The organism is Marinobacter sp., from assembly GCF_034669625.1.
Taxonomy (GTDB): domain Bacteria; phylum Pseudomonadota; class Gammaproteobacteria; order Pseudomonadales; family Oleiphilaceae; genus Marinobacter.
The window spans coordinates 115,344-230,686 of the sequence record NZ_JAXMOY010000001.1; the positions used below are offsets into that span (position 1 = coordinate 115,344).

Genomic DNA, 115,343 nt, shown 5'->3' on the forward strand with positions numbered 1-115,343 from the left:
CGAATCGTCGCACCGGCACTGCGGGTGTTGTAGTTACCAGCCGTGCTTTGGCCGATGCGGTCGCTGATGTACTGTCGCCCGTCATCGAAGTTGCTCACGCTGCCCACACTGATTACCTGATTCATCAAATCCAGTGGGTTTCGTACGCTGGTATAGCTTTTCCCGCCCTCGGCTGGGGTAGCTCCGATGAATATGTCGATGTGGCGACGGATTGCTTCGGCTGTTTCTCGGTTTTCGGTAGTATCGTCTTCGCCGCTGGGCTCGATGCCTGGGTAGTAGTCGCTGAACAGCGTGTGCTTCAGGGTTTCCGGCGCCTGAGGCGTGTTGGTCAGATTAAAGGTTGAGAACGTGAGATCGACATTGCTGGCAGGATTCAGTGTAGACGAGCTTGAGCTCTCTGAATTGCAGCCTGCGAGAGTGACGATGGCGAAGGATAGCGCGGCATAGATAAAAGCAGATCTCATTTCGGGCGACCTCAGGGTGCGAAAACCATTGCGAACAGCTAAAGTGATGACTGCTGACACTAAACGATAAAGTAGACAGCTGCCCGCTCGGAGATCACATTTTGCAGCAACGGTTAAGCGATACTTGCGTCCGGGTGTTCCTGATAGGTCTGTTTTTGGCCGCTTTTGCCTTACCATCGCTGACGCTGGCACAGCCCGGTTGTCGTGATGGCGTGCTGTCGTTGGGGGATGGCAGTGATGGTATCCGCGATCTCAGCGGGTGTCTGGCTTACCTTGAGGACTCTGACCAGAGTCTGACGTTTGAGGAAGTGCTCAATCTGCCCCTGACCAAATTCAATCGTCACCATGAAGGCGTGCTCAATTTTGGTTACACGGAATCCGCCTACTGGACTCGTCTCGATATAGACTCGCAAGAGCTGCAAGGCCCCACAGATTGGATGTTGGAGTTGGCGTTGCCGCTGGTGGATGATGTCCGATTGTACGTTGTCCGTGAGGGTCGCTTGGTGGAAGAGCGCCGCGCGGGTTATTACGATAATTGGGCCGACCGGGATTTGGCGGTGCCGAACCCGACCTTTCAGCTTACCTTCGAGCCTGCGACGTCAACGACCGTTTTCCTGCGGATCGCGAATATCAACACGTTTCGATTGCCCATTACCCTATGGCCTCGTGATAGTTACATAGCTAAGGTCTCTGTCGATGAAGCGGTTCGTGGTCTTCTGCTCGGTGCCATTCTCGCTATCCTTGCTTACAACCTGTTTGTTGCTATCTCGGTTCGCGAGCGAAGCAACATTTATTACCTGTTCTATCTGGTGTCGGCGGTGTTATTTACCGCAACGGAGCAAGTACACGGCGTTCAATTGTTTGATCAGCGACCGGTATTGCTGAATAAGGAATATCTCCACTTCCACATTATTTCCACACTGTTTTTCGGGTTGTTGATGGCCCGTTCGCTCTTGGAAACCCGCCATCGATCGCCGGACCTCGATAAGGTTCTGCTGGTGTGCCTTTATGCGGTGGTGGCGACGTTTGTCCTGGCGCTGTTTATGCCTTATTCGGTGACCATGGAATGGATAGTGCTGGCGTCCATTCTGGTGAGCAGTATTCTGATTGTCGTAAGTTACCTGTCCTGGCGTTATTACAACCCGGCGGCACGCGCATACTTTTTCGCGTGGGCGGCCGCGTTGATTGGCTTTGGGGTGTATGGGCTGATGGTCATTGGTTACCTTCCACTCAATACTTTTACAACGTATACGCCCCAGTTCGGCTTGACGGCTCAGGTCATTCTGTTTTCGTTTGCGTTGGCCGACCGCATCAAGCAGGTGCAAGGAGAAGCACTGGCCTGGAACAAAAGAGCCCTGGCTAATCTTCAGCGTTATCAATCCCTGTTCGATAACGTGATCGAAGGCGTGTTCCAAATGTCCCCGGAGCGGCGTTTTGTGACCGCGAACCCCGCGATGGCTGCATTTTTAGGCTTCAGAAGCAGGCACGAACTATTGCAGGCCAATCCCGATGTACTGGAGACCTGTATCGCGGATGATCAGCTGAGGCGGATGGTTGTGGCGCAGCTGGAAAAAAAAGGCACGGTGAAAGGTGTGGAGGCCAAATACCTTACCGCTGAGGGCGAAGAACGTTGGGCAACGATTTCGCTGCATACCGTCTACGATGCTGAAGGTATGCCGATGCATCTGGAAGGTACCTGTATTGATGCCACCGAAAGTCATCAGCGGCTTCAGATCGAACGCGAGAGAGAGCAGGAACGGTTGGAGAAAGAGTTGGCCCGGAATTCGGCTCAGGCGAAAAGTCAGTTTTTAGCCAACATGAGCCACGAAATCCGGACGCCCTTAGCGGCTATTATTGGTTACGGCGAGACACTGCTCGACTCCGACTTAAGTGAAAGCGAAAAGCGCAGTAGCGCTGAAACGGTGGTACGAAGTGGCCGGCATTTGCTTGAGCTGGTCAACGACATATTGGACCACTCGAAAATTGATGCCAACAAGCTTGCTGTCGATGTGGTGCTGGTCAACTTACCGGAAATGCTGGATGAAATACGGGCATTTTTCGAGCCGAAAGCCAACGAAAAAGGACTCGACTTCACCGTCATCTGTGACTATCCGCTTCCTGAAAAAATCCATACGGACCCTACTCGCTTTCGGCAGATCATTATTAACTTGTGCGGAAATTCTCTTAAATTTACGCAAACAGGCTCGATCTCCCTGATTGTCCGTTGTGATCGTGAACAGGAAATTCTTCATGCCCGAGTGGTCGACACCGGTATTGGTATGAAACCTGAGCAAATACACCGGTTGTTCGATCCGTTTGCTCAGGGCAGCAGTGCGATATCGCGGCAATATGGTGGCAGTGGTTTAGGCTTAAGTATCTCCCGCCGCTTGGCGGAGTTGTTGGGTGGCAGTATTCGTGTTGCCAGTACTTATGGTGAAGGCAGTGAATTTGAAGCAACGATCAGCACCGGGTCACTGGAAGGGGGGCATTTTTTACAAGACGCTTCCGAATTTATCGAGCGACGCCGAGCCATACCCATGGTGGCAGCACCTAAGCTGAGTGGTCGCATCTTGTTCGCAGAAGATAACGAGCTGAACCAGCGCCTGGTATCGTTGTTGGTGGATCGGACCGGGGCCGAACTGGTGCATGTGCCCAATGGCGCCGAGGCGCTCGAACGAGCGACCAAAGAACCGTTCGACTTGATATTGATGGATATCCAGATGCCAGTCATGAACGGGCGCGACGCCACGGTCGCGTTGCGTGAGGCCGGTGTTAATACGCCCATTATCGCCCTGACGGCCAACGTGATGACGGAAGACATCGCTGAATATCGAAAGGCCGGGTGTAATGGTTATTTGGCAAAGCCCATCGATAAACAGCAGTTTTACCAAACCTTGGCCGAGTATTTGAGTTGGAATGCTGAGCGTGACGAGCCGGTTCGGCCGCAGTTTATTGGGCGGGTGTTGGTGGCGGAAGACAATGATGACAATCGACGTTTGGTCGAGCGGATGCTCAAGCGCATTGGCGCTGATCCGGTCATGGTTACCTCGGGCGAAGAGGCTGTGCGCACGGCGTTGTCCGATACTGTGCATCTTGTGCTGATGGACCGGTATCTGCCCGGAATGGATGGTGTGGAGGCCACGCGGCTGTTGCGGCAGACGGGGTTCAGACGTCCAATCATTGCCTTTACCGGAGGCGGCCAATCGGAAACGGATGCTCTGTTAGGCGCCGGTTGCGATGGTGTTCTGCGCAAACCGATTGATCACACGCACCTGCAGGCATTGCTGGATCGATACGTGCACAAAGGCGCTACCGATGTGGTGGATGAAGATATTGGGCATTTATCATCGAGATTTCTGGCCGGGTTGGCGGAACGACAAAAGTGCATGAACGATGCCTTGGCCAACAGAGATTTAACCCGTTTGCAGATTGAAAACCATCAGATTAAAGGCACCGCGGGCGCGATGGGTTACCCGTTGCTGACTGAGCAAGCTGCGGTCATTGAACAACATATCAGGAGTGACGCTCCAGATTGGCTGCGTATTCACGCCGGATTGGACAAACTCAACGACATGATCAACCGGGCCCTGACAGATACTGATCGGGAGCTTGGAGACGATACAGGAAGGGACGTATGACCGAAAATCGCCACCGACAGGAACAGCACTCACTGAGCATGATGTACGGCACTTACGCCGATATCCTGTTCGTACTCTTTCCGTTTTTGATCATTGCCATGCAAAGGCTTTGGGACGGCAACCTCTATGACACGTTAATGCAGCCAGATCTCAGTATCGCCGCCGTTATTCTTGCTGGACTGGCGATGGGGAAATTTGTGTTGGGGCTGGTTACCAATCAGGACCTCGGGCGCTATAAAGAGCGTATAGTGTTCTTTATCGCTTTGACGCTGTTTCTGGTGCTGGGGCCGGCAATCATCTTGCTGCTGAGCATGACGAGTGATGCAGAAATCCCGCGATTTGTTGCTTTCGTGCAGCCGGTGCTGCTGATTATTGCCATCTCGCTCTACACCACGGCGGTGAGCATTGCCAACATTCTAACGCGCACGAGTGTTAACGGGCAGGCAGAGCGGGACTTGCAGCATCCTTATTCGGACAGCACAGCACAGCGAGGGCTGGTTGATCAGCCACCTCTGGACTTGCCGCGACGAACGGGCCGCGACGGGTATTGAGTGAGCAGAATAATGAACGAGGTGTTGTTTAATGAGTGATCTTAGAGTTTTGGTCGTTGAAGACGAGCCGCTCATGCGAGAGCGGCTGGTCGGTATGCTTAACAAGGCGGGCGCAACAGAGATCATGGAGTGCGAGAGTGCGGCGTCAGCACGTGCAGCATTCGATGCCAGCGAATTCCACATTGTGTTGCTGGATTTGGGGCTACCCGATGGCGATGGCCATGAGTTGATGACGGCGTTTAAAGCGACCCGAAAAGAACAGCATATTGTCCTGGTGACGGCAGACGACTCAATTGAAAGTATTCAGCGGGCCATCAGCGCAGGTGCGAACGGTTATGTTGTAAAACCGTATTCGCAGGAGAAAATCCACGATGTGGTCAACAACTTTGCCATGGTGCATGGTGGTGATATGGCGGTCATTGAAGGACTGAACCGGCACCATTGACCGGTTCAGCCATACGCCCCCCCATTATGGATTACGCGACTTGGCGGGCAATCCAGGAGTTATAGCGGGTTGCCAAAGCTTTCACATAACGAGCCTCACCACCGCCGAGGTTGCTCAACACGCCGTTAAAAATCCAGCCTCGCTCGTATACACCCAACACCCGCTGTTCGTCGTCGAGATTGACTCGCTGATTCAGCTTCTTGCAAATGGCATCGAGTAGCGGCAGCTTCTCTGGTCGTCTGACCGGGGCATTGCGGTTGCTGATTGGCTGGTTAGCGGCCCGCCGCGCTGGTTGTCTTTTCATTGTCTTCTCCTTGCCTTTTGCTGCTGCAACAACAGAAAACCCCGGAGCCTGAAGCAACCGGGGTTTGGCAGAGAAGCTGCCCCGGTCGCTGCAATGGCTCCCGGGACTTGACCGAAAGCCGTTAGATGTCTTTCACCATGGCACGCTGGGTCTGCCCTACTGGGCAACCTGCGATTGTGGAAATAATGTCGTGGAAACGCATGATGGTCATATCAGCTCTTTGAATTCGGTTCGGGCACCAGTGTATAGCCAATTGCAGGGTTTGCAATAGCCTCGGCAATTCGGCAAACGCGTACAGACAGCTATGGGTTGTGGACTCATAATTTGCTCTGTCACGTGTTTTTACGTTGTGTAATCCGCGACACCTGATCAGGTGTCGATTGGATCTCTCCTTTCTGGCGCAGTCTTTATGACTGCGCTTTTTTTTGCGCTCAAAATGCCATCTCGGTTAATTCGTAGCCACTAGTTCGTACAGCTTTAAGGTTTGAAATTGGCGATAATTTGCACACTAAACATCGTCCACCTGTTACGAACGAAGAGGTTGAAACCTAAGAAAATGCCCGCTGAACCCGCACCTGCCGTTAAGAAATTTGTGTCTGATTTTATCGTGGAAATTGCACTGGTTGTTGCCGTTGCTGTTTATTTGGTTTTGGCACAGGGACAATCGGTTGGTGAAAACCTGACCTTTACCATGGTGGGCGCAAGCCTGATGGTTGTTGCGACATACTGGACCCTGCACACGGCGCGTAAAGGTCTGGAAGTTATCGCGCTTCGGCTTCAGTTGAGCAAATAATCTGTTGCCAGGTCCGATGCAGAATGAGGGCATCGGTGGCCGCCCGGTGAATCGGTAATCCCAGTTCCTCGATCACTTTTTGACGAGTACCTGCCCACAGCTGGACCTGTTCCGGATTTAGCAACATGGAAACGGATTCCAGTTGAAAGGCGGGCGTTACGCCCGCTGCACGAAACAGGCGATGAAGCCAAAAGCTGTCGAAGGTCCAAGCATCGCAGAAAACTTGCTCTGGCAATATTGCGTTAAGTCTCTCGGCGATATGCCAGACGGGCTGGCCCTGGTCTTCCAGCTCCTGACGGCTGATGCCGTGAATAGCTTCAGCCCGGGGTGACCAGTCATGCCAGGTTTTATGAGGATCAATAAGCCAGCTGTGTTGGGTCCCATCTGACAGGCACACGCCCACCTCGATCGGATAGCTTGCGATCAAATCCAGACTGGATGCTTCGAAATCGATGAATGCCGGTCTTGCGTTAACGGTCATGAATAGGCGCTGACGGTTGAAGATTTTCATCTGAGTTTACTCCTGATCTTTCTCTCGTGCGAACTCAAGAGGTCGCAGCGCTGTTACAATGTACCCTCGCTTTGTATAACCTCGATGACAATTCCTCATATACCCCGGTGATTGCTCCATGACTGACACAGTTGTTGTTATTTACTCCGGAGGGATGGACTCCTTTACCTTGCTTCATCTCGCCCGTGCTCAAGGCCTCAATGTGCATGCCCTGTCGTTCAATTATGGTCAGCGCCACGTGCGCGAACTGGAAGCCGCTCGAGCAGTGTGTGAAGCCGAAGGCATTCCTCATAAAGTGATCGATATTCGAGCGATGAGTGAGGTGATGTCCGGGTCCGCATTGACCGCCGATATTGATGTGCCGGAAGGTCATTACGAGGAGGACAGTATGAAAGCGACCGTTGTCCCCAATCGCAACATGATTTTATTGGCGCTTGCCACGGGCTACGCCGTCACGGTGAATGCACAAGCCGTTTGGTACGGTGCCCACGGCGGCGATCACGCAATTTATCCTGATTGTCGGCCGGAGTTTGTCGAAAAAATGGATGCGGTGTGCCGGGTTGCTAACTATGAGTCGGTTGCTGTTAAAGCGCCGTTTATGAGCATGGACAAGGGCGAGATTCTGGCTGAGGGCCTGAAACTGGGGCTGGACTACGGTCAAACCTGGACCTGCTACAACGGCAGAGAACAGGCGTGTGGCCAGTGTGGTTCCTGCGTTGAGCGCCTGGAGGCTTTTGCATCCCACGGCCTTGAAGATCCTCTGGCTTACGAGAGTGGCGCCTGATGTACCGGGTTAAAGAAGCGTTTTATACCTTACAAGGTGAAGGTGCCCAGGCAGGCCGCGCTGCGGTTTTTTGCCGGTTCAGCAAGTGTAATTTATGGAACGGCCGGGAGAGTGACCGGGACAAGGCGGTTTGTAACTTCTGCGATACGGATTTTGTAGGTACCGACGGCCAGAATGGTGGGACATTCGAGACCGCTGAAGCGCTGGCCGCACATGTTGGAGCCCTTTGGCCCGACGCACCGGGCAAACCCTACGTCGTTTGCACCGGCGGTGAGCCGCTATTGCAATTGGATGCAGCGTTAATTGCGGCGTTGCATGACGCGGGCTTTGAGGTAGGTGTCGAGACCAATGGCACCTTGCCTGCCCCGGAAGGGATCGACTGGTTGTGTGTCAGCCCGAAGGCCGATGCCGAAGTGGTCGTTACCGAGTGTGATGAGTTGAAGCTGGTGTATCCGCAGCCCCTGGCCATGCCCGAGCGATTTGCCGGCCGCATCCGTGCGGGGCATTACTTTTTGTCGCCTATGGCATCGCCCTCGATACCGGAGCAAGCTGCAGACCCGGTTAAACAGAGCAACACCCGTAAAGCGACGGACTATTGCCTGGCCCATCCCCAATGGCGTTTGACCTTGCAGATGCACAAGATCATTGGCATAGACTGATCGCAATCGGGTCAGGCCTGCTTCGCCAGATTGAAATTTTCGAGGCGGTGCTGACTGGGGCTCATGCCGGTCCAGCGTTTGAACGCACGAGTGAAATTTGCTGCATCGGCGTAACCCAGAGCATCCGCAATCTGAGTCAGGTTCATGGTTGTGTTCTGTAGCAAATCCTGAGCTCGTTCGAGGCGCACGTCGTCTACCAAGCTCTGAAAGCTTGCCCCTTCTTCTTGCAGGCGACGTTTCAACGTTCGCTCTGAGACGAAAAGCGTGCTTGCCGCCCGCGCCAGTTTGGGCGGAAACGGATGGCTGGCTTCAATGACCCTGCGCACCTTGCAGGCAACCCCTGCCACCTCTTCTAACTCCTGCAGTGCTTGCTCGCATTGTTCCCTTGAACTTTCGGCCAGCTGTTGATTGCTAAAACGGGTCGGTTGGCTGAGATGGCTGGAGGGAACGACCAGAGCATCCTCGGTAGCGCCGAATTCAACGGGAACGCCAATCATGCGCCGGAATCGGTGGAAGTGACTCGGTTCCGGCCCGCGCCTCATGATTCTCAGGCCTGGCACAGCGGTGCCAAGGAGCTGCGCGCCCATTGATACGAAACCGAACAGAACGGCATCCAGAATAAAGCTGAGAATGGAGCCGAGCTGTGTCTCGCAGTTCACCGCATACCAGACGCTGGACCCGGTCATGTGTTTTTGAACTTTAAGGTGGGGTACACGAAGCGTCAGATAGCGAGTCATCAGCTCAAGGGCTTCTTCAAGCGTGCGGCTGCTCATGACCGCCGTACCCAGTGCCCCATGCAACGGCAGCTTGAGCTCTCGTGCCAATAATATACCCAATCCCGGCTCGCCGCTTTCGACGATGGCTCTGGTCACAAATTCCGCAGCCTGGGACTCGCTGACTCTGAGGTCGGTGGATTTCAGTCGCGTTGGGTCTAGCCCTACGCGCAGAATCAAGTCCTTTTCATCCACTCCAATAGTGTGGAGCAGCTCGGCCAGAGTGTGTAAGTAAATGGCCGGCATGCCCAGATCCTGTGTCCTAGAAACTGAGGCGCCCATGAATTTCCTCGATATTGACAGTTATTGTTATGTGAGAGGTTTAGATTATGGCCCCTTCGTTGGCCCAGTCACATGACTTGGATGACGGGTCAATTAGCTGAAGAGGCCAATTCAGGGCAGTGCCGGATGTAATCGTCCTAGTTTGTGTGACGCTCTACGAAGCCGGCCAGCACGGCGGCAGAGCGACCCGGGCTCTCGAGCATGGGTAGATGCCCGACTCCGCGAAACACATGCACTTCGGCCGTCGGAGTCGCTGTCTTGAACCAGTCAACACAGCGAGTTGGGGTAATCGTATCTTTATCGCCCCACTGAATTTGTAGCGGAGGAGTCTGGTTTCCAAGATAACGGGTGGGCGCTATCGGATCGGTAACCATGTCGTGAAAAATATGTTGCAGTGATTGCCGTCGCTTCATCAGATCGGGGCCTAACAGGCCGGTCATGGCAACACCGGGAAGGCTGGGTTTGCCGGTACCGACGCTGTTGAACATACGATAAACGCCTGCCCAGTCTTTCGGAATGAGCACGGAGTCAATAGTCGGGCGAACCGGCGGGTTGTTCGCAATATCGGGGGATTCCGGGATACCGGCGCTGTTAAGCAGCGTAACCGTGCGGGGAGGTATTTTCAGCTCATGGGCCAGCACGGCGGCAATCGCTCCGCCCATGGAACTTCCCGCGATATGCAGGTTATTGCTGGCGTACTCAGCCAACCAATGACTAAGCCGCTCTGCTTGCTTCACGTAACCGTAGTCAGCATCGGGGCGGTATTGGCTTTCGCCGAGCCCCGGTAAATCGGGCACCAGCAAATGCCAGTCCGAAGGTAACTGCTGCATCCAGAAGGCCCAGTTTTCCTTCATTGAGGCAAAACCATGTAGCAGCACCAACGTAGGGTTGTCGGGCCCGGGCTTGCCTCTTTCCAGATAAACCAGACGGTGTCCATCTACCGAGGTTTCTCGCCGCTTAGCGCGTAACAGCCAGCGTTGCCCGGTACGTGCCAATGGCCAAACGTTAGGGGTTGGAATTTTCATCGAAGACTAGCCTGATCATGGTGTATTGAACTTCAGTGTAGCGGGAGGATCCTGTGGGACTATTGCTGCGATGCCTGATTGTGCGGGCGGCAAGGCCACCTTGGACGCAAAGCATTAGAGCTGAAGATCGGTGATCACAGGGTTGTGGTCAGAAGCACGCCAAGGCCCGCTGAGGTCCGGGGCGCTTTGGTAATTCAGAGCCCGAGGCTCATCCGCGTTGATGTTCCAGATGGTTGCTGCCATCACGTGGGGAATGAGGACTTGCGTGGCGAGTGCGTAGTCCAGTGAACCTTTCTCGCCTTGGTAACGATAGCTGTGATACCTGCAACTATCGGGTGTGCAGGGATGGAAATGGTGCACCAGACTGGTGTAGCCCGCTTGGCGAAAAGTGACCAGGGGCGTTTCGAGGGCATAGCTGTTTAGATCTCCGGTGATCAGTGTGCCGGCAAAATTGTCCGGCGTGGATAAGCTTGAAAGCCAGCGCGTGATTGCCCGTGCTTCCCGGGTGCGATAGGTGCTGAAACAGCCTTGGCCATCATGCTGATCCAAATCCGGTCCGTCTGCGTTACGGCAGGACTTCGATTTCAAATGGGGGACCACTACTCGTACTGATTTACCGCCCGTCACGGGGCTGAACGTCTGCGAGAGTGGCGGACGGCCGCGATGTTGGTAGATATCTTTATTGAGGCGCAGGGCGTTGCCCTCCGGTCTTACCCGGTCGTATCGGAACAGCAAGGCGGTACGAATGGCGTCAGAGCCATCCCTGTCGGGAGTCTTTATGAAGCGCCAAGAGGGACCGAGCGTTCTTGTGAGTTGGGCCAGCGAGCTACGGGGATCATCGCCGTCGTTTTCCAGTTCTGTGACCGCGACAATGTCGGGGGCGGCCAGCCTGATGGCCGTTGTCAGGCGACGGAGTTGGTGGTTGTGGGCTTGCAGGTTGCTGGCGCCCCTGGGGGTTGGGTAACCGCCATGCTCCCCATCGCCGTTGAAATAGTTTTGCAGGTTCAGAGCCATGATCCGGATCGCATCGCCCGAAGGTTTTGGTGGAGCCGCTGGCCGCGGTTCGGGCCGAGAAAAATGGGGCCGCTGTTCTGGTTGAAGCCGCCACTGACCAAAGCGGTAATCCAATACCCCGCTTAGGCCGGTCACCTTATCGCCAGCGCGTACCGTGTTGTCATTGCCCAGTTGCAGCCACGGCACCGGGATGGGGTTGTGGGTGCTTTGTCCGTCATCCAGTAGAACTCGATGCTCCCGGTTGATGCCTGCCTGTGCAACGGCGCGAGTACCGGGTTTTAGATATTCCGTCGGGATTATCTGGTCTTCCTTGGCCAGCGTCAGTTCCCCGTACCGAGCGAGATTGTGATGCTCGATTACCGTAAGTGGTGTGACGAAGGACACTCGCATGTTCTCGAGGCTTTCGGGCGCGTGCTGCCAAGGCAATGAGAGCTTTACCGGCTCAGGAAGCGGCTCCTGGCCGCAGACGATCAGATGACGGACATTCACCAGTTCTGTGAGGTCATGGAATTCTTTAACCGAGCCGGTCAGCCGCAGCCTTTGGCCAGGGGTGGCAGTGTGATGGGTATACACGAACAGCGCTTCGGAGGTGGCGGGGTTGTTATCCGTTTCGGCGTCGGCTTGTTGAATATAGAAACCGTTAAAGCTGTCTTTGTGGTTGGCAGTGTAGGTCACAATGCCTTCGATCGAGACAGTTTGACCTGCGAGAGGCGAGTGTGAGTCGGCACTCTGAATCTGATGAATCGCCGTGGTTGGCGTGCCGCAACGGTCTGGTGCGGATGCTGCCGGGCCTGCGGTCAAAAAAAGCAGTCCGGCAGCGGCGATTAGGGGCGCTAAGAAGGTTCTGATCACGAAGCCTGTCGGTTAAAGGCCAGCCACCGCTTTAAGTGCTTGTTCACGTTTACTCCCGAAGCCCAGTTGGTCAGGGTTGATCAGTTCCAGCTGCTGCACCAGAGGATCTGGGTGGTTACTGTCGAAGGTAATGCCAAGCTGTGACAGTACGTAGGGTGCAAGCGCTGCCCGGGTTTCGACCTGAAGACTGCCATTTTCCATGCCATAGTCTCGAGCGACGATTTTTTGCTGAGCGGCGGTCAAGCGTTGGTCCGGTGCGATATCGAGTGTCACTCTGCGTTGCCAGTCTTCATCCTGCTGGGCGGTGTAGCGGGATTTTTGGCGCAGTGCTTCAGGGGTATCCTGAAAGCGGCTCAGTGCGAAGTCCCGGAACTCTCGATTGGAACTGCACCAGGCGCGAACATGCCAGTTGTTGCCAGCGCACACCAACGAATGAGGCTCGAGTACACTTTCGGCGGCCTCGGGTCGGCTCAGGGAAACGTAATTCGCTTTCAGCTGGCGTTTGTAGCGGGTGGCCGTGACTACGGCGCGCATGGTTTCCGGTGCAACGTACCGGCCTGGCCCGCTAATTACCGTGTTACCGGGCATACCCAGTTCCAGCTCGGCAAGAGAGGCGTTGAGGTTTTGCTGCTGGGCAAGCAGGTCCTGATATTCAGAGGCCTCACCATGGGTGACAGCGGGTTTGAAGCTGCTGGACGGCACATAGCCTTTGAGATGTCGGTCGTACACCAGATTACCCGGCGCCACCTCTCTCAGGTAGGTGTTGATGTCCTTGGAGGCCTGCTGGCGACCAATACCGAAACTGTGGCAGATATGGTTGGTCGTCAGGCGCCCTTCCCATAGTGCAATGGTTTCAATGAGTCGATAGCGAAGCAAGAGATCCCAACGAATGGGCCAATCCGTTTTCTTCATAACCAGGCGCTCTCAATCCAGTAAATAGCTTCTTATTTATCTTACCCGTTAGGGGGTTAGGGGTCTGTTACGGCCCATTAATGTAAAAGAATGTCAAATCAAGGCCAGTGTAATACAAGTCTCGGCATCTCCCTAGTTTCGGCAATCCGTTAGCCTGATTAAATTCCGCTCAGCCGGCCAAGGATAATGTTGCTATCCTTCTCTTGAGCACGCCCCCTTATTGATTATGCGGAGTCAGTCATGACCCGAATGGTAGCTTCTCTGTCGGCATTGCTTCTGAGCATTGTGTTTCTGGTCAGTGGCAATGCGTTTTTAATGACGCTGTTGGGTATTCGTCTGAGTATCGAAGAGGTGTCGCCGGATATCATCGGTTGGGTACTGGTGTGTTACTCCATTGGTTTTGTTGTCGGCACCCTTTACGTTCACAACATCATCGGCCGTGTGGGTCATATTCGAGCCTTCGCGGTTTTCGCGGCGATGGCCGCTGTTGCTGCATTGATGTATCCGATGGCCGTGTCCGCTCTGTTTTGGGCGATGCTGCGAGTGTTGTCCGGGTTCAGTATCGCCGGCGTGTTGGTGGTGATTGAAAGCTGGTTTTCCAGCCGGGCAACCAATACCAATCGCGGTTCTCTGTTCGGGGTTTACCAGATCATATTTTATCTGTCGGCAGCTGGCGGTCAGCTCGTGGTGAATGTGGGCAATCCGGTGGATTTCCTGCCATTCTCGTTGGCCGCCATTTTGCTGACCTTGGCAGTGATTCCGTTGTCGCTGACCCGAATGGAGGCGCCTGCGATCGAGCACGCCAGTCGCATGTCCGTGATCAAGTTAGCCCGAGAGTCGTTTTCAGGTGTAGCGGGTGCTTTGGTGAGCGGGGTCTTGATTGGTGGTTTTTACGCGTTGGGGCCGGTGTACGCCACGCTGGTCGGGCTGGATGTCGGCATGACCTCCACGTTTATGGCTTCGGCAATTGTTGCGGCGATGTTGTTGGCTTGGCCTATGGGGCGAATCTGCGATTTGTTTGATCGCCGACGGGTTATGTTTTGTGTTTCGCTGATGGCCGCTTCCGCGGCCATTGGTGTGGCAATGACCGGAGCAGAGAGTTTTCTGGTGCTGACTGCGCTGGTGGCTATCTTTACCGGCTTGTCGGCCACCTTGTATCCCATCGCTGTTGCGATCACCAACGACCGGATGGACAGCAACCGTATAGTGGCTGCCAGTGCGACACTTCTGCTCAGTTACGGTATCGGGAGTGTTGTTGGCCCGATCACCATGGCAGAGCTGGTCAATGTATTGGGGCCTTCCGGACTGTTTTACGGCAACGCAGGGTTCTTGCTCTTGCTGGCCGTTATTACGAGTTACCGGATCAGGCAGACCGATGATGTGCCGGTGGAGGAACAGGAGCACTTTGTACCTGCTATGCCGGAAGCCTCGGCGGTACTTTCGGAAATCGATCCGCGTAACGAGGAATTCTGCGAGTCGTCGGAAGCCGAGGAGATGCAGGCTGAGATGCGCCAACCTCATTGAGGCTTTTGGCGTATTTTTGGGCTTGATGTCGCATTTGAATCTTTTCTAATCTCAACCAGTAGCTTACTATTGGTAAAATTCTTGTACCGTTAGCGTCTTGCCCTTTTGGGCGCAAACGTCGAGCCATTAAGGAGTGAAAATTGTGAGAGATCAGTTCCCGTTTGCGGTTGCTCGTGTTACTCGTCGCTGGCGCAAAATGCTGGATGAACGATTGAAAGATCTGGGGGTAACACAGGCTCGCTGGAGCACCATGGTGTATCTGCAGCAAGGCGGTGAAGGTCTGACCCAGCGAGAATTGGCCAGTTTGATGGCGATTGAAAACCCGACTTTGGTTCGACTGCTGGACAGCCTGGAACAACAGGGACTGATCGAACGTCGCGCCTGCCCGAAGGACCGCCGCGCCCGCAGGTTGCACCTGACGGAAGAAGGTGTGAACTTTATGGATGAGCTGACCGGACGCGCGACAGAACTGCGTGAAGAAATGCTCGAAGGGATTTCTGATAAGGAAATCGAGGGCGCACTCGCAATTTTCCATAAAATTATGGAAAACGCAGAAAAGCAGAAATGAGCCTTGGCCGATAATTCTGTTCAGGGGCTGAAATCCCGCTACGGTGACCGTTGGCGGTGGTTGGCCGTGGCCACTGTTGTGCTGGGTACTATGGCAACTGTGCTCAGCGCAACTGTAGTCAACGTTGCGCTTCACGACATCATGCTGGAATTCGGCCTGCGCCAGGTTACCGTCCACTGGTTAGCAACCGGGTTCATTGCCGCCATGACCACCACCATGCTCGCTTCGGCTTGGTTGCTGGACCGCTTCGGGGTGCGTAAAACGCTTGCGACCGCGATGGCACTGTTTGCGGTGATATCCATTGCGGGAGGCTTTGCCGAAACTCCGGCACAGCTGATATCCGCGCGTGTGGGTCAAGGGGCCATGGCTGGCCTGATGCAGCCTATGGGCATGTACCTCGTGTTCCGGATTTTCCCTGCCGACCGGCGTGGCCAGGCCATGGGCATTTATGGCATGGGTGTGATTCTGGCGCCCGCGCTGGGGCCGGTGCTCGGCGGTTTTCTTGTAGATCAGTTCAATTGGCGTTACGTCATGTTCGCCCCTGCTCCGGTTACCCTGATCGGCGTTTTGATGGCTTGGCGGTTCTTGCCTATTCCAGTATCCCGGCCTGCACGCTACGCCTTTGATTGGCCGGGGCTTGTGATGCTGGGCGCGATTGTGGGTCTGGCATTGGAGACCATGACTCGTTTGCAGGCATTGGATGGCCAAGAGTTGCGGGTGATTATCCAGGCGCTTGCCGTTACGCTGTTACTGACGGCTTTTGTCATTCGCGAACGGAGGATCAAACACCCGTTGGTGAATCTTGCTCTGTTGCAACAACCAGTGTTCCTTTACGCTACGATCGGGGCAATGGCGCTGGGGCTGGCGCTCTTTGGGTCAACCTACCTGATTCCCCTCTTTGTGCAGACCACGCTGGGATTTTCGGCCACCGAAGCGGGTTTGCTGATGTTGCCGGCAGGGGTTGTGCTCGGGCTTATCTTCCCGCTCTCCGGAAGGTTGGCCGATAAGCAGAGTGCCCGAAGTTTGGTTCTGTTTGGAATCGGGGTGTTTGCTGCTTCGGCGATTCTGTTTGCCACAACCGGCCAATACGCGGGCTTCGGTTGGCTGGCATTTTGGGCCGTCATTGGCCGTGTCGGTATAGGTTTTATGCTACCAGCTCTGTCTATGGGCGCATTAAATCCTCTGCCTCCGGAGCAAATGGCTGCGGGCTCCAGCAGTATCAATTTTGCTCGGCAACTTGGCGGGGCTTTGGGCGTCAACGTGGTGGCTTTGACCATCGAATTTGGCGAGCATCAGAACGGCATACCTACGCTGCAGGCCTTTGAGTCTGCTTGGTGGTTGGTCGCAATTTTTGTCTCGTTGGCGGCCATTCCGATATGGAAGATGCGCGTTTAATCAGCGTTGCAGCGTTACGAAAATGCAAGATACCCCGGATGTCCTCGGCCTCGTAGTGTTGGCGGCTAGCGATGCAGATATAATGGGTTGCACTTGGTACACGACTAGGTGGCCCTGGCGATTCAGAATGAACTCTGAAGCCGAGTGCCGGTCAGTTATACGAACCGGTCTTTAACAGACGTGGAGTGTTATGCAGTTTAAATACGTTCTATCTTTGGTACTGAGCCTGGCGCTGCTGGCGCCAACGTTGTATGCGGCTGGCTCTGGCGAAGGCGCAGCCAGTGCAAAGCCCGATCGCTCACCCCGGGTGCCAACCTTTCCAGTGAACGGTGATCTGGCAGGCAATCTTCAGGTGTTCACCACTGCATACGAAGACACATTTGCTGGTATCGGTAACGAGCTGGCGCTGGGGTATCTGGAGTTGGTGAAGGCGAACCCGGGCATTGATCCATGGTTACCGGGCGAAGGCTCCCAGATTACGCTGCCGAGAATGTACGTTCTGCCGGACTCCGATCGTAAGGGCATAGTGATCAATTTGGCGGAATACCGTCTCTATTACTTCACAGAGGCCGGCGTGCAGGTGTATCCGGTTGGTGTTGGCACCGAAGACAACCCTTCCCCGCTGACCAATGCAGAGGTCACCATGCCACTGGAGTCCCCTGCTTGGTACCCGCCGGCGAGTATTCGGGCGGAGTATGAAGCCTCGGGCGATTATCTGCCACGCATGATTCCGCCGGGGCCAGATAATCCGCTGGGCAGTCATGCCCTGATGCTCAGTGAGAAAGGCTACCTGATTCATGGCACCAACAAGCAATTTGGCGTTGGCATGGCGGTTAGTCACGGTTGTTTTCGCATGTACAACGAAGACATTTCGCGTTTCGCCTATCAGGTTTCAAAAGGCACCCCCGTTCAGGTTATTCGTGAGCCGGTGAAGGTGGGAGCATCGGGTGGTGAAATCTGGCTTGAAGTACACCGCCCCCGTGAAGTCTACACGTCGGAAGATCGGGAAGAGCTATGGCGTCAGGCGATGGCGAAAGTAGAAGCATTCCAGAAACAACATCCGGAGGCTCAGGTCAAACGAATGGCCATTGAGGTGGCGGTTGATCAGGCCGATGGCATTCCCAGAATGATCGGTGAGAAGCTGACTCAAGTCGCCGCGGATGAAAGCTCAGATAAAGCGACGTCCAAAGTAAAAACGGAATCCGGGCAAACCCTGTATTTCTGACACAAAAAAAGGCCGGTTTTACCGGCCTTTTTCATGCTAAACGTCAGCCTTACTTCTGGCTGGCACGCTCCAGCATGCGCTTGGCGCGCTCGTTCGCTTCGTTAGCGGACTTCTGAGCAGCGCGGGCAGCAGCCAGAGCTTCTTCAGCAGTCTGCTGAGCAGTGCGAGCAGACTTAGAAGCGCTGTTCGCAGTGTTCAGAGCATTGTTAGCAGTTTGCTCGGCGGAGCTTGCAGTTGCATTGGCTTCGTCGATAGCAGCTTGATCAGTTGTAGCACAGCCTGCAGTCAGAGCAGCGGCCATTGCAAACCCAGCGATCGTCAGTTTACGCATTATAAATCCCCTTATTGGTCGTTTTATTTCCTGAGACCCGGAAGTCAGTCGGACGACTTCCTGTCAGTCAAGCTTGTAAGCATTGACTACCGGAGTCTTTTAACAGTGTAAAACACTCTGAGCGAAAATGTTAACTCGGTATAGGGGAATTTCCATAGCTTATGACAACAACGTAATGAGCGGTTCACCAAACAGTCGTGAGCCTATGGGGGTCAAGGCAGAATCCGGATCGGGGTGCCGTCATCAACCAGCTCCCAGATCTCGTCAATTTCTTCGTTGGTTACGGCAATGCAGCCGTTGGTCCAATCCAGGCCGGTGAAGGCAAATGCCAGGTCGCCGGCGTCATTGGGCAAACCATGAATCATGATGCTACCGCCGGGCTTCAAACCCCAGGCTTCTGCTGCGTCTCTATCTTCGGGGCTGGGATAGGAAATGTGAATCGATTTGTAGAAATCGCTGTTAGAGTTGCGCCAGTCAAGGAGATAGCTGCCTTCGGGGGTGCGTTTGTCGCCTTCATAGAGCTTGTGGCCAACCGGGTTGTCGCCCAGAGAAATCCGGTAGCTTTTGACTTTTTCTTCGCCGTTGAGCAAGTAAAGGCGCCGCTCACTTTTCTTGACCAGCACCTCGGTAATATCGAACAAATGCGTTGCTTGGGGCTCGGGCATCAGCATCCGCTCATCAGCCCGGGCCAGCAGTTCGGTTGCTGTGACCAGGCCGGGTAGAAAAAGGAGCAGAGCTGTCAGAATTCGTCGAAAAATCATAAAGCCGCACTATCGCTGATAACGTTAAATTTTGTACATGGATTTTATAGCACAGCGGGCAGGGCTGTTGGTAAGAGGGTTTTGTTACATTTGTTGGCTTTAGGTAGCCCTGCACAGTTTCCGGTCAGGATTCCATTTTCAGGCCGACCTTCGTTACACGGTTGTCTTCGATCGCTCGGGCCACCAACGATACCGGCCCAATAGTCACGATATCACCGACCACCGGATGCCCTTTGGTGCGAAGATCGAAGCATTTGGCTAGCGTCAGCTCAGGTGGCAGTTCTTCAAGCTCGATGCCATAGACCTGCTCAACGTCGCCAAGTAGCGCGTCTCCATTAAGGACAAAGTCCCCAAAGAAGGTTCTTTCGGCCAGATGGTCGGGCGTTTGCCGGGTGCTTAGCACTTTGCTGAGTTCCGTCACGCCAACCGGGGTTGCGAACAGGGCGAGTACGTCACCGGCGCTGACTTCCAGATCCGGGCGAGGTTGTAGACACTCACGGTCTCTGAATACGCCCGCCACAGCGGTGTCCCCGGGTAGGCGCAACAGGCTGATTTTTTTGGGCTTATTCCAGCTTTTTCCGCGTAGAGGAAAGAGCATCAATTCATGGTCGCCGGTGGCCGGGACATCCAGCGGGAAACGACGGAAAGGTGCTTCACTGGCTGGAACCTCGAGTTTCAGTTTTCTGGCCAAAGGCGCCATCGTGGTTCCCTGCACCAGCAGCGAGACCAGAACGATAAAGAAGGCTGCATGGAACACCAGTTTTGCGTCTGGCAAATCCGCCAGCACCGGGAACAATGCGAGCACAATAGGCACTGCACCTCGTAGACCGACCCAACTGATAAAGCCGATTTCCCGGCGGTTGAAACCAAACGGCCAAAGCGTAGCCATCACGGTGACTGGCCGGATGATAAAAATCAGTGTGAAGGCCAGAATCAAGCCACTACCGACCAGCGGCACCAGTTCCGAGGGGCTGACCAACAGACCGAGTATCATGAACAGGCACAGCTGCGCCAACCAGGCTAAGCCATCATGGACTTGCAGGATCATCGGCATCATCTTGACCTGTCGGTTACCGATCACCACGCCGCTCAGGTAGATCGCCAGGAAGCCACTGCCGCCCACGGCATTCGTGGCCGCAAATACCGCTAGGCCAGCTGCCGCCACCAGCAGTGGATAGAGCGCTGGGGTCAGATGAATCCGGTTAACCAAGGCAACAATCAGATACCCGCCCAGCAAGCCGGCGGGCGCGCCAATGCCGAACTGCTGTAGCAACATGAGCAGCCCGGAAGCAAAGGCTCCGTCTTGATGTTCGCTGATCACGGTGACCAGCATCAGGGTCAGGAATATGGCCATCGGGTCGTTGCTACCGGATTCGATTTCCAGCGTCGCACTCACCCGCTCATTCAGATGCAAGCCCCGGCCTTGCAGCAATGAAAAGACGGCGGCTGCGTCGGTCGATGAGATGATCGCACCGATCAGCAGCGCCATCAGCCAATGGAGGTCGAAGACCCACCAGGCAACGACGGCTGCGCCCACGGCTGTCATGGCTACACCCACCGTGGCCAGTAACAGCGCGGGTTTCAGCCCAACCCGAAAGGTCTCGGCCCGGGTACGCATGCCGCCGTCGAGCAGGATGACGGCCAGGGCCAGGCTGGCGATGATGACCGCAAGCTGGACATCGTCGAATTCAATACCACCGGGACCATCCTCGCCCATCAGCATACCCACACCCAAAAAGACGAGCAGCACAGGCATGCCTACCCGGCTGGAGAGAGGGCTGAGAACAATGCTGAAGACCAGCATCAGGGCGCCAATGAGCGTAAACGTGGGATCCATGAGACTCCAGACTTGAAAGCATACCCGGACACAGGCCCGGGCTGAGTGTTGCTTGAACTGACATTATGCAGGGGGACTTACCGCATTGGTAGCGCCCTTGTTACGCTCAGTGAAGCTTGAGCCGAGGGTGCATCGCGCGGCTGATTTTATCCATCAGCCAGATGACACCGGTGCGAAGAAATCCGTGCAAAGCCACTTGATGCATCCGGTACAGCGAGACGTAGAACAGCCGTGCTACCTTGCCCTCAATATACATGCTGCGACCAGACAGGTTGCCCATCAGGTTGCCTACGGTGGTGTAGTGGCTGAAGTTGATCAAGGAGCCGTGATCCTTGTAGACAAAAAGTACCGGGTCCTTGCCTTCCAGACGGTTACACAAGGTTTTGGACAGAGCATCGGCTTGTTGGTGAGCCGCCTGAGCCCTTGGTGGCACCGGACGTTCCGAGTTGGGTTGCGGGCAGGCTGCACAGTCGCCAAAGGCGTAGATATGGTCATCGTTGGTGGTTTTCAAGGTTTGCTCGACCACCAATTGGTTGCCCCGGTTGGTTTCCAGGCCTTCCAGCTCAGCAAGAAACGCTGGAGCTTTGATGCCGGCGGCCCAGATGGTCATGTCTGAAGGTATTTCTGAGCCATCTTTCATGACCAGGCTATCATTTCGTACTTCGCTGACAGGCTGGCCCGTCAGAACCTTCACTTCCTGTCGCTCAAGTTCTTGCGTTGCAGCGGCGGACAAACGGCCGGGCAAGGCAGGCAAAATCCGATCTGCGGCTTCAATCACGCTCACAGAGACATCCGAGGACTTGAGATGGTTCATCCCGTACACCGGTAGCTCACGGGATGCCAGGCGGAGTTCTGCTGCCAGCTCCACGCCTGTGGCACCGGCGCCGATAATACTGATGTTCAGGGCGTGCGGATCCCCCTGAAGTGCTTCGTGGTTCTTTCGGAGGAAAGCGTTGAGCAACAAGTTGTGGAAGCGTTGAGCCTGCTGGAGACTGTCCAGAAACAAACAGTGCTCTTGAGCACCGGGCGTGCCGAAATCATTGGCGGTGCTGCCGACGGCGATAACCAAAGTGTCGTACTTGAGGCGCCGCTCGGGAACCACTTCATTACCTTCAGTGTCGTGGAAAGCGGCGATGACGAGTTCTTTGTGTGCGCGGTCGAGGCCGCTCATACGACCGAGTTGGAACTCGTAGTGGTGCTTGCGAGCGTGAGCCCGGTAATTGACTTCGTTAGTGCTGGCATCCAGCGAGCCAGAGGCCACTTCGTGCAACAGGGGTTTCCAGACGTGGGTCAGGCCATCGTCGACCAGAGAAATTCGCGCTTTTTTCTTTTTGCCGAGTTTGTTGCCGAGACCGGTGACAAGCTCTAAACCCCCAGCTCCGCCGCCGACAACGACAATGTGGTGCAGACTTTCCATAACAGTGAAACCTTAAAGAAGTGAAAGCCAAACACTCTTGAGCGGACTGAAAAATGCTTGGCTATCGCTTCTGATCCCAGCTGGACGGGGGCATGTGAGGACTTACATAGTAGCGGCAAAATCAATACAAGGCAATTAGGTGGCTGTTCGTATTACGTCTAAAGTATATATTTATCAGTGGGTTGTGTTTGCCTTGCTTGAATTAAAACGTTTGTTAACCTGAGCCGGGATGCTCGGTGCACCGCGTATCACTGTGCACCAGTTCAGCTTGGGTATAAGCTAGGCTATGACGATGAAAGGAACGATCAACAGGAGATAAGACCGTGAAATTAGAGGTTGGTGGTATTGAAGAAGGGCGTCCGGTACCGGAGAAGTTCGCGTTTGGCGTGTTCAATCCCGATAACCACATGAGCTTTGGGCCCAACCGCAACCCGGAAATGAGCTGGGAAGGTGCCCCCGCAGGCACCCAAAGTTTCGTCGTGATGATGTTCGACCCGGACGTGCCCAGTGTGGCCGATGATGTGAACCAGGAAGGCAAGACCATACCCGCTGACCTGCCTCGGGTGGATTTCTTTCATTGGCTGTTGGTAGACGTGCCCGCTACGACCAGCAGAATTCCGGAAGGCGAAGACAGCGATGGCGTCAGCCCGAAAGGTAAGCCGTTTGGCCCGGGAGCGGTGGGCGTGCGCGGGATTAATAACTACACTCAGTTTCTGGCAAGCAACCCCGATATGGCCGGCACGTATGCCGGATACGATGGCCCATGCCCGCCATGGAACGATGAAATCATCCACCACTACCACTTTGAAGTGCACGCACTGGATGTCGAAAGCCTGAATCTGTCCGGCGAATTTGACGGCAACGCTGTGCGTGAAGCTATGGCCGGCCATGTATTGGCCAGTGCTCGGGTAACCGGTACCTACACCCTCAATCCTGAGTTGCGCTAAGCCCTTCGCACCCTCCTTCAGGACTGTGTGTCGGCGGAGGGTGTAACAATCTGGCCCGGAGTGAGTCTGGTATCTGTATCCACTGTCCGGAGATGCCCGATGTCATTTAAGGTTCATTGTTCAACTTGGTTAGTCGCGCTGTTGCTGATCGGTGTGATGCCCGTGCGGGCCGATTCCACAGAAGCACTCTATGCCCCCTTCCAGACACTGCTGAGCCAGCACGTTATCGAACGAACGTTACCCGGCAACGGGTTGGTGACGGCCTTTGATTATGCCGGTGCGCTTGCTGATGGCAGCACCGAACGCCTGCTGCAGACACAGAGACAGGCTTTGGCCAATTTTGATCCGACCAACCTGAAAGACCGAAATGAATCGATCGCCTTCTGGATCAACGCCTATAACTTTTTCATGATCGATAAAATTCTGTCCGATAGGCCCAATGGCAAATTAGTGTCATCTGTGTGGGACTACGGCGGGCGAATTAATCCATTTGTGGATTCGGTGTTCGAGCGTGAAATCTTTAACGTGGGTGGTCGTGACCTGAGCCTGGATGGCATCGAGAAGCGAATTTTGCTCGGCGATGCATATAAAGCTAAAGGCTGGAAGGATGCCCGGGTTCACTTTGCGGTGAATTGCGCGTCTACCGGTTGCCCTCCGCTACGAAATCGACCGTATACAGAGCATAATCTGGAGATCTTGTTGGCAGAAAACACCCGGAGGGCTTTCAATACCCCGCGCCATCTCAAGGTCGAGTCGGGTGAACTCTTTGTTACCGAGTTGCTCAACTGGTACGAGAACGACTTTGTTGAGGCTGAAGGCTCGCTTAGGGCGTTCATTCTTAAGTGGGTAGAGCCTGACCGGGAAGAACAGATTAAACAGGCTCAGGGCCTCGATTTCAGTGTCTACGAATGGCAATTGAACCGGCCAGAAAACTTCCCGGAACTACGGTAGTGTTGCTCCTGGATCGTCATCGTTCCAGTTCAGGGCGCGGTAATCGAAGTCCATCTCGATCGTCGGTTTCACGATCCGGAAATAGGGCGAAGCGTCGAAGTCTCTTGGGGTGAACAGCGAGTGATGCTTAACTCGATACTGCTCCCGAATGCAGTTGTCGCAGTCCGGATCATCCGCCGGCAGCAGTTCTACCACCGGCAGAATGGGGTACCGCAGCAACTGAAAGGCCTCTGCGATAAAGGTTGAACAGATTGCCCGTGTGGGATCGCCACTGCCAAAGACAAGCAGTTTGTGCCGGTGGCGTGATGGCACGGGCGGCGTGGGGAGCAAGTAGCGCGCCAGATCAAAGACGTTCCTCATATCGTACTGGTGGCCAATGCGACTGCGGGCGTAGTCGGTCAGTGTGCCAATCTCTCGATCGGAGAGCCCCACCGGGCGGCAGATCCGAGTATGTGATTGTCGGTAGTGTGACAGGGGCAATGGCCGAATACCTTTTTCAAGGTCAGCTTCAACCAGTGTGTACGCTTCACCGTCAGTCGAAGTGCCGAGCCCGGCATTCGGCCCCAGATACAGTGCCGCGTGAGACCAGGTCGATTGGGTCAGGTACTTGATGGCCACACTGATCCTCGTAGTTCCTTCCACCAGTAATACATCGCCGGGCTGAAGGGCGTTTACCAGCGCATCCCAGGTCGAGGTTCGAATGGAATTACGGGAAACCTCTTTCGATAAGTAAGTTGCCAGTCGCCGCGTTAACCAACTCAGTAGCATGGAACCTCCCAATCAGAAACCTTTGTTTATTAGTAGCACAGACACCGGTGTAAAGCCTGTGTTGAGGCATGCCCCGTTCGCGCTGAGGCTTGCCATAAAGTTTGTAACAATTGGGTGGTCAAGGTGTCTAAATATTAACCGCTCCGGTGAGCGGGGGTGGGCTGTGAGGGTCCGCAATATAACTCCTGAACGGAGAGAGACGTCATGATAAAAACACACGCTCTAGCGCAAGCAATTCATAGCACCGGCCAACACCGTCGCGCCGCTTGGTGGTCGGCGGCCGTGATGACGGCCCTGTTGGGCACTGGCGGCGGTCTGGCCATTGCGGCTTGTAGCCCCTGCTCCCCATGCAAAGGAAAGTGTAAGGCCGGGCAGTATTGCAAGGCCGGCTGCAAAGCCGGGTGTAAACCCTGGGGGGCAAAGAACCCATGCGCCAGCAAGAACCCCTGTGCCGTGAAGAACCCTTGCGCCATGAAAGACGCCATGAAAGACCCCTGCGCAGGCAAAAATCCGTGCGCGATGAAAAATCCCTGTTCGATGAATAAGACCGGCGCGCCGAAGGGCTGTAATCCTTGCGCAGCGGCGGGTAAGTGCGGCGCCAAAGCCAACCCCTGTGCTGCCAAGAGGGTAACTCGACCAGCCGACTATCAAGCGTATAGCGGCGACCCCGCCACATTAGTGGCCCTGGGTGAGAAGCTGTTCAACGACCCATCGCTCAGCAGTAACGGTCTCGCCTGCGCCAGTTGTCATAACGGCGGCGCAAGTTATAACGCCACCTTTACCAACGAATACCCACACCCGGTCGCTATGGCGAAAAACATCTTCGGCATGGATCAGGTGCATCTGGATGAGATGGTGCAAATCTGCATGGTGCAGCCATTGGCCACCGAACCCTTCCCGTGGGACAGCAAGGAGCTTGCTGCGCTGACCGCCTATATGGCCACGGTTCAGATGAGCAAGGTTCAGGCTAATTAGGCTGAATAAACTATGAGAGGACGAGCGCTGTTTTCGCTGTAACGGGTGAAAACAGCGTGCCAAGGAGCGAATCGATGCCTGAAGCAATCCAGATTCCTGAACTCACAAGCCTGAGTAATCACCAGTTGGCGAAGAGCCTTGCTGCCATAGATGAGATCCGAGAATGCTACCGCGTGCTGGAGAAAGGCGGCTTAAACATCGTCGGTGAAGTGCTTAAAGACCAAGGCCCGTTTTATGAAATGGACCACTACCCGAAAGACGATGTGTATGACCGGGAGACCGATTCCCAGTACTACTATCATGCCCATCGGGAAGATCATGACGAACATGGTCATTTTCACCTGTTTGTGCGTGACTCGGCGCTACCCGACAGTGTGAAACCTGCACTCGGACCGACAGAAGACGACCGGGTGGCGCATCTGGTCGCCATTTCCATGGATGCCTGGGGCTATCCGACCGATTTGTTCGCGGTAAACCGCTGGGTCACGGATGAAAGCTGGCTGCCGGCGGAATCGGTGATTGCTGCACTGGATCAGTTTGCCATTGACCATGCGCATCCCAGTTGGCCGGTGAACCGATGGCTGACGGCCATGGTGCGCTGTTTTAGACCTCAGATAGCGGCGTTATTGCGTCATCGGGATGCGGTGCTCACAGGTTGGCAGGGGCAACAACTGGAGCAGGTATTGGAGGACCGTTCTTTGGAGATAACCGGCAGCATACCCATTGACCTGGATAGTTGGGCTGCCAGGCTGATAGCAGAGCAAGTCAAAAGGGCTGAGCGGATCAGTTTTCCTGTCGGGTCTTGAGCGCGTCGGCGACGCGTTGATCAATCCTGCGTATCAATTCGTCGTCAGGCTCTACCGATGAATGTGCTTGTATGAGGTCTGTGCTGGCGCGGAGGTTGCCGATAAAAGAGCGGCAATGCCGGCACATCATCAAGTGCATTCTGACGGCCAGGTTTTGACGCTTGGTCAGCTCACCATCAATGTAATCGCTGGCGATTTCTGCCAGATCTTTGCACATTAACATTTACCAGACTCCTGGAAGGTTTCCACCATCAGAAAGATTTTCTGCCTCGCTCGGTGTAAGAGCACCCGTAGGTTAGATGCACTGACATCCAGAATGTTACAGACATCTTCAGATTTGTGTTGGTGGGCCTCGTACAGCATCAACGCAGAACGCTGAGTTTCGGGCAACGCTGACAGGTGTTTGTTCAGGCAGTCACTCAACGCGCCGTTTTCAAGCAACGTGTCGGCGGATTCATCAAAACGCAGAAGAGGCGGTTGCTCCCAGTGGCGTGAGCTATTGAATCTATCGGCCAGCTCTGGATCCAGCGTTTCCGTGAAGTCGGTGCTGACTTCCCGCTTGATCGTGCGCAGTTTGTTTTTGCAGCGGTTGGCCACGATCCGGTGCAGCCAGGTTTTCAAGCCGGATCGCCCCTCAAATTTATGAATAGCGTCGATCACCGTGACCCAGCAGTCCTGAACAATTTCTTCTGCGCTTGAGGGGTCCAGGTAGAAACGGGCAACGGCGAGCATACCGGATGAGTATTGGCGCACAGCTTTTTCATAGGCGATGCTGTCGCCCTGCTTGAGGGCTTGTATTAAAGCGTATTCGGAGTCTTTTGGTGACGCTGTGTCCATGAATTGTCGTCCCGGGCGCGCTTAACTGGCTTATTGGAGTTATTAATAGTGTTTCGGAACGGGAAAAAGTTCCTTTGTTGTGGAACTGTTACTCAAAAAGATTAGGACAAGACCGGTGTAACATCCAGCGGTTGAGTGTGTCAGGGTGTGTATAACGACACTTCTTGCATCTCAAACAGGCACACACATGAGTCGACAAAAGCTTTTTCTCCTACTGGTTATCGCGGTCATTGTGGTCGCATTTATCGGTTTCGATCTTCATCAATTACTGACCTTGGAGAACCTTCAGCAGCATCGTGAGGCGATAGCAGGCTGGATTGATCAAAACCTGGTCGTGGCGGTCTTTGGCTACGCCGCTGTTTATGTCCTGGTGACGGCACTGTCACTGCCCGGAGCGGCGATCATGACGCTAGCCGGGGGGGCGTTTTTCGGCAATGTGTATGGCCTGGCAGCGGTTTCTCTGGCTTCGACCGTCGGCGCGTCACTGGCATTTTTGATGGCCCGTTTTCTGCTCCGTGACACCCTGCGTAAGCGGTATCAGCAAACCGTCGAGAAAATCGACCGAGGCATCGAAAAAGACGGGGCATTCTACCTGGCGACGCTGCGACTGGTTCCGGTGTTCCCGTTCTTTATGATCAATCTGGCGATGGGCTTAACCGCCATGAAATTGCGCACTTATGCGCTCGTGAGCTGGCTTGCGATGCTGCCGGGTACCTTTGTGTTTGTGAATGCAGGTACTCAGGTTAGTCAGATCCAATCGACCGGAGACATTCTCTCTGGTGAGCTTTTGTTGTCGTTTGCCCTGCTCGCGATCTTCCCCTTGCTGGCTAAATATCTGGTGGCTTTCCTGCGTAGCCGCAAGGTGTATGCGGGCTGGAAGAAGCCTGCACACTTCGATTACAACTTACTGGTCATCGGCGGCGGCTCCGGGGGCTTGGTGTCTGCTTATATCGGTGCTGCGGTCAAGGCGAAAGTGGCGCTGATTGAAAAGCACAAGATGGGCGGTGATTGCTTGAACACCGGCTGTGTACCTTCCAAGGCATTGATTCGCAGCGCCAAGGCGGCCGATACCATGCGCCATGCCAACCGTTACGGTTTGGAATCGGTACCGGTGCAGGCGTCGTTTAAACGCATAATGGACCGTGTCAAAAACGTAATTGCTGAAGTTGAACCCCACGATTCCCCTGAGCGCTACCAGAAACTTGGGGTGGACTGCATCGCAGGTGAAGCGAGTTTTGTCTCGCCCTGGGAGCTGGAAGTACGCCACAACGATGGCCGAACCGAGCGCCTGACGTCCCGCAGCATCATCGTTGCCACAGGCGGCAAGCCTGCCCTGCCACCGATTCCCGGCTTGGATGCCATGGCGCCCCTGACCTCGGATAATCTTTGGGATCTGGAAGAACAGCCTGAGCGTTTGCTGGTGCTCGGTGGCGGCCCCATTGGTTCCGAGCTGGCTCACGCTTTTGCCCGACTGGGTAGCCAGGTGATTCAGGTCGAGCGAGCGGACCGCCTTCTGGTGAGAGAAGATGAAGATGTCTCCGACGTGGTCAAGGCTCAGTTTGAAGCCGATGGCATCGATGTGCGCTTGGCGCACACGGCGACCGAGTTTTGCCTGGAAGACGGTGAGAAAGTCGCCTATTGCGATCATAACGGCGAGCGGGTTCGCATCCCCTTTGACCAGGTGTTAGTTGCTCTGGGCCGAGCGGCCAATACGGACGGCTTGAACTTGCAGCGGATTGGTGTGGACACTCTGCCGAATGGCACAGTGCCGGTCGAAGACGATATGAGCCTGAAGTTCCCCAATGTCTTCGCCTGTGGTGACGTAGCGGGTCCTTATCAGTTCACCCATGCGGCGGCGCACCAAGCCTGGTATGCCGCAGTCAACGGATTGTTTGGGCAGTTCAAACGGTTTCGGGTGGATTACCGGGTGATGCCTTGGGTCACGTTCACATCGCCAGAGGTGGCCCGAGTTGGCTTGAGTGAAACCGATGCCAAAGAGCAGGGCGTGGCTTATGAAGTAACCCGTTACGGTCTGGACGATCTGGATCGGGCCATTGCTGAAAGCGAAGCTCAGGGATTTATCAAAGTGTTAACGGTGCCCGGTAAGGACAAAATACTGGGGGCTGTCGTGGTCGGTTCCCACGGCGCAGAAATTCTGGCGGAGTTTACGATTGCCATGAAGCATGGTTTGGGGCTGAACAAAATACTCGGCACTATCCATCCCTACCCAACTTGGAATGAATCCGCCAAATACGCTGCCGGTGAGTGGAAGCGCGCCCATGCACCAGAAAAGGCCTTGGAGTTTTTATCTAAACTGCATGCATGGCGTTTGGGAAAGCGTTGATCGTGTTTGGAACGAATCAGAGCCGGCAGGGTCTGTGTTCAGGTAACTTGGATAACTCAGAAAAAGAGGAGCAAATATGCCCCTGACGGAAGCTCAGGCACCTAAAGGTGAACGTATTCCTGCGGTGGAAATGCTGGCACCGCGGGCCGGTGACAGTTGGACGCACACCCGTAATGGTGACCCCCGCGGTTATATCGATGCCGATAAACTCAAGGAGTTGTGGATTCACACCGGTACCGCTTGCAACCTAGCTTGTCCGTTTTGTCTGGAAGGTTCTCACCCGGGCGACGGGCGGATTCCCGGTATGAAGCTCAGTGATGTGAAGCCGTTCATTCACGAAGCGTTGGATATGGGGGTGGAGCAGTTCTCCTTTACCGGTGGTGAGCCCTTCGTGATTCGGGATTTTGTCAATATCCTGAACTACGCCAGCCAGCATCGGCCCTGCTTCGTCCTGACCAACGCCACCGAACCGCTGCTGAAGCGCCGGCATCAGGTGTTGCCGTTACTGGATAATCCGTATCCGATCCATTTTCGCGTCAGCTTGGACTTCCCCGATCAAGCCCGGCATGACAAAGATCGCGGCGAAGGCAGTTTTGAGCTGGCACTGGAAGGTATTCACTGGCTCATCGAGCAGGGTTTCAAAGTGTCTGTTGCCCGCCAAACCGATCCGGGAGAAGTGGTGGCGGATGTTGAAGCTGCGTTTCGAGAAATTCTCCGCGAGCGAGGTATTCCCGACAATCTGGCGTTCACTGCATTTCCAGACTTGGGCGTACCGGGGTCAGAAGACGGCAGCCCTGAAATTACCGAAGGGTGTATGGAGAAGTATCCGACGCCAGAGGCACGCTCTCATTTCATGTGTACTTACACACGGATGCTGGTGAAGAAAGGCTATCAGGTGCGGGTGTATGCCTGCACGTTGGTGGATGACGATCCGCAATACGATCTGGGCGATACGCTGGCGGAGAGTATGGATGAGCGCATCATGTTGCGGCATCAACGGTGTTTTTCCTGCTATCGATTTGGGGCTAGTTGTTCGGCTCCTGTTTGAGCTTTGGAGAGGTCGGCCTTTCGGACTGGGGCGGCCCTCCCTCCCCCCCTCCCAATCTCAACAAGTTACGAAAGAGCGAAACAAACAATGAACGCGACTGAAGGCACCCTCTTCTGGGGATTTCTGCTCGTGTATGGCGTCGTCATGTATGCGCTGTCACCGAAGAGCAAGAATGCCAACTCGTTTTACAAAGGCGCCGACGATCACGGCAACCCCGTTGGTCAGTGGTCACTGACGGCGAGCATCTTCATCAGTTGGATCTTTGCCAAGTCGGTCACCAATGCGGCCAACCTGGGCGCAAGTTACGGCGTGGTGGGCGGCCTGGCCTATGCCAGCTATTGGCTGTCGATCCCGGTGGCCGGCTATGTGATCTATCTGATTCGAACGCAAACCGGCGCCCGCAGCCTGCAGGAGTTTTTGACCTCACGGTTTGGCCGTTGGGCCAGCCTTGCCTTTGCCGCTGCCATTCTGATTCGGCTATACAACGAAGTTTGGAGCAATACCGCGGTGGTCGGCGGCTATTTTGGCTTGCCGGGCGAATGGGAATACTACGCGGCCGCAATGTTGTTCACGTTTTTTACGCTGGCCTACAGCCTTAAGGGCGGGCTGCGTTCATCGATATTTACCGATGTGATCCAGACCTTTGTGTTTGTGTTTTTCATCGGCGCCGTCCTGTTTTTGGTATTCCCCGCCAATGAGCCCAAAGCACTGTTGACGAATGGTGAGTTCCGACTGGAAAGCGGTGTGGATTTGCTTCTTGTGGCCCTGTTGCAGATGTTCAGCTACCCGTTTCACGATCCAGTATTGACCGACAGGGGGTTTGTGAACAAAGAGAAAACCATGCTGAAGAGTTTTGTGGTGGCGGGTCTGCTCGGCTTTGTAGCGGTGTTTGTTTTCAGTCTGGTGGGGGTGCATGCGCGGCTGAACGGAATTGACGTTATGGGCAATGCTCCTGCGGCTGTGGGCCAGTCGTTAGGACTGGCGGCCCTGTTTTTCATGAGTGTGGTGATGATGACGTCGGCAGGTTCCACGCTGGACTCTACCTTCACGTCGTTGGCGAAATCCCTTGCGGTTGATCTACCCAGCTTGATCAAACGTGCCGGCAACAAACTGCCTAGTATTCGTGTGGGCGCTGTGGTGATGATTGCCTTTGCGTTTTTGGGCAACATTCCCATGTTTGCTGGTACCGACATTTTAACCGCCACCACCATCTCCGGCACCATGGTGATGGGCTTGGCACCGGTTTTCCTGTTCTATGGTTTTACCCGCTGGTCGCCGTGGAGCTTTCATTTGAGCTTCTGGACCGGTCTGGGCTTGGGGGTGTTGCTGACCCTCGGGTTGATTCCGCAGGGCTGGGCCATTGGTGGAGGCAAATACGCCATGTTATTGGGTGTGAATGCCTGGGGCATTTTGATCTGTACGGCGGGGTTCTTTTTGCCGTTTGTGGTGCGCCGGCTGGCGGGACTTGTCGTGCCCGGCCGCAAGGGTGGTGCCGAAGCGTGGTAGTGATGAGGGGCTCCTGATATTTTTCGTACGCGATCCAATATTTGGAGCCCTAAAGGTTTTGTTGTTCGTTGTTTTTCATTGGCGCGTTTTTGAGACTTGGTCTACATTTAGACCTTGGAGGGGGTTCTGTGGCTAAAGTCTTGTGCCCCAGCGGTTTCCCGGCATCTGAAGCTGCTCTGGCTCCTTCTGGTTGTACTTTTTTGTGCGATTGAAAGTCGGGTTTCAAGGGAGCGTATATGACCCTTTCAGACGCTTCGCTTGAAATATATTTCGTGGTCTATATAATTTGACCCTGAATTTTGACGCGAATTGACAATGTTATGACCTCAGAAGGATCGAATACCACCGCCATCACCCTGCGGAAACCTACCAAGGATGATGGCTTTAGACTCCACCAGTTGGTGGCGGAATGTCCTCCGCTGGATCCCAACTCGATTTACTGCAACCTCCTGCAGTGTAGCCACTTTGCCGAAACCGGCGTGGCCGCGGAGAAAGACGGCGATTTGGTCGGCTTTATATCCGGATACATCCCTCCCCAACAGCCCGAAACAGTATTTGTCTGGCAGGTGGCCGTGCACGAGAAAGGTCGTGGACAAGGTCTGGCCAAGCGGATGCTGAAAGAAATCGTGGGTCGTGACACTTGTAAGGGTGTTACCCATTTGGAAACCACGATTACGGAAGACAATGAGGCTTCTTGGGCACTGTTCCGCTCGTTCGCCCGTGATTTAGGTGCAGAGCTCACCTACCACGAGCACTTTGAGAAAGGCACCCATTTTGGTGGCAAGCACGATTCCGAGTTCTTGCTGCGCATCGGACCTTTTACAAAGCCTGTCTGAGAGCTCTGATTCACAGCTAGTGAATTCTGACCGCGATTTAAAACAGCCCGGGCCGCCCGAGGTGGGCCTGTTATGTGGCTGAAATAAACGCCCGGTAGGTTTGTTGCGACCGACACGTTTTACCAGCAAACCGCCGAGCACAACCTCGAACCTACTATGCTAAGAGGCAAGACAATGGAAATTTTTAAGTCTACAGAATCCGAAGTACGTGTTTATTCCCGCGCCTTTCCGGTGGTTTTTAACCGCGCCAAGAACGCGCATTTGTACACCGAAGATGGCAAGCAGTACCTGGATTTTCTGGCCGGTGCCGGTTCATTGAACTACGGCCATAACAACGACATTCTGAAGACAGCGTTGCTCGAGTACATCGAGGCAGACGGTGTGAGCCAGGGTCTGGATCTGTTCACGACTGCCAAGCAGGACTTCATGAAGTCCTACAAGAAGAACATCCTTCAGCCCCGTGGCTTGAACTACAAAATGCAGTTCACCGGCCCGACCGGTACCAACTGTGTCGAAGCCGCGATGAAACTGGCTCGTAAGGTGAAAGGTCGTACCAACATCATTTCCTTCACCAACGGTTTTCACGGTGTAACGACCGGAGCCGTGGCTGCAACCGGTAACAAACACCACCGTGGTGGTGTAGGCATGCCGCTGGGCAATGTCGACTTCATGTTCTATGACGGTTATCTGGGTGAAGATGTGGATTCCCTGGCGATCATGGACAAGGTGCTGTCAGACAGCTCTTCTGGTATTGAAACGCCCGCCGCAGTCATCGTGGAAGCGGTTCAGGGTGAAGGTGGTCTGAACGCGGCCCGAGCTGAATGGCTGAAAGGTTTGTCCGAGCTGTGCGAGAAGCATGACATCCTGCTGATTCTAGACGATATCCAGGCCGGTAATGGTCGTACGGGTGAGTTTTTCAGCTTCGAATTTGCGGGCATCAAGCCAGACATCGTAACGGTTTCGAAGTCCCTGAGTGGTTACGGCCTGCCGATGGCGCTGGTACTGTTCAAGCCAGAGCTGGATATCTGGGAGTCCGGTGAGCACAACGGTACCTTCCGCGGTAACAATATGGCCTTCGTCACCGCGCGTGCAGCCATTGATACCTACTGGAAAGACAATGCGTTTTCGGATTCCGTGAAGGCGAAGTCCAAGCTGTTGGGTGACGAGCTGCAGGCTATCTGCGACCGTTATCCGGGTGAGTTCAAGGTTAAAGGTCGTGGTTTGATGCGTGGTATCGAAGCAACGAATGCGGATGTCACCGCTCCGATCACCCAGCTTGCGTTCGAGAAAGGTCTGATCATCGAGACCAGTGGTCCGAACGATGAAGTGATCAAGTGCCTGATGCCATTGACCACCAGTGAAGACGATCTGCGTCGTGGTGCCCAACTGTTGGGCGAAAGTGTCGATGAAATCATGCAGAAAGGAATCAGCGAAGCGTCTTAAGGCGCCCGCACTCATTTAGTCCTATTCTGTAGATGACAGAGGCAAAACTATGACTACGGCACAGCACACCGTCGAGAAAATCGGCGGTACCTCAATGAGCAATTATGAGGCCGTACGCGACAATATTATCATTGGTAATCGCGATAAGGCGGACCTCTACCAGCGGATTTTCGTTGTTTCGGCCTATGGCGGTGTCACCAACGAATTGCTGGAGCACAAGAAAACTGGCGAACCAGGTGTTTACGCCTTGTTTGCCGATGCTGAGTCCGATTGGGCTTGGGGTGATGACCTCACCAACTTGATCAAACTGCTGACTGACATCAACGGTGACCTGTTTAACGATCCGATGCTGAAGCAGCAGGCTGACCAGTTCATCACCGACCGCATTGAAGGTGTTCGGGGCTGCCTGATTGACCTGCAGCGCCTATGTTCCTACGGCCAGTTCCAGCTGGAAGAGCATCTCCTGACGGTACGGGAGATGCTGGCGGGCATCGGCGAAGCCCACAGCGCGTTTAACACGGCACTGAAACTTCAGCAAGAAGGCATCAACGCCCGTTTTGTTGATCTGACCGGCTGGCGTGACAGTGAACTGCTGCCTCTTGACGAGAAGTTGCAACAGGCATTCGACAATGTCGATCTCAGCCGTGAGCTGCCCATCGTAACGGGCTACGCTCAGTGTAAAGAAGGTCTGATGCGCACCTTTGACCGAGGCTACAGCGAGATGACGTTCAGTCGCGTCGCCGTCATGACCAACGCCTGCGAAGCGATTATCCACAAAGAATATCACCTGAGTTCAGCCGATCCGAACATCGTGGGCGAAGAAAAGGTGGTTCCGCTCGGCCGAACCAATTACGACGTGGCAGACCAGCTGGCCAACCTCGGCATGGAAGCGATCCACCCACGTGCCGGTAAGGGCTTGCGCCAGAACGAGATTCCTCTGCGGGTGATGAATACTTTTGAGCCGGATCACACCGGTACCTTGATCACCGGCGACTACGTCAGTGAGAAGCCGCAAGTTGAGATCATTGCGGGTGCCAAGGGTGTGTTTGCGATCGAAGTATTCGATCAGGACATGCAGGGTGAACCGGGTTCCGACCGTGCATTGTTGGATATCCTGGCGCGCTACAAAGTGCGCTTTATCTCCAAAGATACCAACGCCAACACCATTACCCACTATGTGGATACAACGCTTAAGCATGTGAAGCGTGTGGTGAAAGCGATGGAAGAAGCCTTCCCGAATGCTGAGCTGAGCACTCGAAAGGTGGCGCTGGTGTCGGCCATTGGTAGTGACATGAAAGTGCCGGGTATTCTGGCCCGTTCCGTGAAATCGTTGGCGGACAAAGGCATCAGTGTACTGGCGATTCACCAGTGCATGCGCCAGGTGGACATTCAGTTCGTGATCGATGAAGACCACTATGACTCCGCTATCTCTGCGTTGCACGGTGCCCTTATCGAGCCTCACAACCACGAGTATGCGATTGTCGCGGCGTCTACGACGCCCTGAAAATTACCCGCAGGCGAACACGGTCGCTTCGTCTGCGGGTAATGGAGGTTGTCTTGCCTCCCGATCGGACGCCCCGGTCGGCCGTTTTATAGATGGCCGGGTGTGTTCGATCACCCCTTCCCGGATTTCCTTCTTTGGTTTGACCTCAGCAACCTAAAGCGACAGTTCCCGACATTCCTGATGCGCTTTGCAGCTCACCAAATGGTCGTTGACCATGCCGGTTGCCTGCATGAACGCGTAGACGATTGTGGGGCCAACAAAATTGAAACCGGCCTTCTTCAAGGCTTTCGACATGGCTTCGGCTTCGGGCGTGGTCACCGGGACGTCGTCAGTAGAGCGCCAATGGTTTTGTCTCGGACGATGTTCCACGAACTGCCATAGGAACTCTGAAAACCGCATGCCCTGCTCTTGCAGCGCCAGATAGGCCCGTGCGTTTCGAATAATCGACTGAACTTTCAGGCGGTTCCGGATAATACCGGGATCAGTCAGCAGCCGAGCCTGATCCTGCTCGGTGAAACGTGCAATTTGGTTCGGATCAAAGTTGGCGTAAGCGGCTCGGTAGGTATCGTGTTTGCGCAAAATGGTTAACCAGCTGAGCCCGGCTTGCTGCCCGTCCAGACACAGTTTCTCAAACAGCGCCTGATCATCATACTCGGGCCGACCCCAGACGGTATCGTGGTAGTGCACGTAGAGGGGGTCGGTGCCGCACCATGGGCACCGTTGTTGAGTCTCGCGCATAGTCGTTCCTGAGTCAGCGGGTCTGGCGTTTGGCACGAATCGTCCGGTGGTAGAGTGGGTCCAAATGGGTATCCAGAGGCTCTGCCGGCGCAAGGTTGTAATCCTCGGGTGGTGGCTCCAGCAGGGTAACGGCCGGACAGCTGGTTTCTCTATCGGGATCGTTACTTTGATACACCAGCGTGGCGAGAAACCCTTCGACGTAGCAGCAGTAGCTGCGCCACTGACAGTCGGGTTGATCACCATACAGCTCGAAGTCTTGCCGGACTTCCAGGGTCTGCAAATTGCCCGCGATGCCACGGCGGGTAGCCTTCAACCAGGCTTCTTTCAGGGTCCATACCTTGAGGAAGTTGTAGGGGTCGTTTGCCCTCAGCAACCATTCCTGCTCAACCGGCGAAAACCAGCGTTTGGCCACTCCCTGCCAATCGGGCTTACGCTGGCTGGGCTCGATATCAATGCCCAAGGGCGTCGGGCCAATAACAACGGCATTGAGCCCTCGACTGTGACTGAGTGACAGGTGCCAGCCCGGCGGAAACTGTGAGGCAACGGGCCGACCATCGACAGGCAGACACTGCTCTGCCGGTTTGCCACTGATGTTGCTCAAACCCTGCCGGATCAGCCAGCGGCTGGACAGGTATTCGCCACGCCGCGGGCCTTCAAGCTTTGCCAGCGTCTGGCGCTCAAAAGACGTCAGCCAGTCCGGTAAGGAGTCCGGTACCTGCTTGCTTTGGTGACACAGCCAGATGTGAGGGGTATCAGGGTTGCAGTCGTTCGATTGTCCAAGCATTCGCGTCTCTCACGTATTCAAAGCGGTCGTGAAGCCGGCTTGGTCGTCCTTGCCAGAATTCAATTCGCTCCGGCACCACTCGGTATCCACCCCAGAAATCAGGGAGAGGAATTTCGCCGGAGCTGAACTTGCGTTTCATTTCCGCAACTTTTTGCTCGAGTAAACCCCGCGATGTAATGGCTTTGCTTTGTTCGGAAACCCAGGCGCCAATCTGGCTGCCTCGAGGTCTGGAGGTAAAGTACCTCAGCGATTCCGATTTGCTGACTTTCTCGACGGTGCCTTGAATCCGGACCTGACGGTTCAGGCCGATCCACGGAAAGAGCAGCGCTGCGCGGGGATTTTCGTCGAGTTCGCGGGCTTTTCGGCTACCGTAGTTGGTGTAAAAAACGAAGCCGCGTTCGTCGAAGTACTTCAGCAATACCGTTCGAATATCGGGCATCTGGTCTGCGCCACTGGTGGCTAGGGACATGGCATTGGGTTCTAGAATGCCTGCCTTGCGACTGTCCTCGAACCAATCCTGGAATTGAATTACCGGGTCGTCATTCAAATGTTCCCGGTCCAGGCCCTCACTTTCAAAGTCCCGACGCATATCGCCGATATCCATACAGCTTTTCTCCGTTGGCGGTCACAGGAGTAGTAAGGTGTTGAGGATATAGGGTTCGCCTGCCTCTGTCAGGTCTGGCTGACAAAGGCAGGGTGTCAACGCTATGCTTGAGAGATCATCATTGCGTTTGAGCAGACTGAAGAAGGGAGTGTTTTGTGGGCCAATCAGCGCCAGGAAGTCATTGGGTAAGAAACCTGTTGATCGGGTTGTGTGCGTTGCTGGTGCTGTATGCGCTGGCAGGCTTCCTGTTACTGCCGTGGTGGCTTGAAAAACAGCTGCCGAACCAGTTGGAGCAAAGAATGGGGTGGCAGGCACAAGTTTCTGACATCCGCTTCAACCCATTTGTCTTCAGTCTGGAGGTTGATGCGTTTTCTGCTCAAGATTCAGAGGACAGCTCGGTTGCGGCGTTTGAGCGCTTGCGAGTGAACCTGGATGTCTTGCAGCTTGCCAGGGGGGTTGTCGGGTTCGATGAAATACAGCTGACTAAACCAGACGTGCGTTTAGATCTGCTGGATGATTACTCCGTTAACTTTGCCCGGGACTGGGCGCGAGCGAACCCGACGCCAGAAGATGAGCCCTCCGATTCGGAACAAGAAACCAGGGAGCCGCCAAAACTCTATTTCCGGCATTTGGCCATTGAGGATGGCCGGTTATTGTTCCGGGATTTCACTCAGGAGGAAACCGTCGAGTTGCAGGTTGAACCGCTTGATCTGGCGGTTGACGACCTCGCCACATGGTCGCGAGGTAAAGAGGATAGCCGCTATTCAATCATCGCCGCCATCGGTGAGCAGACCCTTGAATGGGAGGGCGAGCTGAGTCTCAACCCGTTGTACTCTGAGGGTCGGGTTCGATTTTCTGGGGTGAGTTATCAAACCCTGGCTAAGTACCTCAAACCGCGCCTGTCTTGGCAACTCCAGGATGGGCTGATCACGGTTGAATCCGATTATTGGCTTAGTAACGAGCGTGGTTTCCAGTTGGAAACGTCGAACGGCACTTTGCAGGTTAAGACGTTGGCTTTGGCTCTGGCAGAAGACAGCGAAGAGCCGGCGCTGAGCTTGGCAGAGCTGTCCGTCGATGGCATCGGATTCGATCTTACCCGGAACGAAGCTCAGGTGGGCATGGTCACGATCGATCAGCCCTTTGTGTCAGCAACTCGGGGCGCTGACGGCCGTATCGACTGGCAAGCTTCGTTGCCGACTGTCGACACAGAGCCAGAGGCCGAAGGGGGGCAGAGCGCGGGGCCGGCATTCCGCTGGGAAGTGCAAGGGGTAGCATTGAATCAGGGTCGTGTCCGCTGGCGTGATGAGGCCGCCGCCCAAACCGCTGAGCTGGAGTTGGTGGATTTGGTGGTCACCCTCGATGAATTGTCGCACCGTCTGGATGAACCGGTTTCTTACAACCTGTCGACCAAACTGGCCAGTGGTGGCCAGTTGATGGCTAGAGGGCAGCTAACGCCAGCCCCGTTTAATTTCGAAGCAGACTTGTCCGGGTCTGGCGTCGCACTGAAAGCGATGGAGCCTTATGTTCAGCTCGGAGCTAATTTGGCGGTGTTGGATGGCAAGTTAGGTTTCGATGGCAACCTGGATCTTGATGGCCAAGATACTCCAGTGACGGGTACGTTCAACGGCACGGCACAGATAACCGGTCTAGACCTGCGCCTTCCAAACCAACGCGGCCGGCTGTTGTCCTGGCAATTGCTTCGATTGGCCCCGGTGGAATACAACGTGAACCCTGCCCGTTTGGAGATTGGCACGGTGACGCTTGAACAGCCCGCCCTCAATTTGGTTCGGGTAGAAGGCGGTGCCCACAATGTTGAGAGCATTGTTAAAGTTGGCCCGGATTCGCTTGCGTCGGGCGATTCAGCCCAAGAAGACGCAGCTGCCGAAGAGGCTGACAAACCCGGATTTATTTTCCGGATCGGCGAGTTGCTCATTGACCAAGGCTCGGTCGGTTACACAGACCGGACCCTCAATCCTGCTTTCAGCACCACCTTTGAAGCTCTGTCAGGTTCTGTGAGCGGTATCAGTAACGTGCCGCCTCAGCAGGGGCTGGTGAATTTGAAAGGTGAATTAGCCGGTGGCGCCCCGGTGAAATTCGAGGGCACATTGGGCGCGTTGGGCACGGATGAAACCAGCGATCTGAAGCTCACGATGCAGGGTTTGTCGCTACCGGTACTTTCGCCCTACCTGGGTCGCTATTTGGGCTACGCCGTAGATGCCGGAAAATTGGATCTTGAGCTGGATTATGAAATTACGGGCTCGAACTTGAAGGCCTCGAACCGACTGGTTTTGGATCAGATGCGGCTGGGCCAGTCAGTAGCCAGTGAAGAGGCGGTGAAGGCGCCGGTGAAGCTGGGCCTGGCTCTGCTGACAGACCGGCAAGGCATCATTGAAGTTGATTTGCCCGTTGACGGGGATATCGCGGACCCGGAATTTCAGATCGGTCAGGTGGTGATGCGCACCTTTGTAAACCTTCTGGTCAAAGCTGCGGCGTCCCCATTCAGTATGTTGGGTTCTTTGGCTGATTTTGCCGGCTTAAGCGGTGAAGAGCTGGGCCGGGTCAGTTTTGTGCCCGGTAAAATCGCCTTGGCGGACGGCGAGGCGGAAAAGATCGCGGCTCTGGCCAAAGCGCTGAACGACCGGCCCGATTTGTTGTTGAGTATTCGTGGCGCCGCGGCGCCCAAAGCGGATGGCCTGGCGTTACTGAATGAGCGTATGAAGGCAAACGGTGAAGCGGTCACGGAGGAAGCCTGGGCGAAAGTGCAGCAGAAATACCTGTCGGGTGAACGCCAACTGCGACCGGAGGCGTTGGGTCAACTGGCCACCAAACGCGGGCAAGCCATCCATCGGCTATTGCAGGATACCCACGGTGTGCCCGGAGATCAGCTTTTCACATTAGAGACCCAGCAACAGTCTGAGTTGGACGAGCAAGGTAACGTGATCGTGCCTTTTACACTGGATGTTCGCTGACCGTGAATCGAACAGGAAGCCTGGAATGAGTCTGAGAAAAACGCCTGTTAGCCATTTTTTTGCGTATGTGTCCCGGCTGCGTTGGATCAAACGCTGGGGCCTGATGCGCAATGCCATCGAAGAAAACGTGGCTACTCACTCGTGGGAAGTAGCCACCATTGCCCATGCGTTGGCACTGATCCGGAACAATCAATTTGACGGGCAGGTAAACGCCGACCGCATTGCGACAGCTGCGCTCTACCACGATGCGACCGAAGTGATTACCGGCGACATGCCGACCCCGGTGAAGTATCACTCGAAAGTGATGCGGGAAGTGTTCGGCGACATCGAACACAAAGCCGAAGCCGAGCTGTTGGCGTTGTTGCCAGATGAATTGCAGGATGCTTTTGCGCCCTACCTGCGGGAATCGCAGTGGACCGAGGAAGAACAAGAGCTGATCAAGTCAGCGGACCGGTTGTCTGCGCTGTTGAAATGTCGGGCCGAAATCCAGACCGGTAACAAAGAATTCGAGCCGGCAGCGGAGCAGATTCTCCGCCGCCTGCAAGAAGATGCCTCGCCGGAAGTGATGTACTTCCTTGAAGTCTTCGCGCCCAGTTACGAGCGCCCGCTTGACCACTTGCTGGGGTAACGGGCGCTATGGCGATCTCAGTTGGTGCCGGCTGAGGCGACCATGCCGCTGCGCAAGCCTTCACGAACAACATCTTCGGGGCTGCCAGCCAGCTCCCGGAACATGCCCATAGAGCCGAGCAGTGCGGAAGATTCATAGGGCACGAACACGCGCTCGCCTTCCTGGGCCATGGTCGGCAGGGCTTTGATGTAGCTCTGGCCTAGCAGGTAGCCCACAACCGTGCGTTTGTTATCTTCGTTCTCGCCGATGGCATTCAGTACCAGACGGATGGATTCCTGCTCACCCTGAGCGCGCAGAATGGCGGATTCCTTATCGCCCTGAGCGTTCAGAATGGCGGACTCCCGCTGGCCCTGTGCCATGGCAATGGCTGCGGCTTTTTCACCTTCGGCCTCAGTGACCGTGGCCCGACGCTTTCGTTCGGCGGCCATCTGCAGGCGCATTGCCTCTTCTACTTCTTCCGGCATGCTGATGTCCTGCACTTCGACCCGGGTCAGTTTCACGCCCCATTTTGACGCCGCTTCTTCCATTTCTGCCTGAATGGCGCTGTTCACTTCGCTGCGGGATTCAAACAACTTATCCAGCTCCATTTTACCGACCACGGAACGCAGAGTGGTTTTCGCCAGAACTTCCACGGCTTGGCTCATGTTGGCGACTTCGTAAACGGCACGGCGGGGGTCGATGATCTGGTAATACAGGGCACCGTTAATTTTCACCGTCACGTTGTCGGTGGTGACGACGGGCTGGCCGGGGAAATCCATGACGGTTTCGCGGCGATCGATACGGACCTCATCGCTGGTTACCGGGTGATATTCCTCACCCATGCGCATGTAACGAATCATACTGATCGGGCGGGGTTTTTCGATGAAGGGAATGATGATGTTGATCCCGCTCTCGAGTACACGGTTAAACGAACCTAGGCGCTCGATCACCATAACTTCAGACTGGCGAATAATGACCAGGCCTTTGGCAATAATAAAGATGCCAACAGCGACAATAATTAAGCTGATAACCAGCCCTGGAGTGATAAATGCTTCCATGATTAACCTTCCTGTTTGGGTTGCGCGAGGTGCACGATGGCGGTGGTGCCATCAAATTTTTCAAAAATCACTGTCGTGCCTTCCGGTAATTCGGGGCTGCTGCCATCGGCGAGTTTCAGGCGATAGAAGTCGCCGTTAACCTTGATGCCGGTGGCGCCATCGAAGTCACGCAACAGCGTTCGATACGTTTTACCGTGTTCGACACCGGTTCCAGTGGTGCCATAGGCCACGCCTTTGGGTGAGAAACGAGGGCGTATCCAGCGGATGGCAACAGGCACCAGAATGCCGGACAGGACGCCCATGGTGACCAGCTGCCATTCAAACGGGGCGCCCAGAAAAGACACCAGTGCCGTCAGCGCTGCCGCAAAGCCGAGCGCCAGCAGCAAAAGCACGCCAGAGGTGAGCTCAGCAAGACTGAGGACTAAGGCCAGAATCAGCCATAAGTGGGTAAGACTCCATTCCATATTTAGTTCCAAGCGATGGGCATGAATTCAGAAGAACCTTGATTGTAACCAAAGGATTAGCTGACGTCTCTGACTGCCGGCACGTATGGCATGCAAGTCGTGTGGCAGGAGTGACCGTGTTGAGAGAGGTATAGTGCCATAGTAAGGCTCGAGCTAAGCATTACAGTGTGGAAGTACTAAAGTATCTTGATAAACCAACAACAAGACGAAAGGTTGTCCGCATGAAAGATCTCAAAAATAAAGTCGCGGTGGTGACAGGCGCCGGTTCCGGAATTGGCCGAGGGCTCGCCAAAGCATTGGCGTCTAAGGGTTGTCGTTTGGCGCTGTCTGACGTCAACGAAGTCGGTTTGGCAGAAACTGTGGCTGCTTGTGATGGAGCAGAGGTGAAATCCTACCGCCTGGATGTTTCTGATCGTGACGCGATATACGCTCATGCTGAACAGGTGCGGGAGGATTTCGGAGCGGTCAATCTTGTCATCAATAACGCAGGCGTTGCGTTATCAGCATCTGTTAGCGAGATGACGGATGAAGATTTCAAGTGGATCATGGATATCGATTTCTGGGGTGTCACCCATGGTACCCGCGCTTTTCTGCCGCACCTGATCGCCTCCGGTGATGGTCACGTGGTGAATGTTTCCAGTGTGTTTGGCTTTATCGGTGTGCCTAAACAGAGCGCCTACAATGCCGCCAAATTTGCGGTGCGTGGATTTACGGAGTCACTGCGACAAGAAATGAAACTGGAAGGTCAGCCTGTTCAGGTTAGCTGTGTGCATCCCGGTGGTATTCGCACCAATATCGCCAATTCAGCCCGTATGGGAAAAACTGAAAATGCGGAAGCGCAGCGCAAGGGCTTTGATAAATTGGCCATGACGACACCGGATAAGGCCGCTGAGATTATCGTAAAAGGAATTTTGAAAAATGAATCGAGGATTCTGGTTGGGCCTGATGCCTGGGGCATTGACGTCATAAACCGGTTGTTGGGCGCTGCTTACCAACCCTTGGTTGAACGCTTCTCTCGTAAGAATCTTTATACCTGAGCGCTTCCGAAAAAGTTAGGGGAAAATTGCTTGAGTGTTTTATAGTCAGTCTTCCCCGATACTATTTAGGACAGGAGCCTGTTCCAGGGAAGTGACAACATGGATATGTCAAACCGCCCAGACTTGGGCAAAACACTGAAACAGAGCCGTTCGGGTCTCCGGGATAATGACCGACGATCACTTGCTCGGGTTATGTTTTGGGTGACAGGGTTGGCGTTCATGGTGTTTGCCGGGCTCCAGTTATTCAGCGGTTACCCATGGGTAACCGTCGCCGAAGTGATCATCGGCAGCTTGTCATTTCTTGGCGCGGTCAAAATAAATCACACTCCATATCTCGAACGGTGGGTATACGGCTACCTGCTCACCCTGTTCTCAATTTTTATTGGCATCATGTTGTTGCCCAATGTCTCGATGGCGGCGTTCGTTTGGGTCTTGATGATGCCCGCACTCGCTTATCTGTTACTGGGCCGGCGCGAAGGCATGATGTTGAGCGTGCCATTTATGCTGTTGGGCTGCGCCGTCTACTATTTCTACCTTGGCACACTCGGCACGGCCGACGCTATGATAGACCTACTGAACATGGTGCTATGCGGCGGTTTGATGCAAGTGTTCATGCACATGTACGAAGCCCGGCGCGAGGAAGCTGAGCAGCGCTTGATCGAGGTCGCCCAGACCGATGCGTTGACTGGACTGGCTAATCGCGGGAACTTTCAGTCAACGCTGACCCGAACCATCGCCGAAAGTGAACGCAGTAATACGGCATTTGTTTTGGTGATGATGGATCTTGACCACTTCAAAGTCGTCAACGACACGCTTGGACATGATGCGGGAGACTTTGTGTTGCAGGAAATCGGCAAATGCCTGCGAGAACGATTACGAACCACAGACTTCGTTGGTCGTTTGGGGGGTGAAGAGTTCGGCCTGATTTTGAGAGATGTGCAACCGACGGCAGCTTATGAGTTGATTGAAGAACTACGTCAGCGTATCGCGGGTCGGAAGTTGAGTTACGGTGACTCTGATATAAACGTCACGGCTTCGTTTGGCATGGCGCAATGGCCAGAAAATGGTCGGCAGGCGGATATTCTGTTTTCTGTGGCCGATCAGCACCTATACCGAGGCAAGCGGGCTGGCCGCAATCAGGTTGTCTCGTCGTTTGCTGAGTTATCCAACTCGTCTGCAGGCTCCTTGGCTGGAGGTATGGGCTGAGTACGGTATGCTTATGCCGATCGTTTATTCAGCCTGAGGATTTATCGAACCATGTGTGAACTGCTGGCCATGAGTGCCAATACCCCCACGGACCTGTGTTTCAGTTTTACCGGTCTGACTCGCCGGGGTGGCGCAACCGGACCTCATAAAGATGGTTGGGGCGTGGCTTTCTACGAAGGCAAAGGCATTCGGTGCTTCCACGACTCTGACGCCAGCGCCAGTTCACGCCTTGCCGAAGTGGTGCAAACTCACCCCATCAAGAGTGAAGTGGCCCTCTGCCATATTCGGCAGGCGAACGTGGGCGAGATTTGCCTTGCCAATACCCACCCTTTCATTCGTGAACTCTGGGGTCGTTACTGGGTGTTTGCGCACAATGGACAGTTAACCGGCTTCCGGGCGTCGGAGGGCTTTTACGAACCGGTCGGCAGTACCGACAGCGAAGCCTTGTTTTGCGACATACTCAACCATTTGCGGGCACACTGCCAGCGCGACGACAGCCTGGAGCAGGTCGTCGCGCGACTGGTTAAGCTTTCTGCACAATACGCCAGCCAGGGCGTCTTCAACCTGTTGCTCAGCAACGGCGACTGGCTGTTTACCTACTGCACCACTAAAATGGCCAGCATCACTCGGCGGGCTCCTTTTGGCCCCGCACGCCTGAAAGACACCGACGTCACCATCGACTTTGAGGCGGAGACGACGCCCAACGATGTGGTCAGTGTGATCGTTACCGAACCTCTAACCACCGATGAAACCTGGGACATCTATCAACCCGGCGAATGGCGTCTGTGGCGTGAGGGTGAAGTGGTGATGAGGGGGAGTACGAAAAGCTAGGGTTTCGTTGGCGCCGTGACCTTGAGGTCGCGGCCGCTTATACACCAGATATTCGAGCCGTTATCGGCCTTCGCGAGGACTTGAACAGACATGTCAGAAACAACCAACACCCACAGCAAAATTATCGGATACTTACTCTGGATCTTCGGGTTTCTGGGGTCACACCGGTTTTATTACGGTAAACCGATCACCGGCACCATCTGGTTCTTCACACTTGGTTTGTTCTTTATCGGTTGGATCATCGACTTGTTCCTGATCCCGGCAATGGACCGCGAGGCCGATAGCCGGTTCCAGGAAGGCGAAACCGACTACAACATCGGCTGGGTACTGCTGACGTTCCTGGGGGTCTTTGGCGTGCACCGCATGTACATGGGCAAGTGGATCACCGGCATTATTTACCTGTTTACCGGTGGTCTGTTCTTCATCGGGGTGTTGTACGACTTCTGGACCCTCAATAGCCAGATTTCGGAGCGGAACAGCGAAGTCCGCTTCCGATGATGCCAGGCAGGAGGGCCGTGCTCACGGGTGCGGTCCTCTCAGGGTCTTCACCGTATTCTCCAGTACTTCGGCACTGGCAGCATCCGGACTCATCGGCTGTTCGGCCAGCAGGTGAATGCGTGACCAGAAGCGTTTCGGCAAGTGCGTGAGTGCTGGCCCGCCGCAATGACTGAAAAAGCTTCCCCACAGGCCCCGAAGGGCCAGTGGCACCACCGGCACTGGCCGACGCTGTAAAATTAGCTCCACCCCGGCCCTGAACGCCGCGACTTCGCCATCCGAAGTCAGTCGACCTTCCGGAAAAATGCACACCAGGTTGCCGGCTGCCAGTTCCTCGTCGATTTTATCAAACGCCGCTTCGTAGATTTCCGGTACCTTCGCTTTCGAGCCGATCGGGATGGTTTTGGCCATCCGGAAGAAGGTGCCCATCACCGGCGTGGCAAAAATGTGGTGGTCCATCACAAAGCGAACCGGACGGCGCACCGCGCCGGCGATCACCGGTGCGTCCATATAGGACACGTGATTGCACACCAGCAGCGCCGCCCCCTCTTCCGGAATCCGGTCCAGATTGTGGTGTTTAACCCGGTAGATCGTGTGCGACATCATCCAGATCACAAAACGCAACGCGAACTCCGGTACCTGCTGGTACACGAAGGCCGCGACCATCAGATTCATGATCGACAACACCAGGAAAAACTCTGGAATGCTGAGCCCGATCACGCCGAGAACCAACATGCCCAACAGCGCACTGGCCACCATAAACAGGGCATTGAACACATTTAGCGCCGCAATCACGCGGGCCCGGGTTTCTGGCGGGGTTTCCTGCTGAACGAAGGCGTACAGCGGCACGATAAACAGGCCACCGGAGACACCAATGCCCAACAGATCCAGTGCGACCCGGCGGTAATTGCCATCGGTGAAGATCATCCACCAGTCGGAGGGTACCGGCTGTGCTGGCATGTTCAGGTAGAGATCAATACCGAACAGACTCAGCCCCAATGAACCAATGGGGACAATGCCCAACTCCACCTTGTGGCCGGACATTCGCTCACAAATCATGGAACCCACCGCGATACCGACCGTAAAAATGGCCAACAGAACCGTGACCACGGTTTCATCACCGAGCAGTTCATCCTTGGCGAAGCCGGGGAACTGGGTCAGGTAGGCGGCACCCAAAAACCAGAACCAGGAAATGGCCACAACGCTCAACAGCACGTTGTGGTTTTCTTTGGCAATGGCCATCAGCTTCCAGGTTTCTTTCAACGGGCTGAAGTTGATCTTCAGATCCGGCGCCGCAGCCTCGGCCTTGGGAATTTTCAACGCAGAAAACAGGCCTGCCCCGGCAACCACCAACACCGCGATGGCGATCATCGGCCCCGGCAAAGGCGCTTTCATCATCACCCCGGCTACCAGCGTTCCGAGCAAAATAGCGACGAAGGTGCCCATCTCCACCAGAGCGTTGCCGCCCACCAACTCGGAGTTATCCAGAGCTTGGGGAAGAATCGCGTACTTCACTGGACCAAAAAAGGCGGACTGAACCCCCATCAAAAACAGCAGCAGTAACAACATCTCATGCCAGCCGAACCACAGCCCGACCGCCGCCACCGCCATGATCGCGACCTCCGCGAACTTGACCCAGCGAATGATTCCGGATTTCTCATAACGGTCTGCAATCTGGCCCGCGACGGCAGAAAACAAGAAGAAAGGCAGGATGAAGAGCATGGCGGCCAGATTGACCACCACGCTGGAAGACAGCCCAAACAGCCCGCCGGCGTTATAGGTCACCAGCAACAAAAGAGCGTTTTTGAACAGATTGTCGTTAAACGCACCCGCAAACTGGGTGACAAAAAACGGTGCAAACCGCCGTTCCGACAACAAACGAAACTGGCTGTGATCTTCCATAACCTGGGGCACTCCGAATCCGCGGGGGTTTGCCGCAGACTATACGCGGCACCACACCTGGTCAAGCGCCTTGGAACGCCTGTGTCAGGCCGCCTGAGAGGCTGAAACCGGAAGCTCCAGCAGAATCCGGTTGCCATCCAGCAGCACGGGATAGGTTTGAACCTGAATACTGTCGTCCTCGAGACAAACTCCGGAGCGCAAACTGAAATGCTGTTTATATAACGGCGACGCCACCACCGGCTCACCCTCAACATCGCCCGTTATGCCCCGGGCCAGCACGTTCGAGCCACTGAACGGATCGGTATGACTGATCGCAAACAACGCCGGCAAGCGATGCGGCAGATAGAACACCGCGACCGGCCCGTCTTTGGTCCAGACCGCAATGCCTGAATCGGGTACCAGGTCTTCAACGGTACAAATCACATCCCAATGAGTACGAGCTTTCATAACGTTCTCCAACTGTCTGTCATGCCCCGTCGGGCCATCAAATAAGTTCCTGAGTGAGGTGGTGTGGGGCTGCTTTCTGCAGGGAAAAAGATGTCTGAGCAAAGCGAGTTATTTTTTCCGGAAGAAAGCAGCCCCATGCCGCCTTGCTTCTGCACCAACCCAAAGCTCTAGGCAGATTCCAAAACAGGCCGACGTTGCCCACGCTCTGAAGTCCACTGCTGCACCGGGTCCTTCTGCTCCGGCGCATTCACAAACTCCCGGAAGCGCTTACGCTTTTCCGGATCCTCAACCGCCGTCTTCCACTCGCACTGATAGGTGTCGACAATCTCCTCCATGTGCTGCTCCAGCTCTGCACCAATACCCAGACTGTCCTCCAGCACCACCTGCTTCAGATACTCCAAACCGCCTTCAAGGTTCTCCAGCCAGACACTGGTCCGCTGCAACCGATCCGCCGTCCGGACATAGAACATTACAACCCGGTCAATCGCCTGAATCAGCTCTTCATCGGACAAATCCGTCGCGAACAGGTCCGCGTGCCGGGGCCGCATGCCGCCATTGCCGCACACATACAAGTTCCAGCCCTTCTCCGTGGCAATCACCCCAAAATCCTTGCTTTGCGCCTCGGCACACTCCCGAGTGCAGCCCGATACCCCCATCTTCACCTTGTGAGGTGCTCTCAGGCCCTTGTAGCGGCTCTCTAGCAGGATTGCCATGCCGACACTGTCCTGCACGCCATAGCGGCACCAGGTACTGCCAACACAGGACTTCACCGTACGCAGCGACTTGCCATAGGCATGGCCGGTCTCGAAACCCGCAGCGATCAGCTTTTCCCAGATTTCCGGCAACTCGCTCAGGGTGGCCCCGAACAGATCAACCCGTTGACCGCCAGTGATTTTGGTATACAAGTCGTATTCCTTGGCCACCTCACCCAGCACAATCAGCTTGTCCGGTGTGATCTCACCACCAGGAATGCGCGGCACGATGGAATAGGTGCCGTTTTTCTGCATGTTGGCCATGAACGTGTCATTGGTGTCCTGCAAAGGCACATGATCGGTGGCCAGAATGTGATCGTTCCAGCAACTGGCGAGAATGGAGCCCACCGTGGGTTTGCAGATATCGCAGCCCTGACCCTGACCGTATTGATTGAGCAACCCGTGGAAGGAGCGAATGCCGTTTACTTTCACCAGATGGAAAAGTTCCTGACGGGTGTAGGCGAAGTGCTCGCAGAGATCGGTGCAGACTTCCACGCCCCGCTTCTCCAGTTCGCTGTCGACCACCTTTTTCAGGAGCGCCGTACAGCCGCCGCAGCCGGTGCTGGCTTTGGTCTCGGCCTTTACTCCTCCGAGGTCTGTGCAACCGGCATCAAGGGCACTACAGATATCGCCTTTGGTGACGTTGTGGCACGAGCAGATGGACGCTGTATCTGGCAGTGCATCGGCACCGAGGGTGGGCGCTCCGCCCTCACTTTCGGGCAAAATCAGCACTTCCGGGTTGCTGGGTAAGTCCAGACCGTTGAGCGCGTATTGCAGCAGGGTATCGTAGTGGCTGTTGTCGCCTACCAGAATGGCGCCCAAGAGCTTTTGGCCGTCCTGACTGACGACCATGCGCCGGTAATGGCCGGTCTGCTCATCGTGGAAGCGGATATTACGCGCACCGGCTGTTTGGCCGTGAGCATCGCCAATAGAGCCGACATCCACGCCCAGGAGTTTCAGCTTGGTGCTCATGTCGGCACCGGTGAAGGCGGCATTGCTGTCGTTATTGAGGGCCGCCGCGAGCGTCCGGGCCATGGTGTAGCCCGGTGCTACCAGCCCAAAGATACGGTTGTTCCACAGCGCGCACTCGCCGATTGCATGAATGTGGGGGTCGGAGGTGGTGCATTGATTGTTAATGACAATGCCACCTCGCTCACCAATCTCGAGACCGCAATCCCGGGCAAGCGTGTCCTGAGGCCGGATGCCGGCGGAGAACACAATCAGGTCGGTTTCGAGGTGGCTGTCATCCGAGAAATTCATGCGCAAGCGGGCCTCACTGCCCGGCACGATGGCGTTGGTTGCCTTCTCGGTATGCACTTGAACGCCTAACTCTTCGATCTTGTGCCGCAGCAAGGCGCCGCCTTGATCATCCAGTTGAACGGGCATCAGACGAGGGGCGAATTCCACGACACTGGCTTGCAAACCAAGGCTTTTTAGGGCGTTGGCGGCTTCCAGTCCCAGCAAGCCCCCGCCCACTACGACACCGGTTTTGGCTTCGTTGGCACTGGCACGAATGGCGTCCAGATCATCCAGCGTGCGGTACACAAAGCAGCCGTCGTGCTCATTGCCGGCAATCGGCGGTACGAATGGATAGGACCCGGTCGCGAGTACCAACTGGTCATACTGATAGATGCCTTTCGGCGTGCTGACCACCCGATTGCAGCGGTCGATGGTGGTGACCTGCTCATTCAAGCGGAGGTCGATGCCGTTATCGTCGTACCAATCGGCTGTGCCCATAGCCAGGTCTGCGTGGCTGGAGCCTGTGAAGTATTCGGACAGGTGAACCCGGTCATAGGCCAGTTGTTTCTCTTCGCCAAAAACGAGAATCTGGAACGACTCCGCCGCAGGGGTCTGGACGAATTGCTCGAGAAAATGATGGCCGACCATGCCGTTGCCAATCACGATCAAGGTTTGTTTACTCATGGTATGTTCCTCTCCCAAGGCAGCGTTCACGCTGCTGCTTCACAATAGGGTTTGCCGAAAGCGATGGCGCTTCGGTAGTCGGTAATGTCTTGGGCGCTGCGAATCAGATCGGTGTACCAAGCGCCGTTCGCGGTGTCGCCGAGCAACATGGCGCCGACCAAGCGGTCCTGTTCGATAAACAGGCGGCCATAGCGGTGCTTGGGGCCATCGCGCCATTGAATGGTTTGGGTGTCCGGGCCCGGTTCTACGCGGCCACAGGAGTAAATGGGAATGCCGCTGATCTTCAGGCGTGTGGGTATTTCAACCGGTTTAAAGCCTTGGCCATCCTCATGCCGGCAGAGGTGCTCGGCGAGTACTTGTGCCTGATGAAAGCCCGGTTCAACCAGACCGAACGTCTCGTTGCCGAATTGACTGCACTCCCCAAGTGCGTAGATGGAGGAATCGGATGTGCGCATCTGGCGATCAACGCAGATGCCTCGGTCACAGCGCAAGCCGGCTGCGGCAGCCAGTTTCGTGTTCGGAGCAATGCCCGTGGCGATCACCACCAGATCGGTGGCGAGCACGGTATCGTCTTGCAGTTGAACCGCCCGCACCTGTTTTTTTCCGAGCAGTGCTTTCGGCGCGTAACCGGTCAAAATGTTGAGGCCGCGACGCTCTAACAGTGTCTTCAGCATACCGCCGGAGGTGGGGTCCAGTTGCCTGTTCAAAATGCGATTGCTTCGGTGCAGCACGGTCACCGCCATGCCTCTTGCGCGCAGGCCTTCGGCCGCTTCGAGTCCCAGGAAACCACCGCCGATCACGACGGCGCGTTGGTAGTTGCCGGCTTTTTCGATCATCGCTCGGGTGTCCGCCAAGCTGCGAAACATCAGTGCACCGTCTAGACCTTCGCCCGGTATGCCAAGGGTGGACGGACTCGAACCGGTTGCCAGTATCAGCTTGCTATAAGGCTGATACTGGCCATGCGCAGTCTCGACCTGGCGTTGTTCAACATCAATACGAGTGACCGGTGTGTGGTTGTGCACTTGGATCCGGTGCTGTGAGAACCAATCATCGGGCTTGAGAACAAGGTCCGTCTCAGTGATTTCATTGGCCAGCAGGGAGGACAGCTGGATGCGGTTGTAGGCCGAAACCGGCTCTCCGTTAAAAACCACAATCTTGCTGAAGGGATGACCATTAGCGACAAGTTGCTCGATCAAGCGCTGAGCCACCATGCCGTGGCCGCAGATCACCAAGGGAGCGTTTTCGGTTGCGGTCATAATGAGCCCCTTTCCGGATTCCAAAAAAAAACGCCGGCATCCCGCTTTCCTGAGAAAGCACGATGAACCGGCGCCAATGCCAACAACAATGATCAAGTGTTCAGCCAACCGTGGCCGAAGTTTCGTCCTTGATTTACCTAATGCGATCTCCGTGCCAGTTTTTAAAGTCTATATATTTCATAGACTTGCAGATATTGGTTCGAGATTCTGTTGTAAGAGCTGCCCTTTGGTAGGGCGTGATGCCCGAAGATGGGGCCACTGAGGCTGGTCTGTTAATTGCTCAGTTTTATGTTCAGCGATGTGAATAAGCGTTGGTGGACAGAGGCAGCGTTGCCCGAAACCTGTCAGCTGGTGCAACAACAGGAGCAATAACGTGAGCAAGACATCCGGTTCGGCCCGATCACAGACTGCCACCGCGGCTGATTTCCTGATCGCTTCGCGGCAATGCGAAGTTCGAAGTCTGGAGTACTTTTTGTTGATGGGACGATTGGTGCAGAGCGTCGGGCACCTGATCCATGGCTTGCAGCGTGAGCGAGGTGTTACCAGTCTATATCTGGGGTCGGACGGTCAGCAGTGCGCGGGTGAGCGAGCGGGCATCATCCAGCAGACGGACAAGCACGCAGCCGTCTTCGATCAGGCTTTGAGCGATATCCAGCAAGAGTTGATCGGCCATCCGGTCAGCAGTCCGTTGCTCAGCCATATTGCCAGTGCACTGCACGGCTTGGGGCAGCTTGCAGGCGTTCGCCAGCGAATCGAGCAGCAGGCGATCGAGGCGGATGAGGTTGTCGATTGGTTTGGTGAGACCATTCATCAACTGATTACAGTGGTTTGCGAGGCGGCAGAGACCGTCGTGGAACCGTCGATTGCGGGCCTCCTCGTTGCCATGGTTCATGTGATGACCGGGAAAGAGTATTGCGGACAGGAGCGGGCGGCTGGCTCGAACGGTTTTGCCAGAGGGCACTTCGATCGTGCACTGTCACGGCGCATGGTGCACCTTTTTGAGGCGCAGGATCGTTGTTTTGAGGTGTTCGTTGCCCACGCTCCTGAGGGCAGTCTTGCGCTTTGGCAGCAACTTCGCGAGCACCCGCGCGAGCTTGAGATAGAACGGCTGCGCCAGATCGGTGTGTCGGTCGGTCCTTACAAACCCCTGGATCCGAAGTTGGCGGAACGTTGGTTTATGTTGATGACGGAACGCATGGACGATCTGAAAAAGATTGAGGATTCGGTCGAAAGTGCCTTTCACCATCGTTGTGTGGAGCGTTATGCCGAGGCCCGGAGTTCATTGGCTGATCAGGCAACGCTGTTGGCTTCCCTTGAGGAAGGAGTGCAGGGGAGCCGGTCGATCCTGGATTTGATCCAGGAACAGAACCAACGTTTGCAGCAGATGTCTGAGGAGCTGCAAAGTGCGAAAGAAGCGCTGGAGGACCGGCGGGTGCAGGAAAAGGCGGTTCTGCTTTTGATGGAGCATCGCAAGATTGATGACGATGAGGCTCACCGGGTGTTGCGCAAGCTGGCAATGGATCAGGGTAAGCGCTTGCCGGAGGTGGCGCGTGCGCTCATCTCCATGGCGAACGTGTTGACTTGAGTGCGAACCCCCGGGCCCTGCTGGTGCAAAACCCGGGATTGGATCATGCCCTGGCCTTGGCCGGGGAGGTGTCAGCAAACGCCTTTTGCGGGCTGCTTCGGCGGGTGTTGATGGTTTCAAGCTTCCGCTGTTTTTCGTACAGGAATGAAAGTACTTCCTGACGGTAATGAACGTACTGGGGGTTGTCCGCCAGAGCGACCCGGTCGCGAGGCCGGGGCAAGTCGATCCGCAAATCCTCACCGACGGTCGCTGACGGCCCATTGGTCATCATAATGATGCGGTCAGACAGCAGCACGGCTTCGTCGACGTCGTGGGTGATCATGATCACGGTATTGTTCAATTCCTGCTGGATGTCCATCAACGAGTCCTGAAGGTGGGCCCGGGTCAGTGCGTCCAGTGCCCCGAATGGCTCATCCATCAACAGCACGCTTGGCTTCATGGCCAGAGCCCGGGCTATCCCCACTCGCTGAGCCATGCCGCCGGAAATTTCACCGGGCCGCTTGCTGGCGGCGTGGGCCATATTGACCAGTTCCAGATTGTGCATAATCCACTCTTTACGCTCCTGCCGGCCCATCGTCTTTTTGAACACCTGCCGTACCGCCAGTTCGACATTCTCATAGACCGTTAGCCAAGGCATCAGTGCGTGGTTCTGAAATACCACAGCGCGCTCCGGGCCGGGAGAGTTCACTTCATGCCCGTCCAGCACGCAGCCGCCTTTGGAGGCTTGCAAGAGCCCGGCCACGATATTGAGCACAGTGGATTTGCCACAACCGGAGTGGCCAATCAGTGAAACAAATTCGCCCTTTTGTATTTTCAGGTTCACGTTATCCAGCGCAATGAATGGCCCTTTCGCCGTATCAAACGCCATTTCAACGCCCGTCAATTCAAGATGTAACTTAGCCATGGAATTCACCTTATTCGCTTGCGGAGTGCCGAGACCGGCCTCTTCCGGAGTCAGATTCACAGAGTCGTATTCAGCGTCCTTCGTTCCAGGCCACCTTTCGTTGAATCAATTGCATCACTCGATCCAGAATAAACCCGATAAACCCGATGGCGAGCACCGCCACCATAATGCGGCTGAGTGATTGGCTACTGCCATTCTGGAATTCATCCCAGACAAATTTGCCCAGTCCCGGGCTTTGCGCCAGCATTTCAGCGGCGATCAGTACCATCCAGGCAATCCCGAGAGACACCCGCAGCCCGGTGAAAATCATCGGTATCGATGACGGCAGGACCACTTTGCGAACATGGCTCCAGAACGACAGGTTGAGTACCCGAGACACGTTCAGCAGGTCCGGGTTAACCGCTGTTACGCCAACGCTGGTGTTGATCAGTGTGGGCCATAAACTGCACAGGGTGACGGTGATCATCGAGGTCAGGAAGGATTTCTCGAACATCGGGTCGTCGCTGACATAGGTGGCGGAAACCACCATGGTAACCAGTGGTAGCCAGGCCAGAGGCGACACGGGTTTGAAGATCTGAATCAGTGGGTTCACCGCCGCCTGAAAGTGCCGGTTTAGCCCGAACACGATACCCAGTGGAACGGCGACCAGTGCTGCGACCAGAAAGCCGGAGAGCACAGTCACCAAGCTGGTGCCAATTTGATCAATGAAGGTCGGCGCGCCAGGGTAGTCGCGGATGCGAACTTCGGCGTCCGGATTATCCGCCAGAATGCGCGCGTTGCGTTCTTCTTGCATGGTGGTGAATCGGTCGGCTTTGGCGCGCTGTTCGGAGTGTTCCTGCCACAGCTGGCCGGTTTGTTCCCAGACCTGTGCCGGCCCGGGGAAAGCGCCCAGCGAGGTGTCGACCTGAGGCGCAGCGAGATGCCAGAAACCCACGAACACCAAAATGCCGATGAAGGGGAGTATCAATTGGCGGCCTGATGACGCCAGATTCGCTGGCGAAAAGTTTTCAAACAGCTGCCTGAGGCTGAAGCTCATGGATTGACCGAGTTTTCCGGTTAACGAATTCATCTGCATTCCCCCTTAAGGCGTCTGGTCAGCTTTCAGGCCGATCTCGAAACGATCGATGTAAGCGTTGGGTGTTTCCGGAGTGAACGGGACACCGTCGATTAACGTGCCCTGGTGCGGACGCTTGAAGTTTTCTCCGGAAAAATCCGGGAAGTCGCTGGCGGCCAACAGACCGTCTTCGACAAGTGATTGGGCTGCCTGAGCGTAAATGTCACCCCGGTATACTTTTGCGGCGGTGTCCATGTACCAGCTATCGGACTTGGGTTCAGGAATCTGGCCCCAGCGACGCATCTGCGACAGATACCAAATGGCATCGGATGGATACGGGTAAGTCGCGTGGTAGCGGAAGAAGACGTTGAAATCGGGCACCTCTCGGACATCCCCTTTCTCGTACTCAAAGGTTCCCGTCATGGAGTTGGCAATGACCTCCCGGTCGGCACCCACATAGCTCGACTGTGAAAGAATGCTGACCGCTTCGGCCCGGTTGGCGTTATTGTCCTGGTCCAGCCAGTGCGCAGCGCGAATCAGGGCGCGCAGCAGTCGCAGATGGGTATTCGGGTACTTTTCCGCCCACTCGGCCGTGACCCCAAAGACTTTCTCCGGGTTGTTGGGCCAGATTTCGAAATCGGTGATCACCGGTACGCCGATGCCTTTGAATACCGCTTGCTGATTCCAGGGTTCTCCGACGCAATAGCCTTGAATGGTGCCGGCTTCCATCGTCGCGGGCATCTGTGGCGGGGGCGTCACGGACAGGTGTACGTCGGCTTCCAGCGTGCCGCTGGTGTCGCCTCGCTGAGGCGCGTAATAGCCGGGGTTCAGCCCACCTGCTGCGAGCCAGTACCGTAGCTCATAATTATGAGTTGAGACCGGGAAAACCATGCCCATTTTGAAGCGCTCGCCTCGGTCCCGGTACTCATCGATGATGGGCTTGAGGGTTGCCGCACTGATCGGATGTGCTGGTTTGCCACCGTCGTCGGCAAGCTGCGGTTTAATGGTTTCCCAGACGGCATCGGAGACGGTGATGCCGTTGCCGTTCAGGTCCATGCTGAAGGCCGTGATGATATTGGCCTGCGTGCCATACCCGATGGATGCACCGAGAGGCTGACCAGCAAGCATGTGGGCACCGTCCAACTCGGAGGTGATGACCCGATCCAGCAAGACCTTCCAATTGGCTTGGGCTTCCAGTTCAACAAACAGGCCTTCATCAAGGAAGTACCCTTGTTCCCAGGCGATCGCCAGAGGCGCCATGTCGGTAAGCTTGATGAAGCCCAGCTTGAGGTCCGGCTTTTCTGCCGGTCCAATCTCGCCATGTGCCAATGAAGCCAATCCCAACAGCAGTGCCGTTATACCGGACCTTAGGTGTTTCGGGGTTCTTGCCATGATGTCGCTCGCTCTGAATATTCAGCACCCCTTTATAACGCAAAAGCGCCTGCCCTCCGTTTCCGGAAAGCAGGCGCCTTTGCCTGAATAGAGTGCTGATTTGTTTTAGTGATTCACAGAGTTTTCAGCACAAGCTGTGCCAGCTCCGGAAAACCCTTGAGATAACGGCGCTCAGATGGGTTGGTGGTGCTTAAGTAGATGACGCTCCGTCACCTCGGCTTGTCGTGTTCTGGTGCAAGAATGAGTGCTTTGCACCAACGTGAATCGTTTTTCAGAGGCGCAACCTTGCGTTGGTGCGGTGTATAAGGGCTGGCCCTTAAATTGCTTCAGACAGGGCAAGTCGAATAGGCAAAAAGCCAACAAAGAGGACACACTGTGAGCCGTCACCAGAATACGTCGATACCCACTGCGACCACTTGCCCGTATTGCGGTGTAGGCTGCGGCGTCTTGGCCCGAGTGGACGGTGTTGAGGGCGATAGCCGTCACCCGGCGAATCAGGGCCGTTTGTGTGTGAAAGGTTCGGCGCTGCACGAAACGTTGGCCACCGATAGCGAACGGTCCTTTGGCCCCAGAGTAGACGGCAAGGAGGTTGATTGGGAGCATGCTATCGCTCATGTCGCCTCAGCCATCAACGATGCCGTGAGGAACCATGGGCCTGGGTCGGTGGCCTTTTACTTGTCCGGTCAGCTTCTGACAGAAGACTACTATGCAGCCAATAAGCTGGCGAAGGGCTTCATCGGCACGCCCCACGTGGATACCAACTCCAGGCTGTGTATGTCGTCTGCAGTGGCGGCCCATAAACGGGCTTTCGGCGAAGATTGCGTGCCGGGTTGTTATGAAGACCTGGAGTTGGCGGATCTGTTGGTGTTGGCCGGCAGTAACGCGGCTTGGGCGCATCCGGTGCTGTATCAGCGCATGAAGGCGGCGCATCGGGCTGGCCGCAAGGTGGTGGTCATCGACCCCCGGCAAACCGCAACGAGTGAACTGGCGGATTTGCATCTGAAACTCCGGCCTGGCACCGATACCCTGCTCTTCAACGGACTCCTGGTATGGCTGGATGAACAGCAGGCGCTGGATGTGGAATACCTGAGGCAGCACTGCAGCGGGCTGGAGAGCACTCTTAAAGCGGCAAGATTGTCAGCGCCTGACACCGCGGCGGTTGCCCAAGGGTGCGATCTGGCGGTGAAGGATGTGGAAACCTTTTATCAGTGGTTTGCGGAAACGGAGCGAACCGTCACAGCATTCTCGCAGGGCATCAACCAGTCAATTGCCGGCACGGACAAAGGTAATGCCATCATCAATTGCCATCTGGCGACCGGCCGCATCGGAAAGCCCGGTGCCAGCCCGTTCTCATTGACCGGGCAACCAAACGCCATGGGAGGGCGTGAAGTGGGGGGGCTGGCGAACACGCTGGCCGCCCACATGGACTATGACACGCCGGGCGCTCGACAGCGCATGGCGGGCTATTGGCAGACGGATCAGCTGGCGGATGGGCCGGGACTCAAAGCGGTAGATCTGTTTGAAGCGGTGCACCGGGGCGATATCAAAGTACTGTGGGTTATGGGCACCAATCCGGCTGTCAGTCTGCCCGAGAGCGCGCGGGTTCGGGAGGCCTTGGCGCGTTGCGACGTTGTGATCGTTTCAGACTGTGTGAGTGAAACGGATACCATAAGCTTCGCTGATATTCTTTTGCCAGCGGCTGGCTGGGGTGAGAAAGATGGCACCGTGACCAACTCAGAGCGGCGAATATCACGGCAACGCCGGTTTCTTCCGCTCTCGACCGGTGTGAAGCCGGATTGGCAGATTATCAGCGAGGTCGGGCAGGCACTGGGCCACCGACAAGCGTTTGCTTACCGTAAACCCGCAGACATCTTCCGGGAACATGCAACCTTGTCGGGGGTTGGCAACACCGGTGACCGGATGTTTAACATCGCCGCGCTGGCACACCTTACTGACGATGACTACGAACAGATGCAGCCGATCCAGTGGCCCGTTAGCACCAATGGGGCTGGCGATTTTCAGCCGACGGCTCGTTTATTCGGTGATGGTCGTTTTCCCACGCCAGATGGCCGTGCCCGGCTGGTGCCGGTTCAGGCGCGGCCGGCTGGCCAGCAACCGGGGGCGCGTTACCCGCTGGTAGTGAACTCCGGTCGCATCCGGGATCAATGGCACACCATGACGCGCACCGGACTGGCGTCGAAGCTGTTTGCCCACCGGGATGAGCCGTTCATTGAGGTCCATCCGGATGATGTGGCCCGTTTCAGGCTGTCAGAGGGAGGGCTGGCCACTCTGACCGGGCCGTCAGGCCAGTTCGTCGGCCGGGTTCGGAGTACTGCCGGCCAAAGGCCGGGGGAAGTGTTTGTTCCAATCCATTGGAACAGCCAGTTTGCATCGTCGGCTTTGGCGTCTGAACTAATGGCTGCAACGGTCGACCCGGTATCCGGTCAGCCTGAGAGTAAATATGGCATCGCGGCCATCAAACCGCTGACAGCCCAGTGGCAGGCCCGGCTGATACAGCCGTGTGGCCAGACAGACCTGCCTACGCCGATGGTGGCGGCCTTTGATTATTGGAGCCGCCAGGTGCTGCCCAATAGCACCGGCTGGTGGTTGGCGGGTAGGCACCGGGCGGACTGGAGCGAGTTGGGCTGGCAGTGTTTCGGGCGTGAGCCGGAGCTCGTCATGGAGGACGAATCGAAAGGTACGTTCCGCGCGGTCTGGTTAAAAGAAAACCGGTTGGAGGCCGTGCTTCTGGTGGAGTCCGAAGCCAGCTCCATGCCCGGAGTGGAATGGCTGGATCAATGTTTCGCCGACACTGGCCTTGAGCTTGAACACCGGTGGTCTCTGCTCGCGGCAGGAAGTGCGGACATAGAGCCTGCCGGCGCGCTGGTGTGCAGTTGTTTCCAGGTCGGCGAAAACGCTATTTTGCGCGCCATTGGTGAGGGTTGTAACAGTGTGGAAGCGCTGGGAACCACACTGAAATGTGGTAGCAACTGTGGCTCCTGCCTGCCGGAAGTGCAGGCCCTGCTCAATTCGGCCCTTGAACACGATACCGAGGGCACCGACCTGTCAGTCTAGAGGCTTTAACAGGTCGCAAGGCACCCGATACAGCAGATTCCGGGGCTGGTGAGAGATCTCGACGGTACAGGTTTTTCGGTTAACCCGGATGATTTTGCCTTGTTGCTGCTTGGGGCCAGTTCCGAAACGCACATGCTCGCCCACCTGCCACCGACGGCTTTGCAGACGCGGGCTCCGCATCTCAAAGACGTCGCGAGATAGCACGAGTTCTGCTTTGTTCGCCTGTTCCTTCAGAAACTGCCGTGTCGCATCGGCGGCACCGCTGGCGTGTAGCTGGTCCAGCACCTCATAAAAGTGCCGGTTGTGAACCGAACCGTAGCGCCGCTGCCCGGCGCTGTATTGCAGCAGATGGGCAAATTCATGGCAGCAGGTATGCGCCAGCAGGTTTAATTCACTGACCTCCCCATCAAAATAGCCCCGCTCACGAATTTCCCGGGTAGACAGCCAGCCTTGGGCCGTTTCCGGCTGGCGCTTGGCGGCAATCATGCGCACGCCGTAATTAATCAGGTGTTGTTTGGTGCGTGGGTCGTAGCGGTGATAGGTGGCTTGTCCGGAACCGACCCGCAATACCAAGCCTGCCCGGCTATTACGCTCGCGCACCCAATCCCGCGCCGGCTGCCAGAGAATGTTCCGGGTGGCGTGGCACATGAGAGTGCCAATTGTCTTGCTTGTGTGTGTGGAGTTGGACATGAGATCCCCGAGCGTCAGGGAGCATGTTAGTCAGGAAGGCTTGTGGGCTCAATCAAAAACGGCCAGCACAAAGGCCAGCCGTTTTGGTGAAACCCGACGCGAGGGATCAGGCCTCGATCGGCGAGCGCCAGTCGTCAGCACCGGAAGTACCGGCAACAGCGTGCTCCCAGGTCACCTTGCGGTCGGACAGAGACACGGTCACCAGCTGAGTGAAGTCAGCGTTGGCGGTGTCCTGGCATTGGGGCATGTTGCAGTCTATGTCGATGATGGTGGCATCTTCCAGAATGGTGGAGAAGAAATGCTCCTGTTTCCCTTCTACGGAAGTGCGGTACCACTTGAGCTCTACTTTCGGCAACATTTCACCGGAAGCCAGAGCGTTGTACATCAGCGGGGTGGAGTTGTTCAGAGCGGAGGTGAATTTGAATGGTTTGTGCACGCGCTGAGCAAGTCGTTGCTTGGCCGCCGAGCGAGCTATTGCTGGTCAGGCAAAAAATTGCCTGGCTGCACTGGCGGGTCAGCGTAGTTTGAAACGAACCGGCAGCGCGTAAGTGAAGCTATTGCCACGCATTTCGGTCGGGACTTCGGGCAAGGGGGCAGCCTCAGACAGCATTTGCAACGCCGCGTCATCCAGCAGGGTGTAGCCGGAGCTGTCGCGCAACGAGTGTTTGAGGATCGAACCGTCTCGGCTGAATTCGAACACCACCACGGGGGTGCCCTGCTGGCCGAGGCGGCGGGCTCTTCGGGGATAATCGTAGTAGCGGGCCAAATGTCGGCTGAGTTTGTTCAGATAACTCTGTATGTCAGAAGCGCTGCCGGCAGTTTGTAGGGGGACCGCAGCCTGCTCCTCTTGTGCTTGCCCCTCTTCGCGAGAAGGAGCAGCGACCTCTGTGGCCTGGGATTCAGCTATTTCCGGCTGGGTTGGTTCAACCGGGGTTGGCGCAGGCGCCGGTTCGGGCTCCACAATGGGCTCTGGCTCTGGCTCTGGCTCTGGCTCTGGCTCTGGCTCTGGCTCTGGCTCTGGCTCAGGAGTTGGTTTGGGTTTGGGTTTGGGTTTTGGTTCAGGTTGGGTGACCGACTGGGGTGCAGGAGCCGTTTCCGGCTCAGCAGCGGGTGCCGGAGTGTGGCGGCCAGCCAGGTTGATTTTAATGGCCGGCGCAGAGTTAACCGCGCTGTCGCCGAGTGTTGTCAATTCTAACGGCTTACTGGGCGCGGCCAGCACTATAACGGCCGCGGTGGTGCAGACCGCGATCACCAAAAATAGAATCTTGATGCCTTTTGGCGACGGGTTCATGCCCCCGGCTCCGTCAGCAGTAACACATCGGTATAGCCGCCGTCTTCCAGCAGTCGCAACAATTGCTCCAGATCGGCCATGGTGAGGGATTGTTCAGCTGCGATTTTCAGGGGATTGCTGCTATCCGGTTCTGGCAGCTGCGACAATAACGACGCTTCGGTGAGCGTGGCGCCCCGGACTTTCCACTGGCCGTCGGCGTTTACGATGAGGTCTGCTTCCGGTGCTTGCTCCTGTTTCGACTGAGTGCTGCTGGGTAATTTCGGAAGGGGCTGCTCGGTTAGCTGGCCTGCCACGATGAAAAACATCAGTAGCAGAAATACCAGATTGATCAACGGCAACAGCGCATCTTCAACCCGATCCAATAAGCCTTTACCGGAAGTGGACGGTGGTGGCACCAGCGCGGTCATGGAGATTCACGCTTCCAGTGGGGTGTGATGCCGGCGTTGTCCAGGGCACTCAGGGTGCGAGTGAAATCGGCCAAGGCTGAATCCGGGGTGGTGCTGAGATTGGCTTCGCGGACGTCTGCGGCCTGTAATGCCGGCAGTAACTCGGCCAGTGAGTACTGACGTTCCTGCCAGCGCACGGTGCCCCCGGCTGATATCTGAAGTTCCGGGAAGGGTTCGCCCGTAACGTTGCTGGGATCTTTGGTGCTGTTGCTGAGTTCAAGGTGATCGAGCGGCATTAGCCGGGTGGTCAGCATGAAAAACACCAGCAGAATAAACACCACATCAATCAGTGGCGTAATCCGGATCGGCATAGGCCGGCTTGGCCGAGGTTCAACCAGCTGCATGGGCGAGGCGCGGGTTACTGTCGAAATGGGTGGGCGAGTAGGCCTGATTTTCTAACGGTACGTCGGCTTTTTTCGGCTCTGGCTGAACCGGTTGGGATGCCGTAGTGAGATCGGCGGCGGGTATGACATTAAAAACACTCACCAGCGCACTGTTGATGGTCTTGTGGATTCGGCGCAGGCGAAATTCAATCCATGCCGCAAGCGCTGCAAAGGGGATCGCAACCACCAGCCCGGCCGCAGTAGTGGCCAAAGCTTCGTAGATGCCGCCGCTGAGCTGGCTGGCGTTGGCGCGGCCTTCGGTGGCGGCCATGGCACTGAAGGCTTCCATCATCCCCATCACGGTGCCCAGCAGTCCGAGCAACGGCGCGAGAGCGGCAATCACTTCAATGATTTTCAGGGGCGCTTCAAACGGTTCCAGTGAATTTTGCGCATCCCGCACGGCGGTTTCGCGCACGGCGGCAATGTGTGCGTCGCTCTGGCAAGCTGACATGGTATTCACCAGCAGATGCATCAGCGGATTGGTTCGCCCGAGCAGTCCGGCATTCGATCGAGTGGCTTCGACTGGGGTGTCTGCCGGAGATTGCTGCCATTGTGCGACGAGTCGCTGTAGTGGTTTGGTAAACCGGGGCGTGTAGAAAGCGCCGAACAGCATGAGGTAAAAGAAAGTGGCCGCGCCGACAAATGCAATGGCGATCAAGACGACCATGACTGGCCCGCCCATGCTGATTAACTCGGCGAGAGGGCCGTTCTCGATAAGGGCGGCGATAGTGCCGTGGGATGAAAACATACTCGATGCCCGATCAATTGAGGATTGATCGAAATGTTAATGATTATCACTTAAATTGCAAGTTACGATCGTGCTGGGTTGCGCCGACTGCGAATGGCCCCTTGGTTATCCTGTCGCGGCTTGCCACAAAAGCCGCAGTGCCAGCAGCGTAAGAACCACATTGAATGCGGTGCTGAACCAGCGGTTGCTCATTGTCTTCAGGATATGGAGCCCGATCCAGGTGCCAGCGAAGCCACAAGCAATCATCGCCAGAATAAACATCAGCCAGTCGGAAAAGACAAAGCCGGTAAATCCGAAAATGAGGGCCTTCGGTGCGTGTTGCAGGGTCATGGCCGTGGCGAAGGTCGACACGGTTTTGAAGCGGTCCTCATGGATCTGCTTTACAAACGCTGCCACCAAGGGGCCGGTGGCGCCGACAAACAGACTGATAAAGCTGGTAATGCCGGAGGCAATGAAAATACCGACAGGCCCGAACGAGGTTTTCGGCAGTTTCGGGCCCCAGCACAGGTATAGCACGAACAGGGCAATGGAGAGTTGCCAAAGCTGGGCAGGCATATCGATCAGTAGCCAGGCACCCAGCGCGGCGCCAACAAGCACGCCGGGTGCAAATGCGACAACCAAGCGCCAGTCGATGTGGCGCCAGGTCAGTACGGCACGGCCGGAGTTGGAACCGAGTTGAATCATGCCGTGAACGGGAATAATGGCAGCGGCGGGCATCCATGACGCCATCAACACCAACAGCAATACGCCGCCTCCGGCGCCCAGCATCGCGGTGAGCATTGAGGTCACGATAGAGGCCGCCAGCAGAAACAGGGCGACCGCAGGGCTGAGGGCTTCGGGGAGAAGTGTAAGGTCCATGGCACTCACTTGGGTAATGTCGTAAGCTCCTGAGTTTCCGGTTTATACGACAAATGTCTATAGGTCTTTGGGTAGATAACAACAACAGGGTGACCGATGAAACAGTCTGAATATCTGAGGTATGACGCCACGGCGTTGGCGGATTTGATTCGCCGGGGTGAAGTGACCTCGCAGGAAGTGGTGGAAGCGGCGATTGAGCGGGCTAATAAAGTAGACGGCGAGCTGAATGCGATCTGCCAGCCACAGTTCAGTGAGGCGATGACTCAATCCTTCCCTGCTGATACTCCGTTTGCCGGTGTTCCCATGTTGTTGAAAGACCTGGCTCAGGAACAGGCTGGTCACCCATGTACTTACGGTAGTCGGGCTTATCGCAACCACGTACCCACCCGGGATTCTGAGTTTGTGCTTCGTGCCCGCAAGGGCGGGCTGCTGTTCCTTGGCCGTACTGCAACGCCTGAATTTGGTCTGAAAGCGGTGACGGAATCGGAGCTCTGGGGCCCGACCCGGAACCCGTGGGAGCGTAGCCGAACGCCCGGAGGATCTAGTGGCGGCTCAGGGGCGGCGGTCGCAGCTGGAATCGTGCCCATGGCTGGTGCCAATGATGGTGGTGGTTCGATCCGTATACCCGCAGCGTACAACGGGCTGTTCGGCCTGAAACCCTCGCGTGGCCGTATTTCGCCGGGGCCAGGTGTGGGTGAAGCCTGGACGGGAGCGTCTGCGGATCATGTGGTGACCCGCACGGTCCGAGACAGTGCTGCCATGCTGGATGTTCTGGCGGGGGCGGCGAGTGGCGATCCGTTCCGGATTCCAGCGCCGGAAACATCGTGGCTGGAGGCCATGCAGCACGCGCCGGGTAAACTCAAAGTTGGCGTGTTTACGTCGTCCCCATACGACACCGATGTCGCTCCGGAGTGTGTGGCGGCTGTCGAGGAAACGGCCCGAATGCTCGAAAGCATGGGCCATGAGGTGGAATACGCGCGCCCGGAGTTTGACGGTCTGGCGCTGGCACGCTGTTACCTGTCGTTGTATTTCGGTGAGGTGTCGGTCATGGCTCAACGCGCCAAGGAGCAATATGGTGCGACTGAAAAAGACTTGGAACTGGATACTCGTCTGTTGGCGATGCTGGGTAAGACCATGCCCTTACCTGAGTATGTCGCGCGTCGACAGCAATGGAATGATTTTGCTCGCGCGCTTGGCGCCTATTTTGACCGTTTTGATGTGTATTTGTGCCCCACGGCCGGGCAGCTGCCCGCCAAGATCGGTGAGCTCGATACCCCGGGTCACCTGAAGGTGGCGGCGAAACTGATGCTGGCATTGAAGGCGGGTAAGTTGGTTCATCGTAGTGGCCAGGTAGACCAGATTGCGATGGAAAGTCTGGCTCGCACGCCGTTCACCCAATTGGCCAACCTCACTGGCACACCTGCAATGTCGGTACCGATGCACTGGACCCAAAGCGGGCTGCCCGTGGGTGTGCAGTTTGGTGCGGCTCATGGTAGTGAAGCTCGTTTGCTGCAGCTGGCGGCTCAGCTAGAGGAAGCCAATCCGTGGTTTGAAAATTACGAGCGGTTAAACGGCGCTTTCTGAATTGGAGTGTTGTATTCGGGCGCAGGGTTGAGATCTGCGCCCAAGCCCCCACGTTTATCTTTTCTACAGTGAACACGCTATGCTGTAAGTCAGGGATCAGGTTCCCTGACCACTCTGATGGCATCGAGGAGGCAAGCATCTTATGAACCAATCGATGGCAATCGACGATCTGGTATCCGTAGCACAGGCGGAAGCCATGGGGGAGTTAGATGCCCCAATGATGGCGATCGTTTTGTCCAGTGATCAAAGCTATGACCTACCCATCCAATCTCTGGAAACCGATGCCGACAAGGCCCGTTGGGGCTTGATTCTGCGCGCCGCTCGCGAACACGTGGAGGCAGATGCGGTGGCCGTTCTCTACCCGGCCTGGACTACGGTCCGGCATAAACCCACCAATGAGCAGGCTCCGGAAACGGTAGCAGCAGAAGAGGAAACCCCGGACGATGACGCTGGCCCGATCGACACTTTGTTTGTCCAGCTGCATACCCGGGACAGAATTTATTGGCGCGGCTTTGAGCAGATCCGGGACCCGAGGCACCAACGCATCATAGGCTTCCGGCGTATCAACGCGTTGTCATCCGATTACGATCGGGACAGTGCGCCGAACATTGCGGCTTGGTTGAACACTTTGTTCGAACCGCTGCCCGATGAAGGAGCCGAAACCGACATTGACCGAGAGCTGGCAGACTTGCTGGAAGAGCCGGAAGTCAGTGCCGCCCTTTATCCCAGGCAGTTGCGCTCACTGCATTGACCGGACGGTAAACAACCGCCCTCATTCTCCCGCCTGGGTAGCGGCCCGTGAGCTGTAAGGGCAACTACCCACAAGAGGTCCTTGGACAGTGGTTCGGGTTTGGCCGTCGATTAAGTTATAATCGGCGGCTTTCACTCTGCCCCACGACGCTTTGACGAAAGCGCTTATCCAAGGCACTGACCATGATTGTATTTGACCAGGTAAAGAAGTCGTACCAAGTCGGCGGACGGGACATACCGGCGTTGCACCCTACCAGTATGACCATCGAAACCGGTGAGGTTTTCGGCATTGTTGGCCATTCCGGTGCCGGCAAGTCCACGCTTATTCGGTTGATTAACAAGCTCGAGCCGGCCTCCGGTGGACGCATTCTGATTGAAGGCGAAGATATCACCGGCTATACCGCCGCCGAACTTCGCGCTTTTCGTCGCAAAGTCGGGATGATTTTTCAGCACTTTAATTTGCTGTCTTCGAAGACCGTTGCTGACAATATTGCCTTTCCCATGAAGCTGGCGGGCCTGTACAGCAAGACTGAAATTCGGCAGCGGGTTGAAGAGCTGCTGGCGCGGGTCAGCTTGAGTGACCATGCCAACAAATATCCGTCCCAGTTGTCCGGTGGGCAAAAACAGCGGGTGGGCATTGCGCGCGCATTAGCGTGCCGGCCGACGATATTGCTGTGCGACGAAGCCACCAGCGCATTGGACCCGCAAACCACTCAGTCGGTGTTGAAGTTGCTGGCCGACATCAACAAAGAATTGGGGCTGACCATCGTGCTGATTACCCACGAAATGGATGTGGTGCGCCGAGTCTGTGACCGGGTAGCGGTGATGGACGCAGGCCGCGTGGTGGAAATGGGACCAGTCAGCGACGTGTTCCTGCATCCTCAGCACCCCACCACCCGAGATTTTGTGCTTGAAAGCGAGAGCATTGACGGCGACGAGCTGCAGGAAAATCTGCAGAAGGCCGAAGGCCGGATTCTGCGCCTGACCTTCAAGGGCGAGTCCACCTACAAACCGTTGCTGGGCAGCGTTGCGCGCCAATCCGGTGTTGATTTCAGCATCTTGTCCGGTCGTATTGATCATATTAAAGACACGCCCTACGGACAGCTCACCCTTTCTCTGGTCGGTGGCGATGTCGATGTTGCGTTAAAAGCCCTCGAAGCCGCTGATGTCCATGTGGAGGTGGTACGCTGATGGAAGCTCTAATGGAAAGCCTGATGGGCAACGTTGACTGGGCCGAGATCGGCATAGCCAGCTGGGACACTCTGGTGATGGTGGGTATGTCGCTGCTGTTCAGTGTGGTAATTGGCCTGCCCATTGGTGTGCTGCTGTTTCTGTTCGGAAAGCGCCAGTTGCTCGAGCAGCCGCTGGCCTATGCGGTCCTGTCCTTTGTGGTGAACGTATTACGTTCGGTGCCGTTTATTATTCTGTTGATCGTGATGATTCCGTTTACCGTGATGCTGATCGGCACCTCTTTGGGTGTGGCCGGCGCTATCCCGCCGTTGGTCGCGGGCGGTGCTCCGTTCTTTGCCCGATTGGTCGAAACGTCGCTTAGAGAAGTCGATCGTGGCATCATCGAAGCCACTCAGGCGATGGGTGCAAACATCCGCCAGATTGTTTTTGGCGCCTTGTTGCCGGAAGCACTTCCGGGCATCATCGCAGGTATTACCGTTACGGCGATTACATTGGTTTCCTATGCCGCCATGTCTGGTGTTATTGGCGGTGGTGGCTTGGGTGATTTGGCTATTCGCTTTGGTTACCAGCGCTTCCAAACGGACGTGATGGTCATAACCGTTGCCTTGCTGGTGATCTTTGTACAGCTGCTGCAGATGGCGGGTGATCGTCTGGTACTGTATTTCAGCCGTAAGTAACTCTGAATTATTTGTCTTTTTGAGCAGGAGTATTTGTTGATGAATCTGAAGAAAACACTGGTGGCTCTGGCCGCCGCAGCAACTTTCTCTTCCGCTGTTACGGCAGAAACTCTGTCTGTAGCCGCGACTCCGGTGCCTCACGCTGAGCTACTGGAATTTGTTAAGCCGACTCTGGCCGAGCAAGGTGTCGAGCTGGATGTGAAAGTGTTCACCGACTACGTTCAGCCGAACATCCAGGTTGATCAGAAGCGGATGGACGCGAACTTCTTCCAGCACCAGCCGTACCTGGACGAATTTAATAATGGCCGTGGTACCAACCTGGTCACCGTGACTGGCGTACACGTTGAGCCGTTTGGCGCCTACTCAACCAAGATTGAGTCTCTGGACGATCTGGAAGAAGGTGCGGTTGTCGCGATTCCGAACGACCCAACTAACGGTGGCCGTGCGCTGCTGCTGCTTCAGAAAGCGGGTCTGATCACCCTGAAGGATGAAAGCAAGATTACCGCGACCCCGCGTGATATTGCCGACAACCCGAAAGATCTGGATTTCAAAGAACTGGAAGCCGCCACTTTGCCGCGCATCCTGAATCAGGTGGACGTTGCCCTGATCAACACGAACTATGCTCTGGAAGCGGGTCTGAATCCGTCTGAAGATGCCATGGTGATTGAAGGTGCCGAGTCGCCTTACGTGAATATTCTGGTTGCCCGTCCGGACAACAAAGACAGCGAAGCCATGCAGAAATTGGCGGCAGCCTTGAAATCCGATGCCGTTAAAGACTTCATCATGAAAAAGTATGAGGGCGCGGTTGTTCCGGCATTCTGATAACAGGTGATTGCTAACTCAATGAAATAAAAAAGGGCAGGTTTTACCTGCCCTTTTTGCGTTTATAGCCCGCAGTGATTAGTCACCGCCCCAGTTGGTTTTCGGATCTGGGGTCATCCGCAGGTATGACTTAACGGCTTTGTAGCCTTTCGGGAAGCGCTCCTTGATTTCGTCTTCATCTTGAAGCGATGGCACGATCACGACATCACCGCCCCGCTCCCAGTTGCCGGGTGTGGCTACCTTGTGGTCGTCGGTCAACTGCAGTGAGTCAATGACTCGCAGAACTTCATTGAAGTTCCGGCCGGTTGATGCAGGGTAAGTGATGATCAGCCGAACTTTTTTGTTCGGGTCGATCACGAACAGAGATCGCACCGTCAGACTGCTGTCTGCGTTCGGGTGAATCATGTCGTACAGCTCGGAAACCTTGCGGTCCTGGTCTGCAATAATCGGGAAGTTGACCTTGCAGCCCTGGGTTTCGTTGATGTCGTTGATCCAGTCGTGATGAGAGTCGACCGGGTCAACACTCAGTGCAATGGCTTTCACGTTGCGTTCGTCGAACTTATCTTTCAGCTTTGCCGTCAGACCCAGTTCGGTGGTGCACACGGGTGTAAAATCGGCAGGGTGCGAAAACAAAACGCCCCAGCTATCTCCTAACCATTCGTGGAAGTGGATGGTGCCTTCACTGGATTCCTGTTTGAAATCCGGTGCGGTATCTCCAAGTCGTAAGCTCATGCTTAGTCTCCTTTCACGCATTGTTGGTGATCTTTGATTTCGGGCTCGCGATGCCAGCCCGACTGGTCACACCAGTCTATACAAGTAAACATGGAGCCGCAGAGAGTAAATACAAGGGGGCTTGATCTACCGCATCTGCAGCGCCCACTTCCTTGTGGGCGAATCAGGGCTTTGAATCAGTTAACGCCCGGACTCATTTGTTTAGCAAAGTAGTCTTTGGTCAGGCGGAAGACCACCGGACTCAGTAGCAGCAAAGCGATCAGGTTGGGTAAGGCCATCATGGCGTTCAAGGTGTCCGCCAGCAGCCAGATGAAGCCCAGATTAACGGTAGCGCCGACAGGAATCGCAATGATCCAGACGATCCGGTAAGGCACGATGGCTTTCACGCCAAACAGGAACTCGATGCTGCGCTCACCATAGAACGACCAGCCCAGAATGGTGGTGAAGGCAAAGATCGCCAGTGCAATAGCGACCAGATAATTGCCGAGTCCAGGCAGGCCGGTTTCGAAGGCCAGAGAGGTCAAGGCGGCGCCGGTTTCGCCGGACGTCCAAACCCCGGAGGTGATAATGACCAAACCGGTAATGCTGCACACAATGATGGTATCGATAAAGGTACCGAGCATCGCAACCATGCCTTGCCTGACCGGGTCTTTGGTTTGTGCTGCCGCGTGGGCAATCGGGGCGGAACCCAGACCTGCTTCGTTGGAGAAAATACCACGCGCGACACCAAAGCGAATCGCCGCCCATACCGCCGCGCCGGCGAAGCCGCCTTCGGCTGCTGCTGGGCTGAAGGCATAGCTAAAGATCAGGCTGAAAGCCGCGGGGATTTCATGGGCGTTAATCGCCAGAACCACCAGGCCGATCAGGACATAAGAAACCGCCATGAACGGCACCAACGCACTGGCGACCTGGCCGATACGCTTGATACCACCAATCAGAACCATTCCCACCAGCACCATCAGAACCAGGCCGGTGGCCCAGTGCGGAATGCTGAAGTTGGCTTCGAGAACATCCGCGACCGAGTTGGCTTGCACGGTGTTGCCGATACCGAAAGCCGCGACTGACGCAAAAATCGCAAACAGCACGCCCAGCCAGGCCCATTTCTTTCCCAAGCCGTTGCGGATGTAGTACATCGGGCCACCAACGTGGGCGCCGCGTTCATCCACTTCGCGAAACCGAACCGCAAGCACCGCTTCGGAATATTTCGTCGCCATGCCAACCAGTGCCGTCAGCCACATCCAGAACAGCGCACCGGGGCCACCTAAAAATACGGCCGTGGCCACGCCGGCGATATTGCCGGTGCCTACGGTTGCGGACAGTGCTGTCATAAGCGCCTGAAACGGCGGAATATCACCTTCGTCGTCACCGCCGCGGGCCCGGCCGTTCCACATCAGGCGGAAGCCAGAGCCGAGTTTGAGGATAGGCATCAGTTTGAGGCCGAGGCTCAAGAACAGGCCGACACCCAAAATCATAACCAACATGGGCGGCCCCCAAACCAACCCGTTGATTTCACTTACAAAGTTTGAAATTGCTTCCATGAGGACTCCCGATGTTTGTAATGAATTGTGCGTCGGTTTCGGTGCGTGAAGGCATAACTGTTTGAGTTTAGTCGATAATTTCTGCCTATGAAATGCTTGCTTGTGGCGGTTTCCTATTTCGGCAAGGATTGCCTATGTTTAAAGGTAGGTCTGTCCGCCCGACAAGAGATCATTAAACACAGACAAGGGGGTTGCCGATGCATTCACTGAAGGTTTCGGAGGTTATGTGGAACCACATAGAGCCTATTCGATGCGGGGAACCGCTGACCAGCGTGGTCAAAGCTCTACTGAGCAATCATGTCACTGGCTTGCCAGTGGTGGATGCTCAGCGCAGGGTGCTAGGGTTCGTATCTGAGCAGGATTGCATCCATGCATTGTTGGTCAGTAACTATCACAGCGAAGGCGAGCCCAATGTGGATGACGTGATGTTTCGTAATCCGGTGACAGTAACGCCGGATACGTCGGTGGTTGATTTGGCACAAAACCTGGGTGCCGGTAAGCCGAAAGTGTATCCGGTGGTCGAAGACGGGAAATTGGTGGGGGTGGTGACTCGCTCAGCCATATTGTCTCAGCTGGCCAAGGCCGGCCAAACCATGGAGCGGTCACGTTTTGCGAACGCCGAAGACTAGCGTGCTGCTGGCCGCAATGCCTGGCAAAGCGGCCAAAATACATCTAGATTAATATGCCATTTAACTCTACATGTCGGTTTTCTATCGTATAATCGAGGCAAATACGATCTAGACCGATGTGATGAGGCTCTCCTCACACGCCTGTGTCTTTCAATGCATATTTGTTAAGAATCGTAGTGACTTGGCGACGATGGCTCGGGCGTGCGCTAGGCTCAGGATTCTTCGAAACTTCTGCTGGGCTCTGTGCTGCATGCTCTACCGCCTGAAAAATGATTTTCGGTTATCCATCGTTACCCTGTTGTCGGGCAGTGCCATTCTTGGCATCACGCCGTTTGCGATTATGCGGTTTGTCGATGGCCACCTGCTTGCGGGCTTCATTGATCTTGGCATTCTGGCCGCCCTTTCCGGAAGTCTGGTTTATGCCTGGGTAACCCAGGACACCTACCGGTCTGGCATATTCCTGGCCATAGCCTGCTGTGTCGGGGCGGTGGTCGTGGCCACGATGGTGGGTGAGGTCGGTTTGTTTTGGCTCTACCCCTGTTTGGTCACCACGTTTTTTCTGGCACCAAGCCGGGTTGCGGCTGCACTCAATTTTTTGTCGGTTCTGGCCATGATGACGGTAGAGAATGCGTTCAACTCATCGGTGCAAATGTGGACTTTCGTCGCCAGCACGACAATCGTGAGTGCGTGCTCCTATGTGTTTGCCATGCGAAATAAGGAACAACGGGAGCGCCTTGAACAGTTGGCGACGATTGATCCACTGACCGGCGTTAAAAATCGCCGTTCCATGGACGAGGAGCTGGATTTGGCGGCTGCGAATGCAGAACGAACCGGGCTGTCTTATGCACTGGTGATACTGGATATTGACCACTTTAAAAAAATTAACGATGAATACGGTCACGGCGTAGGCGATAACGTTTTGCGTGATTTGGTCGGACTGATTGAAGAAAATACCCGCCGGACGGATTTGTTGTTCCGGTTTGGCGGGGAAGAGTTTGTGGTGCTGTTTCCCGGAGTGGATGGTGTAAACCTGAAAACCGTGGTCGCCAACCTGCAGCACGAGTTGCGAAAGTCGCTCAGAGGGCCGGGAGGCCCGGTTACCTCGTCTTTTGGTGTCGCCATGTTGCGACACGGTGAAAGCGTGACAAGCTGGTTATCCCGAGCCGACCACGCTCTCTATCAGGCCAAGGAGTCGGGCCGTGACCGAGTCGTCTATGGCGACGAGGTTTGACTTGCTAACTGGGTAAGCCGCTTGAGTTAAGCGTGCTCACTTGCCTCTGCCGCTGGCTGGTAGCGGAACAATCGCCACCCTAAAAACAGACTGGCGGATGTTAGCCCAGCTGTAAGCCCGACCCAGAATCCGGCTGCGCCGAGCGCGGGTGTGAGCCAGTCAGTAAACGTCAACACGTACCCCAGTGGCAGCCCGACCACCCAGAATGAGAACAGCATGATCAACATGGGCACGCGGGTGTCTTTATAACCGCGCAGAGCGCTGATGCAGGTTACCTGAAGGACATCGGCAATCTGGAACATGGCGGCAAACGAAAGCAGTCGGATGGTGACCGTTTGCACCTCTGCATCGTTGGTGTAAAGCGCCGCGATGGCGTCGGCAAAGACGAACAGCAAGGTCGCGAAGACCAAGGCGACCGCTGAGGCCAGCAGCAGTGAGCTGCGAGAAATCAGCCTGGCGCTATCGGGTGCTCTGGCTCCCATCAAGAAACTCACCCGCAAGGTGAGCGCCATACCGATGCTCAGGGGCAGCATGAACAGCAAAGACACAACGTTCAATGCGATCTGATGACCGGCGACGATCACGGGCCCCAGCGGTGCCAAAAACAGCGCGATCACGGAAAACATGCTGGCTTCGACGAAGATGGTAAAGCCGATGGGCACGCCAAGTTTTAGAATGTAATGGATGCCCGAAAGGTTGGGCTTAACCCGCTCCGCGATCAGATGAAACTGCTTGAAGGTTCGGCTGCGGTTAAGGTAGATCAGTAGTGCGATGGCAGCGATGCCGTTTGATAATGAGGTGGCCCAGCCACAGCCAACCCCGCCCATGGCGGGCAGCCCGAATTTGCCGTAGATGAAAATATAGTTCAGTGGCAGGTTAATCAGCGTGCTGAGTACCGAGAACATCATGATTACCCGGGTATGTCCCAGGCCATCGGTGAGCCCTCGTAGAGCGTTCATCAGCAGCATGGCGGGAATGCCCCAGGCAAAGGCGTTCAGGTAGCCTTGGGTGATGAGTGCGGTGTTCACATCCATCTTCAATAGCGCCAGCACGGGGTGTACGTTGGTCAACAGCAACGCCATGATGACGGTGCCGCCCAGCGCAATATAGATGCCCTGCCAGGTCGCTGGCATGATTTTGCTGGTGGTGCGAGCGCCGTTGTAGCCGGAAATAATCGGTTGAAGAGCCCCAAGCAGGCCCATGAAAAACAGGAACAGCGGCATCCACAGACTGCTCCCGATGCCAACGGCCGCGAGATCTTCGGCGCTGGCATGGCCTGCCATGACGGTGTCGATAACCCCGTTGGCCATTTGCGCTACTTGCGCAATCAGAATCGGCCCGCCGAGCAGTGCTAAGGTTTTCCATTCGGTGAGCGTGCGGCTCACTAAAGGCTGTCGGATTTCGGGTAACGGCTGGTGTGTCTCGTCCATGATGCTCGGGGCTTTGGCTGTGTGTGGCTTAAATAGAACCGCCAATCTTACTTCATTCATGCGGATAGCGCTTATAGGGGGTTGCACCGCATGAGGCGCTGCACAGGGCGTCTAAAACGAGTAAAGTACTGGCCCGGATTTTCTTAGGTATTGCGATATGGTGTTTTTGATTCTGGTGACTGTCCTTTGGGCCTTCTCGTTCAGCTTGATTGGCGAGTTTCTTGCCGGGCAAGTGGATAGTGATTTTGCTGTTTTGAGCCGGGTACTACTCGCGTCACTGGTGTTTCTGCCGTTGACCCGCTGGCGTGGCGTGCCGAACGGGATGAAGCTGAGCATCATGGCCACCGGTATGTTGCAGTTCGGCATTACCTATGTCTGTTTATACCGTTCCTTTGCCTACTTGTCGGTGCCTGAGGTTCTGCTGTTTACCATCTTCACGCCGTTGTATGTCACGTTAATTGACGATGCGCTGTTCCGCCGTTTTTCTCCGGTGGCTCTTCTTGCTGCGGTTGTTGCAACGTTGGGGGCCGGAATCATTCGTTACGATGGATTGAGTGAGGACTTCCTGACCGGCTTCTTGTTGTTGCAGGTCGCCAACATGGCGTTTGCGGCGGGTCAGGTTGGCTACAAGCATGTTATGCGGAGATATCCGTTGGAAATTCCCGGTTATCGGACCTTTGGTTACTTCTTCTTCGGGGCCTTGGTGATTGCGTTGCCGTCGTTCCTGATCTTTGGCAATCCGGACAAATTGCCAGCCACCACATTGCAATGGAGCGTCCTTGGCTGGTTAGGGCTGGCCGCATCCGGCCTTGGCCTTTACCTCTGGAATCGTGGAGCCTGTGAGGTCGATGCAGGCACGCTGGCCGTGATGAATAACATGTTGGTGCCAGCCGGATTGATGGTTAATTTGTTGATCTGGAATCGGGATGCGGATCTGGCCCGGTTAGCGGTTGGGGGCGCGGTGATCGCGTTTTCACTTTGGGTAAACGCACGGTTTCACCCTCGCGCACGGATGCAAGTGGCGAGCTAAAGCCTGGAGACCGGCCGTTTGCCCGTGTCGCGATTGATCGCATGCTATGCTTTTCGGGTGTCTGTGTGAGTCATCCAGTACTGGAACTATTCAAAAAATCTCAGGGTGCCCCGTATTATGCGTAAAAATCTCCCGGTCACCGATAAAGAAGTTGAGGTGGCCGCTGGCATGCGGCTGATCAGTACCACCAATCTCAAGGGGGTGATCACATACTGCAATGATGATTTTGAAACCGTCAGCGGGTATGCGCGAGATGAGTTGATTGGCCAACCGCACAATCTGATTCGTCACCCCGACATGCCGGAAGCGACGTTTGCCAACATGTGGAGTTACCTGAAAGCAGGTAAAGCCTGGATGGGCATCGTGAAGAACCGCACCAAATGCGGTGGTTACTACTGGGTAAACGCATACGTCACGCCGATCTGGGAGGCGGGCGAAAAGGTCGGCTATGAGTCGGTGCGCGTTGCCACCAGCCGTGATCAGGTCGAACGGACAAAAAAACTGTATGCACGGCTTTCGGCTGGCCAGATGCCATCGGCTCGTGTCAGTCGTGTGATTTCGGTCATGCGCTCCGGCAGCCCATTCATTGTGTCGCTGTTACTCACCTTGGTGGCCTTGCAGATGGCCTCACCGGCATGGGCTGTCGTCGTTGCCACCCTGGGGCATGGGCTGGCTGCCTGGTGGATGTATGGGTCGTTGACCAAACGCTTGGGAAGTATACTGGAGCTTCGTCTGGACGCTTTTCAAGACCCCTTGATCGCCCGCACTTATAGCGATGAGCAGGGCCTCTTCTCGAAGCTGGCGTTGGTTCTAGTCAGTGAGGAAGCACGGCTTCGAACGGCATTGGCGAGAATTGATGATCAGGCTGAGTATTTGAGTGATCAAGCTCAGGCCTCACACACTTTCATTACTGAGGGCGCGGAAGCTATTGCCCGTCAACGCGCCGAAACGGATCAGACCGCATCAGCCATTAATGAAATGACCGCATCCATTCAAGAGGTGGCCTCGGCGGTCACAGAGAATGCTCGGGAAGCAGAGCAAGCCAATCGTTTGGCACACGATGGCAGTGCGCGCAGCACCGAGGCTCTGGCTGCAATTGAACAATTGGTGGATCGGGTCAGCAGTATTGGTGCATCCGTCAGTCGTCTGGGCGAATCCACTCAAACCATTGGCGAAGCGGCGAATCTGATTTCCGATATCGCGGACCAGACCAACCTGTTGGCGCTGAATGCAGCGATTGAAGCCGCCCGGGCTGGTGAACAGGGGCGGGGATTTGCTGTTGTTGCCGATGAAGTACGTTCGTTGGCACAGCGCACCCGAGAGTCTACTGTGAAGATTCAAGAGGTGATCGAAAGCTTCCGGGCGCAGGTCGAAGAAACCAACGAAGCGGTTCGGGCCGGCGAAGCTATCGCGGGTGATGGGCTGGGCAAGGTGCAAGGAGCTGTTGGGTCTCTGAACGCGATTGCGAGTTCGGTTGATGCGATTTCCGGCAGCTTTATTACCATGTCGGCAGCCTTTGAGGAGCAGAGTCAGGTTTCGGATGAAATCAATCAACAGATTGTGAACATTGCCGGTCTGGCGGATCAGAGTGATGAGCAGGCCGAAGCCGCTCGAAGCAGTAGTGACAAACTCAGTACCATGGCTCATGGTCTGAAAGACCTGGTTGCTCGATTTATCGATAAAAACCGTTAAACAACGAGAAGTTGGGTGGGATATCCCCGCATCTCCGGGTAGCCGTATAAAGGCCGGCACTGGCATCATGCCGTCAGTGCTGGCAGAATCCTGCTCCAATTGCGTCTGAGCAAAACGCCGGCGCGCACAAATCGTAATTTCCTCAGCCAAAAGCACAGGAAGAAAAACAAATGACACAGTCTAACTCCGCAGCGGGTTCACGCGGGCTTTGGTCGTCCAGGCTTGCGTTTATTCTGGCGGCTACCGGGTCAGCAGTCGGCCTGGGTAACGTCTGGAAGTTCCCATATGTAACCGGTGAAAATGGGGGCGGTGCCTTTGTACTGGTATACCTGCTTTGTATTTTCATTATTGGTATCCCCATCATGATGGCGGAAGTGTTTATTGGTCGAAACGGTCGTCATAACCCGATCGCCAGTTTCCGTCTGGTGGCAGAGCGCAACCTTGCGTCTCCAGCCTGGCGCATATCTGCGATTGTCGGCATGTTCGCTGCGTTTATTATTCTGTCATTCTATTCGGTGATCGGTGGCTGGGCCGCTTCCTACATCGGTCATTCTGCTATGGGCGATTTCACGGCAGGCACGGCCGAGAGCGTGGGTAAGTTGTTTGGCGACCTGCTGGCCAGCCCGGTGCAGTTGCTAGCCTGGCATACCGTGTTTATGGCACTGGTGGTACTGGTGGTTTCGCGCGGCCTGAAAGGCGGCCTGGAGCGTGCAGTGACCATTCTTATGCCGGCTCTGTTTGTGCTGCTGTTGATGGTGGTGGGTTATGCGACAACGACTGGGCATTTTGGTGAGGCAGTCAGCTTCCTGTTTACTCCGAACTTTGAGGCGTTGACCGTGAAAGGGGTGCTGGTGGCCCTTGGACATGCGTTCTTCACCCTGAGTTTGGGTATGGCCATCATGATGGCTTACGGCTCGTATCTAAGCCGGGATGTCCCCATTGGCCGCACCGCCGTCAGCGTTGCCCTGATGGATACCGTGGTTGCATTGATGGCCGGCCTCGCGATTTTCCCGATAGTATTCGCGAACGGACTGGAGGCCAGCGAAGGTCCGGGCTTGATCTTTGTCACTTTGCCATTGGCTTTTGGCAATATGCCCATGGGAGATCTGTTTGGCACGCTGTTCTTCGTGCTCTTGCTGTTTGCGGCCTGGACGTCCGGCATTTCGCTACTGGAACCTGTGGTTGAGTGGGTTGAAGAGAAAACCGACATGGGCCGCACTGGCAGTGCCATTCTGGCGGGTGGTGCCTGTTGGGCATTGGGTATCGTGTCCATCCTGTCCTTGAACGTCTGGTCAGACATTGCACCACTCGGCATGTTTGCGGCGTTTGAAGGCAAGACCATGTTTGACCTGCTGGACTACTTCACGGCCAATATCATGCTGCCATTGTCAGGTCTGCTGACGGCGCTGTTTGTGGGCTGGTTTGTAGCGAAAGAAACGCTCAAATCTGATCTGGTGATGGACGGTGCTGGCTTTACGCTTTGGCACACCCTGATCCGCTACGTCACTCCAGTGGCCGTTTTGATTGTGTTTGTCTACAACCTGATTGGTTGATCCGAAGGCAGGCAATCGATTAGAAAAAACCCGGCGCTGGCAGCAGCGTCGGGTTTTTTTGTGTTTTGCGCAGGCGCATTCGGCTGTTGGAGCGTTCTGGCGCTAGACTTTGCCGCCCAGCAGAATCCGTACCGCCGTGCAGGCGTCTTCAAGTTCGTCTTCCCTGGGTTCTCGGCCGCCGATGATATCGCTGTACAGGCATGATTCAGCGATGCGGACCATGAAGTAAGACAGGCTCTGAATGTTCATCGGGGGGCTCAAATGCCCCGCGCGGATTTCGTCTTTCAGTAAGCGGGTATTCACTTCCACAGTGCGGGCGTGCAGCGTGGAATGTGAAGAGGTGAGCATCTTCAGTGCATATTCCGGATCCTGATGCAGAAACTTTCGCAATGGCGAGAAGTGCAGGATGGTGATGTTGATGTGCCGGAACACGCCGACAACGTAATCAACGCCGGAGCCGGGGGTGATCTCGCGAGCTTCTTTGTACAGTGGCTCGTAGAGCGACCATAATATTTCACCAATCAGCAGGTCACGGTTACCCACCCAGCGGAACAGGGTGGCACGGCCGATGCCTAAGTCGTCAGCAAGAGCAGCCAGGCTGATTTTCTCCCCTTTTAACCACATTCTTCGAGCCCGTTTGAAGGCGTCGATAGGGGTTGTTTTGATGATTGGTTCGGTCACTTTTGGCTCTTTGGTCGGTTTGTCCTCATTCTATCCGTTGCGAAGGGCTTGGGCTACGGTAGCCTAGACCCACAGGTCGCCGATAGGGGTGTCTGGACTGAAATGATGGGCAACTTGCGCCTGCAACAATTCAGCCGTTGCAATAGCATCAATTAACGCATTGTGGCCAGCGTAGTGGGGTAAACCATAGCGCGCACGACTATCAGGCAGGCGGATAGAGGTTGGTTGTTTGCCCAAGAGCTGTTGCCAGCGAGACGGCCTTCGCCTGGGGTGCAGATAGGCTTCGATAGCCATGGTGTCGATGACAGGAAAACGAAGCTGTTCGTTTAAACGCCACTGCAGAGCCGTGTTAAGGAACGGCCGTTCGATGTTGCGGTAGTGAACGACAGGAATACGGCCCGTCAGGTACTCGAACAGCGGGTCGAGCACCTCTTCCAGATCAGGAGCATTGTGGATTTCAGCGTGGGTGATACCGTGAATGGTGACCGATTCCTGGTGCAGTGGCAGTTTGGGGCGCACGATCTGATGCCAGGCCTTGCCAAGCTGAACACCGGACAAGGTGAACGGGACCAGGCCGATACTGACGATCGAGTGTTGGGATGCGTCCAGCCCGGTGGTCTCGAAATCCAGCGCTAGCAGCGGAACGTCCCTGATCGGGGTTTCCGGTTTTGGACAACCGACTTCGTAAAACCCGCGGATTCTGGGGTCAACGGCCGTGGTTGCTCCTGTGCGGTAGTTGTCCGGCCAGTTTTGCTTGTTGTTCCGGCTTTTAATGTTGTTAGGCATTCCTGACCGTCCCCGCGTTGTAACGGAATCTGAGGAATTTCTGAGCGTTGCTGACGATCTGGAAGGCGTCTTTCAGGTGGCTACGTTCAAACGGCGACAGGTCTTCGGGTCGCACGTTGTTGTCCGGCTCACGGCCTTCTTCGATGGCAAGAGCCTGATGACGCACCCGGACAATGGAGATGAATTCCAACGCATCCCGTAAGTTGCCCGCATCGTCATCGACCAGCAGTTTGGTGTTGGCAATGTCTTTCAATCGCTCAAACGAGTTCTGGGAGCGGGAGCCGCAGGCCAGCGCGTGCACCCGGATCAGATCGGACAGAGGAGCGGTGCCCCGGCGCTTCAGATTGAAGGTTTTCTGATGTTTGCCGTCTTCTTCGAGCACGAAGGTTCGGAAGAAACCCAGCGGCGGCGTGCGGTTTAGCGCGTTACGGGCCATCAGAGTCAGGAACCGTTGGCTGTTGGACGCTTTGTCGGCGACCAGAGTTTTCAGCTGTTCCGCAAAGTCGGTTTCGCCGTGAATGCCGTCCAAATCGAAGAATATGTTGCTGTTGAGCAGGGTCTGGCCGTTGGGGTTTTCGATCCAGTCGGTGAAATACTTTTTCCACACCTGCAGAGGCTGACGCCATTTCGCGTTGGTAGCCATGATGTCGCCGGTGCAGTAGCTGTAGCCACACTCGGCCAACCCGTCTGAAACGAACTTGGCCATCGCCAGAAAATACGCGTCGTGTTCTTCCGGAATGAAACTGTCGTCCAGGATCAGGGCGTTGTCCTGATCGGTCACCACCAGCTGCTCATCCCGTGCCATAGACCCGAGGGCCATAAAACAGTAGGGAACCGGAGGCGGGCCAAGCTTTTCTTCGGCCAGCTCCAATAAACGCTGGCTGAAACTTCGGCCGATACCCGCCATGGCGCTCCCGACCATGTGGGAATTAGCGTCTTCGTTCACCATGCGAACGAAGCTGTCCCGCACGTCCAGACTGATCTTTTTCAGGCCTTTTACGGCATGCTTGTGGAAGATGTTGCTGACCAGATACAGGCTGCTTTGGCTTTCGTATTTGACGATGTCAGCCAGTGCGATGATGCCACGCACTTCGTCATCGTCCATCACCGGAAGGTGGTGTACGTTATTGTGCAGCATCTTCAGCATGGCTTCGAAAATGAACGCACGGCTGCTGATGGTAATCAGCTCTTCGGTCATGATGTCACTGACCGGGGTCTCGGAGGCTAATGCATGGTTGACCGCACGAGTGCGCAGATCGCGGTCGGTAATAATGCCCACCAGTTTAGGGGTGTCGCCGCTTTCATCCATCAGCGGTAACGACGAGACGCCGTTGTCGGTCATGATTCGTGCGGCTTCCTGCAACCGGACGGTGGTCGGGGCGCAAACCAGCGTTCGGGAAATCAGGCGAGTGACTCTGGCGGTCATCAACTGGTTCGACTTTTCCCGGCGCGAGACGGCAGAGCGAAGACGGCTGCGGTCTTCGATTTCGACAAAGTCGGCAAAGTTGTCATCATGCTCCCAGAGATAGTGAAAAACATGATCGGGGATTTTGTAGATCAGGCTGTCTTCAATGGCTTTGACCGGGAAGCGCACTTTTTTATTCATCATCAGGCCGAACTGGCCGAAAATCTCGCCCTCACCGACTCGACTGTACAGCTCGCCTGAGCGGCGATACACCTCGACAGCACCGCTGCGAAGGTAATGCAGGCTATCAGCTTGTTGGCCAAGCTCGACAATCTGAGTGCCGGCCCGAACGTAGACGACCTCGATGTTGGTGACGATCTTGTCCAGCAAGTCGTCGGACATTTCATCAAAAGGTGCGTGTTGGGTAATGTGATTTTGAATGTCCAGCAGTTCGGCCTGCATGTTCTCTCCAGCGAGTGCGAGTTCTGGCCAAACTATAGCAGTTGTGTATTTTTTTGGTGTACCTTTGCGCCCTTTCTTTAGGGCCTTCAGGAGGCTTGGTATGGCGAACAAGTTGCTGGTAATCGGTGGCATTCGTTCCGGTAAAACCGCGATGGCAGAACAGCGGGCGCAAGCGGCGGGTGAGCCGGTGGTTTATGTCGCGACCGCCACGGCAGGTGATGATGAAATGGCACGGCGTATTAGCCGACACCAAAGCCAGCGCCCAGCGGATTGGGGGCTGGAGGAAGAGCCGCTGAGGCTGGCCAAAGTACTCAACCACTTTCAGGCGCAGACGGCCAACCCGCCTTTGTTGCTCATTGATTGTATGAGTCTGTGGCTGAGCAATTTGTTGTTTGCCGGAGACGAGGCGTTTGATCGAGAGCGGGAGGCCTTTCTGACGGCAGTCGAGCAGTATTCGGGCTCTGTTGTCGTGGTCACCAATGAGGTCGGGCTGGGCACCATTGGCATGGACCCGCTCACCCGGCGCTTTGCGGACGAGCTGGGTTGGCTGAATCAGGCGCTTGCCCAGCGCTGTGACGAGGTGGTTATGTCGGTCGCTGGCCTACCGCTAGTGCTTAAGGGAGCTTAAGGCTGGTGGCTGATCACGCTGCGAAACAGGCCGAATTCGGATTGGTCGACCTGAATGCGGCTGCGGCAGGCGTAGGGCACGGCAAAACCGGTGAACGATTTTTCCAGCGGTATCCCCAGCACATCCGCTAGTACCATGCGGATAACGCCGCCGTGGCAGACCACTAACACCTTTTGCCCGGCCAGCTTTTCCTGCCAGTGATTGAAACTGTGGATAACTCGGTCATAAAAGTCGTTGACCGGTTCACCGCCGGGTGGGATGAAACGGATCGGGTCTTGCCAGAAGCGATTGAGGCGATCACCGTAGCTGTGCTCAACCTGTTCGGCAGTCAGTCCTTCCCATTCGCCAAAACCGATTTCGCGCAGGTCATTCTCGACATGTAGCGGAAGGTTCAGTTGTCCGGCCAGCTTTTCGGCAAACCGTTGGCAGCGTGCCATGGGGGAGCTGACAATGGTGTCCCAGTGGTCGGTGCTGGCGATGGCGGCGCGCATTTGTTGCCATCCCTGCTCACTTAATGGGTCATCCTTGCTGCCCCGGAACATGGGGCCGCCTTTAGGTTCGCCGTGGCGGATCAGGTCTAGAATGGTGGTCATGGTGTTTTACGCTTCCGGTTTTCCGCTGATGTTGGCATCTGCAAAGCTTGCCATATGGTTGTGAAGAGCGCAGGCCGAACGCAGCAGAGGCACCGCCACGGCCGCCCCGCTGCCCTCACCTAAACGCATACCGAGATCGAGCAAGGGTGACGCTTCGAGGGCTTCGAGCACAGCATTGTGGCCGGGTTCGGCGGAACGGTGGGCGAACAGCAGCCAGTCCCGTACGCCCGGTTGCTGGTGAACGGCGATCAGCGCGGCGGCCGAGACGATAAAGCCGTCGACCAAGACCGGAATGCCCCGGGCAGCGCTGCCCATGATGGCACCGACCAGACCGGCAAGTTCGAATCCGCCTAATGAGGCCAGCACCGTCAGGGCATCTTTACTGTCACCGTGGCGCGCCAGTGCTTGCTCAACGACCGCGGTTTTGCGGGATACGCCTGCTGCGTTCAAACCGGTTCCCGGCCCCACCAACTGTTGCGGGCTGTGGCCTAAAAGAGCGCATGCGATGGCCGAGGCGCTGGTGGTGTTACCAATGCCCATGTCACCGCCGATAAACAGCCGGCACCCCTCGGCTTTAGCACGCTCGGCGGCGTTGTCACCGCTGGTGAGCGCGGCTTCTACCTGTTCGCGGGTCATCGCGCAGGTTGTTGCCATGTTCGCCGTCGAGGGTGCGATGACCTCGTTCATCACACCGGGCAGTTCCGGCACCTCTGAAACCGTGCCAAGATTGACCACCTCCAGATTGGCGCTCAGTTCCTTTGCCATGACACTGATGGCTGCGCCACCGTGGGCGAAGTTGGCAATCATCTGCGCGGTCACGGCTTGTGGGAAAGCGGATACACCTTCGTCACAGACCCCGTGATCACCGGCGAAGATAACCATGCGAACCGGATCAACGGTCGGTGCTTCACAATCTGAAAGGCCCGCGAGTGTAATGGCGATCTGCTCCAGTTTACCCAGCGAGCCAGGCGGCTTGGTGAGTACTTGCTGACGAGCCAAGGCAAGTTCTGAGTGCTTGCGGGAAGGTTTGGGGGGCTGCTGAAGCCAGCTTTGGGGCAGAGGCATGGAGTATTCCTTCTATACGGAAAGAGGGATGGTCTATCTGTGGCGGAATGGTGTCAAGGTGAGCGTCAGGTCGGGTAGACTTGCCGGCATTCATTGTGAGGGTTTGGTTTTGGATGCGTTTTCGATGTTGGTGGCCGTGTGTTGTGTGGCGGTTTTGCTGGACGCTTTGGTTGGAGAGCCGCGTCGTTGGCACCCGTTGGTAGGGTTCGGGCATGCAGTGGCTTTGATCGAACGGTCGTTGAATCGTTGTCCGCAAAAGTCTGGCCCTAGCATTGTGTCAGGCGGGCTTGCAGCCGTATTGCTGATGGTTCCGGTGGTTGCGCTGGCGCTGGCTGCACAGGCGCTGTTAACCGGCTGGGTGGCGCTGGTGGTGCAGGTCGTTGTGCTGTGGTTAGCCATTGCCTTGCGCGGCTTGGCCGAGCACGGTAAGGCGGTATCGGGCGCTTTGCTACAGGGCAATGGTGAGCAAGCTCGTGAAGCGGTTGGGCGCATTGTCAGCCGGGACGCTGGCGCGCTTTCAGACAGCGGTGTGGCCGCCGCTGCTGCCGAGTCCATGCTGGAGAACGGTGCAGATGCAGTTTTTGCCAGTCTGTTTTGGTTTCTGGTGGCTGGCTTGCCGGGCGTGGTTCTGCATCGGATGGTGAACACGCTGGATGCCATGTGGGGCTACCGTAACGAGCGCTATCTCTATTTCGGGCGTTTTGCGGCTCGGTTGGATGATCTGATGAACTGGATGCCTGCTCGCCTAACCGCGCTGACCTACGCTTTGCTGGGTAACACCCGACTGGCGATGAAATGTTGGTTTAGCCAGGCAAAAGCATGGGACAGCCCCAATGCCGGGCCGGTGATGGCAGCAGGGGCAGGTGCGCTGGCTGTTTCGCTGGGTGGCCCTGCGCCCTATGCCAGTGGAATCAAACAGCGGCCTCGGTTGGGTTGTGGCCCTGAAGCGACTGCGCAGACGGTTGAGGGCGCCATTGCCTTGGTACAGCGAGGTGTCGGCCTGTGGTTGATATTGTTAGTGGTGCTTGTCCTGAGTCTCAGCAGTTTATGGCCGGGAGGTGCCGGATGATTCCGTTCCGCTCTAATGAGTGTCCAGAGCACGGTGGCCGGCTGGAAGTTGCGGTTCGAAAATGGGGGATACCCCGCGAGCAGTGGCTGGATCTTTCCACCGGCATTAACCCGGTACCCTACCCGATTCCCGAGATTCCCATGGCGGTGTGGCAACGCCTACCCGAGCCGGATGACGGGCTGGAACAAATCATTCGTCACTGGGCGGGTGCACCGACCGATGCGGCCTGCATACCGGTAGCCGGCAGCCAGCAAGCCATTATGGCGTTGCCCGCTGTGCGCATGCGCAGGCATGGCCTTGGCCGGGTGGCCGTACCCATGCCCGGTTACCGGGAGCACGGTCATGCCTGGAAACAGGCGGGCTTTGACGTGGTGGGCATTTCAGCTGAGCTGGCGATGGCGGATGATCTGGAATGGCTGGATTCGGTGGATGTGGTGGTGTGGATTAATCCCAACAACCCGACCGGACAAATGCTGTTGCCTGAACGATTATTGGCCTGGCGAGAAAGGCTGCAGCGGCATGGTGGTTGGCTGGTTGTGGATGAGGCGTTCATTGAAGGGTGTTCGGACCATGCTCTTGATGCCTGTGCGGGCGTTTCGAACCTTGTCATATTGCGGTCGCTGGGTAAGTTCTTCGGATTGGCCGGCATCCGCGCAGGCGCGGTGTTGGCGGAACCGGATATGGCGGCTGAGCTGACCCGTGAACTTGGGCCCTGGCCGGTAAGTGGCCCCACGCGTTATCTGATGAAGCAGGCTTTAGTGGATCAGGCTTGGCAAGCGAACACGGTCGAGGCACTGAAAGGAGCTCGGTCGCGGATGGACGCATTACTTCAAGCCTGCGGGCTGCACTCCCCTTCTGGCTCCCTGTTGTTTCGGACGGTGCGTCATTCGCATGCAGAGGATATAGAAGCGAGTCTCGCTCGATGCGGAATTCTGGTGAGACGTTTTGAAACGCCTCCGGCTTTGCGTTTTGGTTTGCCCGGGGATGAGGCTGGGTGGCAACGCCTGGCTGAAGTTCTGTCGGGAATACATATATGTCATTGACCACCCACACCCCGGTTGGTAGTCTTGCGCGCGATTTCAGGTGCTCTGTACGTTCATTCCAGACTGGCGATAGTCGAATGGGTGCATGGTCAGAGTGAAACGGGAAGCTGGTTGAAATCCAGCACTGCCCCCGCAACGGTAATCAGGTGAACAGCAATCCGATACGCCACTGTGCTTTGGCATGGGAAGGTGATTGCTCCGGAGCGAAAGCTCTGCCTGTAAGTCCGGAGACCGGCCTGAAAGACGGAGCTTACAAGCTCCGGGCACCAGACGTTGCGGAGGGCGACGGCGGTGGGTGATCCGGCTCATCAGCACCATACGCCCTCCACCCCCGTCCGAACACCTTATTGTCCTTCGCAGTAACCAAGACCGATCGCGCGGGTGCGTGCGGTGAACTGTGAGTGATGATATGACCCCTTCGAAGGCCCTTCCTGCTTTAATTTTTTTACCTGTATTTGCTTCAACGGCGACTGCTAACCAGCAAGAACTTCAAAAGCTCAATCCGATCGTGGTGACGGCTACTTTGGCTCCGAGCACTCAGGGCGAGAGTTTATCGTCCGTGACGGTGGTTGAAGAGGAAGATATTAAAAGGCTGCAAGCGCTTCAGTTTTCGGAGCTGTTGGAAAGTCAACCAGGCATAAGCGTCACGAATGCTGGATCATTTGGTAAGCAAACCAGTGTATTCATCCGTGGGCATGACTCATCAAGCGCGGTGTTGCTCGTGGATGGTATTCGTCTGCGCTCTGCAACTTCGGGTGCCGCTGCCTGGCAGCACCTGCCACCCCAGATGATTAAACGAGTGGAGATTGTTCGGGGTAGTCGAAGCAGTCTGTATGGAGCGGATGCGACGGGTGGTGTTATTCAGGCGTTTACCCTGCCAGAAACTAAACAATCGGCTGGCGGTTGGGTCGAAGTTGGCGCTGGAAACTTTGATAGTCAGCAGTACAGTGCCGGATTCTCTTTAGTGGAAAGTGACACCAAGGTTAATGTAGGTACTCACTATTTCCGTACAGACGGTGCGCCAATTGTGATTGGGGGCGAGGATAAGTCATACGACAACCACTCATCTGTAGCGAGTGCCAGTCATACCTTTGCCAACGGCGTTAAAGTGTCGGGTCTATTCCTCAACGCGAAGGGAACAACGGAGTACGAAGGCGGAGAAACGGATTTTATGCTCCAGACAGCTGGTGCGAGTGTTGATGCGCCGATTACCCGCTATTGGCGTGCAAAACTGCAGGTTTCCGATGCACGAGATGAAGGGGAGTCATTTGAGCCAGACAGTACTCCTAGCTTTTTTGATACCCAAAGCCGCACCGCGAGGCTAGAGAATTGGTTCACCTGGGGCGTACATGAGTTTGTCGTCGGCGCTGAAAGAATGACGGACCAAGTGGACAGTACGACAATCTACGAGGAAAACAGCCGCGCGAATAATGCCTATTTTGCGCAGGCTTTGTTCGGTTTTGGGCCTGCTGATCTTCATTTGAGCGTCCGTAATGATGACAATGAAGCCTACGGCAAGCACACAACTTGGGGCGCCTCGGCCGGATATCAGTTTGATCGTCAGCACCGGGTCCGGGTAAGCGCCGGAACCTCATTTAAAGCGCCTTCTTTTAACGACTTATACTGGCCTAATTATGGAGACCCAACTCTAGAGCCGGAAGAAGCGATCAGCTATGAGTTAGGATTTGGTGGGCATTACGCCTCTTGGTTCTGGGACCTGGCATTGTTCCAAAGTGACGTGGACGATCTTTCACTGCCTAGCTCGAATGGTGTCGGCAGTGTCCCAGAAGCCCGTCTGCGAGGGATTGAAGCTGCTGCCGGACTAGAAGTGGGTGATTGGGCGATGAAACTGGCGGGAACCGTCGGGGATTACGAAGATAGCGAGACCGGAGACCAGCTGCGGCGTCGCGCAGAGCAAACAGTACGTTTGGATGTAGATCGAGTACTGGGGCCGTGGAGCGTTGGCGGCACCGCACGTGCAGAGAATCATAGGTTCAACGATGCTGGTGAAGAAGGACGTCTACCGGGCTATGGGCTTGTTGATCTCAGAGCGAGTTGGTCGTTTGCGCCGGGTTGGGTGACGAAATTGTCAGTAAAAGATGTGTTCGACAAAACATACCAAACAGGTATTAGGTGGACCGGGGATCTCTATACAACCGCAGGCCGCACAGCCATGCTGACCGTCCGTTACGATATTCGATAACTGTTCTGATAAAGCCGGGAGGCGCCAGTGATAAAGCTGAAGGTTTTAGCCGTGATGTTGGGCTGGATGCTGCTGGTACCTCCGGGGCTGGCGGCCCCGGTGTGTGCAACCGACGATCTTGAGGTTGAAGTGTGCCTTGATCACCCGGCGAAGCGGATTGCGGCCTTGTCGCCCGGGGCTACAGAGCTGGTTTGGGCTGCCGGTGCCGGCGATCAGGTGGTGGCTGTGGTGGCTTTCAGCGATTATCCGCCGGCAGCGAAGAACGTGACGTCAGTTGGCAGTCACACTCGAATGGACATGGAACGTTTGCTGCAGTTGCAGCCGGATTTGGTGATCGGATGGGTAACTGGAAACCCATCCGAGCAAATGGCGATCCTCAAAGAAATGGGGATGCCGGTTTTTTCCATTGAGCCTCGTAGCTTTGAAGCCGTTTCCCACACCATTGAGCGCATTTCTGTGCTGGCGGGTACTGAATCGGCCGGTTATACGGAAGCAGAGCGTTTCCGCCAAGGCATTTCGACGTTGAAGGCGCAGTACGACAGTGCGGACCCGGTGCGCGTGTTCTATCAGGTTTGGGATGAGCCCCTGATGACGGTTAACGGTGAGCATTTGATCGGAGAAATGATCGAACTGTGCGGCGGGGATAATGTGTTTGGGAGCTTGGCTCGATTGGTCCCGAGAATCAGTGCCGAAGCCGTGGTTGCGGCCAATCCCGAAGCTATTCTGGCGGGTGGCATGGGCGAAGAGAACCGGCACTGGCTGACGCGCTGGACAGCGTTCCCGACGCTGGCGGCGACGACTCAAAACAATCTGTTCTTCATACCTCCGTCGTTGGTGCAGCGGCCCACGCCAAGAATGCTGGAAGGAACGCGTTTGTTCTGCGAAAAGCTGGAGGTAGCCCGTGACCGGCGGTCCTGAGGGTATGCTTAAGTGATGCGCCCTATTGCGCTACCGCTTTCGGTCCTGGCCATCGCCAGCCTCCTGTCCATGATCATTTCTGTGGGCGTTGGGAGTGTTGCCATTTCACCGGCAGAAGTCTGGTCGGTTTTGATTGGCGATGGTTCTGGCCTTCAACGAACGTTAGTGCTTGAACTGCGGTTACCTCGAACGCTATCTGCGTTTGCGACCGGAGGTCTGCTGGCTGTAGCTGGCGCATTGATGCAGGTGTTATTGCGTAATCCCTTGGCCGACCCTTACGTACTGGGGTTATCCGGTGGTGCCGCGGTGGGTGCGTTGTTTGCCATGTTAGCCGGGCTGGGTGGTGCGCTCGTATCGGGCTCTGCCTTTGCCGGTGCGATGCTGGCTACCGTGATGGTATTTGGCCTTGCTCACGGCACTGGCAGTTGGTCGCCATCCCGTCTGTTGCTCACCGGTGTCGTGGTGGCGGCGGGTTGGGGCGCGGTGATTACCTTGATGCTGGCGATCAGCCCCGCCAGAGAATTGCCGGGTATGCTGTACTGGCTGATGGGCGATGTGTCCTACGCCAGAGCGCCCTGGGCCGGGCTGGGATTGCTGGCTCTGGTGTGCCTGATCGTAATACCACTGGGGCGTAGCCTGAACGTATTGGCCCGCGGCCCAATGCAAGCGGCGGCGTTGGGTATCTCTGTGCGACCGCTGGAATGGCTGATCTACGTCTTAGCGAGTTTGCTTACGGCCACGGCCGTTACCATGGCGGGTAGCATTGGCTTTGTAGGCCTGATCGTTCCCCATATGCTGCGATTGGTATTGGGCAATGATCAGCGCCTGATTCTGCCAGCCTGCGCGTTGGCGGGCGGCACTCTGCTTGTGCTGGCCGATACTCTGGCTCGCACCGTGATCGCGCCTGAGCAGCTTCCTGTGGGCGTCATTACCGCTTTGCTCGGCGTACCCACCTTCCTGTATCTACTGCACCGGAGCCGTTAATGAGCACGCTGCGCACCTGTGATCTGATCATCAACGTGCCGGGCAGGCCCGACGGTTTTGCTCTGAACATGAGTATCGAACCGGGCCAGATATGGGGTGTTCTGGGCCCGAACGGGGCGGGTAAAACCACCCTGCTGCATACCCTCGCGGGATTGTTACCCACGCGCAGTGGCCAGGTGATATTGAACGAAGCACCGCTGGTAGAGTTAAAACGCCGGGATATTGCGCGGCACTTGGGCCTGGTGTTTCAGGAGCGGCAAGACAGTTTCCCTGCAACGGTAATGGAAACCGCGTTGATTGGTCGCCACCCGTGGTTATCGCCTTGGGAGAGCGAAAAAGGCGACGATCAGAAGTGCGCGCAACAGGCACTGGAGGCGATGGAGGTCGATCATTTGTCCGATCGATTGCTGAGCACCTTGTCCGGTGGTGAGCGTCAACGGGTGGCCATCGCAACTCTGATGACTCAGAACCCGGATATATGGCTGCTTGATGAGCCGACAAACCATCTTGACCTGCACCATCAGGTTAAGGTGATGAATTTGCTGCGAAATCAGGCAGCTGAAAACAAGGCCGTGTTCATGTGCCTGCACGATCTGAACTTGGCCGCACGTTGGTGTAGCCATGTGTTACTGCTGTACCCCAATGGCGATGCCTGTTGGGGCTCCGCCGACACAATGTTGAAACCATCCGCGCTCGAGCAGTTGTATAACCAAAAGCTGATGACCGTACAGGTCGACGGCGCACCGGTGTTTGTCCCCGTCAGCGCCGGTGTATAACGATGACAATGGCGAATCTATGAATGTATCCGTACCAGCAGTAATGATCACCTCTCCCGCTTCTGGGCAGGGTAAATCCATGGTGACGGCAGCGTTGGCCCGTCTGCACCGGAATGCCGGGCGTAAGGTGCGAGTGTTTAAACACGGACCGGATTATCTCGACCCGATGGTGCTGGAGGTCGCATCCGGCCACCCCGTCTATCAATTACATCCTTGGATGACCGGGGAAGATGAGTGCCGCTGGCGATTGGCTGAGGCCGCACAAGATGCCGACCTTATTCTGATCGAAGGCGCGATGGGGTTGTTCGACGGTGCGCCGTCCAGTGCCGATCTGGCAAAGCTTATGGGGATTCCTGCGTTGCCAGTGATCGATGCCAGCGGCATGGCCCAGACCTTTGGCGCCCTGGTGTTGGGGTTCGCTAGCTTCGATCCGGAACTGTCTGTTTATGATGTGATTGCGAACAAGATTGGTAGCCCTCGGCATGCTGAAATGCTGAGTGAGCGATTACCTGAAGAGATTCGCCTGTTAGGCGCTATCCCCAGAAACGACGCCATGAACATACCTGAGCGGCATCTTGGATTGATCCAACCGGCAGAGCTGGACAATCTCGACCAGAAACTGGATGACGCTGCCCAAGTGCTGAAAGAGGCGGGGCTCGACGCATTGCCGAAACCGGTGGAGATTGCCGCCCTTGAGCCCGCAACCCGGCCAGAAGCACTGTTGGCCGGCGTTCGTATTGCGATCGCTCGTGACGCAGCTTTCAGTTTTATCTATCGCGCCAACACCGACCTGTTGCTGGCCATGGGCGCTGAACTGCATTATTTCTCCCCGCTGGAAGACTCGGAGCTGCCGCCTGCAGATGCTTTGTGGCTTCCGGGTGGTTACCCAGAGCTACACGGGGCTGCGTTGGCCAAGAATACGGCGATGGCAGATTCCATTCGTGCCTTTCATCACGCGGGTAAGCCGATATTGGCGGAGTGTGGTGGCCTGATGGCCTGCGCGGAAGAGTTGTCCGATAAAGAGGGCGTTGTGCATTCAGTGTTTGGTTTGATACCGGGACGCGCGGCTATGGCTAAACGGTTACAAGGTCTGGGTATGCACAGCCTGACGGCGGAACAGGGCGAGTTGCGGGGCCACACTTATCACCGTTCCTCGCTGGATACCACTTGGGAACCTGCCGCCCATACCCGAAAACAGGTGGGCAATGGCTGTGAAGCTGTTTTTAGTCAGAACGCTCTGGTGGCCAGCTATTTTCACGGTTATTTCCCGTCTGCACCAAAATTCGTGGCTGCTATTTTCCGCGGTGAGCCACTGATGTTTCCTGACAGCTCTGAGAAAGATAATGCGTAATCAGGCCCAACTTGGATGGGGGCATCGAGGGATGCGAGTTCTAAAGGTCGTTTCGACGGCCATTATGATGATGCTGTGGACGTCTTCAGTGATGGCGGCGACGGTTGTAGGCATTGTTTCTGAGCGTTCAGCCGCAGAAATGGCCGCGGGCGCCCATCGTTTTATCGACCATAGCCCTGATCACCGCGTGTTGCTTCGGACCCCGGCGCAACTGGCTATCCAGAGCGACCAACAAGTACTCGAACTGCTGAACAGCGCCGATGCGATCGTGCTGGCGGCGGTATTTGGTGATCAGGTAGAACGCCTTGCCGGGCTGGTAAAGGATGTGGCCGCGGATGACGCCACCGGGCAGATGCCTGTGCTAGGTATCAACAGTGACTGGCGTATTTCTCGTCTGTCGCAAATCGGCGGCCACCAGCCGTTGGCACCGTTAGATGCCGTTGGGCTCAAGGCATTGGTCGCTGCTCCGGCGGCCGGGGTCGATGCCGCTGATGATCTGGCCGATCGGCAGGCCAAGTTTCCGGCCCAGGCTGACTGGTTGGAAGGGCGCGCTTTCTATCAGGGTCGGACGCCGAAACATCTCGATGGCCTGATGCGATGGTTGTTGGCCAAGGCCGGTCACGACATGGATTACGGCAAGCCTGAACCTCGCGCCAGTATCCGTTATTACCAGAAAGGTGAGGCCAGCGCTGATGCTTCAGCACTGATGCTGACCGATGCTCCCGTCGTCGTGGTTCTTGATCTGGACAGCGGCGACCGGCCGGGCGATCGAGAGTTACTGGACGATACCTGTGCCGCGCTGGAAACTCAGGAGCTGCAATGCTTTGCGATCTTATCCCGATGGGGCGGTGCCAGCCTTGATGCCTTGCGCACTCTGGACGAATCGATTCAGCCAGCGACATTGGCGGGCATTGTCAGCCTGCAGGATTTCACCATCGGCGGAGGTGAAGGCCGTCGGCAGGTGACGAAAGAGCTGGTTCGTCTTAACGTGCCGGTGATTAAAGGTCTCCGGCTGGCTTCCCGAACCCGCAATCAGTGGCAGCTGTCCGTCGACGGTATTCCCACCGATCAGGTGCATTACAATCTGGCTATGCCGGAACTTCAGGGTGTAAGCCAACCTATGGTTCTGGCAACGGCTGAGCCAGAGGTGATTGATCCCCTGACCGGCGTTGCGCTGACGCTCACGCAACCGGTGCCAAGCCGTGTCACGGCCTTGGCCGAACGCCTTAAGCGGTGGCAGGTGCTGCAAAGCAAAGATAACGCCGATAAACGGGTGGCCATTGTTTATTACAACCATCCCCCCGGGCGCCAGAATATAGGTGCTGACAACCTGGATGTGCCAGCGTCACTGTTCGAAATGCTGACCTGGCTAAAAGCCGCGGGATACAACACCGGCCCCCTCCCTGGCAGCACGGAAGCCTTGCTTGACCTGATTCAACAGCGGGGCGTGAGCCTGCCGGATGACCCTCGCTCGCTAAAGGAAATGGCGAGTGAGGTACCGTCGATGAGCGCGGAAACCTACCAGCGTTATCTGCAATCTCTACCGGACGTCGTGCAGCAAGAAATAGCTCATGGTCCTACGGGGTATCTGCACGAACGCCTGGAGCAGGCTCATCAGCTAGGGGAGCAGGACATAGCTCTGCGCATTTTGGACCGAGGGGTGAAGGATCTCCGGAATTTGATCGAGCATTTACAGCACCAGAATCGATCCACGGCCCTCGCCCATCTGAATGACTACGAAGCGCTGTGGACTCAGCGCCTTAAAGAAGGCGGCCACAAAAGCGAACTGGATGCACAGCGAGTTTTATTGGCAGACACGGGCGTACCAGGGCTCAAAGGCTGGGGTGAAGCGCCGGGGCTGTCGATGGTGGTGGATGAGCGCTTGATCTTTCCGGGCCTGCAATTCGGCAATATTTTCATTGGGCCCCAGCCGCCAAGAGGTTGGGAGGTGGATGAAGAGCTGCTTCACGCCAATACCACCTTCCCGCCAACTCACCAGTATGTAGGTTTCTACCATTGGTTGAGGGATCATTATAAGGCCGACGCGCTGGTCTACGTGGGTCGGCATTCCACGCGAGAGTTCCTGCCGCGCAGGCGTGCAGGCCTGACCGAAGATGATTATCCGGATTTGCTGGGCGGTGGCCTGCCGCTTATTTATCCCTACATCGTCGACGGCGTTGGTGAGGGCATACAGGCCAAGCGGCGCGCGCTGGCGGTCATGATCAGTCACCTGACACCGCCCCTGGCGGTAACGGAATTGTACGACGACCTGCTTGAAGTCAGGCAGTTGGTGGAAACATGGGAGTCGGCGACCGATCCCCACAGCCCCACCCGCGAGCGGGCGCTGCAAATGCTGCGGGAAAAAATTTCCTTGCTGGATATCGGCGAGGATATCGAACATGAAATTGCTAATGAGATGGGGCTTTCCGACGAAGAGGTTTCGATAGATGAACTGTCGCCGGAATTGTTGGTTCACGAGGCCGGGCACTATGTGACCGACGTTCAGGAACATTACATGCCACTGGGATTGCATGTGTTTGGGCAGGACTGGAGCCCCGAGATGCTGGACACGATGCTGACATCGATGGCGAGCAAGTCGGGCACACCCGAACCGAGCTGGCGACAGAAGCTGGCGATGTCACCGGCGGAGGAGCGTCGGAGCTGGCTGAACGCGCTCAATGGCCGTTTTGTCGCGCCAGGGCACGGCAACGATCCGTTACGGACACCGGACGTGCTGCCCACGGGTCGTAATTTCCATGCGTTGTCTGACGACCTGATTCCGACACGAGTAGCTTGGTCCTTGGCCGAGGACCTGGTCGCAAAAGCAGAAAAAACCGGGACCCGACAAGGCAATGAAAGTGATGCTCTGGTGCTCTGGGCTTCGGATACCGTGCGTGACGAAGGCGTGATGATCGCTTTCGGCCTGAAACTCATGGGTATCAGGCCAGTCTGGAACAGCCGGGGCATCGTTAACGGGCTGGAGCGGCTGCCCGCTGGACCGGGCACGGGTAATGCCCCTAGGCGCAACGTGCTCTTTACCACGTCAGGGTTGTTTCGGGATCTTTACGGGAGCAAGCTCGAATGGCTGGATCTCGCCTCTCGTTACGCGCTGGCGGGTGCAGCAAAAACGATAGCTGCTGACCATCCCAATTTGGTCCCCGCCCTCGATCAGGCATTGTCGGTGTTGCCGGAAGCCATGCGGGAACGCGGCACGGAATCACTCGACATTAATGGTGTGGCCGCGCGTTGGGTTGCCGATACCCGGGTTCTGTTGGCCGCCGGACTGTCGGCGCAGGATGCGGGTGATCAGGCTGCCTACCGAGTATTTGGCACGGCGCCGGGTGCATATGGGGCCGGGGTGAACCGGCTGGCTACCCGCACAGGCGCATGGCAAGGGCGGCAACAATTGGGCGATGCCTACCGCCGTCGAATGGGGCATGTTTACGGTAAAGAAAGCCTGGGTGAACCGGCGCATGAGGCCTTTGATCGCCAGCTGCTTTCGGTAGACAAAACCTATCTGGGCCGGTCCAGCCATTTGTATGGCCTGCTTGATAATGATGACGGTTTTGACTTCCAGGGCGGGCTCTCCAATGCGGTAGAGCATCTTCGGGGTGAGCCGCCGGAGAATCTGGTTCTACAGTACAAAGATCCCAAGAATCCAACGGTGGATTCACTGCAGCGGGCCTTGCAGGTTGAGCTTCGCGCCCGCAATCTGAATCCACAGTGGCTGGCACCGTTAATGGAGCACGGTTATGCCGGTGCCCGCACCATGGGTAGTGATTTTCTGGATAACCTCTGGGGTTGGCAGATTACCAGTCCACAGGTGCTCCGTTCGAGCGTCTGGGATGAAATCAATGAGGTGTATTTCCAGGACCGCCACGGGCTTGGGCTGAGTGACTTCCTGGCAGAGGGGCACAATGTTCACGTCAAGACTCATATGCAGGCGATTGCCTTGCTGGCAGCCAAACGTGGTTTCTGGAAAGTGGACGTGTTTACCCTTAGGTCCCTCGTGCGTGATTTCGCTGGCAACATCATCGATCATGGATTGCCCGGAAGCGGCCACACCCGCCCGGATCATCCGTTGATGGACTGGGTTGCGGATCAGTTAGATCCGCAACAGCGGGAGGCTTTTGATTCTGCTCGCAAGGGGGGATCGGCGACTTATCCGTTCGTGCACGGCGCGAGCAATGACTGTCAGAAACAGGGGGCACTGGTGTCCTCATGCTGAAACCATACACGCTGCCCATCGTTATTCTCTCCGCACGGGAGCTAGAGGCAGCTATTGTCTGCGGCCCAGCGCCGACATTCCATCATGACCAGGAGATTTCTCATGCGTGTACGCGCTAAAGACCCGGAACGCCACGCCAAGCGCATGGCTGCCAAACAACAAATCATGCAGGAGCGCATTGCCCGCGCGCAGAAAGAGCAAGGGGTGTTACTGGTACTGACCGGCCCGGGTAAGGGTAAGAGTAGCTCCGGCTTTGGCATGGTGGCCCGCGCCTTGGGGCATGGCATGAAAGTGGGTATTGTTCAGTTCATCAAAGGTGCCTTCAGCACCGGTGAAGAAGCCTTCTTTCGTAACCTGCCGAATGTCACCTACCATGTGATGGGCCAAGGCTACACTTGGGATACTCAGAACCGGGAGCAGGACGTCAAGAGCGCCAACGAGGCTTGGGACATCACGGCGGCCATGTTGAAAGACGACAGTTATGACTTGATTCTGCTGGACGAGCTGAACATCGCGCTCAAGTACGATTACATCGATCTTGACCGGGTACTAGATGACCTGCAAGCCCGTCCGGAGATGCAGCACGTCGTTGTAACCGGCCGCAGTGCGCCACAAGAGCTGATCGATCTGGCTGATACCGTGACCGAGATGGGCGTGGTCAAACACGCTTTTAAAGATCAGGGCATCAAGGCCCAGAAGGGTGTGGAACTGTAAATGCCCACCTTGATGGTTCAGGGCACAACGTCGGATGCAGGGAAGACGACCGTGGTGGCGGCTTTGTGCCGTTGGCTGGCTCGCCAAGGTGTGTCGGTGGCGCCGTTCAAACCCCAAAACATGGCGTTGAACAGTGCTGTGACGATCGACGGTGGTGAAATTGGCCGCTCCACCGCTCTGCAGGCCTTGGCGTGCGGCCTTGAGCCACACAGCGATATGAACCCGGTCTTGCTGAAGCCTCAAAGTGACTGCGGCGCCCAGGTGATATTGAGAGGCAAAGTTCACGGCAATATGGATGCCTTGGACTATCACGCCTACAAGGCTGAAGCCATGGCGTCAGTGATGGCCAGTTGGCGCGCGCTGAGCGAGCGCTACGATGTGATCATCGCCGAGGGGGCGGGTAGCCCAGCGGAGATCAACCTGCGGGCCAACGACATTGCTAATATGGGCTTTGCCGAAGCAGCAGATTGCCCGGTGCTGTTGGTTGGCGATATCGACAAAGGCGGTGTTTTCGCACAACTGGTCGGTACCTTGGAGTTGCTGTCTGAAACCGAGCGGGCAAGAACTGCGGGCTACATCATCAACCGCTTCCGGGGCGATATTGCGCTGTTGGAGCCGGGGCTCGACTGGCTTGAAACGCGCACAAGCAAACCGGTCTTCGGCGTGTTGCCGTTCCTTCACGGGTTGGTGGTGGATTCCGAAGACAGCGTCAGCACTGAAGGCGATAGCCAAGCCGGCGCGTTGAACGTGGTGGTGCCGGTACTGCCGCGCATCAGCAATCACAACGACTTTGATCCGTTGCGGCTGCACCCGGGTGTAAATCTTACCTTTGTTGGCCCCGATCAGCCCATACCTCCCTCCGATTTGATGATCCTGCCGGGCAGTAAAAGTACCCGTCACGATTTGCAGTGGCTGAAGCAGCAGGGCTGGCCGGGTGTCCTGCGAAAACACCTGCGCTATGGCGGCAAGGTGCTGGGGATTTGCGGTGGGTTCCAGATGCTGGGGCAGTGGGTAGACGATCCTGACGGCCTCGAGGGCGAAGTCGGTCGCACTGAGGGCTTGGGGCTGCTCGAAATGACCACGCGAATGGTGGCCGGGAAACAGCTGAAACAAGTGTCCGGCACCCTAACGCCCAGCATGGCTGATGCGGCTACAAGCGGGGCGATGCACGGTTATGAAATGCACAATGGCGTGACCGAAGGCCCTGCACTGGTTCGCCCGTTTGCGGAACTGGAAGGCCAGCCCGATGGTGCGGTCAGTTACGATGACCAGATAGCCGGCACCTATGTGCATGGCCTGTTTGACGCCCCTTCCGCATGCGATGCCATTCTGGCCTGGGCGGGGTTGCATCAGGAGGCAGCGCAGGCGGTGGATTACCAGAGCCACCGGTTACAGCAGTTGGATCGCCTGGCGGACCAAGTAGAAACGTGTTTGGATACCGATCGGCTAAGGAGACTGTTGCAGCTATGAGCAACCATAACGATCCGTTTACCGAAGCGCAGAGAGATGGGTTGTACCGCGCTATTTTTGAACGTCGTGACGTGCGCTCACAGTTTCTTCCCGATTCTATTCCGGATGAGGTTCTGGCCCGAATTCTGAGGGCGGCCCATCATGCGCCATCGGTTGGTTTTATGCAGCCGTGGGACTTTATCGTGATCGACAGTCTGTCGGTGCGGGAGCAGGTGTTGGCCAGTTTCGATGAAGAGAACGCCAAGGCCGCTGCCAACTATACCGGTGAGCGCCAGGAGACCTACCGCAGTTTAAAGCTTCAAGGCATTATCGAAAGCCCGATCAACCTGTGCATCACCTGCAACCGTTCCCGGGGTGGCCCCCATGTCCTGGGCCGAAATTCCATCGTTGAAATGGACCTGTTCAGCACCTGTCTGGCGGTGCAAAACCTCTGGCTATCGGCTCGGGCGGAAGGCATTGGTGTCGGTTGGGTCAGTATTTTGGATCAGGATCGGTTGTCGGATATTCTGCAATTGCCCGATCAGGTATACCCTTTGGCGTATCTGTGCCTGGGTTATGTCAGCGAGTTTCTGGATCAGCCAGAATTGCAGGCGAAAGGCTGGCGATCACGTCTGCCATTGGAAGAACTGGTGCACGGGAATGGCTGGGGTAAGTCTCTGGATCAGGCTGGTCTGGCAGAACAGTTGAAGGCGCGTTGAGACTTTTATTTCGAGGCATTTATGGAATTTTCCGTTTTCTATGAGCAGGCTCTTGCCCGAAAAGGTGGCGAGGAAACACTGAAGTCACTGCTGCCCGCGAAGCCGGAGAAAATGCAGTTGATGGAAGTAAGCGACGACCGCTACCTGTCTGAAATCACTCGCTGTATTTTTAAAGCCGGGTTTGTCTGGCGTGTAATCGAGAACAAATGGCCGGATTTTGAGGCGGCCTTCGAAGGCTTCGTGCCAGCTTACTGGCAACAGGTACCGGTGGAGGTGCTCGAGCAGCTGGCGGGGGACACGCGGGTTGTCCGAAACATGCAGAAAATCCGCACGGTGCCCGAAAACGCCCGGATGATTATGGATGTGGCGCAAGATCACGGCAGCTTTGGCCGTTTTCTGGCCGAATGGCCCCACGAAGATCAGGTGGGCTTGTTGATGTACTTGAAGCGCAACGGAGCCCGGCTGGGCGGGAATACCGCCCAGTATTTTCTGCGCCGGGTCGGTTGGGACGGCTTCATTATGTCCCACGATGTGGTGACCGCCTTGACCCGAGCTGACATTCTGGACGCGTCACCCACCAGCAAGAAGGGACTGACTCAGGCCCAAAACGCGTTCAATCAGTGGCACCAGGAAACGGGCCTGCCCATCAGCCACTTATCCCGGATTGTCTCGTTTACTGTGGATAACGATTAAGTCAAAAACATCTTACAAAAACATCAGCAGCACCAGTTCGCTGAACACCACGCTCGCCCCCAGAGCGTCGCCGGTATAGCCGCCTAGCTGGCCGCGCAGGTATGCGCCCCAGCACAGGGCCACCAGCAGCACCGCAGGTAGGGTGCCGATAATCAACAGCGGGTGCCAGAATGACAGCGCAGCGCTCAGAATCAGCACGAAGGCCGCCGCGATTGCTAGCCGAGCGTTAGAGAATCCGTCTGCTACGGGTTTGGATTTGCTTTTGTCCGGATCGGTGACATAAGGCAGTGTCGCCATGATCAGCAAGGGCGTTAGCCGGGAAACGGCCGGAGCAACCAGCAGCGCCAGCCAGATATGCTGAACTTCCATCAGCAGCGCAACCTTGAGCAGCAGGGCCATCACCAGCGCCACGGTGCCGTAGGTGCCGATCCGGCTGTCCTTCATGATCTCCAGTCGTTTCTCAATGGTATAGCCGCCGCCCAGTGCATCGATACTGTCGGCCAGACCGTCTTCATGAAAAGCTCCGGTAATAAACAGGTGCCCAATAGTGACCAGAATGATGGCAACCAATGGGCTGGCAACCAGCGAGAACAGCGAGAAGGCCACGGCGTAAATAATGCCCAGCAGCAGGCCGACCAGAGGAAAGTACAGGCTGCTCTGGTTCATCAAACGCTGGGAATAGTTGATCTTGGCCAGCATCGGAATACGGGTTAGAAAGCCAATCGCTAGCCAGAATGCCTGCCATTCGTTTTTCGGGGATGCTGTGGTCGCCATGAATACTCCGCTAAATCGTAAGCGGAGTATTGTATCTTCTGGCGGGGCTGAATAGGGGGCCTCACGGGATAACTTTGGACATTACGCTGGCAGGCATTCTGTTTTGGCGGGAAGCCAAACGGTTACACAGAGCCCGGATTGCTCGTCGGGCCTTCCCGTCAGTGTCATCTGGCCGCCGTGAAGCTCGACGATGCGCCGGGCGATAGCCAGGCCTAAGCCTGCCCCCTGACCCTGCCGCTGATCGAGGCGAGTGAAGCGGCTGAGTGCCCGCTCCCGATCTTCCGGTGGAATGCCAGGCCCTTGATCGCAGATGGAGACGTTAAAGCCCCCGTTTATTTCACGCATGGTCGTGCTGACCCGGGTGCCCGCAGGGCTGTACTGAATAGCATTGGCCAGCAGTGAGCGCATCATGGTCGCGATGAGTGCGCCGTGGCAGTTGATCATGGCAAGCACACACGGGTTGTCCAGCTCCGGTTCGATCTGTTTTTTCAGCGCCAAAGGGGCAACATCGGCAATGCTTTGCTCCACGAGCTCGGCTAGATTTTGGGGCTCGGAGCGGAAATCGACCCCGGCATCGACCTTACTTAACAGCAGTAGCTGTTCAACCAGATGGACCATTCGATCAACGGCGGCCGTCAGGTTTTCGAATTCGCCGGGATAACGTTCGGCCTGTTGCTCCAGATTCAGGCGTAAGGCGGCTAAGGGCGTTCGCAACTCATGGGCTGCATCAGCGGAAAAGCGACGCTCCCGTTCCAGAGCCTGATTCAGCCTTCTCAGAAGGCCATTTACGGCATGGACAAGGCCGGCGACTTCGCGAGGGGCCTGCCGGTCATCCAAGGGATGGATGTTCTCTGGCGCCATGTTGCGAACGGGTTTTTCCAATTTCCGCAAAGGCTGGAACCCCAGCTGGATAGAGCCCACCACGGCAAGTGCAAGCAGGGGCAAAGCGAGAAGAAAAGGTAGCAGATTGCCCGCCGCAATTTCCTGACTGAGTTCATCCCGGACGTCTTCTCGCTGAGCGGATCGAATCCAAAAACCGGTTTCCGGGTCGTTCAGGGTGAATGTGCGCCACTGATAGCCCGCCACCTCTAGCCAGTCGAATCCCGGTTTAAGTCCCTGATAATCGTTTGCATTAAGGGTGTCCAGCACGGGGTGACCATCTGGCGCCCATACCTCGAAAGCGAGCTTGCGTTCGTATTTGTGGCCCGCGCCATCGGCGAGAATTTCGTCGTCTTCTTCGGGACCCTGATACGCGCTTTCAGGCAGTTGTAGGGTCAGCGACAGAGTGCGGGACAGTTGCTCAAATGATTGGGTATCGGAAAGATGCTCTACCAGGCCCTGCACAATACGTGTGCTTTGCGCGAGTTCTGCATCAAACAGCTCTTCCATCTGGTGGTCACTGACGTAATAACCCCAGCCAGCTGCAATTAACGTGATGAAAAAAACCGTGCCGGTTACCAGTAACGTCAGCTTGCGTGTCAGGCTCATTCCAAAGAATCCTTACCTGCAGCGTCGCTGTCCAGAAGATACCCAACACCCCTGAGTGTTCGAATGGCGGTTTTCCCTATCCTCCGGCGAAGGTGGTGCACGTGGACTTCCAGTGAGTTGCTTTCCGCGCCTTGCTCCCAACCATACAATTGCTCTTCCAGTCGGCGGCGGGTGGCTACTTGGTCTGGATGGCGCATGAGATAGTGCAGTATCTGGAATTCACTGCGGGGCAGCATTGAGGTTTCATTTTCGATGCTCAGGTTTCCTGTTTCCGGGTTCAAGGTGAGGCGGCCAACACGAAGCCCGGCGGTTGAATTGTCTGCCCTCCCGCGCCGGGTCACGGCTCTGATGCGGGCTTTTAACTCCGCCATGGCAAAGGGTTTGGTGAGATAGTCATCAGCGCCGGAGTCCAGACCTTGCAGCTTCTCGTCCAGATCGGTTCTTGCGGTCAGAATAATGATGGGCGTCTGGTTACCGTTCTGGCGGGTGCGCCGGACAATATCGAGCCCATCAACCCTTGGTAGGGTCAGGTCCAGAATGGCCAGATCAAAGTGTTCATCCGCAAGGGCGTTCAGCGCTTTCTGACCGTCATCCAGCCAGTCAACGGTATTCTGATCCTCCCGCAGCATGTCGAGCATGGTGAGGGCGAGCGGGTGGTCATCTTCTACCAAGAGTATGCGCATCAAACGTCGTCCGTTTCTGAAAGTGCTCACGTTGAGTGTAATGGAACCTCTCCAAAGGAAAGTACTTTACTTGGCCATCCTTAAGCGAGCCTTAATACGATGCTCCGTAAAACCTTAAGACGCACTTAAGAATTCTGCAGAGTTGGCTTAAGGCTCCATTAAGCCTCGCTCTCTAATCTGGCAGTCATGTTCCAAGGCCTTGTGCCCGACTGCTGTTGGAGAACGCATATGACTGACCCGATGACAATGTCCATCTGTTGCCCGCCCGATTCCCCGGAGGTGTTGCCAGCAGTGCGCTGTGCTGGACGTTGGTTCAGCGAGATCGTGCCACAAACAACCATGGCGGAAACCGTTGCAGGGTTTATCCGCCGCCGGTTTTTGCAAGCTTATGGGGCGGAACCCAGTTTGCGTATCCCTTCACTGCTGGTGCTGACCACCGTTCAGGGCAGTTTGATGGCAGCCGTGGGGGTGCGTAACGCCAGTCACGACCCACTGTTTCTGGAGGATTACCTGTCAGTGCCGGTTGAGACAATGATGCCGGAAACGGGCATCGATCGAAGCCGAATTGCAGAAATTGCCCACTTGGCCGGAGTGGAAGCCGGTGTCAGTCGTTACTTGTTTGCTTCTCTATCCGTCTGGTTGGAGCGTGCAGGTTATGACTGGGTGGTATGCACCGGCACAGATCAGTTACGGAACAGCTTTCATCGGTTGGGAATTGCCACTTCAGTTCTGGCGAATGCCGACCCGTCGCGGTTACCGGATGGTGGCGCGGGTTGGGGCTGCTATTACGACCACCATCCCGTGGTGATGGCTATTCGGGTCGCTGATGGCATCGCCGCATTGCGTGAGGCCGGCCTGCTGACATTGATTCAGCACGTTGAGCGCGCGGACCATCTGACTGGCGGGAGGGCTTATGGTTACCCTGCTTGATTTGCTGCTCTCTCGGGTACAACGGCACCCTGACCGCATTGCTCTGAAAGGGCTGGATACTGAGCTCAGTTATCAGCAGATGTGGCAATCCATCGAGGAACTGGCTGAGCGGTTGCAACAACTGGGCGTCAAGCGAGCCGGATTGTGTGGCGACAACACCGTTGCCTGGATACTGGCAGATCTAGCCTGTCTTGTGGCGGGGGTGGTCTGTGTGCCGGTACCGGTATTTTTCTCGAAAAGCCAGACATCCCATCTGGTGGAAAGAGCCGGACTGGAATGCCTGCTATTCAGTGGCGAAACGGATGATGCCGAGTCTCTTGGTCAAGGGGTCTGGTTACAGCATTTACCGGTTTCCCTAGCGCCGACATGGATGCCTGAGCAAACCGAAAAAATCACGTTCACCTCTGGCAGTACGGGTACCCCGAAAGGCGTGTGTTTATCCGCCGGGCAGATGGCTGCGACAACCCAAGCTCTTCAGGAACGGATTGGAGGCGTGGCGCTGCAGCAACACCTCTGCATTTTGCCTCTGGCTACGCTGCTGGAAAACATTGCCGGTGTTTACCTGCCGCTGCTGATGGGCGCGACGGTGACGGTTGTGCCACTGAAAATGTTGGGAATGACCGGCAGTAGTGGGCTGGATTTGAGCTGCTTGGTGGCTGGAATTAACCGTTACCAGCCCCACTCCATCATTCTCGTACCAGAGCTGGCTATGGCGCTGGTGAGCGCGGCCGAACAAGGGATCTTGTACGGCGCACAATTTCGTTTTCTGGCGGTCGGCGGCGGCCGGGTGTCGCCAGACTTGCTGGCGCGAGGGCGTGCCGTCGGCCTGCCTTTGTATGAGGGCTATGGCCTGTCTGAGTGCGGTTCGGTCGTGGCGCTGAATGTACCGGATGCTGAATGCGAAGGCACTGTTGGCCGGCCGTTACCTCATGTGAACGTTCGAGTGGATGGCCAGCGCCGAATCCTGGTTCGTGGCAACACGCACCAGGGTTATCTTGGCGATGAGCCGGTGGCTGACGATTGGCTCGATACTGGCGACCTAGGAGCCATTGATGAAGACGGCTATCTCGTGGTTGATGGCCGAGCCAAAAACCTTCTGATCACCAGTTTCGGTCGCAATATCAGTCCGGAATGGCTGGAAAGTGAGTTGGTTCAGGCGCTTGGCGCCGCACAAGCGGTGGTATTTGGTGACGGCGAGCCACAACCCAGGGCTTTACTGACCATTCAGAATGAACGTCCCTCGGGGGATTTGCGCCCAGCCTTGATGGCCTTGAACACGCGCCTGCCGGATTACGCTCAGTTGCAGGCGGTGTACATCCGAAGCATCCCCCTGACTCAGGCGGAGAACCACATCACCGCCAATGGCCGCCCCGTCCGTCACCAGATTCAAGTGGATTTGCCTCTGCTGATAAAGAATTCCCACCCCTTATTTTTGAACCCCGTTGGGGCAACGCCTACCTACCGGGATACGAAACCTGATCATGAAACGAAAGGAATATCCGATATGAATTTTTTCGACAGACTGCAATCCGAAACCGCAGAAGCCCGCGCCCATGTCACTAATGCGCCCGTGGTAGAAGCCATCCGTGAAGGTCGCTTTAGCTTGGAAGGCTACACTTGGTTTTTGACTCAGGCCTACCATCACGTGAAACATACCGTTCCGCTGATGATGGCTTGTGGTGGACGTTTGCCAGAGCATTTGGAGTTCGTTCGCAAAGCCTTGGTTGAATATATAGAGGAAGAATACGGCCACCATGAATGGATCCTGAATGATCTGGAAGCCTGCGGTGAAAACAAAGAAGAAATCCGTCAAGGCAGCCCGGACACCTCCATCGAGCTGATGGTGGCCTATCTTTATGATCGCATCCAGCGTGGTAACCCGGCCGCATTTTTTGGCATGGTACAGGTGCTAGAGGGCACTTCGATTGAACTGGCCACACCGCTGGGCGAATCCATCCAAAAGCAACTGAGCCTGTCTGATACGGCGTTCAGCTACTTGTACTCCCACGGCGCGCTGGATCAAGAGCACTTCGAGTTTTTCCGTAACCTGATGAATGACATTCGTGAGCCGGAAGATCAGCAGGCCATTATCGAGGCTGCCCGGATGGTCTACCGGCTCTATGGCGACATGCTGCACGGCATTCCGCTGGCTACTGGTGATAAGGAGAGGTGTCATGAGGCTGCATGATCGGGTTTTCCTCCTGATAGGTGGAACTGGCGGCATAGGGCAGGCCTTGATAGAGCCGTTGGTGGAGGCCGGTGCCCGGGTCGTTGTGGCTACTCGGCACCCGGCGCGCCTGGAAAACCGTACCGGTGTCTCACCTGTGTATTTGGAATTGTCCAGTCCGGAGATAGATCAACAACTGCAGCAGTTGAGTGAAGCCTACCCCGCTATCGACGGGGTTATTCATTGCGCAGGCCAGAACCGGTTTTCGGCTCTCGAGGCCATGGCGGTCAGTGATCTGGAGGGCCAGCTTAATGTGAACCTCCGGTCGGCCATGCTGGTGGCCAGACATTTCGCTCCGCGTTTCCGAAAGGGGGGTACTGGTGCTTTGGTCTTTGTTGGTTCCACTTTCGGGAGCATCGGTTTTCCGGGTTATACCGCCTACTGTGCCAGCAAGTTTGGTTTGCGGGGGTTTACCGAAGCTCTAAGACGAGAGCTGGCGGATACCTTATTACAGGTTATCTATGTGGCTCCGAGAGCCACCGCAACAGCCATGAACCCGGATGGCGTGATAGAAATGAACCGGGCGCTGGGCAACGCGATGGATGCCCCAGAGAAGGTCGCTGCTGAAATCCTGAAAGCCATGATGAAGGATGAGCGCAGACGCTTTTTAGGCTGGCCGGAAAAGCTGTTTGTCGTGATTAACGGTGTCCTTCCGCGGATTGTGGATAAAGCCATGTTGAAGCAGTTACCGCTGATTCGACGTTTTCTAGACTCAGGAGCGGTGTCATGAGATGGATCGTAATGATAGTGGTTTGGCTTGTGGCAGTGCCTGCTTGGTCGGCAGACTTCCAGGCCGAACTCTCGGAAATTCAAAAGCGCTGGGCCGAGGTTCAGTACCAGGTGCCCGAAAACGATCAGGAAAAGGCCTTCGAGACGCTAGCGGCCGATGCTGAGGCGTTTGTTGAACGTTATCCGGAGAAGGCAGAGCCGCTGATCTGGCAAGGAATCGTATTGAGCACCTACGCCGGTGCCAAAGGCGGTCTGGGGGCTTTGGGTTTGGTCAAGCGGGCTCGAGCCTCGTTGGAAGCTGCTTTGGCCATAGACGCTAGAGCTTTGGAGGGTTCGACCTATACTTCGTTGGGGAGCCTGTATTATCAGGTGCCGGGTTGGCCGCTGGGGTTTGGTGATGACGAAAAAGCCGAGAAATTCTTGAAAAAAGCCTTGGCCATTAACCCGGATGGCATGGATGCGAACTACTTCTTCGGTGACTACCTGATTGAGCAAGGTGAGCCTGAACGAGCCAAGGTGTATCTACAGAAAGTGATCACTGCTCCCGGACGACCGGGCCGCGATGTGGCAGATGCAGGGCGCAAAGCCGAAGCTGAGGGTCTTCTGAACAAACTTTAACGGGAGTGCATGAGTCGATGGAGTGAGGCTGTCTCGCACATTAACCAACAAGTCTTCACCTGATATATCTATTTGGTATATCCTTATAGTTAAATTCAGGGTTAGGTCAGAGGTATGTGCCATGAGTCAGCCCATCGTCCAACACTTTTTCGATGAACCCACCAACACGTTCAGTTATGTGGTACGAGATCCGGACAGCCAGGCTTGTGCCATCCTTGATTCGGTTCTGGACTTCGATTACGCCGCAGGCCGCACCGATGTTCGTTCCGCCGATGCCATTATTCAGTACGTCCGCGACAACGATTTAAAAGTTGAGTGGATTCTGGAAACCCACGTGCACGCTGATCATTTATCCGCTGCCCCGTATCTGCACGAGCAGCTGGGTGGTAAAACCGGTATCGGCGCTCGCATTACCGATGTTCAGGAAATCTTTGGTAAGGCTTTTAACGCAGGCACCGAATTCGCCCGAGATGGCAGTCAGTTTGACCGGCTGTTCAAAGAAGGCGATACCGTCACCATTGGTGGTCTGCAAGGTCGCGTGCTCCACACTCCCGGTCATACCCCGGCCTGCCTGACCTACGTCATCGGTGATGCCGCCTTCGTAGGCGATACCTTGTTCATGCCGGATTACGGAACGGCCCGCTGTGATTTCCCGGGCGGTGATGCCCGTACCCTGTTCCGCTCGATCCAGAAAGTGTTGGCCCTACCGGAACAGACGAGAATTTTCCTGTGCCACGACTATAAAGCGCCGGGCCGGGAGGAATTCCATTGTATGACCACGGTGGCTGAACAGCGCGAAGCCAACGTGCATGTGCACGAAGGGGTTTCCGAGGATGAGTTCGTGAAAATGCGCACCGAGCGTGACGGTACGTTGGGGATGCCCCGGCTGATACTGCCCTCGGTTCAGGTCAACATGCGGGCCGGCGATATGCCTGCGGCCGAGGATAACGGTCAGATTTATCTGAAAGTTCCTTTGAACCTGTTCTGAGCCGGGTATGAACCTGAAACGTTATTTGCCAATCCTGCAGTGGGCTCCGGGCTACAGTCGTGGCGATGCTTCCAACGATTTGATCGCGGCGGCGATTGTGACCGTCATGTTGATCCCCCAGTCGCTGGCTTATGCGCTGCTGGCGGGCTTGCCCGCACAGGTGGGCTTGTATGCCAGCATGTTGCCGTTAGTGGCTTATGCCGTGTTCGGCACCAGCCGAACCCTCTCGGTTGGGCCGGTGGCGGTGGTGTCTTTGATGACGGCGGCCGCCTTGGCACCGTTAGCGGACCTGGGTTCCACCGAATACATCGCGGGTGCGGTGCTGATTGCGGTGATGTCTGGCCTGATGCTGACCGTGATGGGTATCCTGAAACTGGGTTTTCTGGCGAACTTCCTGAGTCACCCTGTGATCTCCGGGTTTATTTCTGCCTCTGGTCTGGTCATTGCCGCCAGCCAGCTGAAACACCTGCTCGGTGTGCAGGCGTCCGGCCATAACTTGCTGGATATTGGCGGCTCTCTGTTGGGCGCATTCGGTGACATTAATACGCCGACGTTGTGGGTGGGTGCGGGAACACTGCTCTTCCTGCTGTGGGCCCGGCATGGGCTAAATCCGCTGCTCGTAACGTTGGGCCTAGCGCTCCGCCCCGCCGATATATTGACTAAAACCGCGCCTATCCTTGCGGTGCTGACCACAACGTTGCTGGCCTGGCTATTCAGGTTGGACCAGCAAGGTGTGCGCTTGGTTGGCGAGATTCCTTCGGGGTTGCCTTCGTTTACGCTGCCGAGCTTGGATCCCTCACTTTGGTCACAGCTGGCGGTCAGCGCTTTGTTGATCAGTGTTGTTGGTTTTGTGGAGTCGGTTTCAGTGGGCCAGACGCTGGCCGCCAAGCGGCGCCAACGGATCGATCCGGATCAGGAGATGATTGGTTTGGGTACGGCCAACCTCAGTGCCGGTTTTTCCGGGGGCATGCCGGTCACGGGTGGGTTCTCGCGTTCGGTAGTCAATTTCGATGCGGGTGCTGAAACGCCGGCAGCCGGAGCCTACGCAGCAGTGGGTATCGGGCTGGCTACGCTGTTTCTGACCCCGGCGATTGCCTGGCTGCCTCAGGCAACCTTGGCCGCAACCATCATTGTGGCCGTGGTCACCTTGATCGATCTGCCTGCCCTGCTCCGCACCTTTCGATACTCGCGCACGGATTTTGGCGCCATGCTGGCGACCATTGTGCTGACCTTGGTGCACAGTGTCGAAGCCGGTATCATCGCCGGTGTGGGCTTGTCGATCGGCTTGTTCCTGTATCGCACCAGCCGTCCGCATTGCGCCGTGCTTGGCCGGGTGCCGGGGACCGAGCATTTTCGGAACATTCTGCGCCACGATGTGGAAGTGTGTCCGAAAGTGACCTTTCTGCGGGTGGACGAAAGTTTGTATTTCGCCAACGCCCGTTTTCTGGAAGAAACGGTGATTGAGCTGGTCGCTCGCGAGCTGGAGCTGAAAGATTTGGTGTTGGTGTGTCCGGCGGTCAATTTGATCGATGCGTCGGCGCTGGAGAGTCTTGAGGCGATGAATGAGCGTCTTTCGGATGCTGGAGTCCGGTTGCATCTCTCGGAAGTGAAAGGGCCGGTGATGGATCGCTTGAAAGGCACGGAGTTGTTGCAGCGAATGGGTGGTCAGGTTTTCTTGAGCACTTATGAAGCATGGACAACGTTGGCCGGGCGCCGTGGCTCGACGGTGACTGCCTGAAGCTGATTCAACGCCAACGGGAATGCTTTTGCAGTTTTCGCTGTAGGGTCCGGCGATGCATATTGAGCGCGCGCGCCGTGGCGGAGATATTGCCGTCGTGTTCGTTTAACACACGCTGAATGTGTTCCCACGCCATTTCTTCCACCGAGGGTGGTTCGGGCCGCAAGTCCGGGGCGGCTTCCAGTGGGTCAAAACCGCGTATCAGTTGTTGGACCGTTACCGGCTTGCACAGGTAGTTGACCGCGCCACGCCGCATGGCCTCGACCGCAGTGGCGATGCTGCCATAGCCCGTCAGCACCAGCACATCGAGTGTGGGCTTGCGCGCGAGCAGCTCCGGCAATAACTGCAGGCCGCTCTCGCCGGCCAGATTCAGATCCAGCACGCAGCGCTGGATATCAGGGGCACTGACGGCAGTCAAAGCAGAAGCGTGATCATGGGCCGCCGTTGCTTCAATGCCCTGACGGGCAAGCGATCGGATCAGTACCTGAACAAACGTCTGGTCGTCATCCACCAACAGCCATTGTTCTTTTGGATCCATATCAACGGGCCTCGGCGTTTTTGAGGTTGGCGGCAGCAGGCAGAGCTATCATCATGGTAGTGCCTGATTCGCCGGTTTTGGCCTTCAGGTTGCCTCCCAGTCTTTGAATGGTGGCGTTGGACAGGAAAAGCCCCACTCCCAAGCCGTTACGGGAATCGACTATCTCTTCGCCCGGCGCACCTAGGAGTGAAGCTTCTAAACCGGCTCCGTGATCTTCAACGATAATCTCAACCTGACCGTCATCCGATAATCGGCTGCTGACGGCGACCCAATTGGGGCTTGCGGTGAGTGCGTTGGCAAGCAAGTTAAGCACCGCTTGATCCAGTGTCGCATCGACTGTAACGCTGGCATGGGCGTGGCTTTCGGGCCAGTGCAGCGGGCCGGAAGGCCACAGTAAGGTAGCGGATTCTCTAAGCCGTGCCAGCCAGTGCCGGACCGTCACGGTTTCCAGTTGAGCAGTTTTCGCTTCGACCGCTGTTTTGGTGAGTTGTCGCAGATGGCCACTGCAGAGCTGCACTTGCTGCTCCAGCATGTCCAGGTCCTCGCTGAATTCCGGTGAGGCCGGGCTTTGGTTGTGGGCCCGGATTTCATCAAGCAGCAGAGTCATTGTATTTAACGGCGTACTTAAGCGGTGCGCGACGGCGGCAGCGGACAACCCCAAGGCTATGACTTGTTCATCCCTGAGCCGGTTTTCACGGAAAGTGGATAGCTGGTTCTGCTGATGCCTTAGCCTGCGGGCCAGTGTGCCAACCACCAGCAGCAAAATTCCCGCCGTCAGAGCAAAAGTTACCCACATGCCGACCAGATGCAGTTGGGCCAGATCGCCTCCGTGTTGGTGGTGCGCGACGGGGGCGTGCCACAGCACCAAGGCGGCATAGATGGCAATGCCTGCGAGTGTGAGCGCGATGTTTTGGCGTGCTGGTACCAGAATGATGGCCACCGCAATGGGCAGTAACAACACCGAAACCAGGGGGTTGGTATAGCCGCCCGTGAAGTATAGCCACCAGCCGATCAGCGCCAGATCGATGGCCAGTGTCAGGCTAACGGTCGTCGAAGATTGCGGAGGTCGGCGGTTGAACCAGAGCCAGCCCAGTGTGGCAAGCACCCCGTACAACAGGCAAAGGAGGAGTGCTTCGGCTTGGTGGGCCAGTTGAACCATGGTTCCGGCAACGGCGATAGCCACCAGTTGCGTGGAAATGATGGCCAGCCGCATGCTCAACAGATAGCGAGCAGCCTGACGAAAGCCGGTTTGAGAGTGTGTGAACCATTCCATGGCGGCATTCTAGCAGCAAGAAGCAACAATACGCCTGAACAGGGTGCGACCTATTGTCCCGGGTTAATCCGCGAAATAACACACCAACTGCTGACTGAGCACATCCCCTGTCAGTTGCAGATTGCCGGAATCGAGGCAGTGCACTTGCACGGCGGCTGCAACCGGGTTGTCTGGCGCCATGGAATTGCCGGGTTCGCCGAATTGCAAGCGCTCTGGGTGGTATTGGCAGTGAGGCATGTCCGGGAATAAAGCCCCGTAGGCAATGCCGCTTTCAACCAGATCCTGGAAAAAGTGGGAGCCATAGGAAAGGTCCGGCACCATGTCGCCGGCGTTCTCTGACACTTCAATCAGTGCGGCTACCCCGGCGATGTCCGAAAATCGAACCGGTACGCCAAGTTCCGGACTGCTGGTGCCCCAGCGGCCGGGGCCAATCAGCATGGTGGGTTCGGAGGACGAGCGCATGATCTTTCCGATCAGCCGCGCCACCTCATAGCGTTCACTGGTGTTCAGGCCCGCATACGTCGTGGCATCGACACGGATGACTCGAGTAATAGCAAGGTTGATGTTGCCGCCCATAAAGTGGTCCCGGGTTTGGAACAGCAGCCGAGATTGAGGCAACGGGTCAGGAATCTGAACGGGCCCGGTTTCACCGATGGTGGCCAGCGGGCGGCATTGCACCAGATTGAAGGAGGTTTCGCCCTGATCATTCAGGTGCAGGGTGAACTCCACGTCCACGGGGTGACAGTACCCTGCTTCCAGCGTGGCCAGCAGGTTCGACAGTTGGCGGATAAACTGGCTGCCTTTGACCAGCGGTCGGAACGTTAGCCGCCACACTGGGCCGTCGAGTCCGATTTGCGCTGCTCTGTCAGTAGCCGCACGATCCAGTTCGGCCAAGTGCTTCATGGGTAAGGTTTGTGTGCTGGCGAGAAGCTGCCGTAACGGACGGGTTTCGAGGTTGCCGGTTTCCAGGTCCAGCACATCAACCAGATGTTGCGAGTACCGAAAGCTTTCATCCTGATCCCGGAAGGGTTGCCGCGTAGGGTGATCGAGTGCCATCACGCAGGCGTGGTCGCCTTCGATACGGTCAACTGCCCGGGTGCCCAGCCCCATCACCAACCGCACCATGCCGGCCTTCGGGTCCATATTGATGTCCCAGGCAAAGGTGTTGCGCGACACCCCGACGCCGGCGGCATCGGGTAGAT

103 protein-coding genes, 1 pseudogene and 1 riboswitch (2 of these 105 cut by a window edge) are annotated in these 115,343 nt (G+C 56.1%); of the genes and pseudogenes, 57 read left to right on the forward strand and 47 right to left on the reverse strand.

Translation table 11 applies throughout. The annotated features are described in order from the left end of the window. Positions 1-464 carry the 5' end (the start) of a hypothetical protein gene (locus VOI14_RS00490; protein ID WP_323750056.1) on the reverse strand. The gene continues 637 nt to the left of window position 1, outside the view, so the window shows 464 of its 1,101 coding nt (coding positions 1-464); it begins with the start codon at positions 462-464; its stop codon lies beyond the left edge, outside the window. 101 nt (positions 465-565) lie between these two features. Between VOI14_RS00490 and VOI14_RS00495 the strand changes: the two genes are divergently transcribed. From VOI14_RS00495 to VOI14_RS00505, 3 genes are read left to right on the forward strand one after another with little or no spacing between them, the layout of a single operon-like run. Beyond that, entirely contained in the window at positions 566-4,102 is a 3,537-nt protein-coding gene (locus tag VOI14_RS00495) for a response regulator (protein ID WP_323750057.1), read from the forward strand. Next, positions 4,099-4,653 carry a hypothetical protein gene (locus VOI14_RS00500; RefSeq protein ID WP_323750058.1) on the forward strand — a complete coding sequence of 185 codons (555 nt, stop codon included), beginning with the start codon at positions 4,099-4,101 and terminating at the stop codon, positions 4,651-4,653. The genes VOI14_RS00495 and VOI14_RS00500 overlap by 4 nt, the downstream gene beginning before the upstream one ends. A gap of 31 nt (positions 4,654-4,684) precedes the next feature. Then, positions 4,685-5,098 carry a response regulator gene (locus tag VOI14_RS00505; RefSeq protein ID WP_323750059.1) on the forward strand — a complete coding sequence of 138 codons (414 nt, stop codon included), beginning with the start codon at positions 4,685-4,687 and terminating at the stop codon, positions 5,096-5,098. A 31-nt stretch (positions 5,099-5,129) separates the two neighbouring features. On the opposite strand, the gene VOI14_RS00510 is transcribed toward VOI14_RS00505, so the two are convergent. Continuing rightward, complete coding sequence (locus VOI14_RS00510; RefSeq protein WP_323750060.1) at positions 5,130-5,402, reverse strand: hypothetical protein; 273 nt, start codon at positions 5,400-5,402, stop codon at positions 5,130-5,132. A 592-nt stretch (positions 5,403-5,994) separates the two neighbouring features. Here VOI14_RS00510 and VOI14_RS00515 point away from each other — a divergent pair. Further along, positions 5,995-6,195 carry a hypothetical protein gene (locus VOI14_RS00515; RefSeq protein ID WP_323750061.1) on the forward strand — a complete coding sequence of 67 codons (201 nt, stop codon included), beginning with the start codon at positions 5,995-5,997 and terminating at the stop codon, positions 6,193-6,195. On the opposite strand, the gene VOI14_RS00520 is transcribed toward VOI14_RS00515, so the two are convergent. Next, complete coding sequence (locus tag VOI14_RS00520; protein ID WP_323750358.1) at positions 6,164-6,676, reverse strand: hypothetical protein; 513 nt, start codon at positions 6,674-6,676, stop codon at positions 6,164-6,166. The two genes, VOI14_RS00515 and VOI14_RS00520, sit on opposite strands and share 32 nt — an antisense overlap. Before the next feature lie 148 nt (positions 6,677-6,824). Here VOI14_RS00520 and queC point away from each other — a divergent pair, with 148 nt between their 5' ends. Both queC and queE read left to right on the forward strand, forming a co-directional pair. Next, on the forward strand, positions 6,825-7,490 hold the full coding sequence (gene queC / locus VOI14_RS00525; RefSeq protein WP_323750062.1) for a 7-cyano-7-deazaguanine synthase QueC: 666 nt from the start codon (positions 6,825-6,827) through the stop codon (positions 7,488-7,490). Next, positions 7,490-8,149 carry a 7-carboxy-7-deazaguanine synthase gene (gene queE / locus VOI14_RS00530; RefSeq protein ID WP_323750063.1) on the forward strand — a complete coding sequence of 220 codons (660 nt, stop codon included), beginning with the start codon at positions 7,490-7,492 and terminating at the stop codon, positions 8,147-8,149. The genes queC and queE overlap by 1 nt, the downstream gene beginning before the upstream one ends. 11 nt (positions 8,150-8,160) lie before the next feature. Here the strand turns inward: queE and VOI14_RS00535 are convergent, their stop codons facing one another. The 4 genes from VOI14_RS00535 to VOI14_RS00550 all read right to left on the reverse strand — a co-directional run bounded on the left by VOI14_RS00535 (position 8,161) and on the right by VOI14_RS00550 (position 13,007). Further along, positions 8,161-9,204 carry an AraC family transcriptional regulator gene (locus VOI14_RS00535; protein ID WP_323750064.1) on the reverse strand — a complete coding sequence of 348 codons (1,044 nt, stop codon included), beginning with the start codon at positions 9,202-9,204 and terminating at the stop codon, positions 8,161-8,163. Positions 9,205-9,341: 137 nt separating this feature from the next. Beyond that, positions 9,342-10,229, reverse strand: a complete 888-nt coding sequence (locus tag VOI14_RS00540; RefSeq protein ID WP_323750065.1) for an alpha/beta hydrolase — start codon at positions 10,227-10,229, stop codon at positions 9,342-9,344. 114 nt (positions 10,230-10,343) lie between these two features. Beyond that, a complete protein-coding gene (locus VOI14_RS00545) occupies positions 10,344-12,044 on the reverse strand; it encodes an ExeM/NucH family extracellular endonuclease (protein WP_323750066.1) in 1,701 nt (566 codons plus the stop codon). A 63-nt stretch (positions 12,045-12,107) separates the two neighbouring features. Then, positions 12,108-13,007, reverse strand: a complete 900-nt coding sequence (locus VOI14_RS00550) for a helix-turn-helix transcriptional regulator (RefSeq protein ID WP_323750067.1) — start codon at positions 13,005-13,007, stop codon at positions 12,108-12,110. A 240-nt stretch (positions 13,008-13,247) separates the two neighbouring features. Here VOI14_RS00550 and VOI14_RS00555 point away from each other — a divergent pair, with 240 nt between their 5' ends. From VOI14_RS00555 to VOI14_RS00570, 4 genes are all read left to right on the forward strand, one after another. Further along, positions 13,248-14,531, forward strand: coding sequence for an MFS transporter (locus tag VOI14_RS00555; RefSeq protein WP_323750068.1), 1,284 nt, complete (start codon positions 13,248-13,250; stop codon positions 14,529-14,531). 142 nt (positions 14,532-14,673) lie between these two features. Beyond that, positions 14,674-15,099, forward strand: a complete 426-nt coding sequence (locus VOI14_RS00560; protein WP_323750069.1) for a MarR family transcriptional regulator — start codon at positions 14,674-14,676, stop codon at positions 15,097-15,099. Positions 15,100-15,102: 3 nt separating this feature from the next. Beyond that, positions 15,103-16,494 carry an MDR family MFS transporter gene (locus tag VOI14_RS00565; protein ID WP_323750070.1) on the forward strand — a complete coding sequence of 464 codons (1,392 nt, stop codon included), beginning with the start codon at positions 15,103-15,105 and terminating at the stop codon, positions 16,492-16,494. Positions 16,495-16,684: 190 nt separating this feature from the next. Then, positions 16,685-17,719 (forward strand): L,D-transpeptidase family protein, encoded by a 1,035-nt coding sequence (locus VOI14_RS00570; protein ID WP_323750071.1) that lies wholly within the window; start codon positions 16,685-16,687, stop codon positions 17,717-17,719. Positions 17,720-17,768: 49 nt separating this feature from the next. Here the strand turns inward: VOI14_RS00570 and VOI14_RS00575 are convergent, their stop codons facing one another. The 4 genes from VOI14_RS00575 to VOI14_RS00590 form a co-directional block, all read right to left on the reverse strand. Continuing rightward, positions 17,769-18,050 carry an Lpp/OprI family alanine-zipper lipoprotein gene (locus tag VOI14_RS00575; protein WP_114335028.1) on the reverse strand — a complete coding sequence of 94 codons (282 nt, stop codon included), beginning with the start codon at positions 18,048-18,050 and terminating at the stop codon, positions 17,769-17,771. Between the two features lie 212 nt (positions 18,051-18,262). Continuing rightward, positions 18,263-18,811 (reverse strand): L,D-transpeptidase family protein, encoded by a 549-nt coding sequence (locus tag VOI14_RS00580; RefSeq protein ID WP_323750072.1) that lies wholly within the window; start codon positions 18,809-18,811, stop codon positions 18,263-18,265. Between the two features lie 124 nt (positions 18,812-18,935). Further along, positions 18,936-20,648, reverse strand: coding sequence for a potassium/proton antiporter (locus VOI14_RS00585; RefSeq protein ID WP_323750073.1), 1,713 nt, complete (start codon positions 20,646-20,648; stop codon positions 18,936-18,938). 106 nt (positions 20,649-20,754) lie between these two features. After that, positions 20,755-22,065: an NAD(P)/FAD-dependent oxidoreductase gene (locus VOI14_RS00590; protein WP_323750074.1), complete on the reverse strand. Its 1,311-nt coding sequence runs from the start codon at positions 22,063-22,065 to the stop codon at positions 20,755-20,757. Positions 22,066-22,388: 323 nt separating this feature from the next. Between VOI14_RS00590 and VOI14_RS00595 the strand changes: the two genes are divergently transcribed. Continuing rightward, positions 22,389-23,012: a YbhB/YbcL family Raf kinase inhibitor-like protein gene (locus VOI14_RS00595; protein ID WP_323750075.1), complete on the forward strand. Its 624-nt coding sequence runs from the start codon at positions 22,389-22,391 to the stop codon at positions 23,010-23,012. A gap of 99 nt (positions 23,013-23,111) precedes the next feature. Continuing rightward, the gene (locus VOI14_RS00600; protein ID WP_323750076.1) at positions 23,112-23,963 is read left to right on the forward strand and encodes a DUF547 domain-containing protein; all 852 of its coding nucleotides are present in this window, start codon (positions 23,112-23,114) and stop codon (positions 23,961-23,963) included. On the opposite strand, the gene VOI14_RS00605 is transcribed toward VOI14_RS00600, so the two are convergent. Beyond that, complete coding sequence (locus VOI14_RS00605; protein ID WP_323750077.1) at positions 23,955-24,731, reverse strand: YiiX/YebB-like N1pC/P60 family cysteine hydrolase; 777 nt, start codon at positions 24,729-24,731, stop codon at positions 23,955-23,957. The two genes, VOI14_RS00600 and VOI14_RS00605, sit on opposite strands and share 9 nt — an antisense overlap. Positions 24,732-24,935: 204 nt before the next feature. Between VOI14_RS00605 and VOI14_RS00610 the strand changes: the two genes are divergently transcribed. Further along, complete coding sequence (locus VOI14_RS00610) at positions 24,936-25,706, forward strand: cytochrome c peroxidase (RefSeq protein ID WP_323750078.1); 771 nt, start codon at positions 24,936-24,938, stop codon at positions 25,704-25,706. 74 nt (positions 25,707-25,780) lie between these two features. Next, positions 25,781-26,512 carry a DUF6969 family protein gene (locus tag VOI14_RS00615; RefSeq protein ID WP_323750079.1) on the forward strand — a complete coding sequence of 244 codons (732 nt, stop codon included), beginning with the start codon at positions 25,781-25,783 and terminating at the stop codon, positions 26,510-26,512. Here VOI14_RS00615 and VOI14_RS00620 read toward each other — a convergent pair. Beyond that, the gene (locus VOI14_RS00620) at positions 26,490-26,735 is read right to left on the reverse strand and encodes a zf-HC2 domain-containing protein (protein ID WP_323750080.1); all 246 of its coding nucleotides are present in this window, start codon (positions 26,733-26,735) and stop codon (positions 26,490-26,492) included. The two genes, VOI14_RS00615 and VOI14_RS00620, sit on opposite strands and share 23 nt — an antisense overlap. Continuing rightward, entirely contained in the window at positions 26,729-27,349 is a 621-nt protein-coding gene (locus VOI14_RS00625) for an RNA polymerase sigma factor (protein WP_323750081.1), read from the reverse strand. The genes VOI14_RS00620 and VOI14_RS00625 overlap by 7 nt, the downstream gene beginning before the upstream one ends. Before the next feature lie 187 nt (positions 27,350-27,536). Here VOI14_RS00625 and VOI14_RS00630 point away from each other — a divergent pair, with 187 nt between their 5' ends. From VOI14_RS00630 to VOI14_RS00655, 6 genes are all read left to right on the forward strand, one after another. Beyond that, on the forward strand, positions 27,537-29,693 hold the full coding sequence (locus tag VOI14_RS00630) for an FAD-dependent oxidoreductase (protein ID WP_323750082.1): 2,157 nt from the start codon (positions 27,537-27,539) through the stop codon (positions 29,691-29,693). 76 nt (positions 29,694-29,769) lie between these two features. After that, positions 29,770-30,741 carry a radical SAM protein gene (locus VOI14_RS00635; protein WP_323750083.1) on the forward strand — a complete coding sequence of 324 codons (972 nt, stop codon included), beginning with the start codon at positions 29,770-29,772 and terminating at the stop codon, positions 30,739-30,741. Between the two features lie 87 nt (positions 30,742-30,828). Then, a complete protein-coding gene (locus VOI14_RS00640) occupies positions 30,829-32,247 on the forward strand; it encodes a sodium:solute symporter (RefSeq protein WP_323750084.1) in 1,419 nt (472 codons plus the stop codon). Positions 32,248-32,567: 320 nt separating this feature from the next. Next, positions 32,568-33,083 (forward strand): diaminobutyrate acetyltransferase, encoded by a 516-nt coding sequence (gene ectA / locus VOI14_RS00645; RefSeq protein ID WP_323750085.1) that lies wholly within the window; start codon positions 32,568-32,570, stop codon positions 33,081-33,083. Between the two features lie 174 nt (positions 33,084-33,257). Next, entirely contained in the window at positions 33,258-34,526 is a 1,269-nt protein-coding gene (gene ectB, locus VOI14_RS00650; protein WP_323750086.1) for a diaminobutyrate--2-oxoglutarate transaminase, read from the forward strand. A 49-nt stretch (positions 34,527-34,575) separates the two neighbouring features. Continuing rightward, entirely contained in the window at positions 34,576-36,030 is a 1,455-nt protein-coding gene (locus VOI14_RS00655) for an aspartate kinase (RefSeq protein WP_323750087.1), read from the forward strand. A gap of 153 nt (positions 36,031-36,183) precedes the next feature. Here the strand turns inward: VOI14_RS00655 and VOI14_RS00660 are convergent, their stop codons facing one another. The 3 genes from VOI14_RS00660 to pdxH are packed head-to-tail and all read right to left on the reverse strand — an operon-like array spanning position 36,184 to position 38,156. Then, entirely contained in the window at positions 36,184-36,768 is a 585-nt protein-coding gene (locus tag VOI14_RS00660) for a DNA-3-methyladenine glycosylase I (protein WP_323750088.1), read from the reverse strand. 13 nt (positions 36,769-36,781) lie between these two features. Next, the gene (locus VOI14_RS00665) at positions 36,782-37,552 is read right to left on the reverse strand and encodes a 4'-phosphopantetheinyl transferase family protein (protein ID WP_323750089.1); all 771 of its coding nucleotides are present in this window, start codon (positions 37,550-37,552) and stop codon (positions 36,782-36,784) included. Beyond that, entirely contained in the window at positions 37,521-38,156 is a 636-nt protein-coding gene (gene pdxH / locus VOI14_RS00670; protein ID WP_323750090.1) for a pyridoxamine 5'-phosphate oxidase, read from the reverse strand. Before pdxH ends, VOI14_RS00665 begins: the two co-directional genes overlap by 32 nt. Positions 38,157-38,311: 155 nt before the next feature. Here pdxH and VOI14_RS00675 point away from each other — a divergent pair, with 155 nt between their 5' ends. Together VOI14_RS00675 and yfbR are read left to right on the forward strand one after the other, a co-directional pair. Then, complete coding sequence (locus tag VOI14_RS00675) at positions 38,312-41,125, forward strand: DUF748 domain-containing protein (RefSeq protein ID WP_323750091.1); 2,814 nt, start codon at positions 38,312-38,314, stop codon at positions 41,123-41,125. 25 nt (positions 41,126-41,150) lie between these two features. Continuing rightward, positions 41,151-41,753: a 5'-deoxynucleotidase gene (gene yfbR, locus VOI14_RS00680; RefSeq protein WP_323750092.1), complete on the forward strand. Its 603-nt coding sequence runs from the start codon at positions 41,151-41,153 to the stop codon at positions 41,751-41,753. Positions 41,754-41,770: 17 nt separating this feature from the next. On the opposite strand, the gene VOI14_RS00685 is transcribed toward yfbR, so the two are convergent. Continuing rightward, positions 41,771-42,790: an SPFH domain-containing protein gene (locus tag VOI14_RS00685; RefSeq protein WP_323750093.1), complete on the reverse strand. Its 1,020-nt coding sequence runs from the start codon at positions 42,788-42,790 to the stop codon at positions 41,771-41,773. Between the two features lie 2 nt (positions 42,791-42,792). Further along, positions 42,793-43,254 carry a nodulation efficiency, NfeD-like protein gene (locus VOI14_RS00690; protein ID WP_323750094.1) on the reverse strand — a complete coding sequence of 154 codons (462 nt, stop codon included), beginning with the start codon at positions 43,252-43,254 and terminating at the stop codon, positions 42,793-42,795. 221 nt (positions 43,255-43,475) lie between these two features. Here VOI14_RS00690 and VOI14_RS00695 point away from each other — a divergent pair, with 221 nt between their 5' ends. From VOI14_RS00695 to VOI14_RS00710, 4 genes are all read left to right on the forward strand, one after another. Continuing rightward, entirely contained in the window at positions 43,476-44,291 is an 816-nt protein-coding gene (locus VOI14_RS00695; protein ID WP_323750095.1) for an SDR family oxidoreductase, read from the forward strand. Between the two features lie 99 nt (positions 44,292-44,390). Then, positions 44,391-45,497, forward strand: coding sequence for a GGDEF domain-containing protein (locus VOI14_RS00700; RefSeq protein ID WP_323750096.1), 1,107 nt, complete (start codon positions 44,391-44,393; stop codon positions 45,495-45,497). A 51-nt stretch (positions 45,498-45,548) separates the two neighbouring features. Continuing rightward, complete coding sequence (locus VOI14_RS00705; RefSeq protein ID WP_323750097.1) at positions 45,549-46,328, forward strand: class II glutamine amidotransferase; 780 nt, start codon at positions 45,549-45,551, stop codon at positions 46,326-46,328. 90 nt (positions 46,329-46,418) lie between these two features. Beyond that, a complete protein-coding gene (locus VOI14_RS00710; RefSeq protein ID WP_323750098.1) occupies positions 46,419-46,826 on the forward strand; it encodes a TM2 domain-containing protein in 408 nt (135 codons plus the stop codon). A 21-nt stretch (positions 46,827-46,847) separates the two neighbouring features. Here VOI14_RS00710 and VOI14_RS00715 read toward each other — a convergent pair whose 3' ends face one another. The 4 genes from VOI14_RS00715 to VOI14_RS00730 all read right to left on the reverse strand — a co-directional run bounded on the left by VOI14_RS00715 (position 46,848) and on the right by VOI14_RS00730 (position 53,103). Continuing rightward, on the reverse strand, positions 46,848-48,725 hold the full coding sequence (locus VOI14_RS00715; protein ID WP_323750099.1) for an MFS transporter: 1,878 nt from the start codon (positions 48,723-48,725) through the stop codon (positions 46,848-46,850). An 84-nt stretch (positions 48,726-48,809) separates the two neighbouring features. Next, positions 48,810-49,172 carry a nitrite reductase small subunit NirD gene (gene nirD, locus VOI14_RS00720; protein WP_323750100.1) on the reverse strand — a complete coding sequence of 121 codons (363 nt, stop codon included), beginning with the start codon at positions 49,170-49,172 and terminating at the stop codon, positions 48,810-48,812. A gap of 167 nt (positions 49,173-49,339) precedes the next feature. Continuing rightward, the gene (gene nirB, locus VOI14_RS00725; protein ID WP_323750101.1) at positions 49,340-51,847 is read right to left on the reverse strand and encodes a nitrite reductase large subunit NirB; all 2,508 of its coding nucleotides are present in this window, start codon (positions 51,845-51,847) and stop codon (positions 49,340-49,342) included. Between the two features lie 26 nt (positions 51,848-51,873). Then, on the reverse strand, positions 51,874-53,103 hold the full coding sequence (locus tag VOI14_RS00730) for an NAD(P)/FAD-dependent oxidoreductase (RefSeq protein WP_323750102.1): 1,230 nt from the start codon (positions 53,101-53,103) through the stop codon (positions 51,874-51,876). Between the two features lie 373 nt (positions 53,104-53,476). On the opposite strand from VOI14_RS00730, the gene VOI14_RS00735 reads away from it, so the two are divergent. Further along, a complete protein-coding gene (locus VOI14_RS00735) occupies positions 53,477-54,688 on the forward strand; it encodes a nitrate- and nitrite sensing domain-containing protein (RefSeq protein ID WP_323750103.1) in 1,212 nt (403 codons plus the stop codon). A 43-nt stretch (positions 54,689-54,731) separates the two neighbouring features. On the opposite strand, the gene VOI14_RS00740 is transcribed toward VOI14_RS00735, so the two are convergent. From VOI14_RS00740 to VOI14_RS00750, 3 genes are all read right to left on the reverse strand, one after another. After that, the gene (locus VOI14_RS00740; protein ID WP_133006841.1) at positions 54,732-55,592 is read right to left on the reverse strand and encodes an ABC transporter ATP-binding protein; all 861 of its coding nucleotides are present in this window, start codon (positions 55,590-55,592) and stop codon (positions 54,732-54,734) included. 70 nt (positions 55,593-55,662) lie between these two features. Further along, positions 55,663-56,661 carry an ABC transporter permease gene (locus tag VOI14_RS00745; protein WP_323750104.1) on the reverse strand — a complete coding sequence of 333 codons (999 nt, stop codon included), beginning with the start codon at positions 56,659-56,661 and terminating at the stop codon, positions 55,663-55,665. A 12-nt stretch (positions 56,662-56,673) separates the two neighbouring features. Further along, a complete protein-coding gene (locus tag VOI14_RS00750; protein ID WP_323750105.1) occupies positions 56,674-58,038 on the reverse strand; it encodes a CmpA/NrtA family ABC transporter substrate-binding protein in 1,365 nt (454 codons plus the stop codon). A 375-nt stretch (positions 58,039-58,413) separates the two neighbouring features. Here VOI14_RS00750 and VOI14_RS00755 point away from each other — a divergent pair, with 375 nt between their 5' ends. Beyond that, positions 58,414-61,113: a molybdopterin-dependent oxidoreductase gene (locus tag VOI14_RS00755; RefSeq protein WP_323750106.1), complete on the forward strand. Its 2,700-nt coding sequence runs from the start codon at positions 58,414-58,416 to the stop codon at positions 61,111-61,113. Here VOI14_RS00755 and VOI14_RS00760 read toward each other — a convergent pair. From VOI14_RS00760 to VOI14_RS00790, 7 genes and pseudogenes are all read right to left on the reverse strand, one after another. Beyond that, positions 61,105-61,803: a hypothetical protein gene (locus VOI14_RS00760; protein ID WP_323750107.1), complete on the reverse strand. Its 699-nt coding sequence runs from the start codon at positions 61,801-61,803 to the stop codon at positions 61,105-61,107. The genes VOI14_RS00755 and VOI14_RS00760 overlap by 9 nt on opposite strands. Positions 61,804-61,909: 106 nt before the next feature. After that, a pseudogene (gene tssD / locus VOI14_RS00765) lies at positions 61,910-62,257 on the reverse strand (type VI secretion system tube protein TssD); the annotation flags it as partial. A 60-nt stretch (positions 62,258-62,317) separates the two neighbouring features. Next, positions 62,318-63,094 (reverse strand): TonB family protein, encoded by a 777-nt coding sequence (locus tag VOI14_RS00770; RefSeq protein ID WP_323750108.1) that lies wholly within the window; start codon positions 63,092-63,094, stop codon positions 62,318-62,320. Next, entirely contained in the window at positions 63,091-63,501 is a 411-nt protein-coding gene (locus tag VOI14_RS00775; protein ID WP_323750109.1) for an ExbD/TolR family protein, read from the reverse strand. Before VOI14_RS00775 ends, VOI14_RS00770 begins: the two co-directional genes overlap by 4 nt. Next, on the reverse strand, positions 63,498-63,884 hold the full coding sequence (locus VOI14_RS00780) for a biopolymer transporter ExbD (protein ID WP_323750110.1): 387 nt from the start codon (positions 63,882-63,884) through the stop codon (positions 63,498-63,500). Before VOI14_RS00780 ends, VOI14_RS00775 begins: the two co-directional genes overlap by 4 nt. Beyond that, on the reverse strand, positions 63,871-64,671 hold the full coding sequence (locus VOI14_RS00785) for a MotA/TolQ/ExbB proton channel family protein (RefSeq protein WP_323750111.1): 801 nt from the start codon (positions 64,669-64,671) through the stop codon (positions 63,871-63,873). The genes VOI14_RS00780 and VOI14_RS00785 overlap by 14 nt, the downstream gene beginning before the upstream one ends. A 105-nt stretch (positions 64,672-64,776) precedes the next feature. Continuing rightward, entirely contained in the window at positions 64,777-65,529 is a 753-nt protein-coding gene (locus VOI14_RS00790) for a sulfite exporter TauE/SafE family protein (protein WP_323750112.1), read from the reverse strand. A gap of 96 nt (positions 65,530-65,625) precedes the next feature. On the opposite strand from VOI14_RS00790, the gene VOI14_RS00795 reads away from it, so the two are divergent. The 5 genes from VOI14_RS00795 (at position 65,626) to VOI14_RS00815 (ending at position 70,553) form a co-directional block, all read left to right on the forward strand. Further along, complete coding sequence (locus VOI14_RS00795; protein ID WP_323750113.1) at positions 65,626-67,113, forward strand: amidase; 1,488 nt, start codon at positions 65,626-65,628, stop codon at positions 67,111-67,113. Positions 67,114-67,255: 142 nt separating this feature from the next. Further along, positions 67,256-67,864 (forward strand): hypothetical protein, encoded by a 609-nt coding sequence (locus VOI14_RS00800; RefSeq protein WP_323750114.1) that lies wholly within the window; start codon positions 67,256-67,258, stop codon positions 67,862-67,864. A gap of 182 nt (positions 67,865-68,046) precedes the next feature. Further along, positions 68,047-69,054, forward strand: a complete 1,008-nt coding sequence (locus VOI14_RS00805; protein WP_323750115.1) for a methionine ABC transporter ATP-binding protein — start codon at positions 68,047-68,049, stop codon at positions 69,052-69,054. Further along, positions 69,054-69,731 (forward strand): methionine ABC transporter permease, encoded by a 678-nt coding sequence (locus VOI14_RS00810; RefSeq protein ID WP_323750116.1) that lies wholly within the window; start codon positions 69,054-69,056, stop codon positions 69,729-69,731. Before VOI14_RS00805 ends, VOI14_RS00810 begins: the two co-directional genes overlap by 1 nt. 39 nt (positions 69,732-69,770) lie before the next feature. Further along, a complete protein-coding gene (locus tag VOI14_RS00815; protein ID WP_323750117.1) occupies positions 69,771-70,553 on the forward strand; it encodes a MetQ/NlpA family ABC transporter substrate-binding protein in 783 nt (260 codons plus the stop codon). 78 nt (positions 70,554-70,631) lie between these two features. Here VOI14_RS00815 and VOI14_RS00820 read toward each other — a convergent pair whose 3' ends face one another. Together VOI14_RS00820 and VOI14_RS00825 are read right to left on the reverse strand one after the other, a co-directional pair. Further along, complete coding sequence (locus VOI14_RS00820) at positions 70,632-71,285, reverse strand: peroxiredoxin (protein WP_323750118.1); 654 nt, start codon at positions 71,283-71,285, stop codon at positions 70,632-70,634. Positions 71,286-71,461: 176 nt separating this feature from the next. Next, positions 71,462-72,823, reverse strand: coding sequence for a sodium:alanine symporter family protein (locus VOI14_RS00825; RefSeq protein WP_323750119.1), 1,362 nt, complete (start codon positions 72,821-72,823; stop codon positions 71,462-71,464). 197 nt (positions 72,824-73,020) lie between these two features. Here VOI14_RS00825 and VOI14_RS00830 point away from each other — a divergent pair, with 197 nt between their 5' ends. Next, positions 73,021-73,452: a CBS domain-containing protein gene (locus VOI14_RS00830; RefSeq protein ID WP_323750120.1), complete on the forward strand. Its 432-nt coding sequence runs from the start codon at positions 73,021-73,023 to the stop codon at positions 73,450-73,452. Positions 73,453-73,702: 250 nt separating this feature from the next. Beyond that, the gene (locus tag VOI14_RS00835; RefSeq protein WP_323750121.1) at positions 73,703-74,683 is read left to right on the forward strand and encodes a GGDEF domain-containing protein; all 981 of its coding nucleotides are present in this window, start codon (positions 73,703-73,705) and stop codon (positions 74,681-74,683) included. 26 nt (positions 74,684-74,709) lie between these two features. Here VOI14_RS00835 and VOI14_RS00840 read toward each other — a convergent pair whose 3' ends face one another. Continuing rightward, the gene (locus tag VOI14_RS00840; protein ID WP_323750360.1) at positions 74,710-76,113 is read right to left on the reverse strand and encodes an MATE family efflux transporter; all 1,404 of its coding nucleotides are present in this window, start codon (positions 76,111-76,113) and stop codon (positions 74,710-74,712) included. 157 nt (positions 76,114-76,270) lie between these two features. On the opposite strand from VOI14_RS00840, the gene VOI14_RS00845 reads away from it, so the two are divergent. The 3 genes from VOI14_RS00845 to VOI14_RS00855 all read left to right on the forward strand — a co-directional run bounded on the left by VOI14_RS00845 (position 76,271) and on the right by VOI14_RS00855 (position 80,388). Continuing rightward, positions 76,271-77,143 (forward strand): carboxylate/amino acid/amine transporter, encoded by an 873-nt coding sequence (locus VOI14_RS00845; RefSeq protein WP_323750122.1) that lies wholly within the window; start codon positions 76,271-76,273, stop codon positions 77,141-77,143. 117 nt (positions 77,144-77,260) lie between these two features. Further along, positions 77,261-78,835: a PAS domain-containing methyl-accepting chemotaxis protein gene (locus VOI14_RS00850; protein WP_323750123.1), complete on the forward strand. Its 1,575-nt coding sequence runs from the start codon at positions 77,261-77,263 to the stop codon at positions 78,833-78,835. A gap of 170 nt (positions 78,836-79,005) precedes the next feature. Beyond that, positions 79,006-80,388: a sodium-dependent transporter gene (locus VOI14_RS00855; protein ID WP_323750124.1), complete on the forward strand. Its 1,383-nt coding sequence runs from the start codon at positions 79,006-79,008 to the stop codon at positions 80,386-80,388. A gap of 102 nt (positions 80,389-80,490) precedes the next feature. On the opposite strand, the gene VOI14_RS00860 is transcribed toward VOI14_RS00855, so the two are convergent. The 3 genes from VOI14_RS00860 to VOI14_RS00870 form a co-directional block, all read right to left on the reverse strand. After that, positions 80,491-81,069, reverse strand: a complete 579-nt coding sequence (locus VOI14_RS00860) for a QsdR family transcriptional regulator (RefSeq protein ID WP_323750125.1) — start codon at positions 81,067-81,069, stop codon at positions 80,491-80,493. Between the two features lie 63 nt (positions 81,070-81,132). Further along, complete coding sequence (locus VOI14_RS00865) at positions 81,133-81,855, reverse strand: 3'-5' exonuclease (protein ID WP_323750126.1); 723 nt, start codon at positions 81,853-81,855, stop codon at positions 81,133-81,135. Beyond that, positions 81,848-83,722, reverse strand: coding sequence for a putative nucleotidyltransferase substrate binding domain-containing protein (locus tag VOI14_RS00870; RefSeq protein WP_323750127.1), 1,875 nt, complete (start codon positions 83,720-83,722; stop codon positions 81,848-81,850). Before VOI14_RS00870 ends, VOI14_RS00865 begins: the two co-directional genes overlap by 8 nt. Positions 83,723-83,822: 100 nt before the next feature. Here VOI14_RS00870 and cobU point away from each other — a divergent pair, with 100 nt between their 5' ends. Continuing rightward, entirely contained in the window at positions 83,823-84,350 is a 528-nt protein-coding gene (gene cobU, locus VOI14_RS00875; RefSeq protein ID WP_323750128.1) for a bifunctional adenosylcobinamide kinase/adenosylcobinamide-phosphate guanylyltransferase, read from the forward strand. On the opposite strand, the gene VOI14_RS00880 is transcribed toward cobU, so the two are convergent. Together VOI14_RS00880 and cobT are read right to left on the reverse strand one after the other, a co-directional pair. Beyond that, on the reverse strand, positions 84,347-84,943 hold the full coding sequence (locus VOI14_RS00880; protein ID WP_323750129.1) for an alpha-ribazole phosphatase family protein: 597 nt from the start codon (positions 84,941-84,943) through the stop codon (positions 84,347-84,349). The two genes, cobU and VOI14_RS00880, sit on opposite strands and share 4 nt — an antisense overlap. Before the next feature lie 6 nt (positions 84,944-84,949). Continuing rightward, a complete protein-coding gene (cobT, locus tag VOI14_RS00885) occupies positions 84,950-86,002 on the reverse strand; it encodes a nicotinate-nucleotide--dimethylbenzimidazole phosphoribosyltransferase (RefSeq protein ID WP_416361375.1) in 1,053 nt (350 codons plus the stop codon). Between the two features lie 130 nt (positions 86,003-86,132). On the opposite strand from cobT, the gene cbiB reads away from it, so the two are divergent. From cbiB to VOI14_RS00945, 12 genes are all read left to right on the forward strand, one after another. After that, positions 86,133-87,077, forward strand: coding sequence for an adenosylcobinamide-phosphate synthase CbiB (gene cbiB, locus VOI14_RS00890; protein ID WP_323750361.1), 945 nt, complete (start codon positions 86,133-86,135; stop codon positions 87,075-87,077). After that, a complete protein-coding gene (gene cobD / locus VOI14_RS00895) occupies positions 87,074-88,120 on the forward strand; it encodes a threonine-phosphate decarboxylase CobD (RefSeq protein WP_323750131.1) in 1,047 nt (348 codons plus the stop codon). The genes cbiB and cobD overlap by 4 nt, the downstream gene beginning before the upstream one ends. A 62-nt stretch (positions 88,121-88,182) precedes the next feature. Further along, positions 88,183-88,375, forward strand: a riboswitch (cobalamin riboswitch). Between the two features lie 142 nt (positions 88,376-88,517). Beyond that, complete coding sequence (locus tag VOI14_RS00900; protein ID WP_323750132.1) at positions 88,518-90,323, forward strand: TonB-dependent receptor domain-containing protein; 1,806 nt, start codon at positions 88,518-88,520, stop codon at positions 90,321-90,323. 27 nt (positions 90,324-90,350) lie between these two features. After that, entirely contained in the window at positions 90,351-91,241 is an 891-nt protein-coding gene (locus VOI14_RS00905) for a cobalamin-binding protein (RefSeq protein ID WP_323750133.1), read from the forward strand. Between the two features lie 15 nt (positions 91,242-91,256). Then, positions 91,257-92,225, forward strand: coding sequence for an iron ABC transporter permease (locus tag VOI14_RS00910; RefSeq protein WP_323750134.1), 969 nt, complete (start codon positions 91,257-91,259; stop codon positions 92,223-92,225). Next, complete coding sequence (locus VOI14_RS00915; protein WP_323750135.1) at positions 92,225-93,001, forward strand: ABC transporter ATP-binding protein; 777 nt, start codon at positions 92,225-92,227, stop codon at positions 92,999-93,001. The genes VOI14_RS00910 and VOI14_RS00915 overlap by 1 nt, the downstream gene beginning before the upstream one ends. A 19-nt stretch (positions 93,002-93,020) precedes the next feature. Further along, positions 93,021-94,352 (forward strand): cobyrinate a,c-diamide synthase, encoded by a 1,332-nt coding sequence (locus VOI14_RS00920; protein ID WP_323750136.1) that lies wholly within the window; start codon positions 93,021-93,023, stop codon positions 94,350-94,352. Beyond that, complete coding sequence (locus tag VOI14_RS00925) at positions 94,345-98,580, forward strand: cobaltochelatase subunit CobN (protein WP_323750137.1); 4,236 nt, start codon at positions 94,345-94,347, stop codon at positions 98,578-98,580. The genes VOI14_RS00920 and VOI14_RS00925 overlap by 8 nt, the downstream gene beginning before the upstream one ends. 102 nt (positions 98,581-98,682) lie before the next feature. After that, positions 98,683-99,294 (forward strand): cob(I)yrinic acid a,c-diamide adenosyltransferase, encoded by a 612-nt coding sequence (gene cobO, locus VOI14_RS00930; RefSeq protein WP_323750138.1) that lies wholly within the window; start codon positions 98,683-98,685, stop codon positions 99,292-99,294. Continuing rightward, positions 99,295-100,764, forward strand: coding sequence for a cobyric acid synthase (locus VOI14_RS00935; RefSeq protein ID WP_323750139.1), 1,470 nt, complete (start codon positions 99,295-99,297; stop codon positions 100,762-100,764). Then, on the forward strand, positions 100,761-101,462 hold the full coding sequence (bluB, locus tag VOI14_RS00940) for a 5,6-dimethylbenzimidazole synthase (RefSeq protein ID WP_323750140.1): 702 nt from the start codon (positions 100,761-100,763) through the stop codon (positions 101,460-101,462). The genes VOI14_RS00935 and bluB overlap by 4 nt, the downstream gene beginning before the upstream one ends. 21 nt (positions 101,463-101,483) lie before the next feature. Next, entirely contained in the window at positions 101,484-102,155 is a 672-nt protein-coding gene (locus VOI14_RS00945) for a DNA-3-methyladenine glycosylase I (RefSeq protein ID WP_323750141.1), read from the forward strand. Positions 102,156-102,167: 12 nt separating this feature from the next. Here the strand turns inward: VOI14_RS00945 and cobS are convergent, their stop codons facing one another. The 3 genes from cobS to VOI14_RS00960 form a co-directional block, all read right to left on the reverse strand. Beyond that, positions 102,168-102,929, reverse strand: coding sequence for an adenosylcobinamide-GDP ribazoletransferase (gene cobS / locus VOI14_RS00950; protein WP_323750142.1), 762 nt, complete (start codon positions 102,927-102,929; stop codon positions 102,168-102,170). An 81-nt stretch (positions 102,930-103,010) separates the two neighbouring features. Further along, positions 103,011-104,417, reverse strand: a complete 1,407-nt coding sequence (locus VOI14_RS00955) for an ATP-binding protein (RefSeq protein ID WP_323750143.1) — start codon at positions 104,415-104,417, stop codon at positions 103,011-103,013. Further along, on the reverse strand, positions 104,414-105,100 hold the full coding sequence (locus VOI14_RS00960; RefSeq protein ID WP_323750144.1) for a response regulator transcription factor: 687 nt from the start codon (positions 105,098-105,100) through the stop codon (positions 104,414-104,416). Before VOI14_RS00960 ends, VOI14_RS00955 begins: the two co-directional genes overlap by 4 nt. A 228-nt stretch (positions 105,101-105,328) precedes the next feature. On the opposite strand from VOI14_RS00960, the gene VOI14_RS00965 reads away from it, so the two are divergent. The 6 genes from VOI14_RS00965 (at position 105,329) to VOI14_RS00990 (ending at position 112,330) form a co-directional block, all read left to right on the forward strand. After that, the gene (locus VOI14_RS00965; protein ID WP_323750145.1) at positions 105,329-106,030 is read left to right on the forward strand and encodes a thermostable hemolysin; all 702 of its coding nucleotides are present in this window, start codon (positions 105,329-105,331) and stop codon (positions 106,028-106,030) included. Next, entirely contained in the window at positions 106,014-108,218 is a 2,205-nt protein-coding gene (locus VOI14_RS00970; protein WP_323750146.1) for an AMP-binding protein, read from the forward strand. Before VOI14_RS00965 ends, VOI14_RS00970 begins: the two co-directional genes overlap by 17 nt. Continuing rightward, complete coding sequence (locus VOI14_RS00975; protein ID WP_323750147.1) at positions 108,205-108,987, forward strand: SDR family oxidoreductase; 783 nt, start codon at positions 108,205-108,207, stop codon at positions 108,985-108,987. Before VOI14_RS00970 ends, VOI14_RS00975 begins: the two co-directional genes overlap by 14 nt. Next, positions 108,984-109,604: a hypothetical protein gene (locus VOI14_RS00980; protein WP_323750148.1), complete on the forward strand. Its 621-nt coding sequence runs from the start codon at positions 108,984-108,986 to the stop codon at positions 109,602-109,604. The genes VOI14_RS00975 and VOI14_RS00980 overlap by 4 nt, the downstream gene beginning before the upstream one ends. Before the next feature lie 121 nt (positions 109,605-109,725). After that, positions 109,726-110,592 carry an MBL fold metallo-hydrolase gene (locus VOI14_RS00985; protein ID WP_323750149.1) on the forward strand — a complete coding sequence of 289 codons (867 nt, stop codon included), beginning with the start codon at positions 109,726-109,728 and terminating at the stop codon, positions 110,590-110,592. Between the two features lie 7 nt (positions 110,593-110,599). Then, the gene (locus VOI14_RS00990) at positions 110,600-112,330 is read left to right on the forward strand and encodes a SulP family inorganic anion transporter (protein WP_323750150.1); all 1,731 of its coding nucleotides are present in this window, start codon (positions 110,600-110,602) and stop codon (positions 112,328-112,330) included. 7 nt (positions 112,331-112,337) lie between these two features. Here VOI14_RS00990 and VOI14_RS00995 read toward each other — a convergent pair whose 3' ends face one another. The 3 genes from VOI14_RS00995 to VOI14_RS01005 form a co-directional block, all read right to left on the reverse strand. After that, positions 112,338-112,868, reverse strand: a complete 531-nt coding sequence (locus VOI14_RS00995) for a response regulator transcription factor (RefSeq protein WP_323750151.1) — start codon at positions 112,866-112,868, stop codon at positions 112,338-112,340. Position 112,869: 1 nt separating this feature from the next. After that, complete coding sequence (locus VOI14_RS01000; protein WP_323750152.1) at positions 112,870-114,141, reverse strand: HAMP domain-containing sensor histidine kinase; 1,272 nt, start codon at positions 114,139-114,141, stop codon at positions 112,870-112,872. A gap of 63 nt (positions 114,142-114,204) precedes the next feature. Continuing rightward, on the reverse strand, positions 114,205-115,343 hold the 3' portion of the coding sequence (locus VOI14_RS01005) for a PEP/pyruvate-binding domain-containing protein (protein WP_323750153.1). 1,444 nt of this gene lie beyond the right edge of the window; 1,139 of the gene's 2,583 nt are visible here — the last part of the coding sequence; its start codon lies off the right edge, out of view; it ends in the stop codon at positions 114,205-114,207.

Excerpts from the sequence above, each read along its gene's own strand:
- VOI14_RS00500 (WP_323750058.1), top strand. The coding sequence starts at position 4,099 with ATGACCGAAAATCGCCACCGACAGGAACAGCACTCACTGAGCATGATG.
- VOI14_RS00505 (WP_323750059.1), top strand. The coding sequence starts at position 4,685 with ATGAGTGATCTTAGAGTTTTGGTCGTTGAAGACGAGCCGCTCATGCGA.
- VOI14_RS00510 (WP_323750060.1), bottom strand. The coding sequence starts at position 5,402 with ATGAAAAGACAACCAGCGCGGCGGGCCGCTAACCAGCCAATCAGCAAC.
- VOI14_RS00520 (WP_323750358.1), bottom strand. The coding sequence starts at position 6,676 with ATGACCGTTAACGCAAGACCGGCATTCATCGATTTCGAAGCATCCAGT.
- queC (WP_323750062.1), top strand. The coding sequence starts at position 6,825 with ATGACTGACACAGTTGTTGTTATTTACTCCGGAGGGATGGACTCCTTT.
- queE (WP_323750063.1), top strand. The coding sequence starts at position 7,490 with ATGTACCGGGTTAAAGAAGCGTTTTATACCTTACAAGGTGAAGGTGCC.
- VOI14_RS00535 (WP_323750064.1), bottom strand. The coding sequence starts at position 9,204 with ATGGGCGCCTCAGTTTCTAGGACACAGGATCTGGGCATGCCGGCCATT.
- VOI14_RS00540 (WP_323750065.1), bottom strand. The coding sequence starts at position 10,229 with ATGAAAATTCCAACCCCTAACGTTTGGCCATTGGCACGTACCGGGCAA.
- VOI14_RS00550 (WP_323750067.1), bottom strand. The coding sequence starts at position 13,007 with ATGAAGAAAACGGATTGGCCCATTCGTTGGGATCTCTTGCTTCGCTAT.
- VOI14_RS00555 (WP_323750068.1), top strand. The coding sequence starts at position 13,248 with ATGACCCGAATGGTAGCTTCTCTGTCGGCATTGCTTCTGAGCATTGTG.
- VOI14_RS00570 (WP_323750071.1), top strand. The coding sequence starts at position 16,685 with ATGCAGTTTAAATACGTTCTATCTTTGGTACTGAGCCTGGCGCTGCTG.
- VOI14_RS00575 (WP_114335028.1), bottom strand. The coding sequence starts at position 18,050 with ATGCGTAAACTGACGATCGCTGGGTTTGCAATGGCCGCTGCTCTGACT.
- VOI14_RS00580 (WP_323750072.1), bottom strand. The coding sequence starts at position 18,811 with ATGATTTTTCGACGAATTCTGACAGCTCTGCTCCTTTTTCTACCCGGC.
- VOI14_RS00585 (WP_323750073.1), bottom strand. The coding sequence starts at position 20,648 with ATGGATCCCACGTTTACGCTCATTGGCGCCCTGATGCTGGTCTTCAGC.
- VOI14_RS00590 (WP_323750074.1), bottom strand. The coding sequence starts at position 22,065 with ATGGAAAGTCTGCACCACATTGTCGTTGTCGGCGGCGGAGCTGGGGGT.
- VOI14_RS00600 (WP_323750076.1), top strand. The coding sequence starts at position 23,112 with ATGTCATTTAAGGTTCATTGTTCAACTTGGTTAGTCGCGCTGTTGCTG.
- VOI14_RS00605 (WP_323750077.1), bottom strand. The coding sequence starts at position 24,731 with ATGCTACTGAGTTGGTTAACGCGGCGACTGGCAACTTACTTATCGAAA.
- VOI14_RS00610 (WP_323750078.1), top strand. The coding sequence starts at position 24,936 with ATGATAAAAACACACGCTCTAGCGCAAGCAATTCATAGCACCGGCCAA.
- VOI14_RS00615 (WP_323750079.1), top strand. The coding sequence starts at position 25,781 with ATGCCTGAAGCAATCCAGATTCCTGAACTCACAAGCCTGAGTAATCAC.
- VOI14_RS00620 (WP_323750080.1), bottom strand. The coding sequence starts at position 26,735 with ATGTTAATGTGCAAAGATCTGGCAGAAATCGCCAGCGATTACATTGAT.
- VOI14_RS00625 (WP_323750081.1), bottom strand. The coding sequence starts at position 27,349 with ATGGACACAGCGTCACCAAAAGACTCCGAATACGCTTTAATACAAGCC.
- VOI14_RS00630 (WP_323750082.1), top strand. The coding sequence starts at position 27,537 with ATGAGTCGACAAAAGCTTTTTCTCCTACTGGTTATCGCGGTCATTGTG.
- VOI14_RS00635 (WP_323750083.1), top strand. The coding sequence starts at position 29,770 with ATGCCCCTGACGGAAGCTCAGGCACCTAAAGGTGAACGTATTCCTGCG.
- VOI14_RS00640 (WP_323750084.1), top strand. The coding sequence starts at position 30,829 with ATGAACGCGACTGAAGGCACCCTCTTCTGGGGATTTCTGCTCGTGTAT.
- ectA (WP_323750085.1), top strand. The coding sequence starts at position 32,568 with ATGACCTCAGAAGGATCGAATACCACCGCCATCACCCTGCGGAAACCT.
- ectB (WP_323750086.1), top strand. The coding sequence starts at position 33,258 with ATGGAAATTTTTAAGTCTACAGAATCCGAAGTACGTGTTTATTCCCGC.
- VOI14_RS00655 (WP_323750087.1), top strand. The coding sequence starts at position 34,576 with ATGACTACGGCACAGCACACCGTCGAGAAAATCGGCGGTACCTCAATG.
- VOI14_RS00660 (WP_323750088.1), bottom strand. The coding sequence starts at position 36,768 with ATGCGCGAGACTCAACAACGGTGCCCATGGTGCGGCACCGACCCCCTC.
- VOI14_RS00665 (WP_323750089.1), bottom strand. The coding sequence starts at position 37,552 with ATGCTTGGACAATCGAACGACTGCAACCCTGATACCCCTCACATCTGG.
- pdxH (WP_323750090.1), bottom strand. The coding sequence starts at position 38,156 with ATGGATATCGGCGATATGCGTCGGGACTTTGAAAGTGAGGGCCTGGAC.
- yfbR (WP_323750092.1), top strand. The coding sequence starts at position 41,151 with ATGAGTCTGAGAAAAACGCCTGTTAGCCATTTTTTTGCGTATGTGTCC.
- VOI14_RS00685 (WP_323750093.1), bottom strand. The coding sequence starts at position 42,790 with ATGGAAGCATTTATCACTCCAGGGCTGGTTATCAGCTTAATTATTGTC.
- VOI14_RS00690 (WP_323750094.1), bottom strand. The coding sequence starts at position 43,254 with ATGGAATGGAGTCTTACCCACTTATGGCTGATTCTGGCCTTAGTCCTC.
- VOI14_RS00695 (WP_323750095.1), top strand. The coding sequence starts at position 43,476 with ATGAAAGATCTCAAAAATAAAGTCGCGGTGGTGACAGGCGCCGGTTCC.
- VOI14_RS00700 (WP_323750096.1), top strand. The coding sequence starts at position 44,391 with ATGGATATGTCAAACCGCCCAGACTTGGGCAAAACACTGAAACAGAGC.
- VOI14_RS00705 (WP_323750097.1), top strand. The coding sequence starts at position 45,549 with ATGTGTGAACTGCTGGCCATGAGTGCCAATACCCCCACGGACCTGTGT.
- VOI14_RS00710 (WP_323750098.1), top strand. The coding sequence starts at position 46,419 with ATGTCAGAAACAACCAACACCCACAGCAAAATTATCGGATACTTACTC.
- VOI14_RS00715 (WP_323750099.1), bottom strand. The coding sequence starts at position 48,725 with ATGGAAGATCACAGCCAGTTTCGTTTGTTGTCGGAACGGCGGTTTGCA.
- nirD (WP_323750100.1), bottom strand. The coding sequence starts at position 49,172 with ATGAAAGCTCGTACTCATTGGGATGTGATTTGTACCGTTGAAGACCTG.
- nirB (WP_323750101.1), bottom strand. The coding sequence starts at position 51,847 with ATGAGTAAACAAACCTTGATCGTGATTGGCAACGGCATGGTCGGCCAT.
- VOI14_RS00730 (WP_323750102.1), bottom strand. The coding sequence starts at position 53,103 with ATGACCGCAACCGAAAACGCTCCCTTGGTGATCTGCGGCCACGGCATG.
- VOI14_RS00740 (WP_133006841.1), bottom strand. The coding sequence starts at position 55,592 with ATGGCTAAGTTACATCTTGAATTGACGGGCGTTGAAATGGCGTTTGAT.
- VOI14_RS00745 (WP_323750104.1), bottom strand. The coding sequence starts at position 56,661 with ATGAATTCGTTAACCGGAAAACTCGGTCAATCCATGAGCTTCAGCCTC.
- VOI14_RS00750 (WP_323750105.1), bottom strand. The coding sequence starts at position 58,038 with ATGGCAAGAACCCCGAAACACCTAAGGTCCGGTATAACGGCACTGCTG.
- VOI14_RS00760 (WP_323750107.1), bottom strand. The coding sequence starts at position 61,803 with ATGTCCAACTCCACACACACAAGCAAGACAATTGGCACTCTCATGTGC.
- VOI14_RS00770 (WP_323750108.1), bottom strand. The coding sequence starts at position 63,094 with ATGAACCCGTCGCCAAAAGGCATCAAGATTCTATTTTTGGTGATCGCG.
- VOI14_RS00775 (WP_323750109.1), bottom strand. The coding sequence starts at position 63,501 with ATGACCGCGCTGGTGCCACCACCGTCCACTTCCGGTAAAGGCTTATTG.
- VOI14_RS00780 (WP_323750110.1), bottom strand. The coding sequence starts at position 63,884 with ATGCAGCTGGTTGAACCTCGGCCAAGCCGGCCTATGCCGATCCGGATT.
- VOI14_RS00785 (WP_323750111.1), bottom strand. The coding sequence starts at position 64,671 with ATGTTTTCATCCCACGGCACTATCGCCGCCCTTATCGAGAACGGCCCT.
- VOI14_RS00790 (WP_323750112.1), bottom strand. The coding sequence starts at position 65,529 with ATGGACCTTACACTTCTCCCCGAAGCCCTCAGCCCTGCGGTCGCCCTG.
- VOI14_RS00795 (WP_323750113.1), top strand. The coding sequence starts at position 65,626 with ATGAAACAGTCTGAATATCTGAGGTATGACGCCACGGCGTTGGCGGAT.
- VOI14_RS00800 (WP_323750114.1), top strand. The coding sequence starts at position 67,256 with ATGAACCAATCGATGGCAATCGACGATCTGGTATCCGTAGCACAGGCG.
- VOI14_RS00805 (WP_323750115.1), top strand. The coding sequence starts at position 68,047 with ATGATTGTATTTGACCAGGTAAAGAAGTCGTACCAAGTCGGCGGACGG.
- VOI14_RS00810 (WP_323750116.1), top strand. The coding sequence starts at position 69,054 with ATGGAAGCTCTAATGGAAAGCCTGATGGGCAACGTTGACTGGGCCGAG.
- VOI14_RS00815 (WP_323750117.1), top strand. The coding sequence starts at position 69,771 with ATGAATCTGAAGAAAACACTGGTGGCTCTGGCCGCCGCAGCAACTTTC.
- VOI14_RS00820 (WP_323750118.1), bottom strand. The coding sequence starts at position 71,285 with ATGAGCTTACGACTTGGAGATACCGCACCGGATTTCAAACAGGAATCC.
- VOI14_RS00825 (WP_323750119.1), bottom strand. The coding sequence starts at position 72,823 with ATGGAAGCAATTTCAAACTTTGTAAGTGAAATCAACGGGTTGGTTTGG.
- VOI14_RS00830 (WP_323750120.1), top strand. The coding sequence starts at position 73,021 with ATGCATTCACTGAAGGTTTCGGAGGTTATGTGGAACCACATAGAGCCT.
- VOI14_RS00835 (WP_323750121.1), top strand. The coding sequence starts at position 73,703 with ATGCTCTACCGCCTGAAAAATGATTTTCGGTTATCCATCGTTACCCTG.
- VOI14_RS00840 (WP_323750360.1), bottom strand. The coding sequence starts at position 76,113 with ATGGACGAGACACACCAGCCGTTACCCGAAATCCGACAGCCTTTAGTG.
- VOI14_RS00845 (WP_323750122.1), top strand. The coding sequence starts at position 76,271 with ATGGTGTTTTTGATTCTGGTGACTGTCCTTTGGGCCTTCTCGTTCAGC.
- VOI14_RS00850 (WP_323750123.1), top strand. The coding sequence starts at position 77,261 with ATGCGTAAAAATCTCCCGGTCACCGATAAAGAAGTTGAGGTGGCCGCT.
- VOI14_RS00855 (WP_323750124.1), top strand. The coding sequence starts at position 79,006 with ATGACACAGTCTAACTCCGCAGCGGGTTCACGCGGGCTTTGGTCGTCC.
- VOI14_RS00865 (WP_323750126.1), bottom strand. The coding sequence starts at position 81,855 with ATGCCTAACAACATTAAAAGCCGGAACAACAAGCAAAACTGGCCGGAC.
- VOI14_RS00870 (WP_323750127.1), bottom strand. The coding sequence starts at position 83,722 with ATGCAGGCCGAACTGCTGGACATTCAAAATCACATTACCCAACACGCA.
- cobU (WP_323750128.1), top strand. The coding sequence starts at position 83,823 with ATGGCGAACAAGTTGCTGGTAATCGGTGGCATTCGTTCCGGTAAAACC.
- VOI14_RS00880 (WP_323750129.1), bottom strand. The coding sequence starts at position 84,943 with ATGACCACCATTCTAGACCTGATCCGCCACGGCGAACCTAAAGGCGGC.
- cbiB (WP_323750361.1), top strand. The coding sequence starts at position 86,133 with ATGTTGGTGGCCGTGTGTTGTGTGGCGGTTTTGCTGGACGCTTTGGTT.
- cobD (WP_323750131.1), top strand. The coding sequence starts at position 87,074 with ATGATTCCGTTCCGCTCTAATGAGTGTCCAGAGCACGGTGGCCGGCTG.
- VOI14_RS00910 (WP_323750134.1), top strand. The coding sequence starts at position 91,257 with ATGCGCCCTATTGCGCTACCGCTTTCGGTCCTGGCCATCGCCAGCCTC.
- VOI14_RS00915 (WP_323750135.1), top strand. The coding sequence starts at position 92,225 with ATGAGCACGCTGCGCACCTGTGATCTGATCATCAACGTGCCGGGCAGG.
- VOI14_RS00920 (WP_323750136.1), top strand. The coding sequence starts at position 93,021 with ATGAATGTATCCGTACCAGCAGTAATGATCACCTCTCCCGCTTCTGGG.
- VOI14_RS00925 (WP_323750137.1), top strand. The coding sequence starts at position 94,345 with ATGCGTAATCAGGCCCAACTTGGATGGGGGCATCGAGGGATGCGAGTT.
- cobO (WP_323750138.1), top strand. The coding sequence starts at position 98,683 with ATGCGTGTACGCGCTAAAGACCCGGAACGCCACGCCAAGCGCATGGCT.
- VOI14_RS00935 (WP_323750139.1), top strand. The coding sequence starts at position 99,295 with ATGCCCACCTTGATGGTTCAGGGCACAACGTCGGATGCAGGGAAGACG.
- bluB (WP_323750140.1), top strand. The coding sequence starts at position 100,761 with ATGAGCAACCATAACGATCCGTTTACCGAAGCGCAGAGAGATGGGTTG.
- VOI14_RS00945 (WP_323750141.1), top strand. The coding sequence starts at position 101,484 with ATGGAATTTTCCGTTTTCTATGAGCAGGCTCTTGCCCGAAAAGGTGGC.
- cobS (WP_323750142.1), bottom strand. The coding sequence starts at position 102,929 with ATGGCGACCACAGCATCCCCGAAAAACGAATGGCAGGCATTCTGGCTA.
- VOI14_RS00955 (WP_323750143.1), bottom strand. The coding sequence starts at position 104,417 with ATGAGCCTGACACGCAAGCTGACGTTACTGGTAACCGGCACGGTTTTT.
- VOI14_RS00960 (WP_323750144.1), bottom strand. The coding sequence starts at position 105,100 with ATGCGCATACTCTTGGTAGAAGATGACCACCCGCTCGCCCTCACCATG.
- VOI14_RS00965 (WP_323750145.1), top strand. The coding sequence starts at position 105,329 with ATGACTGACCCGATGACAATGTCCATCTGTTGCCCGCCCGATTCCCCG.
- VOI14_RS00970 (WP_323750146.1), top strand. The coding sequence starts at position 106,014 with ATGGTTACCCTGCTTGATTTGCTGCTCTCTCGGGTACAACGGCACCCT.
- VOI14_RS00975 (WP_323750147.1), top strand. The coding sequence starts at position 108,205 with ATGAGGCTGCATGATCGGGTTTTCCTCCTGATAGGTGGAACTGGCGGC.
- VOI14_RS00980 (WP_323750148.1), top strand. The coding sequence starts at position 108,984 with ATGAGATGGATCGTAATGATAGTGGTTTGGCTTGTGGCAGTGCCTGCT.
- VOI14_RS00985 (WP_323750149.1), top strand. The coding sequence starts at position 109,726 with ATGAGTCAGCCCATCGTCCAACACTTTTTCGATGAACCCACCAACACG.
- VOI14_RS00990 (WP_323750150.1), top strand. The coding sequence starts at position 110,600 with ATGAACCTGAAACGTTATTTGCCAATCCTGCAGTGGGCTCCGGGCTAC.
- VOI14_RS00995 (WP_323750151.1), bottom strand. The coding sequence starts at position 112,868 with ATGGATCCAAAAGAACAATGGCTGTTGGTGGATGACGACCAGACGTTT.
- VOI14_RS01000 (WP_323750152.1), bottom strand. The coding sequence starts at position 114,141 with ATGGAATGGTTCACACACTCTCAAACCGGCTTTCGTCAGGCTGCTCGC.